This is a genomic window from Couchioplanes caeruleus, from assembly GCF_003751945.1.
Lineage (GTDB): Bacteria > Actinomycetota > Actinomycetes > Mycobacteriales > Micromonosporaceae > Actinoplanes > Actinoplanes caeruleus.
The window spans coordinates 3,310,842-3,422,134 of sequence record NZ_RJKL01000001.1 but is presented as its reverse complement, the minus strand read 5'-3'; the positions used below and the strand labels follow the sequence as shown (position 1 = coordinate 3,422,134).

The 111,293-nt window shown below is 70.7% G+C and carries 122 protein-coding genes and 1 riboswitch (2 of these 123 cut by a window edge); of the genes, 96 read left to right on the top strand and 26 right to left on the bottom strand.

Going from position 1 to position 111,293, the window contains the following annotated elements:
• Positions 1–704, bottom strand: partial view of an FAD-dependent oxidoreductase gene (locus EDD30_RS15220; protein WP_071803313.1) — the 5' portion only. Its footprint begins 538 nt before the window's first position; only the first 704 of its 1,242 coding nucleotides appear in the window; it begins with the start codon at positions 702–704; the stop codon falls past the left edge of the window.
• Between the two features lie 94 nt (positions 705–798).
• Here EDD30_RS15220 and EDD30_RS15215 point away from each other — a divergent pair, with 94 nt between their 5' ends.
• From EDD30_RS15215 to truA, 40 genes are all read left to right on the top strand, one after another.
• Positions 799–1,467, top strand: coding sequence for a class I SAM-dependent methyltransferase (locus tag EDD30_RS15215; protein ID WP_071803314.1), 669 nt, complete (start codon positions 799–801; stop codon positions 1,465–1,467).
• Positions 1,468–1,506: 39 nt separating this feature from the next.
• Positions 1,507–1,851, top strand: a complete 345-nt coding sequence (locus EDD30_RS15210; protein WP_071803315.1) for a hypothetical protein — start codon at positions 1,507–1,509, stop codon at positions 1,849–1,851.
• 48 nt (positions 1,852–1,899) lie between these two features.
• Complete coding sequence (locus tag EDD30_RS15205; protein ID WP_244945249.1) at positions 1,900–2,364, top strand: hypothetical protein; 465 nt, start codon at positions 1,900–1,902, stop codon at positions 2,362–2,364.
• 405 nt (positions 2,365–2,769) lie between these two features.
• A complete protein-coding gene (gene rpsL, locus EDD30_RS15200) occupies positions 2,770–3,144 on the top strand; it encodes a 30S ribosomal protein S12 (RefSeq protein ID WP_014440718.1) in 375 nt (124 codons plus the stop codon).
• A gap of 1 nt (position 3,145) precedes the next feature.
• Positions 3,146–3,616, top strand: a complete 471-nt coding sequence (gene rpsG, locus EDD30_RS15195) for a 30S ribosomal protein S7 (protein WP_071803316.1) — start codon at positions 3,146–3,148, stop codon at positions 3,614–3,616.
• Between the two features lie 109 nt (positions 3,617–3,725).
• Positions 3,726–5,822 (top strand): elongation factor G, encoded by a 2,097-nt coding sequence (fusA, locus tag EDD30_RS15190; protein ID WP_071803317.1) that lies wholly within the window; start codon positions 3,726–3,728, stop codon positions 5,820–5,822.
• 119 nt (positions 5,823–5,941) lie between these two features.
• Positions 5,942–7,135, top strand: a complete 1,194-nt coding sequence (tuf, locus tag EDD30_RS15185; RefSeq protein ID WP_071803318.1) for an elongation factor Tu — start codon at positions 5,942–5,944, stop codon at positions 7,133–7,135.
• Between the two features lie 413 nt (positions 7,136–7,548).
• Positions 7,549–7,857: a 30S ribosomal protein S10 gene (gene rpsJ / locus EDD30_RS15180; protein WP_007073037.1), complete on the top strand. Its 309-nt coding sequence runs from the start codon at positions 7,549–7,551 to the stop codon at positions 7,855–7,857.
• A gap of 11 nt (positions 7,858–7,868) precedes the next feature.
• The gene (gene rplC, locus EDD30_RS15175; RefSeq protein ID WP_071803319.1) at positions 7,869–8,522 is read left to right on the top strand and encodes a 50S ribosomal protein L3; all 654 of its coding nucleotides are present in this window, start codon (positions 7,869–7,871) and stop codon (positions 8,520–8,522) included.
• A complete protein-coding gene (gene rplD / locus EDD30_RS15170) occupies positions 8,519–9,169 on the top strand; it encodes a 50S ribosomal protein L4 (protein WP_071803320.1) in 651 nt (216 codons plus the stop codon). Before rplC ends, rplD begins: the two co-directional genes overlap by 4 nt.
• Positions 9,166–9,468, top strand: a complete 303-nt coding sequence (gene rplW / locus EDD30_RS15165) for a 50S ribosomal protein L23 (RefSeq protein ID WP_015618995.1) — start codon at positions 9,166–9,168, stop codon at positions 9,466–9,468. Before rplD ends, rplW begins: the two co-directional genes overlap by 4 nt.
• Before the next feature lie 14 nt (positions 9,469–9,482).
• On the top strand, positions 9,483–10,322 hold the full coding sequence (gene rplB / locus EDD30_RS15160) for a 50S ribosomal protein L2 (RefSeq protein ID WP_071803321.1): 840 nt from the start codon (positions 9,483–9,485) through the stop codon (positions 10,320–10,322).
• 13 nt (positions 10,323–10,335) lie between these two features.
• Positions 10,336–10,617, top strand: coding sequence for a 30S ribosomal protein S19 (gene rpsS, locus EDD30_RS15155; RefSeq protein WP_071803322.1), 282 nt, complete (start codon positions 10,336–10,338; stop codon positions 10,615–10,617).
• Positions 10,618–10,650: 33 nt separating this feature from the next.
• A complete protein-coding gene (gene rplV, locus EDD30_RS15150; protein ID WP_071803323.1) occupies positions 10,651–11,127 on the top strand; it encodes a 50S ribosomal protein L22 in 477 nt (158 codons plus the stop codon).
• Complete coding sequence (gene rpsC / locus EDD30_RS15145; protein ID WP_071803324.1) at positions 11,127–11,966, top strand: 30S ribosomal protein S3; 840 nt, start codon at positions 11,127–11,129, stop codon at positions 11,964–11,966. Before rplV ends, rpsC begins: the two co-directional genes overlap by 1 nt.
• Positions 11,967–11,969: 3 nt before the next feature.
• A complete protein-coding gene (gene rplP, locus EDD30_RS15140) occupies positions 11,970–12,395 on the top strand; it encodes a 50S ribosomal protein L16 (protein WP_014687763.1) in 426 nt (141 codons plus the stop codon).
• Complete coding sequence (gene rpmC, locus EDD30_RS15135; RefSeq protein ID WP_071803325.1) at positions 12,395–12,628, top strand: 50S ribosomal protein L29; 234 nt, start codon at positions 12,395–12,397, stop codon at positions 12,626–12,628. The genes rplP and rpmC overlap by 1 nt, the downstream gene beginning before the upstream one ends.
• Positions 12,625–12,900, top strand: coding sequence for a 30S ribosomal protein S17 (gene rpsQ / locus EDD30_RS15130; RefSeq protein WP_071803326.1), 276 nt, complete (start codon positions 12,625–12,627; stop codon positions 12,898–12,900). Before rpmC ends, rpsQ begins: the two co-directional genes overlap by 4 nt.
• Positions 12,901–12,994: 94 nt before the next feature.
• Positions 12,995–13,363, top strand: a complete 369-nt coding sequence (gene rplN / locus EDD30_RS15125; protein WP_023358185.1) for a 50S ribosomal protein L14 — start codon at positions 12,995–12,997, stop codon at positions 13,361–13,363.
• Positions 13,360–13,680, top strand: a complete 321-nt coding sequence (gene rplX / locus EDD30_RS15120) for a 50S ribosomal protein L24 (protein WP_123678295.1) — start codon at positions 13,360–13,362, stop codon at positions 13,678–13,680. Before rplN ends, rplX begins: the two co-directional genes overlap by 4 nt.
• Positions 13,680–14,249, top strand: coding sequence for a 50S ribosomal protein L5 (gene rplE / locus EDD30_RS15115; RefSeq protein ID WP_071803328.1), 570 nt, complete (start codon positions 13,680–13,682; stop codon positions 14,247–14,249). The genes rplX and rplE overlap by 1 nt, the downstream gene beginning before the upstream one ends.
• Before the next feature lie 2 nt (positions 14,250–14,251).
• Positions 14,252–14,437: a type Z 30S ribosomal protein S14 gene (locus EDD30_RS15110; RefSeq protein WP_014440734.1), complete on the top strand. Its 186-nt coding sequence runs from the start codon at positions 14,252–14,254 to the stop codon at positions 14,435–14,437.
• A gap of 124 nt (positions 14,438–14,561) precedes the next feature.
• Positions 14,562–14,969 carry a 30S ribosomal protein S8 gene (gene rpsH / locus EDD30_RS15105; RefSeq protein ID WP_071803329.1) on the top strand — a complete coding sequence of 136 codons (408 nt, stop codon included), beginning with the start codon at positions 14,562–14,564 and terminating at the stop codon, positions 14,967–14,969.
• Between the two features lie 13 nt (positions 14,970–14,982).
• A complete protein-coding gene (gene rplF / locus EDD30_RS15100; RefSeq protein ID WP_071803330.1) occupies positions 14,983–15,525 on the top strand; it encodes a 50S ribosomal protein L6 in 543 nt (180 codons plus the stop codon).
• Positions 15,522–15,917 carry a 50S ribosomal protein L18 gene (rplR, locus tag EDD30_RS15095; RefSeq protein ID WP_071803331.1) on the top strand — a complete coding sequence of 132 codons (396 nt, stop codon included), beginning with the start codon at positions 15,522–15,524 and terminating at the stop codon, positions 15,915–15,917. The genes rplF and rplR overlap by 4 nt, the downstream gene beginning before the upstream one ends.
• A gap of 12 nt (positions 15,918–15,929) precedes the next feature.
• Positions 15,930–16,550 carry a 30S ribosomal protein S5 gene (gene rpsE, locus EDD30_RS15090; protein ID WP_071803332.1) on the top strand — a complete coding sequence of 207 codons (621 nt, stop codon included), beginning with the start codon at positions 15,930–15,932 and terminating at the stop codon, positions 16,548–16,550.
• A complete protein-coding gene (rpmD, locus tag EDD30_RS15085) occupies positions 16,550–16,732 on the top strand; it encodes a 50S ribosomal protein L30 (protein ID WP_071803333.1) in 183 nt (60 codons plus the stop codon). The genes rpsE and rpmD overlap by 1 nt, the downstream gene beginning before the upstream one ends.
• A complete protein-coding gene (gene rplO, locus EDD30_RS15080) occupies positions 16,732–17,175 on the top strand; it encodes a 50S ribosomal protein L15 (RefSeq protein ID WP_071803334.1) in 444 nt (147 codons plus the stop codon). The genes rpmD and rplO overlap by 1 nt, the downstream gene beginning before the upstream one ends.
• Before the next feature lie 275 nt (positions 17,176–17,450).
• Entirely contained in the window at positions 17,451–18,797 is a 1,347-nt protein-coding gene (secY, locus tag EDD30_RS15075) for a preprotein translocase subunit SecY (protein WP_071803335.1), read from the top strand.
• A gap of 74 nt (positions 18,798–18,871) precedes the next feature.
• Positions 18,872–19,525, top strand: coding sequence for an adenylate kinase (locus EDD30_RS15070; RefSeq protein WP_071803336.1), 654 nt, complete (start codon positions 18,872–18,874; stop codon positions 19,523–19,525).
• Positions 19,526–19,604: 79 nt separating this feature from the next.
• Positions 19,605–20,459, top strand: a complete 855-nt coding sequence (map, locus tag EDD30_RS15065) for a type I methionyl aminopeptidase (protein WP_071803337.1) — start codon at positions 19,605–19,607, stop codon at positions 20,457–20,459.
• An 88-nt stretch (positions 20,460–20,547) separates the two neighbouring features.
• The gene (locus tag EDD30_RS15060) at positions 20,548–20,982 is read left to right on the top strand and encodes a DUF1707 SHOCT-like domain-containing protein (RefSeq protein WP_071803338.1); all 435 of its coding nucleotides are present in this window, start codon (positions 20,548–20,550) and stop codon (positions 20,980–20,982) included.
• A gap of 261 nt (positions 20,983–21,243) precedes the next feature.
• Positions 21,244–21,465, top strand: a complete 222-nt coding sequence (gene infA, locus EDD30_RS15055; RefSeq protein WP_007073013.1) for a translation initiation factor IF-1 — start codon at positions 21,244–21,246, stop codon at positions 21,463–21,465.
• Between the two features lie 47 nt (positions 21,466–21,512).
• Positions 21,513–21,629 (top strand): 50S ribosomal protein L36, encoded by a 117-nt coding sequence (gene rpmJ / locus EDD30_RS15050; protein ID WP_015619018.1) that lies wholly within the window; start codon positions 21,513–21,515, stop codon positions 21,627–21,629.
• A gap of 174 nt (positions 21,630–21,803) precedes the next feature.
• Positions 21,804–22,184: a 30S ribosomal protein S13 gene (rpsM, locus tag EDD30_RS15045; protein WP_071803339.1), complete on the top strand. Its 381-nt coding sequence runs from the start codon at positions 21,804–21,806 to the stop codon at positions 22,182–22,184.
• Between the two features lie 17 nt (positions 22,185–22,201).
• Positions 22,202–22,606 carry a 30S ribosomal protein S11 gene (gene rpsK, locus EDD30_RS15040; RefSeq protein ID WP_071803340.1) on the top strand — a complete coding sequence of 135 codons (405 nt, stop codon included), beginning with the start codon at positions 22,202–22,204 and terminating at the stop codon, positions 22,604–22,606.
• 16 nt (positions 22,607–22,622) lie between these two features.
• On the top strand, positions 22,623–23,249 hold the full coding sequence (rpsD, locus tag EDD30_RS15035; protein WP_071803341.1) for a 30S ribosomal protein S4: 627 nt from the start codon (positions 22,623–22,625) through the stop codon (positions 23,247–23,249).
• 82 nt (positions 23,250–23,331) lie between these two features.
• Positions 23,332–24,354, top strand: a complete 1,023-nt coding sequence (locus EDD30_RS15030) for a DNA-directed RNA polymerase subunit alpha (protein WP_071803342.1) — start codon at positions 23,332–23,334, stop codon at positions 24,352–24,354.
• Between the two features lie 30 nt (positions 24,355–24,384).
• On the top strand, positions 24,385–24,963 hold the full coding sequence (gene rplQ, locus EDD30_RS15025) for a 50S ribosomal protein L17 (RefSeq protein ID WP_071803343.1): 579 nt from the start codon (positions 24,385–24,387) through the stop codon (positions 24,961–24,963).
• A 77-nt stretch (positions 24,964–25,040) separates the two neighbouring features.
• Positions 25,041–25,856, top strand: coding sequence for a tRNA pseudouridine(38-40) synthase TruA (truA, locus tag EDD30_RS15020; RefSeq protein WP_071803344.1), 816 nt, complete (start codon positions 25,041–25,043; stop codon positions 25,854–25,856).
• Between the two features lie 55 nt (positions 25,857–25,911).
• Here truA and EDD30_RS38270 read toward each other — a convergent pair whose 3' ends face one another.
• Positions 25,912–27,087, bottom strand: coding sequence for a hypothetical protein (locus tag EDD30_RS38270; protein ID WP_148088136.1), 1,176 nt, complete (start codon positions 27,085–27,087; stop codon positions 25,912–25,914).
• 96 nt (positions 27,088–27,183) lie between these two features.
• Between EDD30_RS38270 and EDD30_RS15010 the strand changes: the two genes are divergently transcribed.
• The 9 genes from EDD30_RS15010 (at position 27,184) to thiC (ending at position 35,470) form a co-directional block, all read left to right on the top strand.
• Positions 27,184–27,801 (top strand): class I SAM-dependent methyltransferase, encoded by a 618-nt coding sequence (locus EDD30_RS15010; protein WP_071808920.1) that lies wholly within the window; start codon positions 27,184–27,186, stop codon positions 27,799–27,801.
• Between the two features lie 31 nt (positions 27,802–27,832).
• A complete protein-coding gene (locus EDD30_RS15005; protein WP_071808914.1) occupies positions 27,833–29,488 on the top strand; it encodes an ABC-F family ATP-binding cassette domain-containing protein in 1,656 nt (551 codons plus the stop codon).
• Positions 29,489–29,532: 44 nt separating this feature from the next.
• Positions 29,533–29,644, top strand: a riboswitch (TPP riboswitch).
• Entirely contained in the window at positions 29,638–30,282 is a 645-nt protein-coding gene (locus EDD30_RS15000) for a thiamine phosphate synthase (RefSeq protein ID WP_084557469.1), read from the top strand. Its footprint overlaps the riboswitch before it by 7 nt.
• Complete coding sequence (thiO, locus tag EDD30_RS14995; protein WP_071808913.1) at positions 30,279–31,307, top strand: glycine oxidase ThiO; 1,029 nt, start codon at positions 30,279–30,281, stop codon at positions 31,305–31,307. Before EDD30_RS15000 ends, thiO begins: the two co-directional genes overlap by 4 nt.
• Positions 31,304–31,504: a sulfur carrier protein ThiS gene (gene thiS / locus EDD30_RS14990; RefSeq protein ID WP_071808911.1), complete on the top strand. Its 201-nt coding sequence runs from the start codon at positions 31,304–31,306 to the stop codon at positions 31,502–31,504. Before thiO ends, thiS begins: the two co-directional genes overlap by 4 nt.
• Position 31,505: 1 nt before the next feature.
• A complete protein-coding gene (locus EDD30_RS14985) occupies positions 31,506–32,255 on the top strand; it encodes a thiazole synthase (RefSeq protein WP_071808909.1) in 750 nt (249 codons plus the stop codon).
• A 130-nt stretch (positions 32,256–32,385) separates the two neighbouring features.
• A complete protein-coding gene (locus tag EDD30_RS14980) occupies positions 32,386–32,949 on the top strand; it encodes a thiamine phosphate synthase (RefSeq protein ID WP_071808908.1) in 564 nt (187 codons plus the stop codon).
• Entirely contained in the window at positions 32,946–33,704 is a 759-nt protein-coding gene (thiD, locus tag EDD30_RS14975; protein WP_071808907.1) for a bifunctional hydroxymethylpyrimidine kinase/phosphomethylpyrimidine kinase, read from the top strand. Before EDD30_RS14980 ends, thiD begins: the two co-directional genes overlap by 4 nt.
• A gap of 170 nt (positions 33,705–33,874) precedes the next feature.
• Positions 33,875–35,470, top strand: coding sequence for a phosphomethylpyrimidine synthase ThiC (thiC, locus tag EDD30_RS14970; RefSeq protein WP_071808906.1), 1,596 nt, complete (start codon positions 33,875–33,877; stop codon positions 35,468–35,470).
• Between the two features lie 59 nt (positions 35,471–35,529).
• On the opposite strand, the gene EDD30_RS14965 is transcribed toward thiC, so the two are convergent.
• From EDD30_RS14965 to EDD30_RS14955, 3 genes are all read right to left on the bottom strand, one after another.
• On the bottom strand, positions 35,530–37,245 hold the full coding sequence (locus EDD30_RS14965) for a hypothetical protein (protein WP_071808905.1): 1,716 nt from the start codon (positions 37,243–37,245) through the stop codon (positions 35,530–35,532).
• Between the two features lie 117 nt (positions 37,246–37,362).
• Positions 37,363–38,304: an LLM class F420-dependent oxidoreductase gene (locus EDD30_RS14960; protein WP_071808904.1), complete on the bottom strand. Its 942-nt coding sequence runs from the start codon at positions 38,302–38,304 to the stop codon at positions 37,363–37,365.
• An 8-nt stretch (positions 38,305–38,312) separates the two neighbouring features.
• Positions 38,313–39,062, bottom strand: coding sequence for an ABC transporter ATP-binding protein (locus tag EDD30_RS14955; protein ID WP_071808903.1), 750 nt, complete (start codon positions 39,060–39,062; stop codon positions 38,313–38,315).
• Positions 39,063–39,337: 275 nt separating this feature from the next.
• On the opposite strand from EDD30_RS14955, the gene EDD30_RS14950 reads away from it, so the two are divergent.
• Together EDD30_RS14950 and EDD30_RS14945 are read left to right on the top strand one after the other, a co-directional pair.
• Positions 39,338–40,333 carry an ABC transporter substrate-binding protein gene (locus EDD30_RS14950; protein WP_071808918.1) on the top strand — a complete coding sequence of 332 codons (996 nt, stop codon included), beginning with the start codon at positions 39,338–39,340 and terminating at the stop codon, positions 40,331–40,333.
• Between the two features lie 63 nt (positions 40,334–40,396).
• Positions 40,397–41,218 carry an ABC transporter permease gene (locus tag EDD30_RS14945; RefSeq protein ID WP_071808902.1) on the top strand — a complete coding sequence of 274 codons (822 nt, stop codon included), beginning with the start codon at positions 40,397–40,399 and terminating at the stop codon, positions 41,216–41,218.
• Positions 41,219–41,326: 108 nt separating this feature from the next.
• On the opposite strand, the gene EDD30_RS14940 is transcribed toward EDD30_RS14945, so the two are convergent.
• Positions 41,327–42,487 (bottom strand): ABC transporter substrate-binding protein, encoded by a 1,161-nt coding sequence (locus tag EDD30_RS14940; protein WP_071808901.1) that lies wholly within the window; start codon positions 42,485–42,487, stop codon positions 41,327–41,329.
• A 528-nt stretch (positions 42,488–43,015) separates the two neighbouring features.
• Here EDD30_RS14940 and EDD30_RS14935 point away from each other — a divergent pair.
• From EDD30_RS14935 to EDD30_RS14920, 4 genes are read left to right on the top strand one after another with little or no spacing between them, the layout of a single operon-like run.
• The gene (locus EDD30_RS14935; RefSeq protein ID WP_071808917.1) at positions 43,016–46,147 is read left to right on the top strand and encodes a sensor histidine kinase; all 3,132 of its coding nucleotides are present in this window, start codon (positions 43,016–43,018) and stop codon (positions 46,145–46,147) included.
• Positions 46,144–46,557, top strand: coding sequence for a roadblock/LC7 domain-containing protein (locus EDD30_RS14930; RefSeq protein WP_071808900.1), 414 nt, complete (start codon positions 46,144–46,146; stop codon positions 46,555–46,557). The genes EDD30_RS14935 and EDD30_RS14930 overlap by 4 nt, the downstream gene beginning before the upstream one ends.
• 50 nt (positions 46,558–46,607) lie before the next feature.
• The gene (locus EDD30_RS14925; RefSeq protein ID WP_071808899.1) at positions 46,608–46,970 is read left to right on the top strand and encodes a DUF742 domain-containing protein; all 363 of its coding nucleotides are present in this window, start codon (positions 46,608–46,610) and stop codon (positions 46,968–46,970) included.
• Complete coding sequence (locus EDD30_RS14920) at positions 46,951–47,571, top strand: GTP-binding protein (protein WP_071808898.1); 621 nt, start codon at positions 46,951–46,953, stop codon at positions 47,569–47,571. Before EDD30_RS14925 ends, EDD30_RS14920 begins: the two co-directional genes overlap by 20 nt.
• A 19-nt stretch (positions 47,572–47,590) precedes the next feature.
• Here EDD30_RS14920 and EDD30_RS14915 read toward each other — a convergent pair whose 3' ends face one another.
• On the bottom strand, positions 47,591–48,694 hold the full coding sequence (locus tag EDD30_RS14915; RefSeq protein ID WP_244945248.1) for a uroporphyrinogen-III synthase: 1,104 nt from the start codon (positions 48,692–48,694) through the stop codon (positions 47,591–47,593).
• Between the two features lie 474 nt (positions 48,695–49,168).
• Between EDD30_RS14915 and rplM the strand changes: the two genes are divergently transcribed.
• From rplM to glmM, 3 genes are all read left to right on the top strand, one after another.
• Positions 49,169–49,612: a 50S ribosomal protein L13 gene (rplM, locus tag EDD30_RS14910; protein ID WP_015619048.1), complete on the top strand. Its 444-nt coding sequence runs from the start codon at positions 49,169–49,171 to the stop codon at positions 49,610–49,612.
• A gap of 20 nt (positions 49,613–49,632) precedes the next feature.
• A complete protein-coding gene (gene rpsI, locus EDD30_RS14905) occupies positions 49,633–50,139 on the top strand; it encodes a 30S ribosomal protein S9 (protein WP_071808897.1) in 507 nt (168 codons plus the stop codon).
• Positions 50,140–50,286: 147 nt separating this feature from the next.
• Positions 50,287–51,639, top strand: coding sequence for a phosphoglucosamine mutase (glmM, locus tag EDD30_RS14900; RefSeq protein ID WP_071808896.1), 1,353 nt, complete (start codon positions 50,287–50,289; stop codon positions 51,637–51,639).
• Between the two features lie 76 nt (positions 51,640–51,715).
• On the opposite strand, the gene EDD30_RS14895 is transcribed toward glmM, so the two are convergent.
• A complete protein-coding gene (locus tag EDD30_RS14895) occupies positions 51,716–52,900 on the bottom strand; it encodes a pyridoxal phosphate-dependent aminotransferase (RefSeq protein WP_123678294.1) in 1,185 nt (394 codons plus the stop codon).
• Positions 52,901–52,923: 23 nt separating this feature from the next.
• Positions 52,924–53,910 carry an MmpS family transport accessory protein gene (locus tag EDD30_RS14890; RefSeq protein WP_148088135.1) on the bottom strand — a complete coding sequence of 329 codons (987 nt, stop codon included), beginning with the start codon at positions 53,908–53,910 and terminating at the stop codon, positions 52,924–52,926.
• 198 nt (positions 53,911–54,108) lie between these two features.
• On the opposite strand from EDD30_RS14890, the gene glmS reads away from it, so the two are divergent.
• The gene (gene glmS / locus EDD30_RS14885) at positions 54,109–55,995 is read left to right on the top strand and encodes a glutamine--fructose-6-phosphate transaminase (isomerizing) (RefSeq protein WP_071806334.1); all 1,887 of its coding nucleotides are present in this window, start codon (positions 54,109–54,111) and stop codon (positions 55,993–55,995) included.
• On the opposite strand, the gene EDD30_RS14880 is transcribed toward glmS, so the two are convergent.
• Both EDD30_RS14880 and EDD30_RS14875 read right to left on the bottom strand, forming a co-directional pair.
• On the bottom strand, positions 55,982–57,337 hold the full coding sequence (locus EDD30_RS14880) for an alpha/beta hydrolase (protein WP_071806333.1): 1,356 nt from the start codon (positions 57,335–57,337) through the stop codon (positions 55,982–55,984). The two genes, glmS and EDD30_RS14880, sit on opposite strands and share 14 nt — an antisense overlap.
• Positions 57,334–57,612, bottom strand: coding sequence for a hypothetical protein (locus tag EDD30_RS14875; protein WP_071806332.1), 279 nt, complete (start codon positions 57,610–57,612; stop codon positions 57,334–57,336). Before EDD30_RS14875 ends, EDD30_RS14880 begins: the two co-directional genes overlap by 4 nt.
• A gap of 147 nt (positions 57,613–57,759) precedes the next feature.
• Here EDD30_RS14875 and EDD30_RS14870 point away from each other — a divergent pair, with 147 nt between their 5' ends.
• The 13 genes from EDD30_RS14870 to EDD30_RS14810 all read left to right on the top strand — a co-directional run bounded on the left by EDD30_RS14870 (position 57,760) and on the right by EDD30_RS14810 (position 69,858).
• Positions 57,760–58,128: a holo-ACP synthase gene (locus EDD30_RS14870; protein WP_071806331.1), complete on the top strand. Its 369-nt coding sequence runs from the start codon at positions 57,760–57,762 to the stop codon at positions 58,126–58,128.
• Between the two features lie 18 nt (positions 58,129–58,146).
• Positions 58,147–59,595: an NAD(P)H-hydrate dehydratase gene (locus EDD30_RS14865; protein WP_123678293.1), complete on the top strand. Its 1,449-nt coding sequence runs from the start codon at positions 58,147–58,149 to the stop codon at positions 59,593–59,595.
• Positions 59,596–59,632: 37 nt separating this feature from the next.
• Complete coding sequence (gene alr, locus EDD30_RS14860; RefSeq protein WP_071805150.1) at positions 59,633–60,781, top strand: alanine racemase; 1,149 nt, start codon at positions 59,633–59,635, stop codon at positions 60,779–60,781.
• Between the two features lie 300 nt (positions 60,782–61,081).
• Positions 61,082–62,197 (top strand): alpha/beta fold hydrolase, encoded by a 1,116-nt coding sequence (locus EDD30_RS14855; protein WP_084556353.1) that lies wholly within the window; start codon positions 61,082–61,084, stop codon positions 62,195–62,197.
• The gene (tsaE, locus tag EDD30_RS14850; protein WP_071805136.1) at positions 62,194–62,676 is read left to right on the top strand and encodes a tRNA (adenosine(37)-N6)-threonylcarbamoyltransferase complex ATPase subunit type 1 TsaE; all 483 of its coding nucleotides are present in this window, start codon (positions 62,194–62,196) and stop codon (positions 62,674–62,676) included. Before EDD30_RS14855 ends, tsaE begins: the two co-directional genes overlap by 4 nt.
• A 4-nt stretch (positions 62,677–62,680) precedes the next feature.
• Positions 62,681–63,037: a hypothetical protein gene (locus EDD30_RS14845; RefSeq protein WP_071805137.1), complete on the top strand. Its 357-nt coding sequence runs from the start codon at positions 62,681–62,683 to the stop codon at positions 63,035–63,037.
• 35 nt (positions 63,038–63,072) lie between these two features.
• The gene (gene ung, locus EDD30_RS14840) at positions 63,073–63,771 is read left to right on the top strand and encodes a uracil-DNA glycosylase (protein WP_244945247.1); all 699 of its coding nucleotides are present in this window, start codon (positions 63,073–63,075) and stop codon (positions 63,769–63,771) included.
• A 177-nt stretch (positions 63,772–63,948) separates the two neighbouring features.
• Positions 63,949–64,605, top strand: a complete 657-nt coding sequence (gene tsaB, locus EDD30_RS14835; RefSeq protein WP_071805152.1) for a tRNA (adenosine(37)-N6)-threonylcarbamoyltransferase complex dimerization subunit type 1 TsaB — start codon at positions 63,949–63,951, stop codon at positions 64,603–64,605.
• Positions 64,605–65,033, top strand: coding sequence for a ribosomal protein S18-alanine N-acetyltransferase (rimI, locus tag EDD30_RS14830; protein ID WP_071805139.1), 429 nt, complete (start codon positions 64,605–64,607; stop codon positions 65,031–65,033). The genes tsaB and rimI overlap by 1 nt, the downstream gene beginning before the upstream one ends.
• Positions 65,026–66,078, top strand: coding sequence for a tRNA (adenosine(37)-N6)-threonylcarbamoyltransferase complex transferase subunit TsaD (tsaD, locus tag EDD30_RS14825; RefSeq protein WP_071805140.1), 1,053 nt, complete (start codon positions 65,026–65,028; stop codon positions 66,076–66,078). The genes rimI and tsaD overlap by 8 nt, the downstream gene beginning before the upstream one ends.
• Positions 66,079–66,087: 9 nt before the next feature.
• The gene (locus EDD30_RS14820) at positions 66,088–66,342 is read left to right on the top strand and encodes a hypothetical protein (protein ID WP_071805141.1); all 255 of its coding nucleotides are present in this window, start codon (positions 66,088–66,090) and stop codon (positions 66,340–66,342) included.
• Positions 66,343–66,385: 43 nt separating this feature from the next.
• Positions 66,386–68,077, top strand: coding sequence for an ABC transporter ATP-binding protein (locus EDD30_RS14815; RefSeq protein ID WP_071805142.1), 1,692 nt, complete (start codon positions 66,386–66,388; stop codon positions 68,075–68,077).
• Positions 68,074–69,858 carry an ABC transporter ATP-binding protein gene (locus EDD30_RS14810; protein WP_071805143.1) on the top strand — a complete coding sequence of 595 codons (1,785 nt, stop codon included), beginning with the start codon at positions 68,074–68,076 and terminating at the stop codon, positions 69,856–69,858. Before EDD30_RS14815 ends, EDD30_RS14810 begins: the two co-directional genes overlap by 4 nt.
• On the opposite strand, the gene EDD30_RS14805 is transcribed toward EDD30_RS14810, so the two are convergent.
• From EDD30_RS14805 to EDD30_RS14775, 7 genes are all read right to left on the bottom strand, one after another.
• Entirely contained in the window at positions 69,818–70,078 is a 261-nt protein-coding gene (locus EDD30_RS14805) for a DUF1707 SHOCT-like domain-containing protein (RefSeq protein ID WP_071805153.1), read from the bottom strand. The two genes, EDD30_RS14810 and EDD30_RS14805, sit on opposite strands and share 41 nt — an antisense overlap.
• Before the next feature lie 15 nt (positions 70,079–70,093).
• On the bottom strand, positions 70,094–71,284 hold the full coding sequence (locus EDD30_RS14800; RefSeq protein ID WP_071805144.1) for an ROK family transcriptional regulator: 1,191 nt from the start codon (positions 71,282–71,284) through the stop codon (positions 70,094–70,096).
• The gene (locus tag EDD30_RS14795) at positions 71,281–72,528 is read right to left on the bottom strand and encodes a sugar ABC transporter permease (RefSeq protein WP_071805145.1); all 1,248 of its coding nucleotides are present in this window, start codon (positions 72,526–72,528) and stop codon (positions 71,281–71,283) included. The genes EDD30_RS14800 and EDD30_RS14795 overlap by 4 nt, the downstream gene beginning before the upstream one ends.
• Entirely contained in the window at positions 72,525–73,337 is an 813-nt protein-coding gene (locus EDD30_RS14790) for an ATP-binding cassette domain-containing protein (RefSeq protein ID WP_071805146.1), read from the bottom strand. The genes EDD30_RS14795 and EDD30_RS14790 overlap by 4 nt, the downstream gene beginning before the upstream one ends.
• 87 nt (positions 73,338–73,424) lie before the next feature.
• Positions 73,425–74,510: a sugar ABC transporter substrate-binding protein gene (locus tag EDD30_RS14785; protein WP_071805147.1), complete on the bottom strand. Its 1,086-nt coding sequence runs from the start codon at positions 74,508–74,510 to the stop codon at positions 73,425–73,427.
• 184 nt (positions 74,511–74,694) lie between these two features.
• A complete protein-coding gene (ybaK, locus tag EDD30_RS14780) occupies positions 74,695–75,177 on the bottom strand; it encodes a Cys-tRNA(Pro) deacylase (RefSeq protein WP_071805148.1) in 483 nt (160 codons plus the stop codon).
• A gap of 11 nt (positions 75,178–75,188) precedes the next feature.
• Positions 75,189–76,355, bottom strand: coding sequence for a class I SAM-dependent methyltransferase (locus tag EDD30_RS14775; RefSeq protein ID WP_123678292.1), 1,167 nt, complete (start codon positions 76,353–76,355; stop codon positions 75,189–75,191).
• A 217-nt stretch (positions 76,356–76,572) separates the two neighbouring features.
• Here EDD30_RS14775 and groES point away from each other — a divergent pair, with 217 nt between their 5' ends.
• The 7 genes from groES to EDD30_RS14740 all read left to right on the top strand — a co-directional run bounded on the left by groES (position 76,573) and on the right by EDD30_RS14740 (position 82,475).
• Positions 76,573–76,887 (top strand): co-chaperone GroES, encoded by a 315-nt coding sequence (gene groES / locus EDD30_RS14770; protein WP_084558066.1) that lies wholly within the window; start codon positions 76,573–76,575, stop codon positions 76,885–76,887.
• A 70-nt stretch (positions 76,888–76,957) separates the two neighbouring features.
• A complete protein-coding gene (gene groL / locus EDD30_RS14765; RefSeq protein ID WP_071810308.1) occupies positions 76,958–78,607 on the top strand; it encodes a chaperonin GroEL in 1,650 nt (549 codons plus the stop codon).
• A gap of 100 nt (positions 78,608–78,707) precedes the next feature.
• Positions 78,708–79,328 carry a hypothetical protein gene (locus EDD30_RS14760; RefSeq protein ID WP_071810309.1) on the top strand — a complete coding sequence of 207 codons (621 nt, stop codon included), beginning with the start codon at positions 78,708–78,710 and terminating at the stop codon, positions 79,326–79,328.
• An 84-nt stretch (positions 79,329–79,412) separates the two neighbouring features.
• On the top strand, positions 79,413–80,987 hold the full coding sequence (locus tag EDD30_RS14755; protein WP_123678291.1) for a molybdopterin-dependent oxidoreductase: 1,575 nt from the start codon (positions 79,413–79,415) through the stop codon (positions 80,985–80,987).
• Between the two features lie 161 nt (positions 80,988–81,148).
• The gene (locus EDD30_RS14750; protein WP_071806570.1) at positions 81,149–81,301 is read left to right on the top strand and encodes an IS5/IS1182 family transposase; all 153 of its coding nucleotides are present in this window, start codon (positions 81,149–81,151) and stop codon (positions 81,299–81,301) included.
• Positions 81,302–81,319: 18 nt separating this feature from the next.
• Entirely contained in the window at positions 81,320–81,982 is a 663-nt protein-coding gene (locus EDD30_RS14745) for a histidine phosphatase family protein (RefSeq protein WP_342353732.1), read from the top strand.
• 64 nt (positions 81,983–82,046) lie between these two features.
• A complete protein-coding gene (locus tag EDD30_RS14740; protein WP_071806572.1) occupies positions 82,047–82,475 on the top strand; it encodes an SRPBCC family protein in 429 nt (142 codons plus the stop codon).
• Positions 82,476–83,002: 527 nt separating this feature from the next.
• Here EDD30_RS14740 and EDD30_RS14735 read toward each other — a convergent pair.
• Positions 83,003–83,392, bottom strand: coding sequence for a WhiB family transcriptional regulator (locus tag EDD30_RS14735; protein ID WP_071806573.1), 390 nt, complete (start codon positions 83,390–83,392; stop codon positions 83,003–83,005).
• Between the two features lie 230 nt (positions 83,393–83,622).
• On the opposite strand from EDD30_RS14735, the gene EDD30_RS14730 reads away from it, so the two are divergent.
• Positions 83,623–84,468 carry a response regulator transcription factor gene (locus tag EDD30_RS14730; protein WP_071806574.1) on the top strand — a complete coding sequence of 282 codons (846 nt, stop codon included), beginning with the start codon at positions 83,623–83,625 and terminating at the stop codon, positions 84,466–84,468.
• A gap of 442 nt (positions 84,469–84,910) precedes the next feature.
• On the opposite strand, the gene EDD30_RS14725 is transcribed toward EDD30_RS14730, so the two are convergent.
• Complete coding sequence (locus EDD30_RS14725; RefSeq protein ID WP_071806587.1) at positions 84,911–85,312, bottom strand: DUF5319 domain-containing protein; 402 nt, start codon at positions 85,310–85,312, stop codon at positions 84,911–84,913.
• Positions 85,313–85,433: 121 nt separating this feature from the next.
• Between EDD30_RS14725 and guaB the strand changes: the two genes are divergently transcribed.
• Genes guaB through EDD30_RS14710 form a run of 3 tightly spaced genes read left to right on the top strand, consistent with a single transcriptional unit; the run spans position 85,434 to position 89,577 of the window.
• Positions 85,434–86,921, top strand: coding sequence for an IMP dehydrogenase (gene guaB, locus EDD30_RS14720; RefSeq protein ID WP_071806575.1), 1,488 nt, complete (start codon positions 85,434–85,436; stop codon positions 86,919–86,921).
• Positions 86,922–86,970: 49 nt separating this feature from the next.
• Positions 86,971–88,089, top strand: coding sequence for a GuaB3 family IMP dehydrogenase-related protein (locus EDD30_RS14715; protein ID WP_071806576.1), 1,119 nt, complete (start codon positions 86,971–86,973; stop codon positions 88,087–88,089).
• A gap of 51 nt (positions 88,090–88,140) precedes the next feature.
• Positions 88,141–89,577: a M1 family metallopeptidase gene (locus EDD30_RS14710; protein ID WP_071806577.1), complete on the top strand. Its 1,437-nt coding sequence runs from the start codon at positions 88,141–88,143 to the stop codon at positions 89,575–89,577.
• On the opposite strand, the gene EDD30_RS14705 is transcribed toward EDD30_RS14710, so the two are convergent.
• Together EDD30_RS14705 and EDD30_RS14700 are read right to left on the bottom strand one after the other, a co-directional pair.
• Positions 89,578–90,102 carry an LCP family protein gene (locus EDD30_RS14705; protein WP_084556548.1) on the bottom strand — a complete coding sequence of 175 codons (525 nt, stop codon included), beginning with the start codon at positions 90,100–90,102 and terminating at the stop codon, positions 89,578–89,580.
• A 23-nt stretch (positions 90,103–90,125) separates the two neighbouring features.
• Entirely contained in the window at positions 90,126–90,308 is a 183-nt protein-coding gene (locus EDD30_RS14700) for a hypothetical protein (protein ID WP_071806579.1), read from the bottom strand.
• 147 nt (positions 90,309–90,455) lie between these two features.
• On the opposite strand from EDD30_RS14700, the gene EDD30_RS14695 reads away from it, so the two are divergent.
• The 3 genes from EDD30_RS14695 to guaA all read left to right on the top strand — a co-directional run bounded on the left by EDD30_RS14695 (position 90,456) and on the right by guaA (position 95,801).
• Positions 90,456–92,246, top strand: a complete 1,791-nt coding sequence (locus EDD30_RS14695; protein WP_071806580.1) for a S8 family serine peptidase — start codon at positions 90,456–90,458, stop codon at positions 92,244–92,246.
• Between the two features lie 65 nt (positions 92,247–92,311).
• A complete protein-coding gene (locus tag EDD30_RS14690; RefSeq protein WP_084556549.1) occupies positions 92,312–94,051 on the top strand; it encodes a S8 family serine peptidase in 1,740 nt (579 codons plus the stop codon).
• Between the two features lie 196 nt (positions 94,052–94,247).
• A complete protein-coding gene (gene guaA / locus EDD30_RS14685; RefSeq protein WP_071806582.1) occupies positions 94,248–95,801 on the top strand; it encodes a glutamine-hydrolyzing GMP synthase in 1,554 nt (517 codons plus the stop codon).
• 197 nt (positions 95,802–95,998) lie between these two features.
• On the opposite strand, the gene EDD30_RS14680 is transcribed toward guaA, so the two are convergent.
• Complete coding sequence (locus EDD30_RS14680; RefSeq protein WP_071806583.1) at positions 95,999–96,373, bottom strand: PspC domain-containing protein; 375 nt, start codon at positions 96,371–96,373, stop codon at positions 95,999–96,001.
• 238 nt (positions 96,374–96,611) lie between these two features.
• Between EDD30_RS14680 and EDD30_RS14675 the strand changes: the two genes are divergently transcribed.
• From EDD30_RS14675 to EDD30_RS14665, 3 genes are all read left to right on the top strand, one after another.
• Positions 96,612–97,559: an NUDIX hydrolase gene (locus EDD30_RS14675; protein WP_071806588.1), complete on the top strand. Its 948-nt coding sequence runs from the start codon at positions 96,612–96,614 to the stop codon at positions 97,557–97,559.
• 100 nt (positions 97,560–97,659) lie between these two features.
• Positions 97,660–98,556 carry an NUDIX hydrolase gene (locus tag EDD30_RS14670; protein WP_071806584.1) on the top strand — a complete coding sequence of 299 codons (897 nt, stop codon included), beginning with the start codon at positions 97,660–97,662 and terminating at the stop codon, positions 98,554–98,556.
• A 250-nt stretch (positions 98,557–98,806) separates the two neighbouring features.
• Entirely contained in the window at positions 98,807–99,784 is a 978-nt protein-coding gene (locus tag EDD30_RS14665; protein ID WP_394328274.1) for a CDP-alcohol phosphatidyltransferase family protein, read from the top strand.
• Between the two features lie 173 nt (positions 99,785–99,957).
• On the opposite strand, the gene EDD30_RS14660 is transcribed toward EDD30_RS14665, so the two are convergent.
• The 3 genes from EDD30_RS14660 to EDD30_RS14650 form a co-directional block, all read right to left on the bottom strand.
• Positions 99,958–101,199 carry a phosphatidylserine decarboxylase gene (locus tag EDD30_RS14660; RefSeq protein ID WP_071806585.1) on the bottom strand — a complete coding sequence of 414 codons (1,242 nt, stop codon included), beginning with the start codon at positions 101,197–101,199 and terminating at the stop codon, positions 99,958–99,960.
• A 66-nt stretch (positions 101,200–101,265) separates the two neighbouring features.
• Positions 101,266–101,820 carry a hypothetical protein gene (locus EDD30_RS40615; protein WP_244945246.1) on the bottom strand — a complete coding sequence of 185 codons (555 nt, stop codon included), beginning with the start codon at positions 101,818–101,820 and terminating at the stop codon, positions 101,266–101,268.
• Positions 101,817–103,517 carry a PspC domain-containing protein gene (locus tag EDD30_RS14650; protein WP_123678290.1) on the bottom strand — a complete coding sequence of 567 codons (1,701 nt, stop codon included), beginning with the start codon at positions 103,515–103,517 and terminating at the stop codon, positions 101,817–101,819. Before EDD30_RS14650 ends, EDD30_RS40615 begins: the two co-directional genes overlap by 4 nt.
• A 155-nt stretch (positions 103,518–103,672) precedes the next feature.
• Between EDD30_RS14650 and EDD30_RS14645 the strand changes: the two genes are divergently transcribed.
• The 7 genes from EDD30_RS14645 to EDD30_RS14615 all read left to right on the top strand — a co-directional run.
• Positions 103,673–104,950, top strand: coding sequence for an ATP-binding protein (locus tag EDD30_RS14645; RefSeq protein WP_071808858.1), 1,278 nt, complete (start codon positions 103,673–103,675; stop codon positions 104,948–104,950).
• Positions 104,947–105,612, top strand: coding sequence for a response regulator (locus EDD30_RS14640; RefSeq protein WP_071808857.1), 666 nt, complete (start codon positions 104,947–104,949; stop codon positions 105,610–105,612). Before EDD30_RS14645 ends, EDD30_RS14640 begins: the two co-directional genes overlap by 4 nt.
• 269 nt (positions 105,613–105,881) lie before the next feature.
• The gene (locus tag EDD30_RS14635) at positions 105,882–107,513 is read left to right on the top strand and encodes a peptide ABC transporter substrate-binding protein (protein WP_071808856.1); all 1,632 of its coding nucleotides are present in this window, start codon (positions 105,882–105,884) and stop codon (positions 107,511–107,513) included.
• Positions 107,514–107,646: 133 nt separating this feature from the next.
• On the top strand, positions 107,647–108,573 hold the full coding sequence (locus EDD30_RS14630; RefSeq protein ID WP_071808855.1) for an ABC transporter permease: 927 nt from the start codon (positions 107,647–107,649) through the stop codon (positions 108,571–108,573).
• Positions 108,566–109,507 carry an ABC transporter permease gene (locus EDD30_RS14625; RefSeq protein WP_071808854.1) on the top strand — a complete coding sequence of 314 codons (942 nt, stop codon included), beginning with the start codon at positions 108,566–108,568 and terminating at the stop codon, positions 109,505–109,507. Before EDD30_RS14630 ends, EDD30_RS14625 begins: the two co-directional genes overlap by 8 nt.
• An 8-nt stretch (positions 109,508–109,515) precedes the next feature.
• Entirely contained in the window at positions 109,516–110,547 is a 1,032-nt protein-coding gene (locus EDD30_RS14620) for an ABC transporter ATP-binding protein (RefSeq protein ID WP_071808859.1), read from the top strand.
• Positions 110,548–110,620: 73 nt separating this feature from the next.
• A protein-coding gene (locus EDD30_RS14615) for an ABC transporter ATP-binding protein (protein ID WP_071808853.1) crosses the window boundary here: on the top strand, positions 110,621–111,293 show its 5' portion. The gene runs 344 nt beyond the window's last position; 673 of the gene's 1,017 nt are visible here — the first part of the coding sequence; it begins with the start codon at positions 110,621–110,623; its stop codon lies off the right edge, out of view.

Below are 111,293 nucleotides of genomic sequence, written 5' to 3'. Positions count from 1 at the left end.
TCGCCGCCGGTGTTCCTCGTCCGGTCGAACACCGAGACGGACAGGAAGAACGGGTCCGGCGTCATGACCATGTTCCGGCCGGTTGACAAAGGGGGTTCGAGCCAGGCGCGTACGGCATCCGTCAACGGCAGTTTCAGGCCGACACCATAGGCATCGGTGTCGACCCTTTCGGCGTGCGGGAGAAATTGTTTCCGCACCGGGGAATTGACGCCGTCGGCACCGATCAGAACATCGCCGGTCGCGGTGCTTCCGTCGGCGAAGAACGCCGTCACCGTGCCGTCGGGATTACGCTCGTAGCGCTCGAATCTCCTGTCGAAGTGGAGCACCTCGTCGAGCCCGGTCAGCAGCAGCGAGCGGAGCGTGACCCGGTCGATGGCGTGGGCGCGCGCGGTCGGGTCGGTGCGCTCCGGCACGTGGGACTCCATGACCATCAGCGTCTGGAGACGCTCGGTCACGAACCTGAATTCTCCCAGGTCGACGGTGCTCTCCACGAAGGACTCCCAGACGTCCGAGGGTAGGCACGAGTGCAGCGCCCGGGCCCCGTCGGGATCGATGTGGATGCGGTATCCCTCGAGGCGGTCGTCGCGTGAGCGGTCGCGTTCGTACACCGCCACGTCCAGGCCGGCGCGCCGGAGGCCGTGGGCGAGAGCCAGGCCTGCTATGCCGCCTCCGATGACGAGGACCCGCATTGATGGACTAGACATTGTCTCCCCGCTTTCTGCATTGCCGGGCGATCGGGATAAACGATAGGCTGCGTCCGGCTCAGACTGTTTCACACTACCGGCAGGATGGTCCAGGATGCAGCTTCAAGATATCGGCACCAAAGCGGGATACGACCTGTGGGCGGAGTCTTATGAACAGACGCCCAATCCCGTCGTCGCGATCGACGCGCGTCATAGCATGGCGGTGTTGTCGCCGGCCCCGGGCGAGCGCGTGCTCGACGCCGGGTGCGGCACCGGTCGCAACCTCGCGGCGATGCTCGACGCGGGGGCGCGTCCGAGCGGGGTCGACTTCTCGCCGGGCATGCTGGCGGTGGCGCGGCGCCGCCATCCCGGCGTGCCGCTGATCGAGGCGGATCTCGAGGACCGGCTGCCGTTCGGCGACGGCGAGTTCGACGCGGTGTACTGCGCGCTGCTCGCCGAGCACCTCGCGGAGCCGGGCCGCGCGGTGGCGGAGTTCGCCCGGGTGCTCCGGCCCGGTGGCCGGCTGGTCCTTTCCGTGTTCCATCCCGTGCTCGCCGCGACGGGGATGTCCGCGCAGTTCGAAAGGGATGGCGCGGCCTACCGGCTCGTGGCTCATCCGCACGCGGTGGCCGACTATGAGGGCTGGATCACACAAGCCGGCCTCGGCGGCCTCCGCCGGCACGAGATCAGCGGCGACGCCGAGATGGCGGCCGAGGTGCCGTGGGCGGTGTGGCTCGTCGGAAAGCCCGTCCTGCTCGTGCTCGAGGCGGAAAAGCCGGGCTGACCCGGTGCCCCGCCGGGCGGTGCCGGTAAGGATGGAGGCGTGACCACTTCAGCCGCACCGCCGCGTCATCCGCTGGACCCGGACCCGGTGCGCTCGACCAAGGCCCGTGCCGTCTTCGCCCTCGGGCTGGCCGGCCTGCTGACCGGGCCGCTGGTCGGCGGCGTGATTCCCGCCACGCTCGCCCTGCTGCTGAGCCGTCAGGTCCACCGCCAGCAGTGGGAGGCCGGCGGCTATCTCACCGGTGGTGGATGGGTGCGGCGGGGCCGTCGCCTGGCCTGGGCGGGGATAGTGCTGGCGATCACCACCCTGGTGATCGCGGTCATCGCCGCGTTGCTGCACCTCGCCGGCACCGCGGGCCAGGACTTCGACCCCGGCACCGACTGAGGCGCGTACGCGGGTGCGCCTCGCTCGTGCGGGTGACAAGCTGGGGTCATGATGCATTACCCGTCCGGTGGACCGCCCCCGGCCGTGCCGCCGCCACCGCACGACGGCGCGTGGTCGCCGGCCCGGGTCGATCCGGTGGCCGGCACCGAGTACGGCCTGGTCCACCTCCGGGTCGTCCCGGCCATGTCCGGGCAGGCCACCGGGTCGCTGATCGCGGGCATCGCGTCGATCCTGGTGTCGATGCTGGTGCTCTGCTTCGGCCTGGTCGGCGCCACCGAGAGCTGGGGAGCGCTGGTGGCGGGCGCGTTCGCGCTGCTCGCCGTGCTCCTCGGTGGCGGAGCGGTGGCTGCCGGAATGAGCGCCCTGCGGCAGATCCGGGGCTCGGGCCGGGAGGGGCGGCTGCGTTTCACCGGCCGCGGCGTGGCCGTGGCGGGGTGCTCGTGCGGCGCCGTCGGCGCGGGAATCGCCCTGCTGTCGCTGGCCGTCAGCATCGTGATCGGGAGCACGTCGTGAGCTGGTCGCAGGCGTTCGGCGGATCGCTCGGCAGGACGGCGGAGCCGCCCGGTACAGTTGAACGTGCGGAGGTATCCCACCGTGTCCCGCGGGGGTCATTTTGACCCGTGGGGTTGTGGTGGGTAATCTTCTTCCTCGTGCCTGGGCTCGCCCGGGCAAGTCGTGCGTGCGCCCTTAGTCGTAGGCAAGACGTAACAACAAGATCAGGGCAGCAGCAAAGCCGGGCTTGACGGGCCCGACTCAGACAACCCGCCGCGTGTTCGAACGGACGCGCCGGGAAACCGTGAGCTGGGCGACACGCCCGACCGCGGGTGTGGGAGTCCCGACTGGGGCGGCCTGCACACAAGGCATAACGAGACGGTGCGGCCGCTAGAGAACGGCGGCCGAAGGGAGCGGAGAAACCCGGTGCCCACGATCCAGCAGCTGGTCCGTAAGGGCCGCCAGGCGAAGACGAGCAAGACCAAGACGCCGGCGCTGAAGGGAAGTCCTCAGCGGCGCGGCGTGTGCACGCGCGTGTACACCACCACCCCCAAGAAGCCGAACTCTGCGCTGCGCAAGGTCGCTCGTGTGAAGCTCAGCAGCCAGATCGAGGTGACGGCGTACATCCCGGGCGTCGGCCACAACCTGCAGGAGCACTCGATCGTGCTCGTGCGTGGCGGTCGTGTGAAGGACCTCCCGGGCGTCCGCTACAAGATCGTCCGTGGTTCGCTGGACACCCAGGGTGTCCGCAACCGCAAGCAGGCCCGCAGCCGTTACGGCGCGAAGAAGGAGAAGAGCTGACATGCCGCGTAAGGGCCCCGCTCCGCGTCACCCGGTGGTTCCGGACCCGGTTTACAACTCGCCGCTGGTCACCCAGTTGGTGAACAAGATCCTGGTCGGCGGCAAGCGTCAGCTCGCCGAGCGGATCGTGTACGGCGCCCTCGAGGGCTGCCGCGAGAAGAACGGCACCGACCCCGTGGTCACGCTCAAGCGCGCCATGGACAACGTCAAGCCGACCCTCGAGGTCCGCAGCCGCCGCGTCGGTGGCGCGACCTACCAGGTGCCGGTCGAGGTCCGTACCCCGCGGCAGACCACCCTCGGTCTGCGCTGGCTGGTCCAGTACTCCAAGGCCCGCCGCGAGAAGACCATGATCGAGCGGCTGCAGAACGAGCTGCTCGACGCCAGCAATGGCCTCGGTGCCGCCGTCAAGCGGCGCGAGGACACCCACAAGATGGCGGAGTCCAACAAGGCCTTCGCGCACTACCGCTGGTAAGACCCCCGTTGCCGGCCCGGCATGTGCCGGGCCGGGACGCCGGTCCCACCGGCCCTCCGCGACATCCCGCGGAACACGGTCGACACGACGACGAAGAGTAGGGATTGCAGTGGCTGCCGCAGACGCGCTCGCCAAGGTACGCAACATCGGCATCATGGCGCACATCGACGCTGGTAAGACCACGACGACCGAGCGCATCCTGTTCTACACCGGCATCACGTACAAGATCGGTGAAGTCCACGAGGGCGCGGCCGTCATGGACTGGATGGAGCAGGAACAGGAACGCGGTATCACCATCACTTCCGCCGCCACCAAGTGCGAGTGGAAGGGCCACACGATCCAGATCATCGACACTCCCGGCCACGTGGACTTCACGGTCGAGGTCGAGCGGTCGCTGCGTGTGCTCGACGGTGCGGTCGCGGTCTACGACGGTGTCGCCGGCGTGGAGCCGCAGACGGAGAACGTCTGGCGGCAGGCGGACAAGTACAACGTGCCCCGTATGTGCTTCGTCAACAAGCTCGACCGGACCGGCGCGGACTTCTTCCGCTGCGTTCAGATGATGATCGACCGGCTCAACGCCACCCCGCTGGTCCTCCAGATCCCGATCGGGCTCGAGGGCGACCACATCGGTGTCGTCGACCTGATCGGCATGCGGGCCCTCACCTGGCGTGGCGAGACCCAGAAGGGTGAGGACTACGCGGTCGAGGAGATCCCGGCCGACCTCGCCGACTCCGCCAGCGAGTGGCGCGACAAGCTCATCGAGACCCTGGCCGACGTCGACGACGCGGTCATGGAGAAGTACCTCGAGGGCGAGGAGCTGTCCGAGGACGAGATCAAGGCCGCCATCCGGCGCGCCACGATCGCCAGCAAGGCCAACCCGGTGCTGTGCGGCTCGGCGTTCAAGAACAAGGGCGTGCAGCCCATGCTGGACGCCGTGGTGGAGTTCCTGCCGTCGCCGCTCGACATCCCGGCCATCGAGGGCACCGCGACCGACGGTGAGACCCCGATGCTGCGCAAGCCCTCCAACGACGAGCCCTTCTCGGCCCTGGCGTTCAAGATCCAGACCGACAAGCACCTCGGCAAGCTCACGTACGTCCGGGTCTACTCCGGCACGCTCGAGTCCGGTTCTCAGGTGGTCAACTCCACCAAGGACCGCAAGGAGCGGATCGGCAAGATCTACCAGATGCACGCGAACAAGCGTGAGGAGCGCGCCACCGCGCAGGCCGGCGACATCATCGCCGTCCAGGGTCTGAAGCAGACCACCACCGGTGACACGCTGAGCGACCCGGCCAACGCGGTCATCCTCGAGTCGATGACCTTCCCGGAGCCGGTCATCCAGGTCGCCATCGAGCCGAAGACCAAGTCGGACCAGGAGAAGCTGGGCACCGCGATCCAGCGTCTGGCCGAGGAGGACCCGACCTTCCGCGTCTTCAACGACGAGGAGACCGGCCAGACGATCATCGCCGGCATGGGCGAGCTTCACCTGGACATCCTGGTGGACCGCATGCGCCGCGAGTTCAACGTCGAGGCCAACATCGGCAAGCCGCAGGTGGCGTACCGTGAGACCATCCGCGGCACCGTGGAGAAGCTCTCGTACGTGCACAAGAAGCAGACCGGTGGTTCGGGCCAGTACGCGAAGGTCGTCGTCACCGTCGAGCCGCTGTCGCTCGGCGCGGACGGTCCCACGTACGAGTTCGTGAACGCGGTGACCGGCGGTCGTGTCCCCAAGGAGTTCATCCCCTCGGTGGACGCGGGCGCGCAGGACTCCCTGCAGTACGGCGTCCTTGCCGGCTACCCGCTGGTCGGCGTCAAGTTCACGCTGGTCGACGGTCAGTACCACGAGGTCGACTCGTCCGAGATGGCGTTCAAGATCGCCGGCTCCATGGCGATGAAGGAAGCGGCCCGCAAGGCCGATCCCGCGCTGCTGGAGCCGATGATGTCCGTCGAGGTCACCACGCCCGAGGACAACATGGGCGACGTTATCGGCGACCTCAACTCCCGCCGTGGCATGATCCAGTCGATGGAGGAGCGTCACGGCGCCCGCGTCGTCAAGGCCCTCGTGCCGCTCTCCGAGATGTTCGGCTACGTCGGCGACCTGCGGTCGAAGACTGCCGGCCGGGCTAGCTACAGCATGCAGTTCGACTCCTACGCCGAGGTCCCGCAAGGCGTGGCGAAGGAGATCATCGCTAAGGCCACCGGCGCCTGACGCGTTGAGGCGCGTGCGGTCCGTCGAGGAACGCACGTGCACGAGCAGTCGACAGAGTCCCAATCGCCTTATCGGCGTGCCGGGCGAGAGAAGAAACCCCAGTCCACAGGAGGACACCAGTGGCGAAGGCGAAGTTCGAGCGGACTAAGCCGCACGTCAACATCGGCACCATTGGTCACATCGACCACGGTAAGACGACGCTGACTGCGGCCATCACGAAGGTCCTGCACGACGAGTACCCGGACCTGAACCCGTACACCCCGTTCGACGAGATCGACAAGGCGCCGGAGGAGAAGGCCCGCGGCATCACGATCTCGATCGCACACGTCGAGTACCAGACCGCGGCGCGCCACTACGCGCACGTGGACTGCCCCGGCCACGCCGACTACATCAAGAACATGATCACCGGTGCCGCGCAGATGGACGGCGCGATCCTGGTGGTCGCCGCGACCGACGGCCCGATGCCGCAGACCAAGGAGCACGTGCTCCTGGCCCGCCAGGTCGGCGTTCCGTACATCGTCGTCGCCCTGAACAAGAGCGACATGGTCGAGGACGAGGAGCTCCTGGAGCTCGTCGAGCTCGAGGTCCGCGAGCTGCTGAGCACCTACGAGTTCCCGGGCGACGACCTTCCGGTCGTGCGCGTCTCGGCGCTCAAGGCGCTCGAGGGCGACCCGGAGTGGACCGGCAAGCTCATGGAGCTGATGAACGCGGTCGACACCGCGATCCCGCAGCCCGAGCGTGAGACCGAGAAGCCGTTCCTCATGCCGATCGAGGACGTCTTCACGATCACCGGTCGCGGTACGGTCGTCACCGGCCGGGCCGAGCGCGGCATCCTCAAGCCGAACGAGGAGGTCGAGATCGTGGGTATCCGCGAGAAGTCGACCAAGACCGTTTGCACCGGCATCGAGATGTTCCGCAAGCTGCTCGACGAGGCCCGCGCGGGCGAGAACGTCGGCCTCCTGCTGCGCGGTATCAAGCGCGAGGACGTCGAGCGCGGCATGGTCGTTGTGAAGCCGGGCACCACGACTCCGCACACGGAGTTCGAGGGCCAGGTCTACATCCTCTCGAAGGAAGAGGGCGGCCGTCACACGCCGTTCTTCCAGAACTACCGTCCGCAGTTCTACTTCCGTACCACGGACGTCACCGGCGTCGTCACGCTGCCCGAGGGCACCGAGATGGTCATGCCGGGCGACTCCACCTCCATGTCGGTCAAGCTGATCCAGCCGATCGCCATGGAGCAGGGTCTGAAGTTCGCGATCCGCGAGGGTGGCCGCACCGTCGGCGCCGGAACGGTCACGAAGATCAACGTCTGATTGAGGATTGCCCACGCCGGCTCCCGCGCGCTGTGACGTGCGACTCGGAGCGGGCCGTGGGCGACCCCCAACGGTGACCCCGATTAGCTTTGCCGCGATCGATACGGCATACTAGTCAGGTTGCGTCCGCGCAGGGTGGTTGGCGGCCTTTGCAGTTTGGCAGCCAACCACCCTCGCCCGGTGTCCGGTGTGTGTCAGCGCCGCCGGTCGCCCCGATCCCGACGGATGGGGTTGCTCCCCACGGAGCCGCTCCGCGGGCATGATCGCTCCAGATCTTTGGGGCGGAGCCTGGTTCCACAGCGCGACACGCCCGACCGCGGGGGTCGGACAACGCAGGATCAACGGTCCTGCGGGCATGCGAGGGCCACCGCTTTCGCACGTAGCGGCATCGAGAGAAGGAAACAGAAGCCACCATGGCGGGACAGAAGATCCGCATCCGGCTCAAGGCCTATGACCACGAGGTCGTCGACTCCTCGGCACGGAAGATCGTCGAGACGGTGACGCGGACCGGGGCGCAGGTCGCGGGCCCGGTGCCGCTGCCCACGGAGATCAACCGTTTCTGCGTGATCCGTTCGCCGCACAAGTACAAGGACTCGCGCGAGCACTTCGAGATGCGCACGCACAAGCGTCTGATCGACATCATCGACCCGACTCCGAAGACGGTCGACTCGCTCATGCGCCTCGACCTGCCGGCTGGCGTCGACATCGAGATCAAGCTGTAGGGATCCGGACAATGGACAGGCAAGTGAAGGGCATCCTGGGCGCCAAGCTCGGCATGACCCAGGTCTGGGACAACAACAAGGTCGTCCCGGTAACCGTGGTGCAGGCCGGCCCGTGCGTCGTGACCCAGGTCCGCACCCCCGAGACTGACGGCTACTCCGCGGTGCAGCTGGCCTACGGCCAGATCGACCCGCGCAAGGCGAACAAGCCGGAGAGTGGCCACTTCGCCAAGGCGAACGTGTCGCCGCGCCGCCACATCGTGGAGCTGCGCACCACCGACGCGGGTGAGTACGAGCTCGGCCAGGAGGTCACCGTCGAGGCGTTCACGGTCGGTGCGCCGATCGACGTCACCGGTAAGACCAAGGGCAAGGGCTACGCCGGTGTCATGAAGCGGCACGGCTTCCACGGCCTCAAGGGCAGCCACGGTGTCGAGCGCAAGCACCGCTCGCCCGGTTCGATCGGCGCCTGCGCCACCCCCGGCCGTGTCTTCAAGGGCACCCGGATGGCGGGCCGGATGGGCAGCAAGCGCTTCACCGTGCAGAACCTCACGGTGCAGGCGGTCGACACCGAGAACAACCTGCTGCTCGTCAAGGGCGCCGTTCCCGGCCCCAAGGGTGCGCTGATCCTGGTCCGTACGGCGGCGAAGAAGAAGGGTGGTGCCAAGTGAGCTCGGTTGACGTGATCAACGCTGAGGGCACTAAGGCCGGCTCGGTCGAGCTGCCCGACGACATCTTCGACGTGCAGGCGAACATCCCGCTGATGCACCAGGTCGTCGTCGCCCAGCTCGCGGCGGCCCGCCAGGGTACGCACAAGGCGAAGACCCGCGGCGAGGTCGCCGGTGGCGGCAAGAAGCCGTACAAGCAGAAGGGAACCGGTCGCGCCCGCCAGGGCTCGATCCGCGCCCCGCAGTTCACCGGTGGTGGCGTCGTGCACGGTCCCGTGCCGCGTGACTACAGCCAGCGGACCCCGAAGAAGATGAAGGCCGCCGCTCTGCGGGGCGCCCTCTCCGACCGGGCCCGCGACGGCCGCGTCCACGTGGTCGAGGCGTTCGTCGCCGGCACCACGCCGTCGACGAAGGCCGCGGTGGCGACGCTGCGCAAGGCGACCCAGTCCGTCAAGGTCCTGGTCGTGTTGAGCAGCCAGGACGAACTGAACTGGATGTCGCTGCGCAACGAGCCGACGGTGCACCTCATCGAGGCCGGCCAGCTCAACACGTACGACGTGCTGGTCGCCGACGAGGTCGTCTTCACCAAGGACGCGCTCGAGGAGTTCCTCGGCGTTCCGGCAGAGGCCTCCGAGGAGGGGAACAAGTGAGCACGATCGCCGACCCGCGCGACGTCATCATCGCGCCCGTGGTCTCCGAGAAGAGCTACAGCGTTCTCGACCAGAACTGGTACACGTTCCTCGTCCACCCGGACGCGAACAAGACCCAGATCAAGATCGCGATCCAGCAGATCTTCGACGTCCGCGTGCTGACGGTGAACACCGCGAACCGCGAGGGCAAGCGCAAGCGCACCCGCACCGGCTTCGGTCAGCGCAAGGCGACCAAGCGCGCCATGGTGAAGCTGGCTGACGGTGACCGTATCGAGGCCTTCGGCGGCCCGGTCAGCTAAGGGGTTTGTGAATCATGGGTATCCGTAAGTACAAGCCGACCACGCCGGGCCGTCGCGGCTCCAGCGTGGCGGACTTCGCCGAGATCACCCGGTCGACGCCGGAGAAGTCTCTGCTCGCCCCGCTGCCCAAGAAGGGTGGTCGCAACGTCCACGGCCGCATCACCACGCGGCACCAGGGCGGCGGCCACAAGCGGCAGTACCGGCTGATCGACTTCAAGCGCAACGACAAGGACGGCGTGCCGGCCAAGGTCGCTCACATCGAGTACGACCCCAACCGCACCGCCCGCATCGCGCTGCTGCACTACGCGGACGGCGAGAAGCGCTACATCGTCGCGCCGAAGGACCTCAAGCAGGGCGACCGGGTGGAGTCGGGTCCGGGCTCGGACATCAAGCCCGGCAACAACCTGCCCCTGCGCAACATCCCGGTCGGTACGACGGTCCACAACGTGGAGCTTCGTCCCGGCGGTGGCGCCAAGCTGGCCCGTTCGGCCGGCGTCGGCATCCAGCTGCTCGGCCGTGAGGGCGCGTACGCCACGCTGCGTATGCCCTCGGGCGAGATCCGTCGCGTCGACGTGCGCTGCCGCGCCACCGTCGGCGAGATCGGCAACGCCGACCAGTCGAACATCAACTGGGGCAAGGCCGGCCGCATGCGGTGGAAGGGCAAGCGCCCGACCGTCCGTGGTGTCGCCATGAACCCGATCGACCACCCGCACGGTGGTGGTGAGGGCAAGACCTCCGGTGGTCGCCACCCGGTGAACCCGGCTGGTAAGCCGGAGGGCCGTACCCGCCGCAAGGGCCAGGAGAGCGACCGCATGATCGTTCGCCGCCGCTACGCCACCCGCAAGCGCGGGTAACGGGAGTTAAGAGATGCCTCGCAGCCTCAAGAAGGGCCCGTTCATCGACGACCACCTGCTCAAGAAGGTGGAAGTCCAGAACGAGAAGAACTCGAAGAACGTCATCAAGACCTGGTCTCGGCGCTCGACGATCATCCCCGACATGCTCGGGCACACGATCGCCGTGCACGACGGGCGCAAGCACGTCCCGGTGTTCATCACCGAGGCCATGGTCGGGCACAAGCTCGGCGAGTTCGCTCTGACCCGCACGTTCAAGGGTCACGAGAAGGACGACCGCAAGAGCCGTCGTCGCTAAGCAGTCCACGGATAAGAACAAGGGGTTACAGCGATGCCAGTCAAGGGCGACGCTCCGGCGCTTCCGGGCGCGCGGGCGGTTGCGCGCCACGTGCGCATCTCGCCGAACAAGGCGCGCCGTGTGATCAACCTCGTCCGCGGTCTGCCCGCGAAGGAGGCTCTCACGGTCCTGCAGTTCGCGCCGCAGGCTGCGAGTGAGCAGGTCTACAAGGTGCTCGCCAGCGCGATCGCGAACGCCGAGAACAACGAACGGCTCGACCCGGACGCGCTCCTGGTCAGCGAGGCGTTCGTCGACGAGGGCCCGACGCTGAAGCGGTTCCGGCCGCGGGCGCAGGGCCGGGCGTACCGGATCCGCAAGCGCACCTGTCACATCACCGTCGCGGTGGAGGCCGTCCAGGCCACCACGCCGGGCCGCAAGCCCGCCGCGAAGAAGGCCACTGCGGCCAAGTCGGCCACTCCGGCCGCCGAGGCCAAGCCGGCCGAGTCCCAGAGCACGGAAGGTGCCGAGTAATGGGTCAGAAGGTTCACCCCACCGGATTCCGGCTCGGCATCTCCACCGACTGGAAGAGCCGCTGGTTCGCAGACAAGCTCTACAAGGACTACATCGGCGAGGACGTCAAGATCCGCCGGATGATGTCCAAGGGCCTCGAGCGTGCCGGCATCTCCAAGGTGGACATCGAGCGCACCCGTGACCGGGTCCGCGTCGACATCCACACCGCCCGGCCGGGCATCGTCATCGGCCGCAAGGGCGCGGAGGCCGACCGCATCCGCGGCGAGCTCGAGAAGCTCACCGGCAAGCAGGTCCAGCTCAACATCCTCGAGGTGAAGAGCCCGGAGTCGGACGCGCAGCTCGTGGCGCAGGGCGTCGCCGAGCAGCTCTCCAGCCGGGTCAGCTTCCGCCGGGCGATGCGCAAGGCCATGCAGTCCGCGATGAAGAACCCGGTCTGCAAGGGCATCCGGGTGCAGGTCTCCGGCCGCCTCGGCGGCGCGGAGATGAGCCGCACGGAGTTCTACCGTGAGGGTCGCGTCCCGCTGCACACGCTGCGCGCCAACATCGAGTACGGCTTCTTCGAGGCCCGCACGACGTTCGGCCGCATCGGTGTGAAGGTCTGGATCTACAAGGGCGACGCCGTTCCGGGTCGCGAGGTCGCCCCCGAGGCGCCCGCGCGTCCGCGCCGCGACCGTGGCGACCGGCCCGAGCGTCCGCGCCGCGGCCGCTCCGGCTCGTCCGGCACGACCGCGGGTGGCACCGAGGCGGGGCGCGCCGCGCAGGCGCAGGCCGCCGCGCCCGCCGAGTCGACCGACACCGCCGCTGCTCCGGCTGCGGCCGAAACGCAGCAGGAGGGCTGACACATGCTGATGCCGCGTAAGCCCCCGAAGGGCTTCCGCAAGCCGCACCACCCGGACCGCCACGGCGCGTCCAAGGGCGGCAACCGGGTGGTCTTCGGCGAGTTCGGTATCCAGGCCCTGGAGCCGGCGTACGTGACCAACCGTCAGATCGAGTCGGCTCGTATCGCCATGACCCGTCACATCAAGCGTGGCGGCAAGGTCTGGATCTCGATCTTCCCGGACCAGGCGCTGACCAAGAAGCCCGCCGAGACCCGCATGGGTTCCGGTAAGGGCTCGCCGGAGTGGTGGGTGGCGAACGTCAAGCCGGGACGCATTCTCTTCGAGATGTCGTTCCCGAACGAGACGGTCGCGCGCGAAGCGATGCGTCGCGCGATCCACAAGCTCCCGATGAAGTGCCGCATCGTGACACGCGAAGTGGGTGAAAGCTGATGGCAGCGGGCGTTAAGGCAGCCGAGCTGCGCGAGCTCTCCGAAGAGGAGCTGATCTCGCGGCTGCGGGAGGCCAAGGCGGAGCTGTTCAATCTTCGCGTGCAGGGCGCGACCGGGCAGCTCGACAATCACCGTCGGCTGCAGGTGGTCCGCAAGGACATCGCGAAGATCTACACGATCATGCGTGAGCGTGAGCTGGGGCTCTCCTCCGCGCCGAGTGAGGTGACAGCATGAGTGAGAACGCTGCTGCTGCGCCGCGGGCTCAGCGCAAGGTGCGCGAGGGCCTCGTGGTCAGCGACAAGATGGACAAGACCGTCGTCGTCGAGGTCGAGGACCGTGTCAAGCACGCCCTCTACGGCAAGGTTCTCCGTCGTACCCGCAAGCTGAAGGTGCACGACGAGCAGAACGCGTGCGGCATCGGCGACCGGGTCCTGATGATGGAGACCCGTCCGCTGTCCGCCACCAAGCGGTGGCGAGTCGTGGAGATCCTCGAAAAGGCCAAGTGAGTGCGCTGGGCCGGTGCGAGCCGGCCCAGCCGCCCATCGTTCCGCCAAGCTTCGGGAGACTCTTCCGGAGAACTGGCAGACATAGGAGACAGACGTGATCCAGCAGGAGTCGCGACTGCGCGTCGCCGACAACACGGGTGCCCGGGAGATCCTGTGCATCCGCGTACTGGGCGGCTCCGGCCGCCGCTACGCGAGCATCGGCGACGTCATCGTGGCCACGGTCAAGGACGCCATCCCGGGTGCCGGTGTGAAGAAGGGTGACGTCGTCAAGGCGGTCATCGTTCGCACCGCCAAGGAGAGGCGCCGTCCCGACGGCTCGTACATCCGCTTCGACGAGAACGCCGCCGTCATCATCAAGGACGGTGGCGACCCCCGCGGCACGCGCATCTTCGGCCCGGTCGGCCGCGAGCTGCGCGACAAGCGGTTCATGAAGATCATTAGCCTGGCGCCGGAGGTGCTCTGACCGTGAAGATCAAGAAGGGCGACACGGTCGTCGTCATCGCCGGCAAGGACAAGGGCGCCAAGGGTAAGGTCATCGCGGCCTTCCCTCGGCAGGACAAGGTCCTGGTCGAGGGCGTCAACCGCATGAAGAAGCACGAGAAGATCCGCACGACGCAGCGCGGTTCCAAGACCGGCGGCATCGTCACGCAGGAAGCCCCCATCCACATCTCGAACGTGCAGATCGTGGACGACCAGGGCAAGCCGACCCGCATCGGTTTCCGCACCGACGAAAACGGCCAGAAGGTCCGCATCGCGCGTAGCACCGGTAAGGACCTGTGATGACTGCCGCTACCGAGACCAAGACTCTGCCCCGGCTGAAGCAGAAGTACCGCGGTGAGGTCATCCCCGCGCTTCAGGAGCAGTACAAGTACGGCAACCCCATGCAGGTTCCCGGCCTGGTGAAGGTCGTCGTGAACATGGGTGTGGGCGAGGCCGCGCGCGACGCCAAGCTGATCGACGGCGCCGTGAAGGACCTGACCACCATCACCGGCCAGAAGCCGCTGGTGCGGCGGGCCACCAAGTCGATCGCGCAGTTCAAGCTGCGTGAGGGCATGCCGATCGGCGCGAAGGTCACCCTGCGCAACGACCGGATGTGGGAGTTCCTGGACCGGCTGCTGTCCATCGCGCTGCCGCGTATCCGTGACTTCCGCGGGCTCGACGGGCGCAAGCTCGACGGGCACGGCAACTACACGTTCGGTCTGACCGAGCAGTCGGTGTTCCACGAGATCGACCAGGACAAGATCGATCGCACCCGTGGCATGGACATCACGGTGGTCACCACCGCCACGACCGACGAGGAGGGCCGGCAGCTGCTCAAGCTCCTGGGCTTCCCGTTCAAGGAGAACTGAGCATGGCTAAGAAGGCGCTGATCATCAAGGCGGCCGCGAAGCCGAAGTTCGCCGTTCGGGCGTACACCCGCTGCCAGAAGTGCGGACGCCCGCACTCGGTCTACCGCAAGTTCGGTCTGTGCCGGGTGTGTGTCCGGGACATGGCCCACCGCGGTGAGCTGCCCGGCGTGTCGAAGGCTTCCTGGTAACCCCGTCCGACCACCCCCGCCCACCAGCCCCTTGAACCGGACTGAAGGCGGATATCTGAAATACCGCTTCGCCGTAGGCCCGGCATGCTCTGGGAACCCCGGCGAGAAAGGTTGACGAATACCCATGACGATGACGGACCCGATCGCAGACATGCTTACGCGTCTGCGTAACGCCAACCAGGCGTACCACGACAAGGTGACCATGCCCTTCTCGAAGATCAAGGCGAACATCGCCGAGGTCCTCAAGGCCGAGGGTTACATCGCCTCCTGGTCGGCCGAGGAGCCCGAGGAAGGCGCCGTCGGCAGGCGTCTGGTCGTTGAGCTCAAGTACGGCCAGAACCGCGAGCGCAGCCTCGCCGGCATCAAGCGCGTGTCAAAGCCCGGCCTGCGGGTTTACGCCAAGTCCGACGAGCTCCCGCGCGTGCTCGGCGGCCTGGGCGTCGCGATCATCTCGACGTCCCAGGGCCTCCTGACCGACCGGCAGGCCCGCAAGCGGAGCGTTGGCGGGGAAGTCCTCGCCTTCGTCTGGTAACGGAGACTCTGACATGTCGCGAATCGGACGTAAGTCGATCCCGGTCCCGGCCGGCGTCGACGTCACCATCACGGGCCAGACCATCAAGGTCAAGGGCCCCAAGGGCGAGCTCTCGCACACCGTCGCCGAGCCGATCACGGTCGAGAAGGCGGAGAACGGCGAGCTGGTCGTCAACCGCCCCAACGACGAGCGCAAGGCCAAGGAGCTGCACGGCCTGTCGCGTACCCTCGTCGCCAACATGATCGTCGGCGTCACCGAGGGTTACAAGAAGACGCTGGAGATCAACGGCACCGGTTACCGGGTGACCGCCAAGGGCAAGGACCTCGAGTTCGCCCTCGGCTTCTCGCACCCGGTCAACATCGCGGCGCCGACCGGCATCACCTTCTCGGTCGAGAAGCCGACGCAGTTCACGGTCGCCGGCATCGACAAGCAGCTCGTCGGCGAGGTCGCCGCGAACATCCGGAAGATCCGCCCGCCGGAGCCCTACAAGGGCAAGGGCGTCAAGTACCAGGGCGAGGTCATCCGCCGCAAGGCTGGAAAGGCAGGTAAGAAGTGACCGCCACGCTGCTCAAGCGCCGCAATGGGGGCGGAGTCGCCTCCAAGCGCGCCGTCGGAAAGGCGCGTCGGCACTTCCGGGTCCGCAAGAACGTCCGCGGCACTGCCGAGCGTCCCCGTCTGGTCGTCACCCGGTCCACGCGGAACATCACCGCGCAGATCGTGGACGACCTCAAGGGCCACACGCTCGTCTCTGCCTCCACGCTCGACGCCTCCCTGCGGGGCACCGAGGGTGACAAGAGCGCCCTGGCCTCCAAGGTCGGCGCTCTCCTCGCCGAGCGGGCGAAGGCCGCGGGCGTGTCCAAGGTCGTCTTCGACCGCGGTGGCAACAAGTACGCGGGGCGTATCGCCGCGCTTGCCGACGCCGCCCGCGAAGCCGGACTCGAGTTCTAGGAAGGAAGACCAATGCCTGGTCAGCAGCGCCGTGGCGGAGGGTCCGGCGGTAACAACGAGGGCGGCCGCCGCGACAACCGCCGTGAGGGCGGCCGCGGTAACGCGCCCGTCGAGAAGACCCCTCACCTGGAGCGGGTCGTAGCGATCAACCGTGTCGCGAAGGTCGTGAAGGGTGGTCGTCGCTTCAGCTTCACCGCCCTCGTGATCGTCGGCGACGGTGACGGCACCGTCGGCATCGGATACGGCAAGGCCAAGGAGGTGCCCGCGGCGATCGCCAAGGGCGTCGAGGAGGCCAAGAAGCACTTCTTCAAGGTGCCCCGGATCGGCGCGACGATCCCGCACCCGATCACCGGCGAGGCCGCCGCGGGTGTCGTGCTCCTCAAGCCGGCCTCCGCCGGTACCGGTGTCATCGCCGGTGGCCCGGTGCGTGCCGTGCTCGAGTGCGCGGGCATCCACGACGTGCTGAGCAAGAGCCTCGGCTCGTCGAACCCGATCAACATCGTGCACGCGACGGTGGCCGCGCTGAAGGGCCTCGAGTCCCCGGAGGCGGTCGCGGCGCGCCGTGGCCTGCCGGTCGAGGACGTGGCCCCCGCGGCCATGCTGGCGGCGCGTGCGGAAGCGGCGGTGCGCTGATGGCACGCTTGAAGGTCACCCAGATCCGGTCCGAGATCGGCCGTAAGCAGAACCAGCGGGATTCCCTGCGGTCGCTGGGCCTGAAGCGGATCAACGATGTGGTGGTCAAGGAGGACCGCCCCGAGATTCGGGGCATGATCTTCGCCGTGAGCCACCTCGTGAGTGTTGAGGAGGTCGAGTAATGGCGATCAAGGTCCACCACCTCCGTCCGGCGCCCGGAGCCAAGACGCCGAAGACCCGCGTGGGTCGCGGTGAGGGCTCCAAGGGCAAGACCGCCGGTCGGGGCACCAAGGGTACGGGAGCCCGCAAGAACGTCTCGGCTGCGTTCGAGGGTGGGCAGATGCCCCTCCACATGCGCCTGCCGAAGATGAAGGGCTTCAAGAACAAGAACAAGGTCGTCTTCCAGGTCGTCAACCTGGACCGGCTCGCCGAGCTGTTTCCGAACGGTGGCGAGATCGGCCCGCTGGAGCTGGCCGACGCCGGCGCGGTCCGCCGTGGCCAGCTCGTGAAGGTGCTCGGCTCCGGCGACCTGAACGGCGTGTCGCTGCAGATTTCTGCGCACGCGTTCAGCGAGTCGGCCAAGGAGAAGATCGCAGCCGCCGGTGGTTCCGCCACCGAGCTGTGAGGCTTGCCGGGGATGCTGGCCCGGGTATCGCACCGATGCCCGGCCTGCATCCCCGTTGTGGCGTCTGACCAGGCATTTCACCGGGTTCGGCGGCACTGTTCCACCGCTTGCCGCGTAGCTCTTCGTCCCCGGGTGTTGCACAAGCGGCGACCGTGCCTCACGAGAGGCACGTCGGGCTGTTAAAGTCCGTTCCCAGCCAGGTATATCGGTCGTCCGGACCGATGCCTACCCCCATCCGCCGGTTTCAGGCGGCCACCTCGCGCAGGAGGAAGAAGTTGCTCTCCGCCTTTTCCAGTGCGTTCCGGACGCCTGACCTGCGCAAGAAACTGCTGTTCACAGTAGCGATCATCGCGGTCTATCGGCTCGGTGCCACATTGCCCAGCCCGGGCGTGTCCTACACCAACGTCCAGAACTGCCTCGACGCCGTGAACAGCAGCAACGCCGGCGGCGGGGTATTGAACCTGCTGAACCTGTTCTCCGGCGGCGCGCTGCTTCAGCTTTCCGTCTTCGCGCTGGGCATCATGCCGTACATCACGGCGTCGATCATCCTGCAGCTCCTCACCGTGGTGATTCCGCGCCTCGAGCAGCTCCGCAAGGAGGGCCAGTCCGGCCAGGCGAAGATCACCCAGTACACCCGCTACCTCACGCTCGGCCTCGCGGTCCTGCAGTCCGCGGCGTTCGTGGCGCTGGCCCGCAGCGGCCAGCTCTTCGCCGGTGCCTGCCCGCAGGACCAGTCGAACTTCGCGATCATTCCCGAGGGTCTGGGCATCCCGGACTGGCTCACGCTGACGATCCTGGTCATCACGATGACCGCCGGCACGGGCGTGGTCATGTGGCTCGGTGAGCTCATCACCGACCGCGGCGTCGGCAACGGCATGTCCGTGCTGATCTTCGCCTCGATCGCCGCCCGCCTGCCCAGCGAGGGTTGGACGATCAAGGAGACCAACGGCTGGGGCAAGTTCTGGCTCGTCATCGCCCTGGTCCTGCTGATCATCGCCGCGGTCGTCTTCATCGAGCAGGCCCAGCGCCGCATCCCGGTGCAGTACGCGAAGCGCATGATCGGCCGGAAGATGTACGGTGGCACCTCGACGTACATCCCGCTGAAGGTCAACCAGGCCGGTGTCGTGCCGGTGATCTTCGCGTCGTCGCTGCTCTACCTGCCGAACCTGTTCCTGAGGTTCTTCGACCAGAACAACCTCAAGGGCTACCAGCTCTGGATCCAGGACAACCTGGTCGACCCGACGAGCTGGATCTACATCCTGACGTACTTCCTGATGATCATCTTCTTCACGTACTTCTACGTCTCGATCACGTTCAACCCGACCGAGGTCGCCGAGAACATGAAGAAGTACGGTGGGTTCGTACCGGGCATCCGGCCCGGTAAGCCGACCGCCGACTACCTGGACTTCATCCTCAGCCGGATCACCCTGCCGGGCGCGCTGTACCTGGGCCTGATCTCGGTCCTGCCGAACTTCTTCTTCATCTGGCTCAACCAGGACCAGTACGTGAACTTCCCGTTCGGCGGTACCGCAGTGCTGATCATGGTGGGCGTGGGTCTGGAGACGGTGAAGCAGATCGAGAGCCAGCTCATGCAGCGCAACTACGAAGGGTTCCTCCGGTAGTGGGAGCGCGGAGCCGGGGGGCTCTCGCGTCCATCGTTTGCGAAGCTCGTTCTCACCGAAGCGAGGCGATGTAGGTGCGGCTGGTACTGGTGGGCCCTCCGGGGGCCGGCAAGGGGACCCAGGCTGAGTTCATCGCCGCCCATCTCGCCGTACCGAAGATCTCGACCGGTGACATCTTCCGGGCCAACGTGTCGCAGGGGACCCCGCTGGGGCTCGAGGCGAAGCGCTACATGGACGCGGGCAACCTCGTTCCCGACGAGGTCACCATCAACATGGTCCGTGACCGGCTCGCGGAGCCCGACGCCGGCGACGGCTTCCTGCTGGACGGTTTCCCGCGAACCGTCCCGCAGGCGTCGGCGCTGGACAAGCTCCTGGCGGACCTCGGCACCGCGCTGGACTTGGTGATGGAGCTCGTGGTCGACGACGACGAGGTCATCCGGCGGCTCTCCGGCCGCCGGACCTGCCGTGGCTGCGGCAAGATCTGGCACGTCGAGTTCGACCCGACGAGCAAGGAGAACATCTGCGACCGGTGTGGCTCCGAGCTGTTCCAGCGTGACGACGACCGCGCGGAGACCATCGCCAACCGGCTCGTCGAGTACGCGGACAAGACGGCGCCGCTGGTCGATTTCTACGGCGCCCAGGGCAAGCTGGTCGGCATCGACGCGACCGGGCCGGTGGAGGACGTCACCGTGCGGGCGATCGATGCGCTCCGCTCGTACGGCGGCTGATCCGCCACGACCTCACGAGGGCGCTGCTTCGGCAGCGCCCTCGTTTTTCGTCTCCGATGGTCACGCTAGGCTGACGCCCATGCGCCGTAGTGCCCAGGACATTCAGCTCAAGACCCCGGAACAGATCGAGCTCATGCGCGGCGCCGGCCTCGTCGTCGCCGCCGCGCTGGACGCGATGCGGGCGGCCGTCGCCCCCGGCGTCTCCACCGCCGATCTCGACGCCATCGCGGAGCAGGTCATCCGCGACAACGGCGCCGTGCCGTCGTTCAAGGGCTACCACGGCTTCCCCGCCTCGATCTGCGCGTCGGTCAACGAGCAGGTCGTGCACGGCATCCCCTCGGCCGCCCAGGTGCTGCAGGAGGGCGACCTGCTGTCGCTCGACTGCGGGGCGGTCCTGAACGGCTGGCACGGCGACTCGGCGATCACCGTCGGCGTGGGGGAGACCGATCCGGCCCTGCTGCGCATGGCCGAGGTGGCCGAGGACGCCATGTGGGCCGGCATCGCCGCCGCCGCCCGCGGCGCCGCGAACGGCCGCGGCCGGCTCACCGACATCTCCTTCCACGTGGAGAAGACCGTCCGCAAGGCGGGCCGCTACGGCATCGTCGACGGGTACGGCGGTCACGGCATCGGCACCGAGATGCACCAGGACCCGCACGTGCTCAACCACGGCAAGCCCGGCAAGGGCCCCCGCCTGGTGCCGGGCCTGGCCCTCGCCATCGAGCCGATGATCACCATGGGCTCGCCGCGCACCCAGGAGCTGGCGGACGGGTGGACGGTGACCACCCGGGACGGCTCGATGGCGGCGCACGTGGAGCACACCATGGCGTTGCTCGAGGACGGCGTGTGGGTGACGACGGCACCGGACGGCGGCCGGGCCCGGCTCGGCGATCTGGTGACCTCCCGCCAGCCGTCGCTGAACCCGCTCCCGGAGTAGCACCGGCCCCGGCGCGCTTGCTCGGGCACAGAGCAAATGGCCGTCCACGGGACCGCGAGGTGTGACACGGCCTGGCATCCTGGACGCCATGGGTTCCGAGGGCATGCGAGCCGGCGACGCGGACCGTCAGGTCGTCGCCGAGCGGTTGAAGACGGCGCTCGACGAGGGGCGTCTGGACCTGCACGAGTACGACGAGCGACTGCAGGCCGTCTACGCCGCCAAGACCTTCGGTGAGCTGAACGGCCTGACCGCCGATCTGCCCGGCACCATCCCGGCCCAGCGCGCCCAGCCGGTGCCCCTGTCGCCCCTGTCCGTGCCGATGCCCTCCTCCGAGCCCGCGAGGACGGCGAAGCCCGACGGCGCGCCGTGGGTCGCCTCCTACAGCGGCGTGGTACTCGTCTGCGTCATGGTCTGGGCGCTGTCGTCGCTGTCGTCGGGCGACTGGAATTACTTCTGGCCGGGCTGGATGCTCATCCCGCTGATCTTCGGTCTCATCGGGCTCGCCAAGAGTCACGGGCGCTAGGGCGCTCGGTTAACGACCCGTAGCGGCGCGTTTGTCCGGTTCTGTGGGCTGTCGACACACCCGACCACGGGTTACGGCGACCTCGGTTTGGTGTCGATGCCTCCCCGCGCGTACACTGGCTTGCTGGCGCACAGCGTCCACTCCGGCATGTCTACCAAGCGCTTCTGGTGGAGCCGGAGCCGCGGCTGGTCCGGGTCCCTTTCGGGTCCGGGATGAATGCTGTGAGCCTGCCCCAGAACCCGATGTCAGGTAGCGGAGGACATGCCAAAGAAAGACGGAGCCATCGAGATCGAAGGCCGAGTGATCGAGCCTCTGCCGAACGCCATGTTCCGGGTGGAGCTCGCCAATGGTCACAAGGTGCTGGCTCACATCTCCGGAAAGATGCGGCAGCACTACATCCGCATCCTTCCCGAGGACCGGGTCGTCGTCGAGCTTTCGCCGTACGACCTGACCCGTGGGCGCATCGTCTACCGCTACAAGTAAGGGTCACGGGGATCCACATCCCGTCTGACTGAGAGTTAAGGCAAACCGTGAAGGTCAAGCCGAGCGTCAAGCGGATCTGCAACAACTGCCGGGTCATCCGGCGGCACGGGCGCGTCATGGTCATCTGCAAGACCGACGCGCGTCACAAGCAGCGCCAGGGCTGATCCAGGTCCTCGCACTGCCAGATCCGCACCACTGAAGAAGCTCGTCCCAGCCGCGGTGTCATGCACGTTGATGGCGCGCGGTCTCACCCCCGGTCGGAGGCCGGGGCCCGCCCGGGCAGGCGGGGTGGGGACGGGCACAGACCTCCGTGAGACACCTGAGGAGTACGCCCACTTATGGCACGACTCGTCGGCGTCGATCTTCCCCGCGAAAAGCGGATGGAGATCGCGCTCACCTACATCTTCGGGGTCGGTCGGACCCGCGCCGTCGAGGCGCTCACCGCGACCGGCATTGACCTGAACAAGCGCGCTAAGGACCTCACTGACGAGGAGCTCGTCCAGCTCCGCGACTACATCGAGGCCAACTTCAAGGTTGAGGGCGACCTGCGCCGCGAGGTCGCCGCGGACATCCGCCGCAAGGTTGAGATCGGCTGCTACGCCGGCATCCGCCACCGTCGTGGGCTCCCCGTCCGGGGTCAGCGCACGCGGACCAACGCTCGCACCCGCAAGGGTCCGAAGCGCACGGTCGCCGGTAAGAAGAAGCCCGGTCGGAAGTAATAGGAGCGCAACGACTTATGCCACCGAAGGCACGCGCAGGGGCTGTCAAGAAGGTCCGGCGCAAGGAACGCAAGAACGTCGCCCACGGGCAGGCGCACATCAAGAGCACCTTCAACAACACCATCGTGTCGATCACCGACCCGACCGGTGCGGTCATCTCCTGGGCCTCCTCCGGCCAGGTGGGCTTCAAGGGCTCCCGCAAGTCGACTCCGTTCGCCGCGCAGCTCGCCGCCGAGGCCGCCGCGCGCCGGGCCATGGAGCACGGCATGCGCAAGGTCGACGTGTTCGTCAAGGGCCCCGGCTCCGGCCGGGAGACCGCGATCCGCTCGCTGCAGGCCGCCGGCCTCGAGGTCGGGCAGATCTCCGACGTCACGCCGCAGCCGCACAACGGATGCCGTCCGCCGAAGCGTCGTCGGGTCTAAGGGAGAGATCGAAGCAATGGCTCGTTACACAGGTGCGGACTGCAAGCGCTGCCGCCGCGAGAAGATGAAGCTGTTCCTCAAGGGCAGCAAGTGCGATGGTCCGAAGTGCCCGTTCGAGTCCCGGCCGTTCCCGCCCGGGCAGCACGGCCGCGGCCGGACCAAGGAGACCGAGTACCTGCTCCAGCACCGCGAGAAGCAGAAGGCCCGCCGGACCTACGGCGTCCTCGAGAAGCAGTTCCGCGGTTACTACGAGGAGGCTGTCACCAAGCCCGGCAAGACCGGTGAGGTGCTGCTGCAGATCCTCGAGTCCCGTCTCGACAACGTCGTCTACCGGGCCGGCTACGCCGCCTCCCGGGACATGGCCCGGCAGTTGGTCAAGCACGGCCACTTCCTGGTCAACGGCGTGAAGGTCGACATCCCGTCGTACCGGGTGAAGGAGCACGACATCGTCACGCTCCGGGAGAAGTCGAAGGAGATGACCCCCTTCGTCGTCGCCCAGGCCCAGGCCGGTTCCCGGCCGGTGCCGGCGTGGCTCGAGCCCATCCCGAGCGAGATGAAGATCCTGATCCACTCGCTCCCGGCCCGCGCCGTCATCGACACGCAGGTCCAGGAGCAGCTGATCGTCGAGCTCTACTCGAAGTAACAAGTTGCCCGGCGCCTGAGAGGGCGCCGGGCGATTCCGACGGCCATCAAATAGCGGGTGGCCCGACAGAAAGAAGAACAGCGTGCTCATCAGCCAGCGGCCGACCCTCTCGGAGGAGTCGCTCAGCGAGACCCGCTCCCGGTTCACCATCGAGCCCCTGGAGCCGGGCTTCGGCTACACCCTCGGCAACTCGCTGCGGCGGACCCTGCTGTCGTCCATCCCGGGCGCGGCGGTCACCAGCATCAAGATCGACGGCGTCCTGCACGAGTTCACCACGATCCCCGGTGTCAAGGAGGACGTGGTCGAGCTGGTCATGAACGTCAAGGAGCTCACCGTCAGCTCCGAGCACGACGAGCCGGTCAGCATGTACCTGCGCAAGCAGGGCCCGGGCGACGTCACCGCCGGTGACATCCAGCCCCCGGCCGGCGTCTCCGTGCACAACCCCGACCTGAAGCTGGCCACGCTCAACAGCAAGGGCCGGCTCGACATGGAGCTCACCGTCGAGCGGGGCCGTGGCTACGTCACGGCGGCGCAGAACAAGAGCGCCGGCGCCGAGATCGGCCGCATCCCGGTCGACTCGATCTACTCGCCGGTCATGAAGGTGACCTACCGCGTCGAGGCGACCCGTGTCGAGCAGCGCACCGACTTCGACCGCCTGATCATCGACGTCGAGTCGAAGGCTTCCATCTCGCCCCGCACCGCGCTGGCGTCGGCCGGCTCGACCCTCGTCGAGCTGTTCGGCCTCTGCCGCGAGCTGGACGAGACCGCCGAGGGCATCGACATCGGCCCGTCCCCGCAGGACGCTCAGCTTGCCGCCGACCTGGCCCTGCCGATCGAGGAGCTCGACCTCACCGTCCGGTCGTACAACTGCCTCAAGCGCGAGGGCATCAACACCGTCGGTGAGCTGATCGGGCGGACGGAGGCCGACCTTCTGGATATAAGGAATTTCGGTCAGAAGTCGATCGACGAGGTCAAGATGAAGCTCGCCGGAATGGGCCTGGGACTGAAGGACAGCGCGCCGTCCTTCGACCCGGCGCACGTGGTCGACTCGTTCGGCGACGTGGACTACGACACCGACGACTACCGCGAGACCGAGCAGCTCTGACCTTCTCGGTCGTCTGAATTAGGAGCAACAATGCCCACGCCTACCAAGGGTCCCCGCCTCGGCGGTAGCCCGGCGCACGAGAAGCTGCTGCTGGCCAACCTGGCCACGGAGCTCTTCCGGCACGGGAAGATCAAGACCACCGAGACCAAGGCGCGGCGCCTTCGCCCCCTGGCGGAGCAGCTGATCACCAAGGCCAAGCGCGGTGACCTGCACAACCGTCGCCGGGTGCTGACGGTCGTCAAGGACAAGGACGTCGTGTACGCCCTGTTCGAGCAGATCGCCCCCCGCTACGGCAACCGGCCGGGTGGCTACACCCGCATCACCAAGACCGGCCCGCGCAAGGGTGACGCCGCTCCCATGGCGATCATCGAGCTGGTCGAGGAGCTGCAGGTCGCGGCGAACACGGCGCCGGCCAAGAAGGCGGCCCGCAAGGCCGCCGCGCAGCAGGACAAGGTCGAGGCGCTCGCCCGCGAGGACGAGGTTCCGGCCGCCGCTGCCAGCGAGGCTCCGGCCGCCGACCAGGACTCCGAGCCGCCGGTGAACGCGTCCGGCGACAAGGGCGCCGAGGGCCCGGGCAACCAGGCCGAGGGCGACGACACCAAGGCCTGATCAGGCACGTGCGGCCCGGCACCCTCTGTGGGGTGCCGGGCCGTTTCGCTTTTACCGTACGGACTAAGGACCGGGTTTTGACCGACACGACTCGTCTGCGCCTCGACGTCTCCTACGACGGCGGTGACTTCTCCGGGTGGGCCGCCCAGCCCACCCGGCGCACGGTCGCCGGGGTGCTGACCGAGGCGCTGGGCACGCTCGCCGGGACGGACGTGCCGCTGGGACTGACGGTGGCCGGGCGTACGGACGCCGGCGTGCACGCCACCGGCCAGGTGTGCCACATCGAGCTGCCGACGGAGGTCTGGGAGCGGCTCCGGGACTCGCTGCTGCGGCGGCTGGCCGCGCTGATGCCGCCGGACGCGCGGGTCAGGGCCGTGACGCCGGTACCGTCCACGTTCGACGCCCGGTTCTCGGCGACGTTCCGCCGCTACGAGTACCGGGTCGCCGACACGGTCTCCGGGCCCGAGCCGCTGCGGCGCCACGACACCCTCGGCTGGGTGCGTCCGCTCGACCTCGGCCGGCTCAACGAGGCCGCGGCGGGACTGGTGGGCCTGCACGACTTCGCCGCGTTCTGCAAGCGCAAGGAGCACGCGACCACCGTGCGCGCCATCACCCGCCTCGAGTGGCGCCGGGAACCGGACGGGGTCGCGGTCGCGACCGTGCAGGCGGACGCCTTCTGCCAGGCGATGGTGCGCAGTCTGGTCGGTGCGATGTTGACGGTGGGCGACGGGCGGCGCGATCCGGGCTGGCCGGCGAAGCTGCTCACGCTGCGCGAGCGGTCGAGCGAGGTGACCGTGGCGCCCGCCCACGGCCTGACCCTGGTAGCGGTCGGCTACCCGGACGAGACCGAGTACGCCCGGCGAGCCGACGCCACCCGCCGCCTCCGCGCATGACCGGCTGCCGTCAGGGGCGCGACCGGCTGCCGTCTCCGCGCATGACCGGCTGCCGTCAGGGGTCGATGTCGCGGGCGTCGGCGAGCTGGTCGGTCAGATAGCCCTGGAGGAGGTCCTCGGTGATGCGGGCCGCCAGCGGGTCGTCGTCGGCGACGAGGTTGCCGTCCGGGCGGGAGATGACGCAGTACAGCAGGTAGTGACCGACCGGATGCCAGCCGACCTGGGCTGGTGCGGTGGCCGGCACGCCGCCCCTTCCGCCCAGTGCCGCGAAGGTGCCGCGGCCGGACTCGACCAGCACCTCGGCATCCTCGCTGACCGCGTCCGCCGTGTTCGCGTCGGGCAGGACGAGGATGCCGGCCGTGACGCGGTAGTCCCCGTACGGTGCGATCATGGCGGCCCGGACGACCTGGCCGCAGCCCTTCTCGCTGAGCACCGCGCCGAGCTCGCCGATGGTGCCGAGCGCGCACTCGGTGTCCACGTGCGTCAGCGAGATTCGGTAGGCGGCGGCGCCGGACCCCGCCCGGATCTCCGGCCCGGGGAAGACCTCCAGCCGGGTCAGCGGCGCGTCGTCGGCGGCGCGGGAGCCTCTTGCGGCAGCGCCCGGCGCGGCGGAGGACGCCCCGGCGGGGCCTCGGCGCTCCTCGGCGATCACGAAGAAGGCGGTCAGCACCACGATCGACGTGACGATCAGCGCACCGAGGCCGCTCAGCAGCAATTGGAGGGCCTGCTGGGGCTCCGCGGGCAACCGCCGCGCGGCGGGAAAGCGCTGCCCGCCGTGGGCGCCCGGTGCGGACTGCCGGGCGCGGCCTCCCGGTGCGGACCGTCCGGGGCGGACATCCGGCGCGGGCCGGCCACCGTAGAGACCCGGCGCGGCGGGGACGCTGCCGGGATCCGGCGGTCGTGGCGCCAGGCGCTGGCTGGTCTCCTCCAGGCGCGGACGCAGCCGGCGGGGATCGGTGAGGATGCCGAGGGAACGGACGGATGGGCTCCCGGCGAGGACCCCGCGGGCGGTGACGAGGAGCCAGTCCGTCAGCGGGGCCGGCAGGGAGACCGTACGGCGGGGGGACGCATGGCGGTGCGGCGTACGGATGCGGGGATCAGGGGCCGACCGATGGTGGCGCGCGGCCGGCGGCAACCTTCCCGGGGCTGCCGAGTGCGCCGCCGAGTGTGTCGCGAGTCCGCTCCCCGGGTTCGCGCGATGGGCGGAGCGGGGGCGGGGGACGCGAAGCATGGCTGCCACGCTAGGAGCGCACGGTGATCGATGAACGCACAGATTGTGCGGCACCCCGGTGCGCCGGCGCTCGTTGCCCGGCGGGACACTGACGGGGTGAGCGCCGACCATTACTTCACTGCCGAGCCGGCCACGCCCGACACGAGGGGACGGATCGAGTTCTCCGTGGCCGGCCGGGCGTACGACCTGGCGGTCGCGCGCGGCGTCTTCTCCGCGGGACGGCTCGACCCCGGCACCGCCGTGCTGCTGCGCAAGGCCGAGCTGCCCACCGACGGCGGCACCTTCCTGGATCTCGGCTGCGGGTACGGCCCCATCGCCTGCGTCCTGGCCAGCGAGGCGCCCGCCGCGACCGTGTACGCGATCGACGTCAACTCCCGCGCCCGGGAGCTGACCGCGGAGAACGCCAAGTCGCTGGGTCTGGGCGACAGGGTGCGAGTGTGCACCCCCGAGGACGTGCCGGCCGAGGTGACGTTCGACCAGATCTGGAGCAACCCGCCCACCCACGTCGGCAAGGCCGAACTGCACGCGATGGCGGACCGCTGGCTGGGGCGGCTCGCGCCGGACGGCGTGGCCTGGCTGGTGATCAACCGCAACCTCGGCGGCGACTCGCTGCACACCTGGCTGACCGGCCAGGGCTGGGACGTGGCGCGTACGGCCAGCCAGCGCGGCTTCCGCGTGCTCAAGGTCTCCCGGAGCGCCGGAAAAACCGACTGACCTGCACCGCCTCCTCGGGGAAGATGGCCGCGTGGGTTACGTGGATGTCTCCGGGGTCGGATTCGTGCTGCCGGACGGCCGGGAGCTGTTCGCCGACGTGTCGTTCCGGGTCGGCGAGGGCGCGAAGGTGGCGCTCGTCGGGCCGAACGGGGCGGGCAAGACCACCCTGCTGCGGATGGTCGCCGGGGATCTCGCCGTCCCGATCGGCACGGTCGCCCGGGCCGGCGGGCTCGGGGTCATGCGCCAGTTCATCGGGATGATCGGCGACGACCGTACCCTCGACGATCTTGCCTTGTCGCTCGTCGCGCCCGTCCTGCGGGAGGCCGGGCAGGCGCTGGCCACCGCCGACGCCGCGCTGCGGTCGGCGCCCGACTCCGAGAAGGCGCAGCTCCGGTTCGCCAACGCGCTGACCGGCTGGGGCGAGGCGGGCGGCTACGACGCCGAGGTGCTCTTCGACACCGTCGCCGTCGCCATCCTCGGCAAGCCCTGGGAAGAGGTGCGGAGCCGGCCGGTGCGGACGCTCTCCGGCGGGCAGCAGAAGCGCTTCGCCCTCGACCTGCTGCTGCGTGGCGGCGACGAGGTGCTGCTGCTGGACGAGCCGGACAACTTCCTCGACGTGCCGGGCAAGCGATGGCTCGAGGCGCGGCTGCGGGAGTCGTCGAAGTCGGTGCTCTACGTCTCGCACGACCGCGAGCTACTGGCGCAGACCGCGACCCGGGTGGTGGCGGTCGAGGGCGGCGGCGCGTGGACCCACCCCGGCGGCTTCGCCTCCTGGCACGAGGCCCGCGCCAACCGGCACGAGCGGCTGCTGGAGCTGCGGCGGCGCTGGGACGAGGAACACGAGAAGCTGCGCGAGCTGGTGTTCACCTTGAAGCAGAAGGCGGCGTTCAACGACGGCCTGGCCTCGCGCTACCAGGCCGCGCAGACCCGGCTGCGCAAGTTCGAGGAGGCGGGGCCGCCGCCGCTGCCGCCCAAGGAGCAGTCGTTGCGGATGAACCTGCGCGGCGGGCGTACGGGAAAACGGGCCGTCGTCTGCACGGGCCTGGAGCTGGAAGACCTGACCTTCCCCTTCGACCTGGAGATCTGGTACGGCGACCGGGTGGCGGTGCTCGGCGCCAACGGCACCGGCAAGTCCCACTTCCTACGGCTGCTCTCGGCGGGCGGCACGGCCCCCGAGGCGGACAACAAGCCGGTCGACGGCGCGCCCCTGGCCCACGTGGCGCACCACGGCACCGCACGGCTCGGCGCGCGGGTCCGTCCCGGCCACTTCTCGCAGACCCACGACCGGCCTGAGCTGCTGGATCGTACGTTGGTCGAGATTCTGTGGCGCGGCGACGACCACCGGTCCGGAATGGACCGCGCGGGCGCGATGAAGGCGCTCAACCGCTACGAGCTGGCGGCACAGGGCGACCAGCGGTTCGGCACGCTCTCGGGCGGCCAGCAGGCCCGCTTCCTGGTGCTGCTGCTGGAGCTGTCGGGCGCGACGGTGCTGCTGCTCGACGAGCCGACGGACAACCTGGACCTCGCCTCGGCGGAGGCGCTGGAGGAGGGCCTGAAGGCGTTCGAGGGCACGGTGATCGCGGTCACCCACGACCGCTGGTTCACGCGCGGCTTCGACCGGTTCGTGCTCTTCCAGGGTGACGGCGAGGTCGTGGAGACGCCCGAGCCGGTCTGGGACGTCCGCTGACGGGCTTTACTCCGGCGGCGCCGCGGCGATAGTGTCGGCGGCGGAACCAACCCCACGGGAGTCCGGTGCACCGGGCTGAGAGGGGGGCTGTCGCGGCCCTCGACCGTCGAACCTGATCCGGGTCATGCCGGCGCAGGGAGGAGCGCGTTGTGGACCCTGTTTTCCCGTGTCTGCATGTCATCACCGACGCCCGCCCCGGGCGTGACCCGCTCGCCGTGGTCACCGCCGCGGTGGCGGCCGCCGGTCGGCTCGGCCTGGTCGACCGGTTGGCGATCCAGGTCCGGGTCGAGGACGACGTGACCGACCGGGCCGCGTACGGCCTGGCCACCGAGGTGTTGGCCGAGTGCCGCCCCGCCGGGGTGTTGTGCCTGGTCAACGACCGGCTGCACGTGGCGCTGGCCGTCGGTGCCGACGGCGCGCACGTCGGTGCCGACGATCTGCCGGTGGCGGCCGCCCGGAAGGTGCTCGGGCCGGGCACCGTGCTCGGCGCGACCTGCCGGGACGAGGTGGCGGCCCGGTCGGCGGTGCGGGCCGGCGCGACGTACCTGGGGGTGGGACCGGCCTTCGTCAGCTCCACCAAGACCGGGCTGCCCGCACCGCTCGGCGCCGCGAAGATCGGCGCGGTGGCCCGGGCCGTGCCCGGAACCCCGGTAGTGGCGATCGGCGGAGTCACCCTCGACACCGCCCCCGGCCTGATCGCGGCCGGGGCTGCCGCCGTCGCGGTCGTCGGCGCGGTCGCCGCGGCCGCGGATCCGGGCCACGCCGTCGAGCGGCTGCTCAAGGCCCTCGCATGACCGACCTGACCGTGATCGGCGGCGGGATCGTGGGCCTCGCCGTCGCGTGGCGCTGCCGGCAGCGCGGCATGCGGGTCACCGTCTACGACGGCGGTGCCGACGATGCCGCCTGGTATGCCGCGGCGGGCATGCTGGCCCCGGCCGGGGAGACGTCCTTCGGCCAGGAGGCGCTGACCGCGCTCATGGTGGAGTCGTCGACCCGCTGGCCCGGCTTCGCCGCCGAGCTGCAGCGGGAGACGGGGATCGACGTCGGAATCGACACGCGGGGCACCCTGGCGGTCGCACTGACCGGCGACGACCTGGCCGAGGCGCGGCGCCTGTGGGCCTATCGCGAGGAGCACGGCCTGGCGGTGCACCGGCTGCCGCCGAGCGCCGTCCGCGAGCGGGAACCGGCCCTCTCGCCCCGGCTCCGCGGCGGCGCGCACATCCCGGACGACCGGCAGGTCGACCCCCGGCGGGTGGTCGCCGCACTGCGGACCGCGCTGGGTGCGGCGGTGGTGCCACACCGGACGGCGGAGATTCCGCCGGGCCCGGTCGTGGTCGCGGCGGGCCTGGGCACCGCGGCCCTGACCGGACTTCCCGTACGGCCGGTGAAGGGCCTGGTGCTGCGCCTGAGCGGCGAGCCGGGGCTGCTCCGGCACGTCGTGGTGGGACATGTCGACGGCCGGCACGTGTACCTGGTTCCCCGCGCCGACGGCGAGATCGTCATCGGTGCCACCCAGGAGGAGCGCGCCGACTCGTCCGTGACGGCCGGAGCGGTGCTGGACCTGCTGCGGCCGGCCACCGAGCTGGTGCCGGACCTTGCCGAGTGCGAGCTCACCGAGACCGTCGTGCGGCACCGGCCCGCCACACCCGACAATGCGCCGGTGCTGGGCCGTCTGAGCGGCGACATCGTGGTCGCCGCGGGGCACCACCGCAACGGGGTGCTGCTCACGCCGGTCACCGCCGATCTCATCGCCGACCTCGTGGTCACCGGCCGTCCCGATCCCCTGCTCGAAGCGTTCACGCCCGGGAGGTTCGCATGAAGATCGTCGTCAATGGTGCCGGTCGCGTCGTCGACGGGGAAAGCACCGTCGAGGGGCTCGTCGGCGCGCTCACGGAGGCGCGGCGCGGCGTCGCGGTGGCGGTCAACGGCGAGGTGGTGCCGCGTTCCGCGTGGCCCGGGGCCCGGCTCAGCGAGGGCGACCGGGTCGAGGTGCTCACCGCGGCGCAGGGAGGCTGAGATGGCGGACCTCTTCGGCGAATCCCGGCTGATCCTCGGCACCGGCGGCGCGGAGAGCCTGGCGGCGCTGGAGGCGGCGATCGTGGCCTCCGGCACCGAGATGGTGACGGTCGCGCTGCGCCGGGTCGACGCGGCCGGGCCCGGCCTGCTGCCGCTGCTCGACCGGCTGGGCATGCGCGTGCTGCCGAACACGGCCGGGTGCTACACCGCCTCGGACGCCGTCAAGGCGGCGCATCTGGCACGGGACGCGTTCGAGACGGATCTGATCAAACTCGAGGTGATCGGCGACGAGCGGACGTTGCTGCCCGACGGCGTCGAGCTGCTGCGGGCGGCGGAACGGCTGGTGGGCGACGGGTTCCAGGTGCTGCCGTACACCAGCGACGACCCCATCCTGGCCCGCCGCCTGGCCGACGCCGGCTGTGCGGCCGTCATGCCCGCGGGCGCGCCGATCGGGTCCGGGCTGGGTATCGGCAACCCGCACCACATCCGGCTCATCCGCGACAGCGTCGACGTACCGGTGATCCTCGACGCGGGCATCGGCACCGCTTCCGATGCGGCGCTCGCGATGGAGCTCGGCTGCGACGCGGTGTTGATCGCCTCCGCGGTCACCCGGGCCGCCGACCCGGCGCGCATGGCGGCGGCGATGCGGCACGCCGTGGAGGCCGGTCGGCTCGCCGCCGGCGCCGGCCGCATCCCCAAGCGCTACCACGCCCTGGCATCCACCTCGGACGACGGGAGGCCCGCGTGGTGACCCCGCCGTGTTCCCCAGCGCTGTCACGCCCCGGCGTCCGCGTCGGACGAGGGAGGCCCGCGTGGTGACCCCGCCGAGTTCCCCAGCGCTGTCACGTAACGGCGTCCGCGTCGGACGACGGGAGGATCGCGTGGTGATCCCGTCCGGGGTCGTCGTGCTGACCGACCGGCGGCTCGCCGCCGGTCGGCTCGTCGAGGTGGTCCGGGCCGCGGTCCGCGGCGGCGCGGCGTGGGTCATCCTGCGCGACAAGGATCTTCCGTACGGGGAGCGCGCCGCACTCGCCGCGGAGCTGCGGACCGTGGCAGGGCCGGAACGATTGATCGTGGCGGGTGCGGATCCCTTGGGGGGCAACGCCGTGCATCTGTCCGCTGTGGATGACCGGCCCTCGGGGGTCGCCTTGGTGGGACGCTCGTGGCATGGCACCGAGGAGCTCTCCGATGTGGACTATGTCACGCTGTCGCCGATCTTTCCGACCGAGACGAAGCCCGGATACGGCCCCGCGCTGGGCGCCGAGCGTGCGGCGACGCTGGCGGGCGAGCGGCCGTGGCTCGCGCTCGGCGGCGTCGACTCGGCCGAGCGCGCGGCGGCCTGCGGGCGAGCCGGGGCGGCCGGCGTGGCGGTGATGGGAGCGATCATGCGAGCGGACGACCCGGAGCGAACGACCCGGATGCTGGCCGAGGCGGTGGCGGCATGACGCCGCCGGTGGTGCTCACCATTGCCGGGTCGGACTCCGGCGGCGGCGCCGGAATCCAGGCGGACCTCAAGACCTTCGCCGCCCTGGGCACCTACGGTGTCTGCGTGCTGACGGCGATCACCGCGCAGAACACGCTCGGTGTCACCGCCATCCACTCGGTGCCGACGGAGATCGTGGCGGCCCAGTTGGACGCCGTGCTCGCGGACTTCCAGGTGGCGGCCGTGAAGGTCGGGATGGTGGGGGATCCGGCCATCGCTGCCGTGATCGCCGATCGAGCCGCGGAGCTGCCGAACCTGGTGGTGGATCCGGTGCTGGTCGCCACCAGTGGCAGCCTCTTGTCCGGTGTTGCTTCTGTGGTGCCGCTGCTTCCGTACCCTCGCGTTCTGACGCCGAACCGGCACGAAGCCGGCGCCCTCCTCGAAGGCCGGGTGGAGACGGCCGAGGAGATGGCCGAGGCGGCGGCCGCTCTCGTCGGGCGCGGGCCCGAGGCGGTTGTGGTCACCGGCAGTGAGCTGGCCGTCGACATCCTGCACACCGGTGGGCGGACGTCGACGCTGCGCGGCGAGCCGGTGCCGACCGTCAACAACCACGGGTCCGGATGCACGTTCTCGTCGGCGATCGCCGCGCGGCTGGCGCTCGGCGACGACATTGCGGAGGCGGTTGCGTTCGCGAAGTCCTATGTGGCGCGGGCGCTGGCCGGCGGTCGCGATTGGAAGCTCGGCGCGGGGCCGGGGCCGCTGCACCACTTCGCTTGAGTAGGCGTTTGGGCTCGAGCGGGCGGCTTGGTCTTGAGCGGGAGGTCCTGCTTGGGCGGGCGGTCTTTGCTTGGGCAGGGCTGCTTCGTTCAGGCGGGGTGGCTGAGGGAGTGCCGGCGCGGGTCGTTGCGGCCCTGGTGCGTCCGGTTCATCACGATTGGGGAGGAAACATGAGGCGCAAGGTGTATGTCGAGGGATCCCGGCCGGACCTGCGGGTGCCGTTCGCCGAGGTCGAGCTGACCGGCGACAACCCGCCGGTCCGGCTCTACGACACGTCCGGTCCGGGCAGCGATCCGGAGGTGGGTCTGCCCCCGCTGCGGGGCCCGTGGATCGCTGCCCGCGGGGACGTCGCGCCGGTCGCGGGTGGCGGTACGCCCCTGGCGGGACGGCGACCCACCCAGCTCGCCTACGCCCGCGCGGGCGTCGTCACCGACGAGATGGAGTTCGTCGCGATCCGCGAGGGCGTCGACCCGTCGGTGGTCCGCGAGGAGATCGCGGCCGGCCGGGCCGTGCTTCCCGCCAACGTCAACCACCCGGAGAGCGAGCCGATGATCATCGGCTCCCGGTTCCTGGTGAAGGTCAACGCCAACATCGGCACGTCGGCGGTCACCTCCTCGATCGCCGAGGAGGTCGACAAGCTGACCTGGGCCACCCAGTGGGGCGCCGACACGGTGATGGACCTGTCGACCGGCAAGCGGATCCACGAGACCCGCGAGGCGATCATCCGCAACTCCGCGGTGCCGATCGGGACCGTGCCGATCTACCAGGCGCTCGAGAAGGTCGACGGCGACCCGGTCAAGCTCTCCTGGGAGATCTTCCGGGAGACCGTCATCGAGCAGGCCGAGCAGGGCGTCGACTACATGACCGTCCACGCCGGTGTTCTGCTTCCCTACGTGCCGCTCGCCGTGAACCGGGTGACCGGCATCGTGTCGCGCGGCGGCTCGATCATGGCGGCCTGGTGCCTCGCGCATCACCGGGAGAACTTCCTCTACGAGAACTTCGCCGAGTTGTGCGAGATCCTGGCCCGCTACGACGTGACCTTCTCGTTGGGCGACGGCCTGCGGCCGGGATCCATCGCGGACGCCAACGACGAGGCCCAGTTCGCCGAGCTGCGGACGCTCGGCGAGCTCACGCACGTCGCCTGGGAGCACGACGTCCAGGTCATGATCGAGGGGCCGGGGCATGTGCCCATGCACAAGATCAAGGAGAACGTCGACCTCCAGCAGGAGCTGTGCGCCGGGGCGCCGTTCTACACGCTCGGGCCACTGACCACGGACATCGCGCCCGCGTACGACCACATCACGTCGGCCATCGGCGCGGCGATGATCGGCATGTTCGGCACCGCCATGCTCTGCTACGTCACGCCGAAGGAGCACCTCGGCCTCCCGGACCGCGACGACGTGAAGGCGGGCGTGATCGCCTACAAGATCGCCGCACACGCCGCCGACCTCGCCAAGGGCCACCCCGGCGCACAGGCCTGGGACGACGCTCTGTCCAAGGCCCGCTTCGAGTTCCGCTGGGAGGACCAGTTCAACCTGGCTCTGGACCCGGACACGGCGCGCGCCTACCACGACGCGACTCTGCCGGCGGCCCCCGCGAAGACGGCGCACTTCTGCTCGATGTGCGGTCCCAAGTTCTGCTCGATGAAGATCACGCAGGAGCTGAAGGAGTACGCCGCCAAGGGAATGAAGGACAAGAGCGACGAGTTCCTGAACGCGGGTGGCCGCGTCTACCTCCCGGTGACGACGGCTTCCGCGTCCGACTAGAGGCGTGGTGGCCGCGGCTGCGGCCCACCCACCTGAGCCGGCCGGCTTGCCCGCTCGGCCTACTTGCCGAGGCCGCTGACCCAGTCGACGTAGTCCTCGTCCTTGCGGCGGCGCAGCCCGAACTTCTTCCGGCTGCGGCCGCCGCCCGAGGCCGGGTCCTCTTCCCCCACGGGCGGATCGCCGGCGGGGTGCGGCGCCGATGGTGCCGACCCGGCCGCCGTCGGCTGCGGCGAGGTCGTCGACTGCCGCGGGGGTCGTTTCTGCCGCGGGGCCACCGGTTGCGGGGGCGACATCGGCTGCGGCGGGGTCACGGGTTGGGGATGGGGCAGCGGTGCGCTCGCCGCGGTCGGCTGGGGCAGCGGTGCGCTTGTCGCGGTCGGTTGTGGCAATGGCCGGCTCACTGCGGTCGGCTCTGGCGCGGCATGCCGCCCGGAACCGTCGACCCGGTTCGGCTTCCGGCCGCCGTGAGAGGCGCCGCGAGGGGTGCCGGGGGAAGCGCCGCGGGGAGTGCCGGGCGAGGCGCCGCGAGGGGCGCCGGGGGAAGGCAGCTCGTCGGTGCGCTCGGTGAACGCGTCGGCGGCGCCCGAGTGACCGGTCCCGGCGGGACCGGGCATCCCTGCGGGTGGGCGAGCCGCCGTACCCGCCTGAGGAGGAACGGTGGCCCGAGCGGAAGCCGTCGACCGCTCGGGACTCGCGGCGTGGGCGGGGGCGGCCGACCGCTCGGGGTTCGCGGCGTGGGCGGGGGCTGCTGGTCGGGCGGCGGTCGGAGTGGGCACCTCGGCGGTGGGCGACGGGTCGGGAGCCGGATGGACGCCGGTCGCCGCGATGGCCGATTCCTGCTGGCCGCGCTTCGGCAAGGGCGGCCGGTTCGGGGTGGCCGTGCTGTCCGGGGTGTCGTCGGCGGCGTCGTCGTCCGCCGGGCCGGGGGTGCGTCGCAGGACCGCCGCCAGCACCGAGCCCAGGACGCCGGCACCGGTGGCGGTCATCGCCGCCCAGTAGGGCACCACCTGGTAGCGGTCCGCGCCCGCGCCGGGCCCCGCGACCAGGTAGGAGACGGTCAGCAGCGCCGGACCGGGCAGGCCGGCCAGCGCGATGGTCAGCGTCGGCAGGCCGCGGCGGCGTGCGACCCAGCCGAGGGCGGCTCCGGCCAGCAGGGCCAGTGCGGGCATGGTGGCCAGGGCCGTGCGTTGGGTCACCGCCGGTGCCAGGAAGCTCGCGTCGAGGACACCCAGGCGTACGGCGGGAAGCGGATCGCTGGGCGCGAGCGACGGCATGACCGATACGAACGCGACGCACCAGACCGCGATGCCCATGGTGATCAGGCTCCAGCGGGCCACCGCCTGGGCGAGTGCGGCCCACGCGGCGAAGATGCCCACCAGCGCGCCCAGCCCCGCGCAGATGGCGATGACCACCACCGGGTTCACCCCGGCGACCTGTGCCGTGCGGGCGGGCTGCATGGTGAGCGGCACGACCACGGCCGCGCCCAGCGCCGCGGCCGCGGCGAGGGCCAGCTCGGTGCCGGTGCCGCCGCGGAAGCCCGGTGCCCAGCGGCGGACGTATGCCGTTCCGGCCAGCGCTCCGGCCACCGCGGCCGTCATCGGGAACCAGGCGATCCAGGCGAGCTGGGCGGTCCATTGATCACGGTCAGTGATCTCGAGAACCCGGGTCAGGCGCACGATGCCCAGGCCGTACGCCAGTCCCAACTGGCTGGCGCCCGCGAGCGCGCCGACCCCGAGGGTGGCAGACAACAGCTTGGCCCAGGTCCGGAATGCCATGGCGGGCACGTTACGGAATGTCCTGGGGCACTCGCCAGTCAAGAAGCCGCTTCTTAAGGCTGACCTCATCCAGGCTCGCCCGGTAGGGGGTGCCTGCGCCGATGCGGTGACTCTCGGTTACTGGTTGGCGAGCTGGGGGAGGACGCGTCCGGCGATCAGGTCGACATGGTCGAGGTCGGACATCTCGATGATCCGTAGGTGGACCCGGGTGGCACCGATCTCCGCCAGCTCGCCGAGGCGCTGCACCAGCGCGTCGGGCGAGCCGACCACCGGATCCTCCGGCGGCAGCGCGCTCGGCACGTGCAGCGGCGCCGCGCGGCGCTGCGCTTCGGCGTCCGTACGCCCCACCGCGACCACGACGCCCGCCGACAAGCTCAGCGGCCGGTCGGCCGGACGCGCGTACGTGTCGCAGGCCCGGCGTACCCTCTCGAAGGCCGTCGCCGTCTCTGCCACCGTCTTGAACGGCATGTTGAACTCGTCCGCGAAGCGGGCGGCGAGTTCCGGGGTGCGCCGCGGGCCCCGGCCGCCGACGATCACCGGCGGGCCCGGCCGCTGCACCGGCTTGGGCAGGGCGGGCGCGTCCAGCAGGCGGTAGTGCTTGCCGTCGTACGAAAACGTGGCGCCGTCCGGGGTGGCCCACAGCCCGGTGATGATCGCGAGCTGTTCGGCCATCCGGTCGAAGCGTTCGGCCAGCGGCGGGAAGGGGATGCCGTAGGAGGTGTGCTCACGCTGGAGCCAGCCCGCACCCATGCCGAGCTCGATCCGGCCGCCGCTCATCGCGTCCACCTGGGCGACCATGATCGCCAGCGGGCCGGGCAGCCGGAACGTCGCGGAGTTGACCAGCGTGCCGAGCCGCAGCCGGGAGGTTTCCCGCGCCAGGCCGGCCAGGGTGATCCAGGCGTCGGTCGGTCCAGGCACTCCCGGGTCGGCGCCCATCGACTGGTAGTGATCGGCCCGGAAGAAGCCGTCGAAGCCGGCTTCCTCGGCATGTCGGGCGAGGGTGAGCTGGTCGGAGTAGGTGGCGCCGCGATGCGGCTCGACGAAGAGGCAGACGCGCATCGACTTCCCTAGGCCATCAGCAATTCGTGCAGCTCGGCGCTGCACCGGGCGACTTCGTCGAGGTGGGCGCCGCGGCCCAGGGTGCGCGGCCGGGGGATCTTGATGTCGAGGATCTCGCGGATGCGGCCCGGCCGGGGACTGAGCACCACGACCCGGTCGGCGAGCAGGACCGCCTCGTCGATCGAGTGAGTGACGAAGACGATGGTCGTGTTGAGCTCCATGTGCACACGCTGCAGCTCGCCCGACAGCTCCTCCCGGGTGAGCGCGTCGAGCGCGGAGAAGGGCTCGTCCATGAGCATCACGCGCGGGTTGGCTATCAGCGAGCGGCAGAGCGCGACCCGTTGCTGCATGCCGCCCGAGAGCTCATGGGGCAGCCGTCGTTCGAAGCCGCCGAGGCCGGTCATGGTCAGCAGCTCGTGCGCCCGCTGGCGGTGGGCAGCCTTCCGCCAGCCGAAGATCTGCACCGGAAGCAGCACGTTGTCGAGCACCGAGCGCCAGGGCAGCAGGGCCGGCCGCTGGAACATCATCGCCATGTCGCGGCGGGGTTTCGTCACCCGGTCGCCTGATACGTGTACCTCTCCCGATGTGGCCGGGAGCAGGCCGGCGATGAGGCGCAGCAGAGTGGACTTGCCACACCCGGAGCGACCGAGCACGGCGACGAACTCGGCCTCCGCGACCTCGAGATCGATTCCGCCCAGGGCGTCCACGGTGCCGGAACGGCCCGTGAAGGTCCGTGAGACACCCGAGAGACGGATCATCTGCGCGCGCTTTCAATGGAGTGTGATCAATGCGCTGCCACTGTAGCCATATCATGGTCCGTCGTCGCGGGGAGCCTGTCCGCAAAGGGTCTTCGATGCACATCCGTCATCGATGATCGATGTCTGTTCCCCTACGCTAACGCCGCGAGGTCGTCACACCACCATCCGGCGCCACGGCACCCCCCGCCGCCGGCGCCGACCGCCTCAACACCCCTCGGTTGGGAAGGAACACGGTGCACAGAAGGACATTCACCCGCACGCTCGTGGTCGCCGCGCTGGCCACGACTCTCGCCGCCGCAGGTTGCGACGACGGGGACGACAAGGGCGCGGCCGGCGGCACGCAGACGCTGGAAAAGGTCACCTACCTGACGTCGTTCGGCACCTTCGGCCGCGACTCGTTCGCGTATGTGGCCAAGGAAAAGGGCTTCTTCCGCGACGCGGGCTTCGACGTGGAGATCAAGCCGGGCAACGGCAGCGGCGACAACGTCAAGGCGATCGTCGGTGGACAGGCGCAGTTCGTCCCGATCGACCTCACCGGCGGCCTGCTCGCCGCGGGCGGGTCCGGTGGCGCACCGAAGATCACCGGCTTCACCGCGGTGGCGGCGATCCAGCAGCGCACCATGGCGGCGATCATGTCACTCGACGGCTACGGCATCGCCACGCCCAAGGATCTCGAGGGCAAGACCATCGCGGACACCCCCGGATCCGTGGTGCGCAACCTCTTCCCGACGTACGCCAAGCTTGCCAGCGTGGACGCGTCCAAGGTCAAGTTCGAGAACGGCACGGCGCAGACGCTCTTCGGCACGTTGGCACAGCACAAGGTGGACGCGATCGGGCAGTTCGTGGTCGGCAAGCCCACCATCGAGGGCATCGCCAAGAAGACCGCGGTGCTGCTGCCCTACAGCGACTATCTGCAGGATCTCTACGGCAATGTGCTGATCACGTCTTCCCAGTACGCCAAGGACAACCCCGAGAAGGTCCGCAAGTTCACCGCGGCGCTGCTCAAGGGCCTGCAAGCCTCGATCACCAACCCCGAGGAGGCGGGCACGATCCTGAAGAAGTACGTGCCCACCGCCAACCCGCAGTCGGCCGCCGCCGAGCTGACGCTGATGGGACCGTTCGTGCGCTCGGAGGCCGCCGGTGTGCCGGTCGGCGCTCTCGACAGCCAGCGCGTGGCGCGCAGCATCGCGATCCTGCAGGGATCCGGGCAGATTCCCGCGGGGCTCACGCCCGAGCAGGTCATCACGTTCGACCTGGTGCCGAACGCCTGATCCGCCACCGGCGCGGGGTGCCCTGCCCGGGCGCTCCGCGACCGACGGAGGGAGCGATGAGACGTGACCGACCTGGCGAGCACTCCCGCGTCCGCGGCGCCGGCCGTGGCGCCCGTGCCCCGCCGTACGTTCGGGGCAGTTCTGTGGCCGCTGCTCGGGCTGGCCGCCGCGGTGGGTGCATGGTGGACCGTCACCGCGGCCCTCGAGATCAACACGGTGGTGCTGCCCAGCCCGTCCGACGTGGCCGACGGCTTCGGGCGCTATCGCGAGCTGCTGCTCACCGAGGCCTGGCACACCACCCTGGCGACCGTTCTCGGCTTCGCTCTCTCGCTGGTCGTCGGCGTGCTGATCGGGGTGGCCATCGCCGCCTGGCGGCCGGTCGAGCGGATGTTCTCGCCGCTGCTGGTGGCGTTCAACGCGGTGCCCAAGGTGGCGCTCGCGCCGCTGATGCTGATCTGGTTCGGGTACGGCCGGACCCCGATCCTCGCCATGGCGTTCATGGTCTGCTTCTTTCCCATCGTGCTCGCCACGGCGACCGGCCTGACCAGCACCCCGGCGGACCTGGTCGAGCTGGCCCGCGCCATGGACGCCTCACGGTCGCAGATCTTCCGGCGGGTGCGGCTGCCCGCCGCGCTGCCGCAGATCTTCGTCGGCCTCAAGGTCGCCATGCCGCTCGCGGTGATCGGGGTGGTGGTCGGCGAGATGCAGTACGGCTCGACCGGGCTGGGCATGATCATCGTGCAGACCAGCGGCCAGGGCGATACCCCGACGGCGTTCGCCGCGATCACGCTGCTGGCGCTGGTGAGCATCGTGCTGTATTACCTGCTGGTGCTCATCGAGCGGCTCGCACTCCCTTGGGTGCGGGCGACGACCTCCGCCCGCTGAGCGCGCGTATGTCCGCAAGGGGCGCCGGTGCGGAGACCGGCGCCCCTTGCGATCTGTGGTCTCATCCGAAGCCGAGGTGCCAGGCGACCTTCTCGGCGAGCGGGCCGGTCAGCTCAGCAGCCGCCAGCGGCCGCTGCGGGCGACCAGCAGGGTCAGCGCCTGCGGCATGAGGCCCGAATGGTTGTCCGGGGTCAGCCGGATCGGTCCGGACAGGCCGTCGGTCTGCGAGGTCTCCAGGATGGCGCGGATCTGCTGGCGGTCCCCGCCGGCCCTCGCGACCGCGTCGGCGATCAGGCTCACCGCGTCCGCGCCGAACGAGGCGACCCCCGAGTAGCTGCCGTAACGGGAGGTGTAGTCCCGGAACCACTGCTTGCGGGCGGCCTTGGCCGGGGTCGTCGCGATCACGTCGTCGATCGCGAGGATCTGGGTGAACACCATGGTGGCGTTGCTTGTGGCCGCCGCGGCCTCCTGGGGCAGGAAGAGGTCCCCCGCGGCCGCGGCGTCGAAGTACATCCGGCCCTGGTAGCCGGCGGCCTTGGCGCTCATTGCGGCGAGCGTCGCCTGGTCCGGACCGGTCCAGACGACGAGGGCGTCCGGCTCGGCATCGGTGAGCGTACCGACGGTCTGGGTGACGTCCGTCGCGGTCGGCTTGACCGGAAGCTGGTTCTTGACGCTGATGCCGGCCCGCGCGAGCTGCGCGGTCATGCGGGTGCGGCCGCCCTTGCCGTAGAGGTCGTCGGAGTAGAGCAGGGCGACCGACCTGGTGTGGGTCCGGACGAGGTCGGCCACGAGTGCGGCCGAGCTGTCGCTCGCGTTGGGGCCGATCTTGAAGACGTACCGACGGCTCTCGACCGGCGTGCTGACCTCGTCGGCCGCGGCGAGGGCGATCGTGGGCACCCGCTTGTCGTTGATGGTCTTGGCGGCGCCGACGACGCACTCGTTGCAGCCGCCGCTGATGATCGCGGCGACCGACGGATCGTCGGCGAGCGTGCTGATGTTGCGCAGCGACGCCGTGGGGTCGGACTTGTTGTCCTGGACGCGGAGCACGAGGTTGTGGTCGCTGAGCACGCCGGAGGCGTTGATCTGCTCGACCCGGAGTTGCAGCGCGCGGGCGTACGCGGCGTCCATCGCCGAGCCCGATGCCAGGTCGGCGCCGATGACGACGTCGGCCTTCGCGCCGGGTTCGCTGCCGGAGTCGCAGCCCGTGAGGGCGGATATGACGAGCGCCGATGCGGCGGCGGACGCCGTCAGGCGACGGGGGAGCCTCACTGGGGGTGCCTCCTCGAGGGCGGAGACGGGACGTGGTGTCCCGGAACGCGATGTTGTCCGGAGTGGACCGCGGAAACACGGACAGCGCGTCCGTTCGATCGCGCCAAACCTTGCCAACGTGAGGGTTGCTGGTCAAGCCGCGCCCGACGTGGTGTGCGGGACGGGGATCCCACATAGTGGTTGGAATCTTGATGGATGATCGTCACTGTGTCGACACATGCCGTTGTTACGGTTACATTCGCGCACGTCAACGCCTACGCACTGTCGCTTGTCGACCCGTATTGGTGATTGCCGGGCTTCCGTGAACCCTGTTTCCGGGACGTCTCGTACTTCCCAAACGGTTGCCGACTCTGATGAAATCGCGGCCGTGCCGCCTGTCGCCCGAGCCGTGCCGCCGTCGGTCGGGCCCGTGCGACAGCGGCCGGTCGGGCGAAGAGATGCGGGGATGATCAGCGAGGAGATGTCGTGAGCACCGGATCTTCGACCCAGGCCTCGACCGGTCTCGCGCGCGCTGCCGTCGATCCCGCACTGAGCAGCGCAGACCGAGGTCGGGACGGCGGTGGCGCCGGCATCGGCGAGCGGCGCCGGTGGTTCCCGCGGCTGCGCGATGCTCGGATCCGTTCCAAGCTCGCGCTCATTCTCTTCGTGCCGCTGCTCGCCGTGCTCGCCCTCGCGGCGGTGCGGCTGCTCGACGTCGGCGGTCGCGCTCTCAACGCGGGTCAGGTGGAAGACCTCACCCGGCTCTCCACGGACGTCTCCGAGCTGACCCATCAGCTCCACGAGGAACGGATCGCGGCGGCCGAGTATCTGGCCGATCCACGCGCCAAACCGGAGGGTTACAACGCTGTCATCGCGGAGAGTGATCGGCGGATCCGGGAGTACAGCCTGGCGCGACGGGCGCAGGGCGAGCCGCCGGCGGCCCTCCAGGCCCGTCTGACCAGGATCGACGATCATCTGCGGACGATGGACGCAACCCGGAAGAAGATCGCGGATCGCGACGAGATCGCCGTCGCCGAGGCGGTCTTGCGCTACGGCGTCGTGATCGCCGACCTCGTCGGCTACGGCGAGCTGCTGAGTCAGTACGCCGGCGAGGGCGCGGTCGCCGACAGCCTCCGCGCCGTCTCCGCGTTCGCCCGGGCCAAGGCCGGCACCGCCGAGCAGGAGGCGGTCGCGTACGCCGCCCGCGTCGCCGGCGACACCAGCGACGAGCAGTTGTCCGTCTTCACCTCCACACAGACCGGCCAGCAGGAGGCCCTCGAGGGCTTCGCCCTGGTCGCCACCCCCGAGCAACAGGCCCTGGTGGACAGCACGGTCGCGGGGGACGCGGTCAACCTCGCCGACGAGATCGCCACCCAGCTCCTGCGGGGCGCGGCGGTCGCCCCGGGCGACATCACCCAGTCCATGGGATCCGTCGTCGACCTCATGCGCTGGGCCGAGCAGCGGCTCGAGGGGCAAGCGCTGCGGCAGGCCGGCGACGAGACCGCCGCGGTCACCCGGCAGGCCGCCATCGAGTCCGCCCTGGTGCTGCTCACCCTGATCATCGCGATCGTGCTGGCCGTCGTGCTGGCCCGCTCGCTCAACCTCTCGCTGCGCAGACTGCGCGAGGGCGCCCTCGCCGTGGCCAACCGTGACCTGCCCGACGCCGTCGCCCGGCTGCGCGACGTCCGCAGCCTGGGCGAGGGTGGCGCCGAGGACATCGTCCGCCAGGTGCGCGACCCGATCCGGCTCAGCAACCGCGACGAGGTCGGCCAGGTGGCGCAGGCCTTCAACGTGGTGCACAAGGAGGCCGTCCGGGTCGCCGCCGAGCAGGCCGCCCTCCGGACGAGCGTCTCGGCGATGTTCCTCAACCTGGCCCGCCGCTCGCAGAACCTGGTCGACCGCATGATCGGCGAGCTCGACCAGATCGAGCGCGGCGAGGAGGACCCGAAGCGGCTCGCCCAGCTCTTCGAGCTCGACCACCTCGCGACCCGGATGCGCCGCAACGACGAGAACCTGCTCGTCCTCGCCGGCGCCGACTCCAGCGCGCCGCGGCGCGAGGACGCGCTCGTGGTCGACGCGCTGCGCGCCGCGCAGTCCGAGGTCGAGCTCTACAACCGCATCGAGTTCGGGACGGTGGACACCGACATCTCCATCGCCGCCGTCGCGGTCAACGACGTCGTGCGGCTCGTCGCGGAGCTTCTGGACAACGCCACCCGATTCTCGCCGCCCAACACGGTGGTGGTCGCGGACGGCCGGCGCATCCGCGACTACGTGGTCATCCAGGTCGAGGACCGCGGCCTCGGCATGACCGAGGAACAGATGGACGGGCTCAACCGCCGCCTCGCCGAGACGACCGACGTCGACGTGGCGGCCTTCCGCCTGATGGGTCTCGCCGTCGTCAGCCGCCTCGCCAACCGGTACGGCATCCGCGTCGAGCTGCGTGCCAACCTGGAGGGCGGCACGGTCGCGCAGGTGGTGCTGCCGAACAGCATCGTGGTGCTGCCCGGCATCCGGCCGATGGACCCGCACACCCGCGGCAACCGCCAGCTCGACCCGGCGCCGATCGGGTGGAACGATCCGATGCCTCTGGGCCACTCCGCCGCGGAGACGGCCACTCTGCCGGCGATCGGTCCGAGTCCGAGGCGGCAGGACTCCGGCGACGGTCATCCTCGGACCGAGACCGACCTCCCGACGGTCTCGGCGCCGCCGCAGCCGGCTCTTCCCGTCCATCCGCACCTGCCACTGCTGCCCTCGCAGCGACCGGGCACCGGCGACGGCTTCCCGACGCCGAATCGGCCCGCGCTGCCCAGGCGCGGGGTCGATGACCGGCCGCCGTTGCCCACCCGGGTGGCCCGGCCGGACGATCCCGATCCGGCGCAAACCTCGGTGTGGGACTCCGGGGTCGCCGGCTCCCCGACGATGGCGTATCCGACCGTGCCGTCGGTGGGCTTCGTGACCCCCGAGGGCGGCCAGGCGCCGCGCGCGGGCGCAGACGCGCAGGGCTGGGGAGCCGCCCTCGCCGCGATGCCGCCCCCGCCTCCGCCTCCCGTACCGGCACCGCGCGAGGATCGGCCCGAGGCCGCGCCTATCTTCCTGCAGATGCAACAGAGCTGGTTCGAGGGCCACAAAGGATCGATCTCCGAGGAGTGGGGCATGCCGACCGCGGGCTACGCACCCCCGCCGAACCCGTTGGTCTCCGTGACCGCCACATCGGCTTCCCCTGCTCCGATGCCGCACACCGCCCCGATCTCCGCGGTTCCGGTGTCTCCGGCGGTCTCCGCCCATCCCGCTCCGGCCACCGTGGGCGTCGACACCGCGCGGCGAGGTGGATCCTCGGCGGCGGAGTCCGGCACGGACGGCGGCGGCCAGTCGGTGCCTCGCCCGCGCAAGTCGGCGGAGGACGTGTGGCGTACCGCCGCCGACGACGGATGGCAGCGGGCGATGGCGGCGGCGGAGCCCGCCGTCACCGACACCACCCGTTCCGGGCTGCCCAAGCGGGTGCCCCAGGCACAGTTGGTGCCGGGCGGGGTCGACAGCAACCCACGCAACCAGAAACGGCGCAGCCCGGATGAGGTACGCGGTCTGCTCTCCGCGTACCACCGAGGCGTGCAACGAGGGCGTACGGCAGGCAGCGAGGAAGCTGCCGCGGGCGCCCCTGCTCCTAAGGAGAACGGACAGTGACCAGGCCCCCCACCATGCAGGACATGGGCTGGCTGCTCAGCAACTTCGCCGACAGCGTGGCGGGCATAGCCCACGTGGTCGCGGTATCCGCCGACGGCCTGCTGCTGGCCTCGTCACGGGACCTGCCCGCGGACCGCGCCGACCAGCTCGCGGCGATCACCTCCGGCGTGGTCAGCCTCACCGACGGCGCGTCCCGCATGTTCGACGCGGGCCAGGTGCAGCAGACGATCATCGAGATGGACAGCGGGTACCTGTTCCTGATGTCCATCAGCGACGGATCGTCGATGGCCGTGCTGGCCGCACGCAGTTGCGACGTCGGCCAGGTCGGCTACGAGATGGCGCTGCTCGTCGAGCGGGTCGGCGCCGCCCTGGTGCCGGCGCCGCGCGAGGCCGTCGCGGGCCAGGTCTAGGACCGTCTCCGTCACCACGCGTGCGACAGCCGGAAGGAGGTGACCGCTCGATGGGACAGCCGCACGACCCCCGCGGCAATCTGGTCCGACCGTACGCGGTCACCCGGGGCCGGACGGAACCGCGCCGGGAGATACCGATCGAGGCGGTGCTGGTGGCAAGCCAGGCCGCCGTTCAGGAAGCCCGGTTCGCCGGGCATGACAAGTACCGCATAGCCGTGCTGTGCGAGCCCCGGGCGCAGTCGTTGGCCGAGATCGCGGCCTACAGCAGGCTCCCGCTGGGAGTCGCCCGGGTTCTCGTCGCCGACATGGTCGCCGACGGGATGTTGTCGCTGCACAGCGCCGCTCCCAAGAGAGGTTTCACGGAGCGGATGGATCTGCTGGAAAGGGTGTTGAGTGGACTTCGCAAGCTCTGAGCGGGCGGGGGCGCAACCCAAGGAGATCACCTCCGCGAAGATCGTCATCGCTGGTGGCTTCGGCGTGGGCAAGACGACGCTGGTCGGCGCGGTCTCCGAGATCGAGCCGCTGACCACCGAGGCCGTCATGACCTCGGCGGGACAGGGGATCGACGACGCGTCCAAGGTGCCGGGCAAAGAGACGACCACGGTGGCGATGGACTTCGGCCGGATCACCATGGCCGACGACCTGATCCTCTATCTGTTCGGCACACCGGGCCAGACACGCTTCTGGTTCATGTGGGACGAGCTGATCCGGGGTGCCGTCGGCGCGGCCGTGCTGGTGGACACCCGTCGCATCTCCGACGCCTTCGCGCCGCTGGACTATTTCGAGAACCGTCACCTGCCGTATCTGGTCGCGCTGAACTGCTTCGACGGCGCGCCCCAGTACGAGCCGGACGAGGTGCGCGAGGCCCTGGCGATCTCGTCGCATGTGCCGCTGATCATGTGTGACGCGCGGCATCGCGACTCGGTGAAGAACGTTCTGGTGGGTGTCGTGGAGCACGCGATGCGCACGCTGGTGGCCGAGCAGGAGCGCGGCTTTCCGACCCCGGTCGGATGAACGCCTGCCCCGCCGATCCTCAGGCGGGTAGCCGGTAGCCGCGCTTGACCACGGTCTGGATCACGCCGGGCACGCCCAGCCCGGCGCGCAGCCGGGCCACGGCCATCTCCACCGCGTGCTCGTCGGCGCCGCGGGGAAGGGCGCGGAGCAGGGCCGTACGGGACAGCACCCGGCCCGGGGTCGCGGCGAGCGCGCGTAGCACCGCCATCGGCGCCGGCGCCAGGGACCTCAGGTCGCCGTCGACGATCGCGGCGTGGCCGCGCAGGGTCAGCCGGTGCCCGGCCACCTCGATGGTCAGCGCCCGGGGCGGCAGCTCCTCGACGACCGTACGGACCAGGGCGCCCAGCCGGGCCCGCGCCGGTGCGGCCACCGGGACGTCCCGCTCGCGAAGCGGCGCGGCGGTCACCGGCCCGACGCAGGCCGCGAGCACGTCCCCGCGCAGTGCCTCCAGCAGCCGACCTGTGCTCTGACCGGCGGCCCGCAGCACGGCGGCCGCGGCGGGCGCCGAGGTGAAGGTCACCGCGTCCACGAGCCGGCCGGTGACCAGGTCCACCAGCCGGTGCAGCGGCGCCGGGTCGATCGGCGGCACCCACCGGTACGCCGGCACCTCGACCACCCGGGCCCCGGCGGCGCGCAGAATCGCCGCCTGCTCCGGCTGGCTCTCGCCGTGCACCTGCATCGCCACGGTCAGCCCGGCGACGCCCCGGGCGGTGAGGTCGTCGACGACCTCCTCGAGGCTCTCGCCCAGCGGTGCCTTGGGCCCGCGCGCCACCGGGCTCTCGCTCAGCGGTGCCCTCGGTCCGCGGGTCACCAGGCGGGAGCGGAGCAGCACCGCGCGCAGTGGCCCGGCCAGACCCCAGGTCTCGGCGGCCCCGAGCCAGCCGTGCAGGCCGCTGCCGGCCAGGACGATGTCCGGCGGGGTGTCGAGGCAGGCCCGGGTGGCCGCGCGCAGCTCGGCGTCGTCGGCCGTCGGCACGAGGCGCAGGGCGGGTGCCAGCACGACCCGGGCACCCCGGTGCGCCAACAGGGTCGCCAGCTCCTCCCGGCGGCGGTCCGACGTGACGGCGACCGTGTAACCGGACAACAACGCCGTCGGCTCCGCCAGCGCCGAGGCTGTGATCACCGATCTGCGCGTTCCTCCCGCCCGGTCCGGCGTCATGCGGCGGCCGGCCCTCCCCGCACGGGCGGGGCGGTGCCGGGCGCGGCGGTGCCGGGCCGGGCCGTCGGGGTGTCCGTGCCGCTCGCCATGACCGAAGGGTGCCGGTGGGTGATTTCGGTCCCGGGTCCCGCATGTTTCGAGTCCGCTAAGAGGCTTTCGTGCCCACAAGGGCACTCCGTGGGTGGAAACACGTCACCCGCCGTCGGCGCGCCGGGAGGCACGGCCTATCCTGGGGCCGATAAGTTATGCGGTCCGTCGGCCTGGCGGGCCTCCTAGCCCGTTTTGACCGCGCGCCGCGCAGGCGGGTATTGTTGCCTGCTGTTGTGCGACGGCTGCGAGCGTCCCCTCCGGGGTACGCTTGACGTTCGTGCTCGACGCAGTGCGTTGATGACGAACAAGGCGCGCGCCCCCAGACCGACGACGAGACAAGGTAATTCTGTGCGTACGTACAGCCCGAAGCCGGGTGAGATCGAGCGTCAGTGGCACATTATCGACGCTTCTGACGTCGTTCTGGGTCGCCTGGCCACCCACGCCGCCACTCTCCTGCGCGGCAAGCACAAGCCGACGTTCGCTCCGCACGTCGACACCGGCGACTTCGTGGTGATCATCAACGCGGGCAAGGTCGCGCTGACCGGCAACAAGCGGCAGACCAAGGTCGCCTACCGGCACTCGGGCTACCCGGGTGGTCTGAAGCAGGTCGGCTACGAGGAGCTGCTGACCAAGCGGCCCGAGCACGCGGTCGAGCTGGCCGTCAAGGGCATGCTCCCGCACAACAAGCTCGCCCGTCAGATCATCAAGAAGCTGAAGGTCTACCCGGGCGCCGAGCACCCGCACGCCGCGCAGCAGCCGGTGCCGTTCGAAATCAAGCAGATCGCGCAGTGAGCGCGGGCGAAGGAAACAGCATGTCCGACATCGTCGAGCCCGAGGTCGTCGAGACCGTCGAGGCACCCGCTGAGGCCCCCGCGGAGACCGTGGTGGTCGTCGAGGCCGCGCCCGTCACCGTGCGCGCTCCCCGCCCGGGCGACCGTCCGATCCAGACCGTCGGCCGCCGCAAGGAGGCCATCGTCCGGGTCCGCCTCGTCCCCGGCTCGGGCAAGATCGTCTGCAACGGCCGCGAGCTCGAGAACTACTTCCCGAGCAAGGTGCACCAGCAGCTCATCCGCGAGCCGCTGAACACCGCCGAGAAGGCCGAGCAGTTCGACGTGATCGCCAACCTCCGCGGCGGCGGCATCACCGGTCAGGCCGGCGCCCTGCGCCTCGGCATCGCCCGCGCGCTCATCGCGAACGACGGCGACGACCGCCCGGCGCTCAAGAAGGCCGGCTTCCTCACCCGGGACGCCCGGGTCAAGGAAAGCAAGAAGTACGGTCTCAAGAAGGCCCGCAAGGCCCCGCAGTACTCGAAGCGCTGATCGCAGCGCTCGCCTTGCACCACGTCTGATCGGACGGCCGGGCACGCCCCACGCGGGGCGCGCCCGGCCGTTTCGCATTTCCCCGCCCGAACAACGCACCGGTCCGCCTTTACTGATAGGGACGGACCGGCGAAAGGAACGACCGCCATGGGGCGACTCTTCGGCACGGACGGCGTACGCGGCCTCGCAAACGGTGACCTCCTCACCCCGGAGTTGGCGCTCTCGGTCGCGGTCGCCGCCGCCCGAGTGCTCATCGAGAGTGACCGGAGCCACCAGCCTCTCGCCATCGTCGGCCGGGACCCGCGGGCCAGCGGCGAGATGCTCGAGGGTGCCGTGGTGGCGGGCCTGACCAGCGCGGGCGCCAACGTCGTCCGCGTCGGTGTGCTGCCCACGCCGGCGGTCGCCTACCTGGTCGGACAGGCCCAGGCGGACCTCGGGGTGATGCTCTCCGCCTCGCACAACCCGATGCCGGACAACGGGATCAAGCTGTTCGCCCCGGGCGGCCAGAAGCTGCCGGACGAGCTGGAGGCGCGGATCGAGGCGGCGATCGAGGACGGGCACGGGCTCGTGGGCCGCCCGACCGGCGCCGGCGTGGGACGTGTGCACGATCTGCTGGACGGCGCCGAGCACTACGTGAAGCACCTGGTCGCCGCGACGCCGCACAGCCTTGCGGGCGTCAAGGTGGTCGTCGACTGCGCGAACGGCGCGGCCAGCGACGTCGGCCCGGCCGCCTACGAGCAGGCGGGCGCGGAGGTCGTCGCCATCCACGCCGATCCCGACGGCCTCAACATCAACGACAACTGCGGCTCCACCCACATGGAGGCGCTGCGCGAGGCCGTGATCCGCGAAGGCGCCGACCTGGGCCTGGCCCACGACGGCGATGCCGACCGCTGCCTGGCCGTGACATCGACCGGCGAGTTCGTCGACGGCGACCAGATCATGGCGATCCTGGCGCTGGCGATGCGCGAGGCGGGCACGCTCACCGACGACACGCTGGTCGCCACAGTCATGAGCAACCTGGGCCTGCGGCTGGCCATGAAGCAGGCCGGCATCCGCCTGCTCGAGACGAAGGTCGGCGACCGCTACGTGCTCGAGGAGCTGACCGCGGGCAACCTCGCCCTCGGCGGCGAGCAGAGCGGCCACATCGTCATGCCGGCGTACGCGACGACCGGCGACGGCGTCCTGACCGGCCTGCACCTGATGGCGACGATGGCGTCCACGGGCAAGTCCCTGGCGGACCTGGCGGCGGTGCTGCACAAGCTCCCGCAGGTGCTGATCAACGTCCCGGTGAAGGACCGCGAGGCCGGCGCCCAGGCCCCGGCGGTGCAGGCCGCCGTGGCGCTGGCGGAGAACGAGCTGGGCGAGACCGGGCGGGTGCTGCTGCGCCCGTCGGGCACGGAGCCGCTGGTCCGGGTGATGGTCGAGGCGGCGACGCAGGAGCAGGCCCGTACGGTCGCCGAGCGGGTCGCGGACGAGGTCCGGGCCGCGAGCCCGGCCTGATCGAGATTCGGGCCGCGAGCCCGGCCCGATCGCCGGAGCCCGGCCGAAAGGTCGGGCTCCTTTTCTCCACCAGGTCTCAGGCGAGGGTGCGTAGCCGCCGGGCGGCCTCGTCGATCACTTCCTCGCGCTTGCAGAAGGCGAAGCGGATCAGATGGCGGCCCTGCTCCTGGTGGTCGTAGAAGACCTGGGTGGGCACCGCCACGACCCCGCAGCGCTCCGGAAGCGCGCGGCAGAACTCGACCCCGTCCTTCCCGCCCAGCGGCGTGATGTCGGCGGTCACGAAGTAGGTGCCGGCGGGCGGCAGCACCTCGAAGCCGGCGTCGGTCAGTCCCGCGAGCAGCCGGTCCCGCCGGGCCTGGAGCCCGTCGCGGAAGGCGGTGAAGTAGGCGTCCGGGAGCCCCAGCGCGACCGCGACGGCCGGCTGGAGGGGCCCGGCGTTGACGAACGTCAGGAACTGCTTGACCCGGAGCACCGCGGAGACCAGCGGCGCGGGGCCGGTCGCCCAGCCGACCTTCCAGCCGGTGCAGGAGAAGGTCTTGCCCGCCGACGAGATCCGCAGCGTGCGCTCCCGCATGCCGGGCAACGAGGCGAGCGGCGTGTGCGGCGAGGCGGCGTCGGTGAACACGAGATGCTCGTAGACCTCGTCCGTCACGGCGTACACGTCGTGCTCCCGGCAGAGCCGCGCGACCAGCGCGAGCTCCTCCGCCGTGAAGACCTTGCCCGTCGGGTTGTGCGGCGTGTTGAGCAGCACGAGCCGGGTCCGGGGCCCGAAGGCCGCGCGCAGCTCGCCCTCGTCGAACGTGTACTGCCCGTCGGCGCCGGGCCGCAGCGTCACCGGGCGCCGTACCGCACCTGCCAGCGTGATCGACGCGGCGTACGAGTCGTAGTACGGCTCGAAGCACACCACCTCGTCACCGGCCTCGCACAGCGCGAGGATGGTCGCGGCGATCGCCTCGGTGGCCCCGGCGGTGACCGCGACCTCGGTGTCCGGGTCGCGGGTGAGCCCCCAGAACCGTTCCTCGTGCGCTGCCACCGCCTGCCTCAGCGCCGGGATGCCCGCCAGCGGCGGATACTGGTTGGCGCCCGAGCGCAGCGCCTCGGCGGCCGCCGCCAGCATCTCCGGCGGGCCGTCGGTGTCGGGGAAGCCCTGCCCCAGGTTGACGGAGCCGGTCCGCGCGGCGAGCGCGGACATCTCCGAGAAGATGGTCGTGCCGAAGGGGCGCATGCGGCCGACGAGCGGGTCCGCCGAGGTCGTCGTCACGCCCGTCAGCCTACGGCCCCGCGCTAGAAGATCACTTTAGAGCAGGAGGCGGTGATGCCGCTGCTCGTCTTCTGGGCGACCTCCTCGCCATCGATCGTCGCGCTGCAGGAGATCGTGCCGCCGGAGGTGCCCCTGCGGATGACGACCACCGAGACGAGCGAGGAGCCGCGCAGTTTCACCTTCTTGCTCCAGGGCAGGGAGGCGTTGCTCACCCTCTTGGGCTCCTTGCCCAGCTCAGCCATGTAGACGATCTCGACCGGGCCCTCGCCGGTCACCTTGTACTCGACTTCGATCTCCTTGCCCTGTCCCGGAAGCTGAGGGATGCCGGTCGGCAGGTCGGTCGGCAGCTCCGGCAGGTCGGTGGGCAGGTCCGTGGGCAGCTCCGGAGCCTCGGTCGGCAGATCCGGCACCGTGGGCAGCGACTCGATGGTCTCCTTGGCCTTGTCGGTGGCCCGGTTGACCAGAAGGACCGCCGAGGTGATCCCTCCGGCGCAGAGCAGAAGCGTGACCACGACGAGGACCGCGACCAGCGGGGTGTTGCTGCGCTTCGGTGCGGGCGGGGGAGGGGCGCCGTAGCCGGGCGGACCATATCCCGGTGGGGGGCCGTATCCGCCGGGCGGCGCGTACTCCGGCTGCTGGTGCTGCGTCTGGGGCTGCTGGTACTGCGTCTGGCCGACCAGCGGGAACTGCGAGGTGGGCGGATAGCCGTCGGGTGGCGCGCTGGCCGGCATCTCGGGCAGCGAGGCATATCCTGGCTGGTATTGCGGCACGGCGGGTGGCTGATAGGCCGGCGCGGCCGGTTCCGCGGACGCCGGATACTGCAGTGCGGTCGGTGGTTCGTCCTGTGTCCCGGCGGGCGGCTGGTCTGGCGAGGCGCCCGGTAGGGAGCTCTGCGGCGGGGTCAGGGGCTGCGCCGCAAGCGGGTCGCCGGTCGGGGACGACCAGGGCTGTCCCGACGGCGGCTCCGGCGGGAGCGGGCGCGTCGGGTCCGAGGGCGGGGGATAGCTCATCGTCTCTCCAGAGCAGGCGTCTGGCCGACGGTACGCCTCCGGCGCCAGGAACGGATCACCCGGTCGTGTCAGGGTTGCCCGGGACCTGGACGGGAAGCGGCCCACACCTGACCGAACGGATGTTTCGATCACGTCCGATGCGCGAAAGTATGCCTCTCGAGCAGCGGCCATGAGCGAAGGTCCGCTAGGCTCCCCCACATGTGTGGGATCGTGGGTTACGTCGGCAACCGTCCGGCGCTGCAAATCGTCCTCGACGGGCTCCGTCGGCTGGAGTACCGCGGATATGACTCCGCGGGTGTCGCGGTCATCGACGACACTGTCATCCTGACCGAGAAGCGTGCCGGCAAGCTGGCAAACCTCGAAAAGGCCCTGACCGAGCGAGCGAGCGACGGGATCGCCACCGGAACGACCGCCATCGGGCACACGCGCTGGGCCACCCACGGCGGACCCACCGACCGCAACGCACACCCGCACCTGTCCGCCGACGGGCGGGTCGCGGTGATCCACAACGGGATCATCGAGAACTTCGCCCGGCTGCGCGCCGAGCTCGAGGCCACCGGCATCGAGTTCGTCAGCGACACCGACACCGAGTGCGCGGCCCACCTGGTCGCCGCCGAGATGCGCGCGCTGCGCGAATCCGGCACCGACGTCGAGGGCCCGCAGCTCCTGGCCGAGGGCATGCGCCGCGCCGTGCGCCGCCTCGAGGGGGCCTTCACCCTGCTCGCGATCGATCTCGGCGTGCCGGACGCGGTCGTCGCCGCCCGCCGCAACTCGCCGCTGGTGGTCGGCCGGGGCGACGGGGAGAACTTCCTCGCCAGCGACGTCTCCGCCTTCATCGAGCACACCCGCGAGGCCATCGAGCTGGGCCAGGACCAGATCGTCCTGATCACTCCGGACACCATCGAGATCACCGACTTCACCGGCGAGCCCGCGACCGGCAAGGAATTCCACATCGACTGGGACGCCTCGGCCGCCGAGAAGGGCGGCTACGACTACTTCATGCTCAAGGAGATCGCCGAGCAGCCGCAGGCGATCGCCGATACGCTGCTCGGCCGGCTCTCCGACCGCGGCGAGATCGTGCTCGACGAGGTGCGCCTCACGGACCAGGACCTGCGTGACGTCGACAAGATCTTCATCATCGCCTGCGGCACGTCGTACAACGCGGGCATGGTCGCCAAGTACGCCATCGAGCACTGGGTACGCATCCCGTGCGAGGTCGAGCTGGCCAGCGAGTTCCGCTACCGCGACCCGATCCTCGACCGCTCCACGCTGGTCATCGTGATCAGCCAGTCCGGCGAGACCATGGACACCCTGATGGCGCTGCGCCACGCCAAGGACCAGAAGGCGCGCGTGCTGGCCATCTGCAACACCAACGGCTCGACGATCCCGCGTGAGTCCGACGCCGTGCTCTACACCCACGGCGGACCGGAGATCGCGGTCGCCTCCACCAAGGCGTTCCTCACTCAGCTCGTCGCCTGTTACCTCATCGGCCTGCACCTGGCCCAGATCCGCGGCGTCATGTACGCCGACGAGGTCGCGGCGGTCGTCGAGCGGCTCCAGCGCACCCCGGACGACCTGCGCCACCTGCTCGACCAGATGGAGAGCGTCCGGGCGCTGGCCCGCGATCTGCGGACGGCCTCGACCGTGCTCTTCATCGGCCGCCACGTCGGCTTCCCGGTCGCTCTCGAGGGCGCGCTCAAGCTCAAGGAGCTCGCCTACATGCACGCCGAGGGCTTCGCCGCCGGCGAGCTGAAGCACGGCCCGATCGCCCTGATCGACGAGGGCACGCCGGTGGTCTGCGTGGTGCCGTCGCCGGCCGGCCGGGGCGTGCTGCGTGACAAGGTCGTCTCCAACATCCAGGAGGTGCGCGCCCGCGGAGCCCGGACGATCGTGATCGCGGAGGACGGCGACGACGCCGTTGCCGCGTACGCCGACCACCTGATCCTCGTGCCCCGGACGCCCACCCTGCTCGCGCCGCTGATGACCACCGTGCCGCTGCAGATCCTCGCCTGCGAGATCGCCGCCGCCCGCGGTCACGACGTCGACCAGCCGCGCAACCTGGCGAAGTCCGTCACCGTGGAATGACATCGGACCGTCCCAGGGTGATGTTCGTGAGCGCGTCGAGCGCCGGGCCGCCTTCGTCCCAGTAACCGAGGTGGCCGGCGCCGGCCTGGCTCGGAAACCGCCGGGCTCCGAAGGCGGGCTCGGCGGGGTTCGTGCCGTGATACAGGTCGTCCTCGGGGCGGCCGAAGGCGAGCAGCGCCCCTGCCGGCCGGGCGTGGGCGGTGAGCAGATCTTCCGCCAGGCTGCGCGGCGAGACGGCCGCCCACTGGATGACATCCGTGCGGGAGGTCGAGGCCCAGACCTCCCCGGCCGGGACGTGCAGGTCCGCCGCGGAATCCACGCCGACCCCGGGCGAGCCGACGAGGACCACGCTGTCGGCGGCGAGGCCCGGGCTTGCCGCGGCGGCGCCGACCACCAGCGACCCGTAGCTGTGCCCCAGCACGGTATGCCGCGCGGGCGGGCCCTCATGGCCGGCGCGGAGGCCGTCCTGGAAGCGTCGCAGGGCGAGGGCGCCGGCATCGGCCCGTGACCGGCTCGCCGCCTCGCCGAGGAAGTCGGGGGCGTCGTAGCCCAGCCACATGACCGCACTGGTGGCGATGCCCGGCGCCAGCTCGCCCGCCCGGACCGCGATCCGTTCCGCACGGGCCAGCTCGCCGCCGAACGACGCCAGGTCGGCCGTCATGCCGGGCACCTGGGTCAGGACGTTCTCCGCCCGGTCGGGGTCGCCCAGGGCGACGACCGCGCGTCCCTCGCCCGCCGGGTCGATCACCAGCAGGTACGCCCGCGGGCCGTCGCCGTCCGCGAGTCGTTCCGCGAGCGTGCCCTCGATGTGCATCCCGTCGAGCAGCAGCCGGTTGGCGCGGTCGCGCGCCGCGGCCGGAACCCCGTCGAGCGACCCGATCCATCCCGGCTCGGTGGCCAGCAGCCATTCGCGCTGCTCCGGGCCGAGGCCGGCCCACCACCGGCCCACCTCCGCCGGAGTCGCCGTGCAGGCCGGTGGATCGGCACCCGGCGGCGACGCCGGGACCAGGAACAACCCGCGCAGTAGCGCGCTGGCCGTCGCGTCCGCCGCCGTGGCCGCCCGAAGGTCGTCATCGGCCCGGGCCCGGGTCAGCGCCGCGGCGAACTCGGTCAGCGCCTGGTCGGCCGCCCAGCAGCCGAGCCGGAAGAGGTCCAGCAGGCGTTGCAGCCGGGCCAGCCTGGCGCTGACCGCCTCGGCCGCCGCGCCGCGCCAGACCGTGCGCAGCGCCGCCGCGCAGCGCCGGACCTCGGCGGCCCAGCGCCCGGCCGCCGACGCCCAGGACCGCCACGCCAGGGCCGCTTCCACCCAGTGGCCCGGGTCGGTCGCCCGCAGCACGGTCATCGGATGGCCCGGAGGCGTGCGGCGGCGGAAGCGTCGGCGGCCTCGTAGTCACCGGCCGCGCCGGCGGCCGCGCGTCCCGTGGTGATGATGTCGTTCGCTATGGCGGCCAGGGCACGCTGGGCGGCCGCGGCGGCGACCGTACCCGCGTCGGTGGCCGACCAGTGCGGACCCGGCACCGGCGACGGCGGATCGGCCTGCAGATTGCCGCTTGCGGTCGTCAGCGCCGCTGCCCAGTCGCGTACGCCCTCGGTGTCCACCTCGAAATCCGGTCTCATCGGCAGCCTCCATCGGCAACGTGGCGAACCCGGGGTGGGCTCGCCGGCGACGAGGCTAGGGAAACGGCGGCCGTGTCGTTTCCGGGCTGTGGACAACCGCGTCCGAGACCCGGGTTGTGGACAACCGGTCCCGATAGGGTTGGTGGTGTGATCGTGTCTTGCGGGATCGACGTGGTGCTGGTCGAGCGGTTCGCCCGGGCACTGGAGCGCACGCCCCTGCTTGCGGACCGGCTCTTCACCGACGCGGAGCGGACGACGCCGTCCGGCAACCCGCGGTCGGCGGAGTCGCTGGCCGCACGCTTCGCGGCCAAGGAAGCAGTGGCCAAGGCCCTCGGCGCGCCCGCGGGGTTGCGGTGGCACGACTGCGAGATCGTCTCGGATCCGGACGGCAGGCCGTGGCTGACCGTATCCGGTACGGTCGCGGCGGTGGCCGTCGAGCGGGGGGTCAACCGGTGGCATCTGTCGCTGTCCCACGACGGCGGCATCGCCTCGGCCATGGTGGTCGCCGAGGCCTGAGACGGCACAGGAGCGCGGATGCGGCAGGCATGGCGGGTTGCGGACGTACGCTCGGCGGAGAAGGCCCTGATGGCGACCCTGCCCGACGGTTCACTCATGCAGCGCGCCGCGGCCGGTCTGGCGCGTCGCTGTGCGCTGCTGTTGCGCGACGGTGGCGGCGTCTACGGCGCGACGGTCGTGCTCCTGGTGGGCAGCGGCGACAACGGCGGCGACACCCTCTTTGCGGGTGCCCGGCTGGCCGCGCGTGGCGCAGCGGTTCGGGCTGTCCTCCTCAGTCCTGAGCGCGCCCACGTCGCCGGGCTCGCCGCGCTGCGTCAGGCGGGTGGCCGTGTGGTCGCCGACCTGCCGGACCGCGCGGATCTCGTCGTCGACGGCATTGTCGGCATCGGCGCGAGCGGTGGCCTGCGACCTCAGGCGGCGGCACTGGTCGCCCGGCTCGGTGCCTTGCGCGCGCGGGACGGCGCGCGGCCTCCGGTCGTGGCGGTGGATGTGCCGAGCGGGGTGTCGGTGGACACCGGCGACGTGCCGGGCGACGCGGTGCACGCCGACGTCACGGTGACCTTCGGATGCCTTAAGCCCGCGCATGTGGTGGGTCCCGCCGCCGCGCGGGCGGGCCACGTCGACCTGGTGGACATCGGCCTGGGTGCGACGCTGCGCACGACCGCCGCCGTACGCGTCCCCGACGCGTCCGACGTCGTCTCGTGGTGGCCCCGCCCGGGCGCCACCTCGGACAAGTACTCCCGTGGCGTGGTGGGCCTGGCGACCGGCTCGGCGACGTATCCGGGCGCGGCGGTGCTCTCCGTCGCCGGCGCGCTGGCCGGCCCGACCGGCCTGGTGCGCTACGCGGGCAGCGCCGGGCGTGAGGTGGTGCGCCGGCATCCGTCGGTGATCGCCGCGGAGCGGGTCGCCGACGCCGGACGTGTACAGGCCTGGGTGTGCGGGTCCGGGCTCGGGACCGGCGACGACGCGCGTCGGGAGCTGCGCAGCGTCCTGGCCAGCTCGGTGCCCGTCCTGCTCGACGCCGACGCGCTGACGTTGCTGGTCGACGGGCAGCACGCCGCCGGCCTGCGACGGGACGCGCCCCTGGTGATCACCCCGCACGACCGGGAGTTCGCCCGGCTGGCCGGGGAGGCGCCGGGCGCCGACCGGGTCGGCGCCGCCTGCCGGCTCGCCGCGTGGATGAACGCGGTCGTCCTGCTGAAGGGGGACCGCACCATCGTGGCGACGCCGTCCGGCGAGGCGTGGGCCAATCCCACGGCCACCGCCGACCTGGCGACCGCCGGATCGGGCGACGTGCTGGCGGGATTGCTGGGTTCGCTGCTCGCCGCGGGAGTTCCCGCTCAGCGGGCGGCCGTGGCGGCGGCGTACGTGCACGGCCTGGCCGGGCGCAGGGCCGGGCTGGACGGCCCGGCCACGGCCTCCGACGTGGCCGCCGCGCTGCGTCCCGTCCTGGCGGACCTGCGGTGACGCGGTTCTGTCGGACCCGGTCAGTAGGCTGATGAGCATGTGGCAGGCCGAGATCCGGATCGACCTCGACGCAATCCGGGACAATGTGGCGACGCTGTGCGCCGGCACGAGCGCCGAGGTCATGGCCGTGGTCAAGGCCGACGGCTACGGGCACGGCATGCTGCCGGCCGCCCGCGCGGCCCTCGCCGGCGGTGCCACCTGGCTGGGTGTGGCCACCCTCGACGAGGCCCTCACGTTGCGCAGGGCCGGGCTCACCTCTCCCATGCTGGCCTGGCTGCTCGGGCCGGGGTTGCCGCTGCACGAGGGCGTCGAGGCCGAGGTGGACCTCAACGCGGGCAGCCTGGCGCAGCTCGACGAGGTGGTCGCGGCCGCCCGCCGGGTCCGGCGCCCGGCCCGCGTGCATCTCAAGCTCGATACCGGCCTGTCTCGCGGCGGCTCGACGCCGGCCGAGTGGCCCGCCCTGGTGGAGGCGGCCGCGAAGGCCCAGGCCGATCAAGACCTGGAGGTCGTCGGGATCTGGAGTCACTTCGCGTGCTCCGACGCGCCCGGTCACGAGACGATCGACCGACAGCTCGCGGTCTTCGCCGAGGGGCTGGCGACCGCGGAGCGCTACGGCGTCGAGCCGCGCTACCGCCACATCGCCAACTCGGCGGCGACCCTCACCCGCCCCGACTCCCACTACGACCTGGTCCGGCCGGGCGTGGCCATCTACGGGCTGTCGCCGCTGCCGGGCCCGCCGCCGGCCGGGTTGCGCCCGGCGATGACGGCCCGGGCGCGGGTCGCGCTCACCAAGCGGGTCCCGGCCGGGCAGGGAGTTTCGTACGGGCATGCGTACCACACCGCCCGCGAGACGACCCTGGCGCTGGTGCCGCTCGGCTACGGCGACGGCGTGCCGCGGCATGCCTCCAATGCGGGGCCGGTGTGGCTCGGCGGCGCGGTGCGCCACATCGCGGGCCGGGTGTGCATGGACCAGTTCGTGCTGGATTGCGGTGACGACCCGATCGCGGTGGGCGACGTGGCGGTCCTGTTCGGCGCCGGCGACGACGGCGAGCCGACGGCGACCGACTGGGCCGAGGCGATCGGCACGATCAATTACGAGATCGTCACGCGCTTCGGTGGGTCGCGGGTGCCGCGCATCTACGACGGCTCGGCGGGTGTTCCGTCGCCCGAGGAGACGGCTGAATGATCTTGCGGGAGCCGGCTGGGGTTCTGGGGAGGGCCGGATGAGCTTGCGGATGCCGGATGGGGCACTGTCTCTCGCGGCGTGCAGATCCCGTCCACTCGCCCTCGGCGTAGGCGAGCGGGTCGGTCGGGCCGGGAGCGGGTCGGTCGGGTCTCGAGCCGGGAGCGGGTCGGTCAGGCCCCGGGCCGTGAGCAGGTCGGGTGGATCTCGGGCCGTGAGTAGGCCGGGTGGATCTCGAGCCGTGAGTAGGCCGGGTGGATCTCGAGTCTTGTGGAGCCGCTGGATGAGTCCTGAGGAGGCTGGATGAGGCCCGTCAAACCGTCCGCCCGTTCCTCGTCGCGGACGGGCCGGTCCGGTCCGCGGCGGCGGGCGAAGCAGGTCGGGATCGCCGGTGCGGTCATCGGTGTCGCGGCGGCCGGGCTCGCCACCGCGTTCGCGGTCGAGCGGGCGCTGGTGCGCAAGTCGGTCAACGCGCCCGGTGACCCGCACGCCGACGAGGAGTTCGGTGAACAGCCGCACGACGAACGGCTCACCGTCACCGCGGCCGACGGCACCGAGCTGCACGTGGAGATCGTCGAGCCCCAGCAGGCCGGCGCGAAGCCCACGATCGTCTTCGTGCACGGCTTCGCCCTGGACATGGGCACCTTCTACTTCCAGCGGCAGGCGCTCACCGAGCTGGGGGAGCACCGGCTCGTCTTCTACGATCAGCCGGGTCACGGCCGGTCCAGTCGCCTGCAGTCCGGTGACTACGACATCGCGGCGCTAGGGAAGTCGCTGGCGGCGGTGCTCGACGCGACCGTGCCGGAGGGGCGCATCATCCTGGTCGGGCATTCGATGGGCGGCATGACGATCATGGCGTTCGCCGAGCAGTATCCGGAATGGTTCGGCGAGCGGGTCACCGGCGTGGTGCTCATGTCCACATCGGCCGGCCTCATCGACAAGGCCAAGCTTGGTCTGCCCACGCTGGCCGCCCGCGTCAGTGCGCCGTTCATCCCGCTGTGGGGCGGGGCGGCGCGGCTCGGGGGACCGGTGATCGAGCGGGCCCGGCTCGCCTCGTCCGATCTCGCCTGGCTGCTGACCCGGCGGTACGGATTCGGCGATTCCCGGCCCAGCCCCTCGCTGGTCACCTTCGTGGAGCAGATGAACTCCAAGACATCGGTCGAGACCTTGACCAAGTATCTGCGCACGCTCTACACGCACAACCGGTTCCCGGCCCTGTCGGCGCTCAAAGCCGTGCCGGTGCTGGTGCTGGTCGGCACGAAGGACTACCTGACCCCGGTGGCGCACTCGGAGGACATCCTCAGGAGGCTTCCCGACGCCGAGCTATTGAAGATCGACAACAGCGGCCACGTGGTCATGCTCGAGAAGGCGGACGAGGTCAACGCCGCGCTGATTCCCTTCCTGGAGCGGGTGTCTTGAACACAACCGGCATCCGCCTGCCCACTGTGGACGACACGCGCGCGTTCGGTCGCCGGCTCGCGGCCCTGCTGCGCCCCGGAGATCTGTTGCTGCTGACCGGTCCGCTCGGCGCCGGCAAGACCGCGCTGGTGCAGGGCATCGGCGCCGGGCTGAAGGTGCTCGGCGACATCACGTCGCCGACGTTCGTGATCGCCCGGGTGCACCGGCCCGATCGGGAGCGTGGGGGCGAGGTTCCGCTGGTGCACGCGGACGCGTACAGGCTGGGTGATGCGGCCGACCCGCGCGCGGAGATCGACGATCTCGACCTGGACGCCTCCGCCGACGGCGCGGTCACCGTTGTGGAGTGGGGTGCGGGCCTGGTCGAGCAGCTCAACGACGAGTATCTCGCGGTGCGCATCGACCGCCTCGACGACGACACCCGGGTGATCGACCTGATGCCCCACGGCGGAGACTGGGCGGCCCGCCTCGAGAAGCTGTGACCCGATGATCGACGCTTCCTTCTCGTCGCCTCCGCCGCCGGGTCCTCCGCGCCCAGGTGCGGCGGTAGGTGAGGCGGGTCGACAGCGGTGCCACCTCCGCAAGGAACTGCTCGATGCGCTGGACGCGGCGGTCGACCCACGCCCCGGCGACGGCGCCGTCGCCGTCGCCGCCGAGTTCTTCGCCGTCGCCGCCGAGTTCGCCGCCGCCGATGACCACGTGTTCGTGCTGCACCGCGCCTTGGTGCCGAAGGAGACTCGACGACCCCGCCGCGACGCTGTGATCCCGCCGATGGCCGACCTCGTGCCATACGGCGATCATCGGCAGGCTCCGGGCCGACCGGGCCTGCCCCGGAAACCATGACCGTTCCCTCGGCCTTCCAGACCCCCGGAGATCATGTGAATCTGCCCGATCTGCTGCCGCCCGCCTGGCGTGCGGAGCTGACGCCGTTCCTCGACCCCGCCGCCACGGAGGCGCTGGGCAGCTTCGTGGCCGAGCAGTATGCCCAGCACACCGTCTACCCGCCGGTGGAGGATCTTTTCGCGGCGTACCGGCTCTGCCCGCCCGAGCGGACCCGGGTGTTGCTTCTCGGGCAGGACCCGTACCACGGGCCGGGGCAGGCGCACGGCCTGAGCTTCAGCGTCCGTGAGGGAGTGCGGGTGCCTCCGTCGCTGCGCAACGTCTACAAGGAGCTTGCCGCCGACGTCGGGGTGCCGCCCGCGACCAGCGGAGATCTCACCGGGTGGGCGCGGCAGGGCGTGCTGCTGCTCAATGCGGTGCTCACCGTGCGCGCGGGAGCCGCGGCGTCACACAAGAACAGGGGTTGGGAGGTGTTCACGGACGCCACGATCCGTGCCCTGAACGCTCGGCGGGAGCGGGTGGTGTTCCTGCTCTGGGGGTCGTATGCGCGGAAGAAGGCCGCCCTGGTGACCAATCCGGCGCACACGGTGATCGAATCCGGTCATCCGAGTCCTCTCAACGGCGGCAAGGACTTCCTCGGCGCCCGCATGTTCAGCGCCGCCAACAAGGCGCTCGCCGACGCCGGGCGCCCGCCGATCGACTGGGACCCCCGAGCCGCCGCCGAAGCCGGCGCCTGAGCCGGGAGCCGGGCCAGGCGGCCGGTGAGGGAATGATCGCTCGCCGCCCCCGCTGCCGGGACGCAGCGGAGCAGGGAAGGCGTCAGCCCGGATGTGACCAGGCATCGTCGCGCGGTGAAGCGCCTCAGGGGCAGCCTCGCGGCCGCCCCGGCAACCCGCTGCCGCTACTGTTTCCTGGTGCTCGTACTCGCTCTGGACACCTCCACGCCCGCGGTCACCGCCGCCCTCGCGGAGGTCACCGATGCCGGCCTGACCGGCCTCGGTGAGCGGCGGGTGGTCGACCCGCGGGCGCACGGTGAGTTGCTGGCACCGCAGATCCGCGCCGTCCTCGCCGACGCCGGCGCCCGCCCGGCCCAGCTCGGTGCGATCGTCGCCGGGCTCGGCCCCGGCCCGTTCACCGGCCTGCGCGTGGGTCTCGCCACCGCCGCGAGCATGGGGCAGGCGCTGGGCGTTCCCACGTACGGGATCTGCTCGCTCGATGCTCTCGGCCGTGCGGCCGGGCCGGGCCGGGTTCTGGTCGCGACCGACGCGCGGCGGCGGGAGGTCTATTTCGCCACCTATGTCGACGGCAAGCGGGTGACCGAGCCCGACGTCGCGAAGCCCGCCGAGGTGCCCGTCGATGCCGATCGCGCCGTCGGCGAGGGCGCGCTGAAGTACAGCGACGTCTTCGGGGTGCCGATCGAGGGCCGGCTTCTGCATCCGCCGGGCGAGGCACTGATCGCCCTGGCGCTCGACAAGATCCGGGCCGGGGCGGCGGGTGAACCGCTCACCCCGCTCTATCTGCGCCGGCCGGATGCGGTCGAGCCCTCCGCCCGCAAGCATGTGCTGCCCTGATGGCGATCGAGCGGTTCCGGTGGTGGCACATCGCCGATGTGCTGCCGATGGAGGAGGATCTCTTCGGGCCGGTGAAGTGGTCAGCGGCCATGTTCTGGAATGAGCTGGCCCAGCGTCACTTCTACGTCGTGGCCCGGGAGGACGACGAACTTCTCGGCTATGCCGGGCTGGCGGTCGTCGACGAGCAGGAGAGCTGGGTACAGACCATCGGCGTCAAGCGCGAGGCCCAGCAGCGGGGTCTGGGCCGGGCATTGCTCGAGGCACTCCTCGAGCGGGCCGGGAAGCGCAAGGTGCTGCTCGAGGTGGCCGTGGACAACCGGCCCGCGCAACAGCTCTACGCCGCGTACGACTTCGAGCCAGTCGGGATCCGGCGCGGCTACTACCAACCGACCAACACGGACGCCCTGGTGATGATGCGCGATGCCTGACGAGCCTCTGGTCCTCGGAATCGAGACCTCCTGCGACGAGACCGGCGTCGGCATCGTCCGTGGGCACACCCTGCTCGCCGACGCGCTGGCCTCCAGTGTGGATCAACATGCGCGGTTCGGCGGGGTGGTGCCCGAGGTCGCCAGCCGGGCGCATCTGGAGGCCATCGTGCCGACCATGCGCCGGGCGTTGGACGACGCCGGTGTCACGCTCGCCGACATCGATGCGATCGCCGTGACGGCCGGGCCCGGCCTGGCGGGTGCGCTGCTCGTCGGGGTCGCCGCCGCCAAGGGGTACGCCCTCGCCGCGGAGAAGCCGATCTACGGCGTCAACCATCTCGCCGCTCACGTCGCCGTGGACACCCTCGAGCACGGGCCGCTGCCGGAGCCCGCGGTGGCGATGCTCGTCTCGGGCGGGCACTCGTCGCTGCTGCTCGTCGACGATCTGACCGCGGGGGTGACGCCGCTCGGCGCCACCATCGACGACGCCGCGGGGGAGGCGTTCGACAAGGTCGCGCGGTTGCTGGGGATGGGCTTTCCGGGCGGGCCGGTGATCGACCGTACGGCCCGTGACGGCGATCCGCGGGCGATCGCGTTCCCGCGCGGCCTGACCGCGCCGAAAGATCAGGCCGAGCACCGGTTCGACTTCTCGTTCTCGGGCCTGAAGACGGCGGTGGCGCGCTGGGTGGAGGCGCGGGAGCGCAGCGGCGAGCCGGTGCCGGTCGCCGACGTGGCCGCGAGCTTCCAGGATGCGGTCTGCGACGTGCTCACCGCGAAGGCCCTGGACGCGTGCCGGGAGCACGGCGTCGAGACGCTGATCATCGGCGGCGGGGTCGCGGCGAACTCGCGGCTGCGGCTGCTGGCCGAGGAGCGCGCGGCGAAGCTGGGCGTACGGGTACGCGTACCCCGTCCGCAGTTGTGCACGGACAACGGTGCGATGGTCGCCGCCCTCGGGTCGCATCTCGTCGCGGCCGGCGTGGCTCCCAGTCGGCTCGATCTGCCGGCCGATTCGGCGATGTCATTGACCTCGATCGCTGTGGCGGGGTAGGAAGCGAGCATGATCGCGCGAATGTGGGAGGTGCGCGCCTCGCGCGGCGGCTTCGACGAGCTGCTGAGCTGGGTGTGCGACGTGGCGCTGCCGAAGCTGGAGGTGCTGCCCTCGCACGTGTCGAGCGAGGTCTTCTCCTCCACGGATCTACGCATTGTGGTCATCTCGAAGTGGCGGAACAATCCCGCTGCCCTTCCGGCGCCTCCGGCAAACCTCGTGGCGCGCTCTCCGCACGTGTGGGATTTCTCGCCGGTCGACAGATAACGCGCTGGATCGTGACGGCGGGGTTACGTAACGTCGAAGGGCGATGCGAGATCTGCCCCCCGCCGATCCCGGCTCTCCTGACCACCGGTCCGCCACCCGCTATCTGGGGTGGCTCGCCCGGCGCACATGGGTATCCGTCAGCGCCGCGATCCTCTTCGCGGTGGTCTGGATGGTCTGCCAGGCCTTCGTGCCCGCCGTCATCGGCCGGGCCATCGACGCCGGGCTGACCGAGCGCGACGGCCGCGAGCTGCTGATCTGGAGCATGGTCCTGCTGACCGTGGGCCTCGTGCAGGCCGGCGCCGGCCTGCTGCGCCACCGCCGGGCCGTCTTCAACTGGCTCTCGGCCGCCTACCGTACGGTGCAGGTCGCGGTCCGGCAGGCCGGCCGGCTCGGCGTCGCGTTGCCGCGGCGGCTCGACGCGGGCGAGGTCGTGGCCATCGGTACGGCGGACATCACCCACATCGGCAACGCCATCGACATCACCGCCCGGGGTGTCGGCTCGGTCGTCGCCGTCCTCACCGTCACCACGATCCTGCTGCTCACCTCGGTCCCGTTGGGCCTCGTGGTGGTGCTCGGCATCCCCGTGCTGATGGCCGTCGTCAGCCTGCTGATCCGGCCCCTGCACCGGCGCCAGCAGGCGTACCGGGAGCAGCAGGGCCGGCTCACCGCCCACGCCACCGACCTGGTCGGCGGCCTGCGGGTGCTGCGCGGCGTCGGCGGCGAGCCGGTGATGTCGGGGCGCTACCGCGCCGAGTCGCAGCGGCTGCGGGCGGCCGGGGTGCGCGTGGCCTGGGTGGAGTGCCTGCTCGACGCGGCGCAGGTGCTCCTGCCCGGCATCTTCCTGGTGCTGGTCACCTGGCTGGGTGCACGCTTCGCGATCTCCGGGCGGATCACCGTGGGCCAGCTCGTCTCCTTCTACGGGTACGCGGCCTTCCTGGTCTCCCCGCTGCGCCAGCTCACCGAGACGATCGACAAGCTGACCCGCGGCCACGTGTCGGGGCGCCGCGTCGTGTCGATGCTGCGGGTCCGCTCGGACCTGCGCGGGCCGTCCCTGCCGAGGCCCGCCCCGGAGCGGGGTGAGCTGGTCGATCCGGTGTCCGGTGTGGTCGTCCGGCCGGGGATGGTCACCGCGATCGCGGCCGCGGTGCCGGCCGACGCGGTCACCATCGCGGATCGGCTCGGCCACTACACCGCGGCCGGCGCGGGGACGACGCTTGCCGGCGTACCGTTGAAGGATCTTGATCTGGCGAGCGTGCGCGAGCGGATCGTGGTGGCCGACAACGACGCCCGGCTGTTCTCCGGGCCGTTGCGCGAGGATCTTGATCCGGAGGGCACCGGGCGCGCCCTGGCCGCCCTGGCCGAGGCGTCCGCCGCCGACGTCGTGGAGGCGCTGCCCGACGGCCTGGACAGCGAGGTCGCGGAGCGGGGCCGCAGCTTCTCCGGAGGACAGCAGCAGCGGTTGCGGCTCGCCCGCGCCCTCGTCGCCGACCCGGAGATCCTCGTGCTGGTCGAACCGACCAGCGCCGTGGACGCGCATACCGAGGCGCGTATCGCGGCCCGGCTCGGGGCCGCCCGCCACGGCCGCACGACGGTCGTCTGCTCGACCAGCCCGCTGGTGCTGGACCGCGCCGATCACGTCCTCTACGTCGAGGACGGGGTGGTGATCGCCGAGGGAACCCATCGCGAACTGCTGGACGGCAGCTTCGCTTACGCGAGGACGGTGCTGCGCGAGTGAGCAACGCGCTCCCGGTGGCGGACTCCCGCCAGGTGCGCCGGTACGCCCGCGAGCTGTTCCGCCGGCATCCGCGCGCGCTCACCACGACGGTGGTCCTGCACGCGCTGGCCGCCATGACCGGCCTGGTCGGCCCGCGGCTGCTCGGCGAGCTGGTCGAGTCGATCCAGCACCACGCCGGCGTGCGGACGGTGGACCGGATCGCCGCCGTCATCGCGGTCTTCGTGGTGTTGCAGGCCGTGCTGGTGCGGTTCGCGTACCTTGCCTCGGCAAGACTCGGCGAGCAGATCCTCGCCGAGCTGAGGGAGGACTTCGTCGACCGGGTCCTCCGGATTCCGCTGTCCACTGTGGAGCGGGCAGGCACGGGGGATCTGCTCACCCGAACCTCGCGCGACGTCGACGCGCTCTCCCGTTGCCTGCGCTTCGCGGTGCCGGAGACGCTGATCGCCATGATCACCGCGTCGCTGGCCGTCGGCGCGCTGATCCTGGTGAGCCCCCTGCTCGCGCTGCCGCTGCTGATCGCCGTGCCGATCCTGACCTGGTCCACCCGCTGGTACCTGCGCCGGGCAGCGTTCGGCTATCTGCGGCAGAACGCCGCGTACTCGCAGGTCACGGACGGTCTCGCGGAGACCGTCGAGGGAGCCCGGACGGTCGACGCGCTGCGGCGCCAGCGGCAGCGCATCCGCCGTACGGACGGCGACCTGCGCCGCTCGTGGCGGACCGAGCGGTACACGTTGTTCCTGCGCACGGTGTGGATGCCGTCCATCGAGATCGGCTACGTGCTACCGGTGGTCGGCACGCTGCTGCTCGGCGGCTGGTTCTACCTGCGGGGCTGGGTCAGCCTCGGCCAGGTCACCGCCGCGGTGCTCTACGCCCAGATGCTGGTCGACCCGGTCGACCGTTTCCTCGGCTGGCTGGACGAGCTGCAGGTCGGCGCGGCGTCGCTGGCCCGGCTGCTCGGCGTCTCGTTCCGCACCCCGGCGTCGACCTCGCTGACCCCGCGCGGTGCCGAGATCGTCGCCGAGGATGTGCGCTTCTCCTATGTCGAGGGCCGGGAGGTCCTGCACGGCATCTCGCTCACGATCGCGCCGGGGGAGCGGCTGGCGATCGTCGGGCCGTCCGGGGCGGGCAAGTCCACCCTGGGCCGGCTGCTCGCCGGAGTGCACACGCCCGGCGGTGGCTCGCTCACCGTCGGTGGGGTCGCGCTGGCCGGTCTGCCCCTGGACCGGTTGCGTACGGAGGTCGCCCTCGTCAGCCAGGAACACCACGTCTTCATGGGTACGCTGCGCGACAACATCGCGATGGTCCGGCCCGGTTCGTCGACCGCCGACGTCCGGCAGGCGCTGGCCGCCGTACACGCCCTGGCCTGGGCGGACGAGCTGCCCGACGGTCTGGACACGGCGGTCGGCGCGGGCGGGGTGAGCCTTTCGGCCGCGAGAGCGCAGCAGGTCGCGCTGGCGCGGCTGGTGCTCGCGGATCCGCACACGCTCGTGCTCGACGAGGCCACCGCGCTGCTGGACCCGCGGGCTGCCCGGGATCTGGAGCGGTCACTGGCGGCGGTGCTGAAGGGGCGTACGGTCGTCGCGATCGCGCACCGGCTCTTCTCGGCCCACGACGCGGACCGCGTGGCCGTGGTGGAGGACGGGCGGATCACCGAGCTGGGCTCGCACGACGAGCTGGTCGCCGCCGGTGGTTCCTACGCGGCGCTGTGGGACTCGTGGCACGGCACGCCGCCGGTCGGGTCTAGCGCAGGCCCAGGAACGCACCCAGCAGAACAAGGGTGACGACCGCGATCGCCAGCAGCAGCAGGAACTCGCGCCGCTGCCGCTCCTCGGCCTCCTCGGCGGGCAGGTCGCTCACCACGGCGGCGAGCTCGTCGAGCGTGCGGGCGTCGGCGGCCACGCCCACGCGCTGGGTGAACTCGTCCAGGGTCAGCCGGCCGGCGCCGGTGTGCCGCTCCAGGGCGGCCATGATCCGCTGCCGGTCCTCGTCGGAGGCGCGCATGCTCACGGCCGCACTCTAGCCGGTCGCGCCCAGCAGCGGATCCTCCAGAAGCTTCTCGAAGGCCAGCTCGGCGGCGCCGATGAGGGCCGCGTCGGCGCCGAGTTCCGGCGTCCGCAGCCGGATGTGTTCGCGGCAGGCAGGCAGGGCGACCTCGTTGAGCCTAGACCGGATCTGGGCAGCCGCCACCAGGTACACGTCGCGCAGCGTGCCGCCGAAGATCACCGCCTCCGGGTTGAAGATGTTGACCAGGTTGCCGACACCGAGGCCGATCCACTCGCCCACGTGCCGGACCGCCTGTTGGGCCGCCCAGTCGCCGCGCATCGCCGCCTCGACCACGCCGAGCACCGCCTCCCGGCCGCTGCGGTCCTCCCGGCCGGCCAGCCTGAGCAGCGGATACTCGCCGATCTCCGTCTCCCAGCAGCCTCGCGAGCCGCAGCTGCAGGGGTTGCCTCCGGGGTTGATCACCATGTGGCCGACCTCGCCGCCGTACCCGCCGTGCCCGGTGATGCGCCGGCCGCCGGCGATGATGCCCGCGCAGACGCCGACGTCGCCGTACAGGTAGATGACGTTCTCGCGGCCGGCGGCCGCGCCGCGGCTGTGCTCGACCAGCGCCGCCACGTCGGCGATGTTGCCGACGACCATCGGGCCGACGTCGCCGCCGATCTCCTCGACCAGCGCGTCGCCGACGGGCTGGTCGACCCAGCCGATCGGGGGCGCGAGCCGCACCATGCCGTCCGCGCGGCGCACCATGCCCGCGACCGCCAGTCCGGCGCCGACGTAGCGGGCGCCGTCCGGCACGTCCTTGCGCATCTCGTGGATGAAGCCCGCGAGCGGCCGCACCGCGTCGACGACCTGCATCTCCCGGGGGCGTGGGGCCTCGCGCCGGTCCAGGATCACCCCGCCGAGGCCGACCCGGGCGGCGCGCAGCCGGTCCACCTCGATGTTGAGGGCGTACGCGTACACCATCGCCGACTCGGGCCGCACGAGCAGCGACGGGCGCCCGGCCCGGCCGGTCTCGCGCTGACCCTTCTCGGTGACCAGGCCGACGGCGGTCAGGTCCGCGGTCAGGGCGCCGATGGTGCTGCGGTTGAGGCCCAGCTTGGTGGTCAGCTCGGCACGGGACGTAGCACCATGAATGTGAACATAACGCAGCAACGTACCCAGGTTGTGCCGGCGTACCTCCTCCTGGCTGGGCGCGGCCTTCATCGGTTACCGGTGGCGGCCGCTCTGCGGCGGGACAGCGCGTCGACGCTCGCCGCGAGCAAAAGGATGAGTCCGGTGAAGATGAACTTCTGACCGGCGCTGAAGCCCATCAGGCCCATGCCGTTGTCGATGACCGCGATCACCGCGCCGCCGATCACCGCGTCCAGCACCCGGCCCTTGCCGCCGAAGAGGCTGGTGCCGCCGATGACGGCCGCGCCGACCGCGTACAGCAGCACGTTGCTGCCGCCGGAGTTCGGGTCGACGGAGTTGGCCCGGCTGGCCGCGATGATGCCGCCGATCGCCGCCATGAACGAACCGATCACGAAGACCGAGATGCGGATCCGGTCGACCGCGATGCCGGCGCGGCGGGCGGCCTCCTTGTTGCCGCCGACGGCGTAGACGTGCCGACCGAATGTGGTGCGCCCCAGCACGAACGTCCACACGATCAGCGCCACCGCGATGAGCGGGGCGACGATCGGCACACCCTTCACCGAGATGATCAACGGGTTGATGCTGCGCTCCTGGGTCAGTACGGCGACCGCGGCGACCAGCAGCGCGGCCAGCCCGGCGATGCGTGCCAGCACGATACCCATCGGCTCGGTGACCAGCCCGCGCACGGCCCTGCCCCGGAACCGCACGAGCTGCACCGCCGCGTACCCGATGATCGCGACGGCGGTGAGCGTCCAGCTCAGGCCGGCCGGCATGTTGTTGTTGGCCAGCGACAGCACGAACGGGTCGCGGACCGAGATGTTCTTGCCGCCGCTGAGCAGCACCAGCAGGATGCCCTGGAAGGCCAGGAAGCCCGCCAGGGTGACGATGAACGACGGGATGCCCAGCTTCGACACCAGGAAGCCGAGGGTGAAGCCGATGGCCAGGCCCGTCGCCAGGGCGACCGGGATGGCCGAGTACCAGTGCCAGCCCTGGTCGGTGAGCAGGATGGCCATGACCGCGCCGCAGACGCCGCTCGCGAAACCGGCGGACAGGTCGATCTCGCCCAGCAGCAGGACGAACACCAGACCCATGGCGATGAAGATGACGGCCGCGCCCTGCGAGAAGAGATTCGCGAAGTTGACGGCGCTGAAGAACGTCGGCCGGGCGATCCCGAAGATCAGGCAGAGCACGATGAGCCCCAGGATCGCGGGGAGACTGCCGATGTCCCCGCCGCGGACGCGCCCCCAGTAGTCGTGCAGGTGGCCGGCGACCGTGGGCTCGGCCACCCGCATCGGGGATGAGTACGCGGTCGTCATGCGTGGGCTCCCGGAGGGGTGATGTCGATGAAGCCCGCGGCGGCCGGCCTCTCGGGGGGCAGGCCGAGGTTTCCGCTGCGGCCCGAGGTGATCAACTCGACGATCTGGGAGTGGGTGACGTCCGTGGTCTTCACCTGGGCGGCGGTCCGGCCGAGGTAGAGCGCGACGATGCGGTCCGAGACGGCGAACACGTCGTTCATGTTGTGCGAGATGAGCACCACGCCGAGCCCGTTGTCGGCCATGCGACGGACGAGCTCGAGCACCTGGGCGGTCTGTGCCACGCCGAGCGCCGCGGTCGGCTCGTCCAGGATGACGATCCGGCTGTTCCACAGCACGGCCTTGGCGATCGCCACGGTCTGCCGCTGGCCGCCGGAGAGGCTGGCGACGAGCTGGCGCAGGGATTTGACCGTACGCACGGAGAGGCTGGCGAGCGTGTCGCTGGCCATCTGTTCCATGGTGGGTTCGTCGAGCACGATGCCGCGTACCCGCTCGCGGCCGAGGAACATGTTCTGGACGATGTCCAGATTGTCGCAGAGCGCGAGGTCCTGGTAGACGACCTCGATGCCCAGCGCCGCGGCGTCGCGGGGACTGTGGATGGCCACCTGTTCGCCGTCGAAGGTCACCGTGCCCGCGTCCATGGTGTAGATGCCGCTGACGCACTTGACCAGGGTCGACTTGCCGGCGCCGTTGTCGCCGACGAGCGCGGTGACCTCGCCGGGATAGACGTTCATTCCGACGTCGTGGAGCACCTGCACGGGACCGAAGCTCTTGTCGATCCCGCGCACCTCCAGCAGGGGTGTCGCGGCCACGGATGGTTCTCCTTCTTCGGTGCGGCGCCGCCCACGCCCCGGCCGGGCGTGGGCGGTGGCGTGCTGCGGCGTCGTCCCGGGGTCAGCTCACACGCCGTTCTCGGTGCACAGTTTCGCGAAGTCGCCGGTGCAGAGCTGAGCCTTGGTCACGAAGCCGTCGGCGACGACGTCCTTGACGTTCTCCTTGAAGATCGCCTTCGGACTGATCAGAACGGCCGGGACGTCCTTGCCGGACTCCGGGTCCTTGATGCTCTGGGAGACCGTCTTCTTCTCGCCCTTGGCGAGCGAGATGGCGAGGTCGGCGGCGGCGTCGGCCACCTGCTTGATCGCCTTGTAGACGGTCATGCACTGGTCGCCGGCGAGGATGTTCTGCAGCCCCTGCACGGTGGCGTCCTGCCCGGTCACCGGCACCTTGCCGTTCAGCTTGTTCTTCTTCAGTACGGAGATGACGGCGTTGCCCAGGCCGTCGTTGGCCGCGAGGACCCCCTTGATGTCCCTACTCTGCGTCAGCATCTGCTCGAACATCGTGCCGGCCTGCGCATTGTCCCAATCCGGCACCGACTGGTCCGGACCCTTCACGTACTCACCCGAGTCGAACTTCGGCTGCAACACCGAGTCGTACCCCTGCTTGAACAGCGTGGAATTGTTGTCGGTCGGCGCACCGTTGAGCTCGGCCACCACCGGCTTGGCGTACCGCATGTCGGTCAGGCACTTCACCAGACCCTCGCCCTGCAACTTGCCGACCGCCACATTGTCGAAACTGACGTAGTAGTCGGCGCCGCCACTGAGCGTGAGCCGGTCGTAGTCGATCGTGGCGATCCCGGCCTTCTTCGCCTTGTCCAGGACCGCCTTGCCGGTGCCGGAGTCCAGGTTCACGATCATCAGCACCCGGACCCCGCTGGAGATCATGCCGTCCGCGATCGTCTGGAACGAGCTCTTGTCACCCTGCGCGTTCTGGATGTCGGCCGGCACGCCGGCCGCGTCGAAGGCCGCCTTCAGGAACTTCGGGTCGTCCGAACCCCAGCGCTGGGAGCTCGCGGTGTCGGGCAGAATGATGCCGACCTTGCCCACGGATCCGTCGCCCGTGGTGCCGGATCCGCCGTCGTCGCCGCATGCGGCCACCCCGCCGGCCAGCAGGCCCGTCACGGCAAGGGCGAAGATTCCCCTACGCATTCCTCGTGTCCTCTCCTCGTCAGGCGCGCAGTCGGGATCGCCGCTCCAAGAAAAATGTTTGTTGTGTCGGGCAACGTATTCCCGTGACTCGGTGCGGCACAACCGGTCAGCCTCCGGTACTCCGCAAAGTGACGCTAGGTCACGTTGCGCTCCGAATCTGGTACTTTTCCGGTTTCGCCCGCCCTCAGCCCCGGATGCGGGCGGTGTGGGCGCCGGTCAGCCGGACCAGGTCTTCCGGCGCCAGCGACACCTGCAGACCGCGGCGGCCGGCCGAGACGTACATCCGCGGCAACTCCAGCGCCGAGTCGTCGATCACCGTGGGTAGACGTCTGCGCTGTCCCAGCGGGCTGATGCCGCCGCGCACATAGCCGCTGCTGCGCTCCGCGGCCGCCCGGTCGGCGAGCGTCGCCCGCTTCCCGCCGGCCGCACCGGCCAGGGCCTTGAGATCCACCTCGCCGGCCACCGGCACGACGGCCACCGTCAGCGCGCCGTCGACCTCGGCGATCAGCGTCTTGAACAGCGACTCCGGCGGCACCCCCAGCGCCTCGGCGACCAGCGCGCCGTAGTTCGGCGCCTCCGGCGAGACGTCGTACGGGTGCAGCTCGTGCGGCACCTTCTCCGCGGACAGCAGTACGGTCGCCGGCGTCCCGGCCGCCTTCTTGGCCATGACCAGCGAGGCTATCGGCAGAGCACCACGGTCGGTGCACCCGCCACCCGGGTCAGCACCACCGACGCCGATGCGTCGCCGCGCAGCCGCAGGTCGCGGCGCAACTGCTCGGGCTCCAGCGCGGAACCCCGCTTGCGGATCTCGACCCGGCCCACGCCGCGCTCCCGCAGCAGCGCGCGCAGCCGCTTGAGCGAGAACGGCAGCACGTCGGTGACCTCCAGCCGGCGGGCGAACGCGGTGTCGACGCTTTCGTCGGTGTAGACGTACGCGATCTGCGGGTCGGCCAGCCGCCCCCCGATCCCGGCCGCGAACTCGGCGACCAGATGCGAGCGGACCACGGCCGGGTCCGGGTCGTACAGGAATCGCCCGACCGTGCCGACCGGCGCGGCCTGCTCGCCGGAGCCGTGCAGCGTGCCTCCCCCTGGCAGGAGCACCGCCCGCCGCGGGAACTCCGCGAGCGGCCCGCACCAGAACGCCGCCTCCACCAGATCGCCGTCGACGCTGACCCACTCGCCCTCGGCCCCCGCGGGCAGCAGGGCGTGGTCGATGCCGGGCGCCAGCTTCAGCACCGTCCGCGGCACGCGGCCGGGCAGCGCGGCGACGAAGTCCCACGGGGGCGACCACGCCCGGGGATCCATGACCCGGCCGCGTCCGGCCCGCCGGCGGGCCGGGTCGGCGAAGACCGCGTCGAACCTCTCCACCTCGACGGAGGTCGCATCGGCGCACTCCACGGTCACCATTTCGGCGAGGCCGGCGGCGGCCGCGTTCGCCTCGGCGAGGGCGGCGGTCAGCGGGTCGGCGTCGACCGCGTACACCCGGATGCCCTGGCGGGCCGCCGCCAGCGCGTCGGAGCCCAGCCCGCAGCCCAGGTCGGCGAGGGTGGCGACGCCCGCCGCGCGCAGCCGCGCGGCGCGGCGCTCCGCCACCACGGCCCGGGTCGCCTGCTCGAAGCCGGCCCGGGTGAAGAACATCGCGGCCGCGTCCGCGCCGAACTTGCCCTCGGCGCGTCGTCGCAGGTCGGCCTGGGTGAGCGCGGCGGCGGCGAGCGGCGCCGCGATGCCACGGGCGCGCAGGGCCGAGGCCGCGGCGAGCGGGTCGGTGCCGGTCACCCCGGCCGCGGCCGCGAGCGCCGCGGACCCTTCCGGGGTACGCAGGGAGGCGAGCAGTTCCAAGTCCACGCGGAGTCATTCTGCCGTGTTGGCACTCTCCTTGACGGAGTGCTAGTTCCGGCATAATCTCCGATTAGCACTCTCAACCTGAGGGTGCCAGCGCGCGCCCCGACCGGGGGAGTGCGCTTGCGCCAGGCGGACCGGCACCCGCGACGACGGCCCCGCCCGGTGGCATGAGGCATGAGATCGGCCGACGCTGGCCGGCGAAACCTGTACCCAGGAGGGTATGCCCGTGACTACCGCGACCAAGGTTGCGATCAAGCCGCTCGAGGACCGCATCGTGGTCCAGGCGAACGAGGCCGAGACCACGACGGCTTCCGGCCTCGTGATCCCCGACACCGCCAAGGAGAAGCCGCAGGAGGGCACCGTCCTCGCCGTCGGCCCCGGCCGGATCGACGACAAGGGTAACCGCGTCCCGATCGACGTGAAGGTCGGCGAGACCGTCCTCTACTCGAAGTACGGCGGCACCGAGGTCAAGTACGCCGGCGAGGAGTACCTGGTGCTCTCCGCCCGTGACGTCCTCGCGGTCATCGAGAAGTGACCTACTGACAGTGCTTCCCGCCCTGGCCCGCGTCTCGGGTCAGGGCGGTGGTGCGTGAAGGGACCATTACATGGCGAAGATCCTCAGCTTCTCTGACGACGCCCGGCACCTGCTGGAGCACGGCGTCAACACGCTCGCCGACACGGTCAAGGTCACCCTCGGCCCGCGCGGCCGCAACGTCGTCCTCGACAAGAAGTTCGGCGCGCCGACGATCACCAACGACGGCGTCACCATCGCCAAGGAGATCGAGCTCACCGACCCGTACGAGAACCTCGGTGCCCAGCTCGTCAAGGAGGTGGCGACCAAGACCAACGACGTCGCCGGCGACGGCACCACCACGGCCACCGTGCTCGCCCAGGCGCTGGTCCGCGAGGGCCTGCGCAACGTGACGGCCGGTGCCAACCCCATCGCCCTCAAGCGCGGCATGGACCAGGCGGCCGAGGCCGTCTCCAAGGCGCTGCTGGCCAAGGCTGTCGAGGTCGCCGACCACAAGTCGGTCGCCAACGTCGCCACCATCTCGGCCCAGGACGCCACCATCGGCGAGCTGATCGCCGAGGCCATGGACCGGGTCGGCCGCGACGGTGTCATCACCGTCGAGGAGGGCTCCGCGCTCAGCACCGAGCTCGTCGTCACCGAGGGCCTGCAGTTCGACAAGGGCTTCATCTCGCCGAACTTCGTGACCGACGCCGAGGCGCAGGAGGCCGTGCTCGAGGACGCGTACATCCTCATCACGACCCAGAAGATCTCCAGCGTCGAGGAGCTGCTGCCGCTGCTGGAGAAGGTCCTCCAGGCCGGCAAGCCGCTGCTCATCATCGCCGAGGACGTCGACGGCCAGGCGCTGTCCACCCTCGTGGTCAACGCGCTGCGCAAGACCTTCAAGGTCGCCGCCGTGAAGGCGCCCGGCTTCGGGGACCGCCGCAAGGCGATGCTGCAGGACATGGCGATCGCGACCGGCGGCGAGCTCATCGCCCCCGAGCTCGGCTACAAGCTCGACCAGGTCACCATCGACATGCTGGGCACCGCCCGGCGCGTCGTGGTCGACAAGGAGAACACCACCATCGTCGACGGCGGTGGCAAGAAGTCCGAGATCGAGGACCGCGTCGCGCAGATCCGCAAGGAGATCGAGGCGTCGGACTCGGACTGGGACCGCGAGAAGCTCTCCGAGCGGCTGGCCAAGCTCTCCGGCGGCATCGCCGTGATCCAGGCCGGCGCGGCGACCGAGGTCGAGATGAAGGAGCGCAAGCACCGCATCGAGGACGCCATCGCGGCGACCAAGGCCGCGGTCGAGGAGGGCACCGTGCCCGGCGGCGGCGCCGCCCTGGCGCACGTCGTCTCCGCGCTCGACGGCGACCTCGGCCTCACCGGCGAGGAGGCGATCGGCGTGTCGATCGTCCGCAAGGCGCTGGTCGAGCCGCTGCGCTGGATCGCGCAGAACGCCGGCCACGACGGCTACGTCGTGGTGGGCAAGGTCGCCGACCTGAAGTGGGGTCACGGCCTCAACGCGGCCACCGACGAGTACGTCGACCTGGCCGCCTCCGGCATCATCGACCCGGTCAAGGTGACCCGCAACGCGGTCTCCAACGCCGTGTCGATCGCCGGCCTGCTGCTCACCACGGAGAGCCTCGTGGTGGAGAAGCCGGCCGCGCCGGAGGCCGCCGCCGGCGGCGGCCACGGGCACAGCCACGGTGGCCACGGCCACCAGCACGGCCCGGGCTTCTGACCGGACGGGCTTTGCCCGACAACGGGTGAAGGGCGCGTCGCTTCCGCGGCGCGCCCTTTCTCGTGTGTGATGCAAGCTTCACCGGGGGAAGGGTGCGTAGATGATCGTCGTCGTGGAGGGCCCCACGGCGGCCGGGAAAACCTCCTGGTGCCGCCGGTACGTGGGTAGATCCGTCGCCGAGCACAGGATGACCGGCCGCGAACCGACGGACGCGGTGGCGCTGGCCCGGCACTGGGTGCGCGCGGGCGTGCAGCGCTGGTCCGCGGCGCTCGACCTGGAGCGCGAGGACGGTATCGCGTTCTGCGACACCGACCCGGTGAAGCTGCACTACGCCTGGGGGATGGCGGCGCTCGGTCTCGCGCCCCGGGCCCAGTTCGACCGGGAACTGGCGGTGACCCGCGAGGCGTTCCGCAGCGGCCGGCTCGGCTTCGCCGACGCGGTCCTCGTGAGCCTGCCCGACACGGCGACGCTGCAACGGCGCCGCGATGAGGATCAGACCCGGCGGCGGCGCAATTTCGCGGCGCACGTCCAGCTCAGAGAGCCGCTGCAGCATTGGTACGCGGCACTGGAGAGTCTGTCGCCGGGGCGGGTGGTGTGGGAGCTGCCGGTCGCGGGCATGCCGGCGCTGCCGGAACCCCGCGCCGACCGGTGCGCGGTGGAGGTCCTCGACGCACTGGTCGCCGCGTTGCCACCGCTGCGCCTGCCCGTCACGATCTCGTAGCCAGATTCCGTCATAACTTCGTCAGGAGCGATCGAGCCTGGGCGGGGCAGGATGGGTCGCGTGAAGCCCTCGCCAACTCCGGCGATGCCTCCGCGAGCGGCCGTTCTCCGGGCGGCTCTCGCCGGCATCGCGGCCGCAGGGGCGGCGCTCGGCGCCGCCGAGCTCGTCGCCGTGTGGACCGGCCCGATGTCGTCCCCGCTCCTCGCGGTCGGCGCGCTGGTGGTCGACACCGTCCCCGGCCCGGTCAAGGACTTCGGCATCGCGGTCTTCGGCACCCACGACAAGACCGCCCTCATCACGGGCACGCTCTTGCTTCTCGCCACCTATGCGGCTCCCGTCGGCATAGCCGCCCTCCGCTCCTGGCGCCTGGCCCTCGCCGGCATAACCCTCTTCACCGCAATCGGCCTCGTGGCCGCCCTGACCCGGCACGCCGCCGATCTCACCGCCGGCATCCCCTCGATCGTCGCCGGAGTGGTCGCCGCCATCACCCTTCGCCTTCTCACCACCCTCGCCGCCTCTACCGCGGCATCCCCGGTCGCGCTGGGGTCATCGCACGCGGCCGAGACCCCGATGTCAGCCCCGGATCTGCCATCGGCGGCGCGCGGCCGTCGGCGCTTCCTCATCGGCGTCGGAGCGGCCGCCGCGGCCGGCATCGTCACCGGCGTCGGCGGCCGGCTCCTGGGTGGGCGGCGCGCGGTCACCGCGGCCCGCGCCGCCGTCGTCCTGCCGCCACCGGTCCAGCCGGCGCCGACGATCCCGCCCGGCGTCCAGGCCGAGGGCGCGACGGCGTGGGTCACCTCGAATGCCGAGTTCTACCGCATCGACACCGCGCTGTACCCACCTCAGATCGACCCGTCGACGTGGCAACTGCGCATCCACGGCATGGTCCGTAACCCCCTGACCCTCACCTGGGAGCAACTGCTGCGCCGGCCCATGATCGCGCGCTACGTCACCCTCGCCTGCGTCTCCAACGAGGTGGGCGGCAACCTCGTCGGTAACGCGCTCTGGCTCGGCGTGCCCGTCAGAGAGTTGCTCGACGAGGTCCAGCCCCTGCCCGAGGCCGACCAGCTCGTGTCCCGCTCGGCCGACGGCTGGACCTGCGGCAGCCCCACCGCGGTCCTGCGGGACGGCCGCGACGCCCTGCTCGCCATCGGCATGAACGGCCGCCCGCTCCCGGTCGGCCACGGCTTCCCGGCCCGCATGGTCGTCCCCGGCCTGTACGGCTACGTCTCCGCGTGCAAGTGGATCACCGAGATCGAGCTGACCCGCTTCACGGATTTCGACGCCTACTGGGTGCCGAGGGGCTGGTCGGCCCAGGGCCCGATCAAGACCCAGTCCCGCATCGACACCCCCCGCGACGGCACCACCCGCAAGGCAGGTGCGGGGACGGTGGCGGGTGTGGCCTGGGCCCAGCACCGCGGCGTCACGAGGGTGGAGATCCAGGTGGACGCCGGCCCCTGGACCGAGGCGAGCCTCGCCCCGACGGTCTCGGCCGACACCTGGGTGCAATGGTCCTACCGCTGGGAGGCCACCCGCGGCAGCCACACGATCCGGGTGCGAGCCACCGACGCGGACGGAGAAATGCAGACAAGCCAGCAAACCCCGGTCGCCCCGAACGGCGCCACCGGCTGGCACTCCGTGCGGGTCACCGTCGAATAGCCGATGGCGGCAGCGCTCCGGCCCGGCGGTGCGGTTCCCGGGCCCGGTGGTGCGGTTCTCGGCCTGGTGGTGCGGTTCCCGGCCCGGCGGTGTGGTTCCCGGTCCGGTGATGCTGTTCCCGGCACTGCCGCGCTGAAGGTTCGGCGGGTGGGCGACCTCTCGTGTTGAACGCCGACTCCTACCGGCTGCGTCATGCCGTGGAGTGCGGCAGCACCCTGCTGAGACAGCATCGCGCCGTGGCTACGCGGTTCGACGAACTCGCGGTCCGCTACACCGCCACGGTGACCGTCGTCGCGATCAGTATCTGGCTATAAGCCGTCCAGGGATCGCCCTTGCCGCGTTGTGGCAGCCTCGCCTACACCTGCAGCGATCATGACGACACTTACTACGAACGGAGCACCGTGGCCAACCGGCTGCTGTACCTGGCCCGACACGGCGAAGCCATCGACGACGGCGACCTCAGCACCCGCGGCCGGCAGCAAGCCGACCTACTCGGCCAGCGCCTGGCCACCGTGCCCCTGACGGCCGTCCACCACGGCCCGCTCCCACGGGCCACGCAGACCGCCGACGTGATCAGTCGGCATCTTCCCGATGTCCCGATGCACTGTTCGCAGGTCGTCGGTGACTACGTCCCGCCCGTGCCGGACCTCCGAGCCCTGCCCGAGGTCTACGCCCGGTTCCTCGACGGCGTCAACGCCGACGAGTACGCCGCCGGAGCCACCCTGGCCGCCGCCGCCCTCGCACAACACGCGGCGCCCACCACCACGGACACCCACGAGCTGATCATCACGCACAGTTTCCTGATCGCCTGGTTCGTGCGCCATGCCCTCGACGCCCCCGACGCACGCTGGCTCGGCCTCAACGCCGCCAACTGCGCCCTGACCGTCATCCTCTACCGCCCGCACCGTCCGCCGACGCTGATCAGCTTCAACGACACCAGCCACCTACCACCAGACCTGCGCTGGACGGGCTTCCCGCCCGAACTGCACGTCTGAAGCACGGTCTGGTGCTGTGTACCGGTGGCCTCGGTCACGGGAGGCGGCGTCATACACCCGGCGCATGCCCGGCCTGCAGCACACCGCCACCATCGCGGCCCCGCCCGAGCGGGTCTGGGCGGTGGTCGTCGACGTCGAGCGCTGGCCCGCGCGGATCCCGACGGTCGACGCCGTGGAGCGTCTCGACGCCGGACCACTTGCCGTCGGCTCCCGAACCCGGTTGCAGCAGCCCGGGCTGCCCACAGCGGTGTGGACGGTCACCGAGCTGGCCGACGGGTCGTCGTACACCTGGACGTCGAGCTCGCCCGGCGTCACCGTCACCGCCGCACACGTCGTCGAGCCGCACCCCGACGGAAGCCGGCTCACCCTCGCCCTGACCGTGTCCGGTCCGCTGTCCGGGATCGGCTGGCTGATGACGCGGTCGCTGACCGAGAAGTACGTCGAGACGGAGGCCGCCTCGATCAAGAGGGCCGCCGAGACCTCGACCACGTAGAGAACCAGGCAACGTCTCGGTCACGACCGCGTGATGGACCAGCGTCTCGGGTCGTCCCGGACGCGCGGCACCCGGCGAGCCCGGCCGATCCCGGTCCCGATAGCGGTTGCGCCACAGCAGCGCCGTGGTCACTGTCGTGCCGACGGCCGCGTGCACTGTTGGTCACCGTCGTGCCGACGGCCGCGTGCACTGTTGGTCACCGTCGTGCCGACGGCCGCGTGCACCGTTGGTCACCGTCGCGCCGACGGCCGCGCACCGTTGGTCACCGTCGTGCCGACGGCGGCGGTGGCCGTCCGCGGTTCCGTGGGAAATGTAGACCGGTGGTGCGGGGCGTGGTGGATGAGGCGTGTGAGTGAAACGGGTGTCACGCGAAAGCCGCACTTTTCGTCCGACGTCAAGGGCAAGTTCGCTCATACGGTGGCTTGCATGTTCACCGATGCGGCTGACATGCCGTTACAGACGCCGACGCGGCTCCCCGGGGGGAACCGTGTCGTCAGGTGTGTGGTCGTGCCGCGTGTCGGGCGGCGTCACGCCGCCGGCGCCTGCCGTTGTGCCGGCACCGTGGACTTGTGGGGTCGGCCGAGGCGTGCCTCGAGCCGGACGAGGTCGACCCGTCCGTGATGCCGATCGGCAAGGTCCTCCCAGCCGACCGCGAGCAGCCGCAGCCGCTCCGCTTCGCTGAAACCTCCCCAGACGCCGTACGGCTCACGGACAGCCAGCGCGTGCGCGGCGCATTCCGCCCGGACCGGGCACGCGCCACACATCGCCTTGGCCTTCGCCTCGCGGCGGTTGCGGGAAGACCCGCGTTCGCCGTCGGGGTGGAAGAACTGAGCGCTGTCGCGCCCCCTGCACAGGCCGAGTCGCTGCCAGTCCCACAGGTCGGCGATGGGCCCGGGCAGTCTGCGAACGTTCGACATCAACACCCTCCTCCCGCGCGGCACCGCGGAGTGTTGTCATGAGGGGCCTGGCTCAGGCCTGCCGCCCGTGTACCCCGGCACACGCCGGATCACACACGACTCGTCGATGTCTTCGCCGGTCGTATCTCACCGGTGCCGAAAATCGTGCCGATCTTTCCCATTTTTTCCATCTAAAGCGCGTAATGCTGCGGCCCTCGCGTGATCTCCTCTGAGAGAGAAGGAGGATCACTGTGCGTACCGTCCTCGTGTGCGTCCGTACCCCACTGGCGGCCCAGACCGTCGCGTCCACCGCGGCCCGGCTCGGCATGACCGGGGTGGTGCGGACAGCGGTGAGCGAGACCGAAGCCATGATCCGTCTGGCTGAAAGGCCGGCCGAGGTCGTTCTGGCCGACACCGCCGTGACTCGTCCCGACAGCGTCGGCTTCACCCGGCGCGTCCTCGCCCGCGCCCCGCAGGCGCAGGTGGTCCTCTTCGGCGCGGAAGACCCCCGGGTCGCCGCCGCCACGGTCGCCGCCGGCGCCCGCGGCGTCATCCGTGGTGTCGAGCACGACCTGGTCAGCGTCGTCGCCAAGGCCCTTCTGCTCCTGCTGCTGCCGGCCCGCCCCCAGGGGCTGCCGATCAACGGCGCGAACGCCCAGCCGGCGGCGGTCGGCGGAGCGGGGCGCAACAACAACTCGGCCACGGCCCGTGGCCTGCATCGGGACGGCATGGCCATGGCCGGCACCCCGAACTCGGCGGGCATCCCGGCGATGCTGCCGAACTCCCCGATGGTTCCGTCGCAGCGTGGGGACGGCTCGGAGATCGACCCGGCGACCGGGCGCCCGTTCGTCTGGCCCGGCAACGAGTCCCGGGCCGGCGAGGCGGCACCGGCCGGACGCCGGCTGACCCTCACCGAGCGGGAGCTCCAGGTCCTGCGCGGGATGGCCGACGGCAAGAGCAACGCGGAGATCGGCCGGGAGCTGTTCGTCTCCGAGGACACCGTCAAGACCCACGCCCGGCGGCTCTTCCGCAAGCTTGGCGCCCGCGACCGGGCCCACGCCGTCGCCGCGGGCTTCCGTGCGGGTCTCGTAGCCTGACCGACGGCCGGAGGGATCCGGGCACGGCAGAGTGCCCGGATCCACCGTGCCCGACAGAGATCGCCGCCCGCGGCACACGCCACGCGCCGTCAAGAAGCTACGGGCCCCAGAAGGTCACGCGCCTCCAAGAGTCACAGGCCTTGAGAAGTCACACGCCTCAAAGGGTCACGCGTTCCCAAGGTCACGCGGCTCCACGGGCATGCCGAGGAAAAGGCCCCGCGCGGTAAGAGAAACATGCGGCAAGCGGCCCGTCAGCGGATCTGGACAGTCAGCAGAACACGGCCGGAAGGCGGTAGATGGCCGGCAGGCGGTACATGGCCGCGAGGCGGCATCAGGTCGAAGGCCGTGAAGCGGCGGGGTGGAGCTGTGAGCGGATCAAGGCCGTAGAGACGAAGCAACGAGCCGCAAAACAGGCGGCCCGTCGGGTGACACTGCGCTCGGCTCAGGACTGCTCGTCATCCGAGCCGTCCGTCAATGTGTCGTGTACGCCATCTGCGTAACCTCGGGCGTACTCCCATGTCACGTAGTGATCCGGATCCGGATCGTAGGCGGGCTCGTGCACTCGCGGCCGTCCGCTCGACAGCAGATGGCGCAGATTCCCCCGGAGCAGATCCCAGTCGAAGTAGTGCGGCTCGTGGCAGTCCTCACACTCGATCACCAGCCCACGGATCCCCGTCGGACTCAGCAGCGCCTGGTAGATCTCCAGGTCAGACAGGTCTTCGAGCACGTCCTGCCGCTCCGCCTCGGTCAGCGGGTCCTGCTCGGCGTCCTCGGTGAGGTCGTCGAGTCCCGCGGCCGGATCGGCGGGGTCGCCGTTGAACGGGTCGATCGGCTCTTCTTGCACGGTGTATACCGTACCCATGAAGAGGCACTGTGTGCTGGCCCGCACCTGCTGTCCGCCCCGTCAGGGGCGCCCCGCTCGATGAGTACGATGTAACACTCCGCCTCTTCGCTAGGGATGATCTGTGGAAACTGACTCCGCGCGCACGGTTCCTCTCGGTCTGACGTTCGACGACGTGTTGCTCCAGCCCGGCGAATCGGACGTGGTGCCCAGCCGGGTCAACACGATCACGCGGCTGACCCGCAACGTCGAGCTCTCCATTCCGCTGCTGTCCGCCGCCATGGACACGGTCACCGAGGCGCGGATGGCGATCGCGATGGCCCGTGAGGGCGGCATCGGCGTGCTGCACCGCAATCTCTCCGCCGAGGATCAGGCCGCTCAGGTCGACCTCGTGAAGCGGTCGGAGTCCGGGATGATCACCCACCCCGTGACCTGTAGTCCCCACGACACCTTGCGCGAGGTCGACGCCCTGTGCGGCAAGTACCGCATCTCCGGGGTGCCGGTGGTCGATGCGGACGGCACGCTGGTCGGCATCGTCACCAACCGCGACATGCGCTTCGTCACCGACGACGACGCCAAGGTGCGCGACGTCATGACGAAGACTCCGTTGGTCACCGCGCCGGTCGGCGTGACGAAGGACGACGCGCTGGCGCTGCTTCAGCGGCACAAGATCGAGAAGCTGCCGCTCGTCGACGACAACGGGCGGCTCTGCGGCCTCATCACGGTCAAGGACTTCACGAAGAGCGAGCAGTTCCCGAACGCGACGAAGGACCCGCAGGGCAGGCTGCGCGTCGCTGCCGCGGTCGGCGTGGGAGACGATTCCTACAAGCGGGCCCGCGGTCTCATCGACGCCGGCGTGGACGTGATCATCGTCGATACCTCGCACGGTCATCAGCGGCAGGTGCTCGACATGATCACCCGCCTGAAGAAGGACACCCCCACCGAGATCGTGGGCGGCAACGTCGCCACGTACGCGGGCGCCAAGGCGATGGTCGAGGCCGGCGCCGACGCGGTGAAGGTGGGCGTCGGACCGGGCGCGATCTGCACCACCCGGATCGTGGCCGGGGTCGGCGTCCCGCAGATCACCGCGGTGATGGAGGCGGCCCGGGCCTGCAGGCCGGCCGGTGTGCCGGTGATCGCCGACGGCGGCATCCAATATTCCGGCGACATCGCCAAGGCGATCGTGGCGGGTGCCGAGACCGTGATGCTCGGCGGCTTGCTCGCGGGCTCCGAGGAGAGCCCCGGTGACCTCGTCTTCGTCAACGGCAAGCAGTTCAAGTCGTACCGGGGGATGGGTTCGCTCGGCGCGATGCAGTCGCGCGGGCAGGCGAAGTCGTACTCGAAGGACCGCTATTTCCAGCACGACGTGCCGGAGGAGAAGCTCGTTCCCGAGGGCGTCGAGGGGCAGGTGCCCTACCGCGGGCCGCTGTCGCGGGTGATGGCGCAGCTCGTCGGTGGACTGCGTCTCTCCATGGGCTACGCCGGTGCGGAGACCATCGCGGACTTGCAGCAGCGCGGTCAGCTCATCAGGATTACCGCGGCGGGTCTCAAGGAGAGCCACCCGCACGACATCCAGATGACTGTCGAGGCCCCCAACTACCACTCCCGTTAAGCCGTCCTACCACCCACCCGCCACCCGAAGAAGGACTGAAGGCTGAGTCATGCGTGACGTTGTGGAGATCGGTCTCGGCAAGACCGCTCAGCGCGGGTATCACCTGGACGACATCGCGATCGTCCCGAGCCGCCGCACCCGGGACGTGGACGACGTGTCCACCGACTGGAAGGTCGACGCGTACCCGTTCAAGATCCCCTGCGTCGCGCATCCGTCGGACGCCACCATGAGCCCGGCCTCGGCCGTCGCCCTGGGCCGCCTCGGCGGCCTGGGTGTGCTCAACGCCGAGGGCCTCTGGACCCGGTACGAGGATCCCACCAAGATCCTCGAGGAGCTGGCCTCGCTCGATGAGGAGGCCGACGCCACCAAGCGGCTCCAGGAGGTCTACGCCGAGCCGATCCGTCCTGAACTGATCGCCGCGCGGGTCAAGGCCGTCCGCGACGGTGGTGTCACCGTCGCCGTGCGGGTGTCGCCGCAGCACACCCTCGCGCTCGCCCCGGTGCTCCTCGACGCGGGCGTCGACCTGCTGGTCATCCAGGGCACGCTGGTCAGTGCGGAGCACGTGTCCACCACGGACGAGCCGCTGAACCTCAAGGAGTTCATCGCCGACCTCGACCTGCCGGTCATCGTCGGCGGCTGCACGGACTACAAGACCGCGCTGCATCTGATGCGTACGGGCGCAGCCGGCGTCATCGTCGGCGTCGGCGCCGACGAGTGGTCCACGACGGACACGGTGCTCGGCATCCGGGTGCCGATGGCTACGGCGATCGCGGACGCGGCGGCGGCCCGGCGCGACTACCTCGACGAGACGGGTGGCCGCTACGTCCACCTGATCGCCGACGGCGGCATCCAGACCTCCGGCGACATCGCCAAGGCGATCGGCTGCGGCGCCGACGCGGTGATGCTCGGCGAGCCGCTCTCGCTGGCCGAGGGCGCCCCGGCCGGCGGCGCCTGGTGGCACTCGGCGGCCAGCCACCCGAATCTGCCCCGCGGCGGCTTCTGCATCGCCGGCGAGCCGGACGGCACGCTGGAGGAGATCCTCTATGGTCCCGCCGACCGTCCCGACGGCCAGCTCAACCTCTTCGGCGGCCTGCGCCGCGCGATGGCCAAGTGCGGATACCGCGACCTCAAGGAATTCCAGAAGGTCAGCCTCGTCCTCGACCGGTGAGGTGGCATCCCCCGCGTAGGGTCGGTCAGGACGCGACATGGGGGAGTAGGAATGCGGGCAGGAATCGCGGCGGTCTTCGTCGCCGCGCTGGCGTTGGCTGGATGCACGGGGGACACGCAGCCACAGGCAGGGACGAGTGCCAGCGCCGCCTCCGGCGTCCCCTCCGGCACCGCACCGAGCTATGCGCCCGGTGCGGCCGGGGCCGGTGACCGGTACTTCCCGACCTACGGCAACGGCGGCTACGACGTCGCCGGATACGACCTGAAGCTGAAGTACGACACCGCGACCGGGCGCCTGCAGGGCACCGCGACGATCTCCGCCACCGCGACGCAGGATCTGTCGAGTCTCCACTTCGACCTGGCCCACCTCACCGCGAGCCGGGTCACGGTGGACGGAAAGGCCGCGACCGCCAGGGCGGAGAAGAACGAGCTGGTCGTGACGCCGTCGGCGGGCATCGTGAAGGACCGTGGGTTCACCGTGGTGGTCGAGTACGCCGGGGTGCCCGAGGCGCTGGTCAACAAGGACCTGGGCGCGGGCGGCTGGCAGCGGACCAAGGACGGTGGGTTCGCCGTGGGCCAGCCCGAGTCGGCGAGCACCTGGTTCCCGGTCAACGACCACCCGAAGGACAAGGCGACCTTCAAACTCGAGATGACCGTTCCCGACGGCGTGGAGGCTCTCAGCAACGGCGTGCCCGGCCCGCGCCGTACCGCCGGCGGCTGGACCACCTGGACGTGGACCGAGTCGAAGCCGATGGCGAGCTACCTCACCACGGTGGCCATCGGTCAGTACCGGGTGCAGAACACCACCCATGCCGGCAAGCCGATGGTCGTCGCGATCCCGGAGACGCTTGCCGAGAACGGCCCGGCCGACCAGTCGCTGGCGCTGACCGGCGAGGTTGCCGACTTCCTGGCCACGAAGTTCGGGCCGTACCCGTTCGACTCGTACGGCGGCGTGGTCATCGACGATCCCCGGGTCCCGTACGCGCTGGAGACCCAGTCCCGCCCGGTCTACGGCAGCGTCTTCTTCGAGACCAAGCCCGACACCATGGTCGTCGCGCACGAACTCGCCCACCAGTGGTTCGGCAACAGCGTCGCGATCACCCGCTGGCAGGACATCTGGCTCAACGAGGGCTTCGCCAGGTACGCGGAATGGCTCTGGCAGGAACACAAGGGTGGCCCGACCGTCCAGCAGACGTTCGACCGGTCCTACGGCGGCATCGACTGGGAGGTGCCGATCGGTGATCCGGGCCCGGCGCGCATCTTCGACGATGCCGTCTACGACCGCGGCGCGCTGCTGGTGCACGCGCTGCGCCGGACGATCGGCGACGGGCCGTTCTTCGCGCTCGTCCAGTCGTGGCCGGCCGAGCACCGCGACGGCAATGCGACCACGGAGCAGTTCATCGCGGCCGCCGAGAAAGCGTCCGGCAAGGACCTCGACGCGTTCTTCCAGGGCTGGCTCTTCGGCGAGACCGCACAGCCGAAGCCCTAGCTAGTCGTCGATCAGCGCCGGGTGCGTGCTCAGGTAGGCGTCCGGCTCGCCGGCCGCGACGGCCCTGAGGAATCCGCGTCCGGCGGCGTCGAGTTGCTCGCCGATGTAGCCGCCCCCGGCGTAGACCGACCGGCCGGGCAGCTCCACCCGGGTCAGGGCCGGCGGCGTCAGGTTTCGCAGCGCGTACGCGTACTCGATCGCGGTGCGCTCGCCGGAGAAGACCAGGGTGTCGCCCAGCGCGGCGAGCACCTGCTCGAGCTTGACCCGGTCGGTGGCGAGACCGGCGTTCCCGGCGCGGGTCAGCAGCGCCTCCACGAGCTGCCGCTGGTGGCGCTGCCGGGTGTAGTCGCCGCCGACGGTGTATCGCTGGCGGGCGTAGTCGATGGCCTGCCAGCCGACCAGCCGACGAGTGCCCGGGAGGTAGGTGGCCTGCGGGCCCACGTATCCGCCGCCACCCGGCCGCAGGGCGCGGGCGCTGCCGTCCGGGCGGCGGTGCTGGGAGACGACCCGCTGGTCGATCGTCATGGTCACGCCGCCGAGCGCGTCGGTCAGGCGGCTGAGTCCGGCGGCGGGGCGGGGCGGGCCGGCGACGGCGCCGGTGCGGACGTGCCGGGCGCCGCCGCGCGCTCGGGCTCCTGGGCGTTGCCGCGCAACGCCCAGATCCCGGCGCCGGCGGCCATCAGCACGACGACGACGGCCGTGATGATCGTCGCGGCCCTGCTGGTCCGCATGCTGGAACAGTATGTGGAGCCGGTGATACTGCTCAATAGCCCGAGTTCTCGTTAGGTGGAACGGGGGATGGGCGAACTCAAGATCACCCGTACGCTAGCCCGGCGATTCGGCCCGACGGTGGTCGATGAGGGGAAGGCACGTCCTACATGAAGCTCGTCTCACGGCGCGTCGTCGTCGGAGCGCTGTCCACCGCGGTGGTCGCCGCCATGGCCGGAGTCACCACCTGGGCCCTCGCGGAGGAGACACCCGAGGGGCCGGTCCGGCTCGTCGTCGGCATGAAGCGCAACGCCGACACGGCCGCGCCGATGCGCACGGCCTCCGCGATGGGCGTCCGCGCGATGGACACCGCCGGCCCCGCGGAGGAGGCCATGACGGCTCTCCGGGCCCGGACGGTCGAGGTGTCCGCGGCCCGCCGGGCGCGGGTCGTCGAGGCGCTGAAGAAGGACCCGAACGTCGCGTACGTCGAGGTCGACCACGTCCGCAAGGCCTTCGACGTCACCCCGGACGACCCGATGTACACCACGCTCGACGCCGACGGAGTCCGGCTGCAGTCGGAGGTGGACCAGGTCCGGCTGCCCGCCGCGTGGGAGACCACCACCGGTTCCGCCGTGAAGATCGCCGTGCTGGACAGCGGCGTCACGAAGACCGGCGACCTCGCGAACGCGCTCGTCGGCGGATACAACTACGTCGGCAACAACACCAACACGACGGACGACGCCGGCCACGGCACCACCGTCGCCTCCCTGATCGCGGGCCGCGGCAACAACGGCGCCGGCATGGCCGGCGGCTGCTGGAGCTGCACCATCATGCCGGTCAAGGTGCTCGACCGGAACGGCATGGGACACGACAGCACCGTCGCCAAGGGCATCGTGTACGCCACCAACGCGGGCGCGAAGATCATCAACCTGTCGCTGGGCGGCACGCAGAGCAGCAAGGTGCTCGCCGACGCGGTCGCCTATGCCAACGTCAAGGGTGTGCTGGTCGTCGCGGCGGCGGGCAACGACGGCCGGAGCAGCAGGCTGCGGAACGTCAAGCAGTATCCGGCCGCGTACCCCGACGTCGTGGCGGTGGGTGCCACCGCCCGCAACTCGCAGACCCGCGCCGATTTCTCCAGCTTCAACAAGCCCGGCGACGACTGGGTCGACATCGCGGCCCCCGGCGACGTCGTCGGCATGGACCGCTTCGGCGACTACCACACCGGTCAGCAGGGCACGTCCTTCGCGGCGCCGATGGTGGCCGGCGTGGCCGGCCTGATCAAGAGCGCGCACCCGAGCTACACCGGCTGGTCGTTGCAGCGGGCGCTGCTGCGCTCGGCCCGCCCCATCGGCGGCAACGGCTGGGTCAAGCACGGCATGCTCGACGCGGCCAAGGCGCTGACCATCACCACGGACGCCACCCCGCCGACGATCGCCGGCGTGACCCCGGCACAGAACGCGCGCGTACGCGGAAAGATCATGATCAAGACCTCGGGTGCCGCCGACGCCTTCTCCGGAATCCGCAACGTCGTCCTGTACGCCGACGGCAGGTACAAGGGTCAGGACAACATCGCGCCGTACGAGCTGCCGTACGACACCGCCGGCCGCAACGGCAAGGTCGCGCTGCAGATCAGGGTCTTCGACAAGGCCGGCAACCGGACCGACGTCGAGCGCTCGGTCATCGCCGACAACACCGCTCCGAAACTGAGGATCACCAGCGGGCCGGCTCACAACGCCCGGGTCTCCGGCACGGTCAGGCTCTCCGCCACCGCCTCGGACGCCGGCGGGGTCCGCCGCGTCGAGATGCTGATCAACGGCAAGGTCAGGCAGACGGACACCGCGTCGCCGTACAAGTTCAGTTTCAAGGCGTCCAGCTACCGCTCGGGCATGAAGGTCCAGATCCGGGCGGTCGACACGGCCGGAAACGTCAAGGCCGAGAAAGCGCGCACCTACAAGCGCTGACGCGGCACCCGAACTGCACCCGGAGCGGTCCGACGTTTCCGACCGGTCCCGCCGACGGTGGGATCATGAGGGCGCGCGCGGTATCTGGACTGGCTCTGAGCGTGATGGCTGGTGTGCTGGGGTTCCCGTCGGCGCCGGTGCTGGCCTCCGGCGCGGCGCAGGCCCCGGTCTCGCTGGTCGTGGGGCTGCGCGCGGACGCGGAACCGGACGAGCGCGGCGCCGACGTCGTCGACAAGCTCGAGGAGAGCGTCGACGTCGTCGGCAGTGAGCCGCTCGACGCGGCCGTCGCCGTGGACGTCCCCGCGGACCAGGCCGCCGAGGCCGCCGCGGCGCTGCGGGCCGACCCGGCCGTCGCCTACGTCGAGCGGGACCACATCGCCGGGATCGCGGCGACCGTGCCCAACGATCCCTCCTTCGTCAGCCAGTGGGGCATCAAGCGGGCCGGCGTCGGCACCGCCTGGGACACCACCCGCGGGCGCGGCGGCGTCGTCGTCGCGGTGGTCGACACCGGGGTGAAGGCCGTGCCCGACCTCTCCGGCCGCCTGCTCGCCGGGTACGACTTCGTCAACGACGACACCAACGCCGCCGACGACCAGGGCCACGGCACGATGACCGCCGGCGTGATCGCCGCGGCCGGCAACAACGCGGTCGGCGCCGCAGGGATCTGCTGGTTCTGCAAGATCATGCCGGTGAAGGTGCTGAACTCGAAGGGCTACGGCACCTACTCCGACATCGCGCGGGGCATCCGCTGGGCCGCCGACAAGGGCGCCGACATCATCAACCTGTCGCTGAGCGGGACCGAAGACAGCCAACTGCTGCGGGACGCCGTCGCATACGCCGGCGGCAAGGGCGCCATGGTGCTCGCCGCGGCCGGCAACCTGGGCCACTCGAAGCCGCACTACCCTGCCGCGATCCCGTCCGCCATCGCGGTCGGCGGCTCCACGCCTGGCGACCTGCGCTACTCCTGGTCCAACTACGGCGGCTGGGTGGACATCGCGGCGCCCGGCTGCAACCTGGCCCAGGGGTTGAACGGCGCCGTGAGCCAGTTCTGCGGCACGTCGTCGGCCACGCCGTTCGCCGCCGGCGTCGCGGCGCTGCTCGCCTCGACCAGCCCGATGCCGACCGCCGCCATGATCCGCTCGGCGCTGGTCTCCTCCGCCGACAAGCTTCCCGGCGCCTGGGTCGACCCGTCCGGGGGACGGGTCGACGCGGCCGCCGCGCTGGCTTCGCTCCGGGCCGCGCAGGACGCGCTCGTGCAGGATGAGGTCCCGCCCGCCGCGGCGTTCGTCACGCCGGGCGGCGGGGCGCTGGTGCGCGGCACGGTACAGGTCTCCGCCAGGGTCACCGACAATCTCGGGATCGCCAAGGTGGAGCTGCTCGCCAACGGGGTCGTCGTGATCGTCGACCGCTCCGCGCCGTACTCGCTGCCGTGGCGCACGGCCGTCCGGGGCGGGACCGTGACGCTGGGGCTGCGGGCGTACGACCGCGGCGGCAACGTGACCAGCGCGGCCCGCCGCGTCGTGGTCGACAACTGGGGCCCGACCGCCAAGATCACCTCCGGGCCCGCGAGCGGGACCCGCAACGTCCGCAAGACGAAGTACGTGACCGCGCAGGCCGCCGACCGCAATGGCATCCGACGCCTCGAACTGCTCGTCAACGGCAAGGTGGTGCAGCGCTCCACCGGGACGCGCCGCACGTTCGCGGTGCAGACGTGGAAATTCGGCAAGACCCTCAAGATCCGCGTACGCGCGATCGACCGGGCCGGCAACGTCTCGAACACCGCCACCCGCACCTGGTATCGCTGACGCCCGGCCGCCCCGCCGGCGCGGATCAACGGACCGCCGCGGTACCGGTGACTCCAGCCTCAGCGGCGGCCCCCGGCACCGGGGGCATGCCTCCGTCGCCGGTAAACTCGGGGCTCATGAGCGAGCAACGCGAGCGAATCATCCAATACAGCGCACTCGTGCCTCGCGTCGTCGCGGAGCGAAACGAGGCGACGGCGTGAGCACACCGCGTCCGGTTCTCGTTGTCGACTTCGGCGCCCAGTACGCCCAGCTGATCGCCCGCCGGGTCCGCGAGGCGCGGGTCTACTCGGAGATCGTGCCGCACTCGATGCCGGTCGCGGAGATGCTCGCGAAGAACCCGGCCGCGATCATCCTGTCCGGCGGACCGTCCAGTGTGTACGAGCCGGGCGCCCCGGTGCTCGATCCCACGCTGTTCGCCAGCGACGTGCCCGTCTTCGGCATCTGCTACGGGTTCCAGGCCATGGCGCAGGCGCTCGGCGGCACCGTGGCGCACACCGGTTCGCGCGAGTACGGGCGTACCGCGCTCTCCCCGAGCTCCGAGGCCGGAACCCTGCTCCGCGAGCTGCCGGCCGACCTGCCGGTCTGGATGTCGCACGGCGACTCGGTCACCGAGGCCCCGGCCGGCTTCGCGGTGACCGCCTCCTCGGCCGGCGCGCCGGTGGCGGCGTTCGAGGACCTCACCACCCGGCGTGCGGGCGTGCAGTTCCACCCCGAGGTGGCGCACACCCAGCAGGGCCAGGAGATGCTTCAGCGCTTCCTCTATGACATCGCCGGCCTCGAGCCCACCTGGACCCCGACGAACATCATCGAGGACCAGGTCGCCGCGATCCGCGCCCAGGTCGGCGACAAGCAGGTCATCTGCGGCCTCTCCGGCGGCGTCGACTCGGCGGTCGCGGCGGCGCTCGTGCACAAGGCGGTCGGCGACCAGCTCACCTGCGTCTTCGTCGACCACGGCCTGCTGCGCGCCGGTGAGGCCGAGCAGGTCGAGAAGGACTACGTCGCGGCGACGGGCATCCGGCTCAAGGTCGTCGAGGCCTCGGACGTCTTCCTCGGCCACCTCGCCGGGGTCACCGACCCGGAGCAGAAGCGCAAGATCATCGGCCGGGAGTTCATCCGTACGTTCGAACAGGCCGCCCGCGAGCTCGACGCCGAACGCCACATCGAGTTCCTGGTGCAGGGCACCCTCTACCCGGACGTCGTGGAGTCCGGCGGCGGCACGGGCACCGCCAACATCAAGTCCCACCACAACGTGGGCGGCCTCCCGGACGACCTCCAGTTCGCCCTGGTCGAGCCGCTGCGCACCCTCTTCAAGGACGAGGTACGCGCGCTCGGCGCGGAGCTGGGCCTGCCCGACGAGATGGTCCACCGCCATCCGTTCCCGGGTCCCGGCCTGGCGATCCGCATCATCGGCGCGGTCGACCGGCACCGCCTCGACATCCTGCGCGCGGCCGACCTGATCGCCCGCGAGGAGCTGACGGCGGCGGGCCTGGACCGCGACGTGTGGCAGTTCCCGGTGGTGCTGCTCGCGGACGTCCGCAGCGTCGGCGTCCAGGGCGACGGCCGCACCTACGGGCACCCGGTGGTGTTGCGGCCGGTCTCCAGCGAGGACGCGATGACGGCGGACTGGTCGCGGCTGCCGTACGAGGTCATCGCCAAGATCTCCACGCGGATCACGAACGAGGTTCCCGAGGTCAACCGGGTCGTCCTCGACGTCACCAGCAAGCCGCCGGGCACGATCGAGTGGGAGTGACCCGCGGCGGCGCCTGAGCCGCCCTCGTCACCCCGACCCCGCAAGGGCCGCCGCCGACCTCGGCCGCGGCCCTTGCTGCTGTACTGAGCCCCGCCCCGGCCGGTCAGGCGACGGGCCGGAGCGGGCCGGGTGGCTGATCGCAAGAATCCGGCCCGGTCGGTCACGTGCGCCGGTGGGACGGCCGCCGGCTCGGGCTGTCATGCGGCGGGCGGGGTGCTCGTCGGTGCGACGCTCGCCGGGGTGGAGTGTGCCGGGCTCGCCGGGGTGGGGTCTGCCAGGCCGCTCGCCGGCGGGGCGGCGGGAGGGACCGGGGGTTGTCCCCACGAGGGGTGCGCGGGATCGAGCCAGTCCTGGGGGGCCGGGGCGGGCTCCTCCGGCATCAGGAACCAGGCGATCGGGTAGGCGAGCACCGCGGTACCCCAGGTCAGCACCGCCAGTGCGGCGAAGCCGACGCGGACGAGCACGGGGTCGACGGACAGGTAGCGGCCGAGGCCGCTGCACACGCCGGCGACGATGCGGTCGTCGAGGGGGCGGCGAAGTTGCTTGTACGGAGCGACGGTCGGATCAGTCATGTCTCCAGAGTGGGCCGTCGCCCGCCCGGCGGCCTCGGTGAACGCCCCGAGTCCGACCCTGAATCCTCGCCCGGGGTCGTCCCGGGAGGGGGTGGTCTGGGGGCATTGCTGTCTGTTACGCACTCGTTGCGCTTGGTGCGGAGAACCTCCCTGAACTGCGATTACTGAGGGCTATCGCCCTGTCAGGAATCCGACAGATGTTCCCCAGAGTTAACATAAACCGGGCAAGATGCCGCCCGTGACCCCCGCACTGGAGCCGCTCCGCAGGATTGCGGCATACGCCGTCGCGACCGATCCCCACGGCCGCGTCCTTCTCGTCCGGGCCTCGGCCCGCTCCGGCACGCCCGGCATCTGGTCCCTGCCCGGCGGCGCCGTCGACCACGGCGAGGACCCGAACCACACCGTCGTCCGGGAGACCGCTGCGGAGACCGGACTGTCGGTCGCCGTCACCGGCTTGCGCGACGTTCTGGCCGACATGCGCTCGCTGCCGCACCGCGGCGTCACGATCCATACCGATCGCCTCATCTACGAGGTCTCGGTGCGCGGCGGCAACCTCATCGACCGGGTGGGCCAGCCGACCGACATGGCCCGGTGGCACACCCTCGAGGAGGCGCAGGAGCTGCGGCTGCGCCCGTTCACCGCCGCCGCGCTGGGGCTGCCCGCCGCCAGCGCCGACCTGCGGCCCGAGGAAGTTCCCGACTTCCCGTCGTTCTACGCCTATCCGGGGCCGGACGGACTGCACCGCGCGCAGCGCTTCGCCGCGTACGCGATCGCGACCGACCCGCGGAACCGTCTGCTGCTGACCCGCGTGGCCCCGGGCTACCCGGGCGAGGGCTGCTGGCACCTGCCCGGCGGCGGGACGGACTACGGCGAGCAGCCCGGCACCGCCCTGATCCGCGAGCTCGTCGAGGAGACCGGGCAGCAGGGCCGCCTGGTCGAGCTGCTCGGCGTGGCCAGCCACCGCGACGCGGCCTCGCTGGGTCCCGAGGGCTATCCGATCGACTGGCACGGCGTCCGCGCCTTCTACCGGGTCGCCGTCGACGCGCCCACCGAGGTGGCGGTCGGGGACGTCGGCGGCTCCACCTCCGAGGCGCGCTGGATGGCGCTCACGGACGTCGCGGCCCTGCCCTCCGATCAGCTCACCGAGGTCACCGCCGATGCTCTCCGGGCCGCCGGCCTGCTCTGATGACGCAGCGAGGTCCCATGGTGCGGCGAGACGAGCGGAGATCATCGCGGCGGTGCAGCGGGGAGGGTGCCGCGACGCTCCGCCCGGATAGCCTGGGCGGGTGAAGGTCAGACGAATCGGAGCGTACGGTCTCTGCCGCGACGTCGCCGGGCGTGCGCTGCTGGCGCACAACTCGCGGCTGTCCGCTTACCCCGGGCTCTGGACCCTCCCCGGGGGCGGGGTCGAGCAGGGCGAAGATCCCGACGACACCGTCGTCCGGGAGTTCGCCGAGGAGACCGGCCTTCGCGTGCGCATCGTGGGACTTCACTCGGTGACCTCCGACGTTTTCCGGCTACCACACACCGATACGTGGGAACACACCGATCGGATCATTTACGACGTCGAAATCGTCGGTGGGGACCTTTGCGACGAGGCCTCCGGCACGACCGATCGCGTCGCCTGGGTGACTCCGGGCGAGCTGCCGCTGATGCCCTTCACGGCTGGCGCGCTGGGGCTGCCCGTCTCGCCCTCCGAGGTGCCACCGGACCCCGCGGAGCCTCAGGTGCGCACCAACCAGCGCTTCGGGGCGTACGGGATCGTGACGGACCCCGGCGGCCGGATCCTGCTCACCCGGATCGCGGCCGGATATCCGGGCGCCGGGCTCTGGCACCTGCCCGGCGGCGGAACGGACCACGGCGAGCTGCCGGAGGCCGCGCTGACCCGCGAGCTGATCGAGGAGACCGGGCAGGAGGGACGGGTGACAGGCCTGGTCGGCACCTCACACCGGCACGATCCCGCGGCGATGGGCCCGGAAGGCGTACCCGTGGACTGGCATGTGGTCCGTGTCCTGTTCAGGGTTTCCGTCGACCGGCCGACAGAACCAGTGGTGATGGAGGAGGCGGGCGGATCCACGGCGGCGGCGGCCTGGTTCGATCAGGTTACGGCGCGTGATCTTCCCTTGACCGAAGTCGCCGCGTCGGCGCTGCGCCGGCTCGCGGAGGAAAGCGCTCACAGGTGATCGGGTTGCGGGCCCTCGGTTAGACTCGTCACAGGGCCCGGCAGTGCGCATGCCTCTTCGCCCACCGGAGGGGAAATCAAAACTCCAGAGAACGTCGTTGCACAGGACGGTCGATTCGTCCCTCGCCAAGAGGGCCCGGCTGTGCGATTGTGTAACCCGCTTTAGTGACGGTCCGTAGACGTACGGGCGATGGGCAGCACCCCGCGACGGCCGCAGCCGGCGGGCATACCGACCCCAGATGGAGGAGCACGTGCCGAGAACCCCGTGGCGCCGGCGTCGAACGACGGATAGTCCCCGTCCCGCCGGGCGTCGTTGGGCAGGCCGGCTGCGCCGCGGCGGAAGTCTCGCCCGGCAGGCCCTGCTGGTGCGAGTGGGAGGCCGATCCGCGGAAGCGCGCCGCGCCGCCACCGCCACCCGGGCGGAAGTCATCTACACCGGCACGGAGCTCGTGTCGGTCGCCGGTCGTGGCCGCACGGTGGCCACCTCGGGCAGCCACGGCGCGGTCGCCATGGCCCAGCCGGCCACGATCGAGGCCGAGTCGGGGGCGCTGCTCCCCGGCGAGCACACGGTCCGCCGCCGCATCAGCTTCGCGCTGGTCAACTTGTGCACCCTGGCGAGCCTCGGCCTCGGCCTGCTCGCCATCTTCCTCGCCATGCAGGGCGAGACCCGCTTCGCCGCCGCCTGCCTGGTGGCCTGCGTGGCCTTCGACGGGCTCGACGGTGCCCTGGCCCGGCGGCTCGGGGTCTCCAGCCCGTTCGGCGCGCAGATGGACTCCCTGGCCGACATGTGCTCGTTCGGGCTCGCGGCGCCCGTGGTGGTCTACGCCTCGCTCGCGCACACGGTGCCGACGGCCGCGGCCGGGGTGGCGTGCGTGCTCGTCGCGGGCTGTGCCGCGATCCGGCTGGCCCGGTTCAACGTGTCGCCCAAGGACGGGAAGTTCTTCTCCGGCGTGCCGACGACGATGGCCGCGGCGGTGCTCGCCTTGACGGTGCTCATCGGCCTGCCGCTGCCGGGGATCGTGGTACTCGGCGGGGTGGCCCTGCTGGCGTTCGCGATGGTCTCCAGCTTCCCGTACGCGAAGCTTGCCCGGATCGTGAAGCTGCCGCCGTGGCTCTGGCTGCTTCCGGTCGTGGGCGCGCTGGTGGACGCCCGACTGACGTTCGTGATGGTGGTCGGTGCCTACCTGCTCAGCGGCCCGGTCATGTGGGTGCGGGTCCGCCGCGCCTGACGAAACCTCATGAAAAGGCCCACCCGCTTGCGGGTGGGCCTTTTGCGCGTCGCGAGAGCTGGATCCAGCTCGTTGCGAGAGCTGGATCCAGCTTGCTGCGAGAGCTGGATCCAGCTTGCTGCGAGAGCTGGATCCAGCTTGCTGCTGGAGCTGGATCCAGCTTGCTGCCGGAGTCAGATCCAGCGGGCGATCACCGAGGTGCCTCCGCGGACCTTGTCGCCTACGGCGACCGTCGCCTCGGCCCGGTCCGCCGGGAGGTAGACGTCGGTGCGGGAGCCGAAGCGGATCAGGCCCATGCGCTCGCCCCGGGCCACCAGGGTGCCCACCGGGATGCGCTGGACGATGCGGCGGGCGATCAGGCCCGTCCGCTGGGCGACCGCCACGGTCCCGCGATCGGTGTCCAGGACCGTGTACGCCGCCACGTTGTGCTCCGCCGCGGCCGTCATGGCGTTGGCGTAGCCGCCGTCGATCACGAAGTAGTCGGTCACCCGGCCCGCGACCGGGACGCGGTTGACGTGCACGTCCAACACCGACAGGAAGACCGCGATGCGCAGGAACTCGCCGTCGCCGAGGCGCTCGTCGGTCAGCCTTTCCACCGACAGGACCTTGCCGTCACTGGCCGCCACCACGGCGGCGGGATCGCCCGGGACGTCGCGCTCCGGGTCGCGGAAGAAGGCCGCCACGGGCGCCGCCGCCAGCGCGGGGAGCAGCCACAACTTCGACGCCGGGCGGGCCCGGCGCGCCAGGGCGGCCAGACCCAGGGCGATGCCCGCCGCGGCCACGCCGTTGGAGTCGAGATGCATGCTCCGGGTCACCGGCACGCTGGACGGCCGGTACGCCGGTGCCAGCGTCGCCGCCTTCGCGGTGTCCGCCGGCGTGAAGCGCAGCTTGTGGACGCGCAGCGGCGGCTGGTTGCGCAGCACGAGGTCGGAACCCACCCCGAAGAGGGCGCTCTGCCGGAACAGCTCGGCGGCCGCTCCGTCCGTCCGCCCGGGGGTCGCCGGCGTCGCGACCGAGACCACCGCGCCGTCGGTGAGGTATTTGCTCAGGCCGTCGAGGACGGCGCGGGTCTCCTCGGCCGTGCCGGTCAGCGGCTCGCCGAGGATGACCACGTCGGCGGGCTCCGCCTCGGCGAGCGACTCGACGATCCGCACCCGCTCGGCGATCCAGCTCCCCAACCCGGTGATGTGGTCGCGCAGCAGGCCGACGGTGCTCCGCTCGCTTGCGACCAGGATGAGGGTGTCGCCGGGAAGCAGGGCCTCGAGCGCCGCGGCCACCACGGCTGACGCGTGGTCGGCGCCGATCACGAGCGCCGTCGTCGCCGCGTTCTGGCGGGCGAACTCGGCGGTGAGGCTGCGTGCGGCGCGGGGGCCGACGGCGGTCACGGGCGCGGCGGACACGGAGGGAAACGTCATGGGCTAGAGCATATTGCGCGGTCGCGGGTCCCACCTCTTGGTGTGACCCGCGCCCGGTCCGTCCGCTCAGTCCTGCCGCCGGAAAAGGTCCGGCCGCGTATCCCCGCCCGCGCCCTCGCCCGAGCCCGCCTCCAAGCTCGCCTCCGAGTTCCCGGAGGCCACCGACGGCCCTCCCTGGGCCGCTGTCGGTCCTCCGGGGGCGACCGCCGGCCCTCCGGGAGCCACCGCCGGCCCTCCGGGAGCCACCGCCGGTCCTCCTTGGGCCACGGGCGGGGCGGACGGGACGGGCTGGGCGGCGGTCGGGTCCGGGACAAGGTCGATCCGGTGGACCGGGTCGCTCAGCAGCTCCCGCACGATGTCGGCGTGCATCTCCGGCGGCAGGTCGCCGGGCGTCTCCACCTCGGCCTCCGCCGCCACCGGCGCGGGCACCTCGGCCCGGCGGCCACCCCGGATCGCGCCGAGCAGTCCGATCGTGCCGAAGAGGATCAGGACGCCGGCGACCAGCCAGCCCGGCTGTGGCAGCGGCACGGTGACGATCTTCGCGACCGCCCACCAGAACGCCGCCAGCAGGAATATCAAGCCGAAACTGAGCGAAATGCCGTCCGTACGGTGCGGCTTCACCGGGTCACCTCCACGTTGCCCGCGTCCATCTGGATCGTCAGTTGCAGGTTGCCGCCGCCCTTGCCGTCCGGGCCGAGATCAGTGGCGCCCTGCATATCGAGCTTGCCGGTCGTCTCCCGGCCGTAGACCACCGCCCGGCCGTCGTCCATGGAGATACTCGTGCTGGCGTCGACCTTGTCCGGCAGCAACACCTTGACGTGGCCCAACCTCATGGTCACCGTGACCGCCTGGTCGTGTCCCGTGAAGTCCAGCGCACGCAGGTCGAGGGTGGCGGTGCCCACCGAGAAGTCGTAGCGGTCGGCCACCGCCGCGAGGCTCTGCGGCCGGTACGAATTGTTGGCGAACTGGCCGCCGAAGGTCTCCGCGCCGGAGGAGATGGACAGGCCGAGCGTGGCCAGGATGGCGAGGAAGATCAGCCCGCGGGCCCGGCCGAACCAGGCGCCGACGATAAGACCCAGGGCGATCGTGGCCAGGGCGCCCGCGAAGTACCCGGACACCGGCACCGCGGCACCGGCCAGGTCGAACACCGTCAGGACGCCCATCACGACCACGACGCTGGAGAAGGTGATCCGGCCCAGCTTCGAGCGTTCGCGCGGCGGCTTCGGGGGCTTCGGCGGCCTGGTGGGCTGCGGCGGGGCGTACGGCGGCTGCCCCGGCTGCGTCCAGGGACCGTGCGGCGGCTGTCCCGAGCCCTGCGCCCACGGCCCGTGCGGTGCGAACGGCGGTCGGAAGCCCCCGGACGGCGGCCCGAACTTCGGCGGCGCCGGCGCCTGATGCGGCGCCGCCGCCGTGGCCGAGGTGGTCCCGGCCGCGGTGGTCCCGGCCGAGGTGGCTCCGGCCGCGGGGGTGAACGGCGGCATCGCCGGCAGTGGCGCGGTCACCGGTTCGCCGGCCGGTGCCGGGGCGGGCGCCGGACCGCCGGCGGGCGCGAACGCGGTCGTCGGATCGTCATCCGGCGTCGGGGCCGGCGTCGGAGCGGCGGTCGGCGCCGTGGGAAACGTGGCGGCCGCGGCCCACGGATCGCCCGCCGCGGCCCCCGGAACCGTCCCGGAACCCGTCGACCTGGAGGACTTCTTGAGCACGAGGGCGCCGCACAGCAGCACCGCGGCCGCCAGCAACGTGGCGCGGAAGCCGTCCCGCACGATGAACGCGAAGGTCAGCATCGTCGTGGCGCCGAGCAGGACCACCGAGAGCGGGGCCATCGCCGAGCGGCCGCGGCCGAGCAGCGACTCGACCGGAGAGGCGGTGTCGCCCTCGGCCGCGATCAGCAGCCAGCCGATCAGGTAGACGAGCACGCCGACGCCGCCGAAGAAGCCCAGGACGGCGAGGAGCACCCGCCACAGCACCGGATCGGTGTTGGTGGCGCGGGCTATCGCGGCGCACACGCCGGCGATGTAGCGGCCCCGGGCGGGACGGACGAGCTTCTCGCGAGAGAAGCTGGGGCCGTCCGGAGCGCTGAACCACGGAGGCGCGTTCCCGCCGGGAGGCGGCGGAGGGGGAGGCGGCGGACCGGCGGCCGGGGGCGTCTCGGCCGGCGGCGGCTCAGACGCGGCAGCGGACTCGTAACCGGACGAATCCGCCTGCCCGTCCTCCGGGGTGGTGAACGTGCCGGAAGGGGAGGGGGGAACGGCGGAAGGTGCCGGAGCGTCCTGCGACGACCCGGCAGCTTCGCGGGACTGGGCAGCTTCGTCGGTCATGGCTTCGATACTGGCGCCCGGGCCGCCCGGCTCGCCTCAGGCGGCGACCCTGACACCACCCTGAGATCCGGGGGTACCCGTCATGGGGGAAGTTCCCCGTGGCCCCGGCCTGCCGGACGTGTGACGATCGAACAGGTCACCTTCCGCACCCGCCCGTGAGGAGCGCAGCGATCACCGCCACCGCCGTACCGCCACCGACGCGCCGCCTCTATCGGCCGCGCGAGCACCGCGTCATCGCCGGTGTCGCGGCCGGCATCGCGCGCCACCTCGGCATATCCGTCACAGCGGTCCGCATCGCCCTGGTCCTGCTGCTCGGCTTCAACGGCCTGGGCCTGCTGCTGTACGCCGTCTTCTGGGCGGTGCTGCCGCTGCAGGCGCCGACCGGGGTGACCCCCCGGCGCGACCTGGTGCTGCTGTTGCCGTTCGGCGCCATCGGCCTGGGCGTGGTGCTGCTGCAGGCGCTGGTCTCGAGCGACAACGGCGTGGCCGGGACGGTCGGCTGGCTGGTCGCGGTCATCGCGGTCGGCGCCGGTGTGATCTGGCATCAGTCCGATCCCACCCGGCGCAGCCAGTGGACGGACGGCGCCTCGCAGACCCCGTGGCTTGCCGCCGTGGTAGCCGAGAGTGACCGCCGGTCCTTCGTGTTCCGCTTCATCGGCGGCGGCGTGCTGGTCGCGGTCGGCGTCATCGGCGTGCTGGCGGTCTTCCTGCCCAAGGGCAACCTCACCACGGTCTTCAACGGCGTGATCTTCGCTCTGGTCGGGCTGCTCGGGGTCGGCGTGGTGGTGGCGCCGCTGCTGTGGCGCACGTTCAGCCAGCTCCGCTCCGAGCGGGAGGGGCGCATCCGCGAGCAGGAGCGCGCCGAGGTCGCCGCCATGATTCACGACCAGGTGCTGCACACGCTCGCCCTCATTCAGCGCAACTCCACCGACATCAAAGAGGTGCAGCGGCTCGCCCGAGGTCAGGAACGCTCGCTGCGCAACTGGCTCTACAAACCGGCCGCGTCGCCGACCGAGCGGTTCTCGGCCGCCCTGGAACAGGCCGCCGCCGAGGTCGAGGACACGTACGCGATCTCGGTCGAGACCGTCGTGGTCGGCGACACGCAGTGTGACGAGCGGGTCGCCGCCCTGGTCGCGGCCGCGCGCGAGGCCCTGGTCAACGCCGCCCGGCACGCGGGCGTACGGACCGTCTCGCTGTACGCGGAAGTCGAGGACGACGAGCTCAGCGTCTTCGTCCGCGACCGCGGCGCCGGCTTCGATCTGAACGCGGTGGAAGATACCCGCCATGGCGTACGCGGCTCGATCATCGGACGTATGCAGCGGCACGGCGGCAAGGCCGTGATCCGCAGCGAACCCGGGGACGGCACGGAGGTCCGCCTGACACTGCCCGCCTCGCGCGACAGCGTCGCCGCCGGAAAGGAGAACGCACGATGACCGAGACCGCCGCCGAGGAGGGCCGCCGCCTCACCGTCTTCCTCGTGGACGACCACGCGATGTTCCGGGCCGGCGTCCGCGCCGAGCTGGGCGTGCACGTCGACGTGGTGGGGGAGGCCAGCTCCGTGGCCGAGGCGGTCGCCCGCATCGCCGCCACCGAGCCCGACGTCGTGCTGCTCGACGTGCACATGCCCGACGGCGGGGGCCGGGCCGTGCTGGACGCGATGCGGCGTACGCACCCACAGGTCAAGTTTCTGGCGCTGTCGGTGTCCGACGCCGCCGAGGACGTGATCGGTCTGATCCGGGCCGGCGCGCGCGGCTACGTCACCAAGACCATCTCGCCCGACGAGCTGGCCGCGGCGGTCCGGCGGGTGGCCGACGGCGACGCGGTGTTCAGCCCGCGGTTGGCCGGCTTCGTGCTGGACGCCTTCGCCGCGCGCCCGGACGTCCCGGTGGCCGATCCGGAGCTCGATCAGCTCACCAACCGTGAGCGGGAGGTGCTGCGGTTGCTGGCGCGTGGGTACGCGTACAAGGAGATCGCCAAGGAGCTGTACATCTCCATCAAGACGGTGGAGACGCATGTGTCGAACGTGTTGCGGAAACTGCAGATGTCCAACCGCTATGAACTGTCCAGATGGGCGGCGGATCGTCGGCTCGTCTAGCCGGCCTCATCCATCCGGCGGGGACTTTTCGACGCGCCACGGGCGAAACCCGACATTGCGCTTACGGATCGCTGTCAGACCATTACGACTGACGGGTAACCGCTGGTCAGCGCCTTGTCGTTGACCGAAAGTACGAGCCTTCGGAGACGGCCGAGGCCCAACGGGCGAATATCGGGTTGATAACGGCGGCCTCAAGGACTAGGGCCGCTGTGTAAAGGTGGCACCTACTCACACAACCCCTCGTGAGCGCCCCTGAAGGAGGCACTCCCATGTTTGGGAATCGCCCATGGAAGATGGCGGTCGGCGCGACCGCCATCGCCTTGTTCGCTGCAGGCTGCGGAGGCGGGTCGGAGGAAGCTGACTCCGCGTCCAACAGCATCGTCATCGGAATCGCTGAACCGCAGCACCTGATCCCGTCGAACACGACGGAAAGCGGTGGTGCGCAGGTCCTTGCCGCACTTTTCTACCCGCTCATCGACTTCGACGCGGAGAACAAGCCCTTTGAGGTTGCCGCCGAGTCGGTCACCTCGGACGACAACAAGGTCTGGACGGTGAAGCTGAAGCCGGGCTTCACCTTCCACAACGGCGAGCAGGTTGTCGCCGACAACTACATCGACGCGTGGAACTACGGCGCCTACGGCCCCAACGCCCAGGGTGCCTCCTACTTCTACGAGCGCATCGAGGGTTACGCGGACCTCCAGTCCAAGGACCCGGACGGCGAGGAGGGCCCGCAGAAGGCCCCCGAGCCGAAGGCCAAGACCCTGACCGGTCTGAAGAAGATCGACGACTCGACCTTCACCGTGACGCTCTCCGCGCCGTTCGCCGGCTGGAAGTCCGTCATGGGCTACACCGCCTTCCACCCGCTGCCCAAGGCCGCGTTCTCCGCTCCCGGCAAGATCGCCGACGGCTTCGAGGACGCGATCATCGGTAACGGTCCCTTCAAGATGAAGGGCACCTGGCAGCACGACTCGAAGATCGAGGTCGAGAAGGTCCAGGGCTTCAAGGGCGAGGTACCGAAGATCGACGGCGTGACCTTCAAGATCTACCAGGACGCGAAGGCCGAGTACGCCGACCTCGTCGCCGGCAACGACGACGTGCAGACCCAGATCCCGATCGAGAGCCTGGCGTCCGCGCCGGGCGACCTGGGCGAGCGCTTCAAGAAGAGCCCGGCCTCGACCTTCCAGTTCGTCGGCTTCCCGACGTTCGACAAGTCGTTCTCGAACGTCAACGTGCGTAAGGCCCTCTCCATGGCGGTCAACCGCAAGGAGATCACCGACCAGATCTTCCTCGGCTCGCAGACCCCGGCCGCCAGCTTCGTGTCGCCCGCCGTCGCGGGCTACCGCGAGAACACCTGTGGTGCCAGCTGCGAGTACAACCCCACCGAGGCCAAGAAACTCTGGACGGAGAACAACGGCCCGGCTAAGGTCCAGATCACCTACAACGCCGACGGTGGCCACAAGGCCTGGGTCGACGCGATGTGCAACCAGATCAAGCAGGCGTTGCAGATCGACTGCACCGGTGTCGGCGAGCCCAAGTTCGCCGACCTGCTGACCAAGGTCGAGAAGAAGCAGCCGGTCGGCCTGATCCGCCTCGGCTGGGTCATGGACTACCCGCTGATGGAGAACTACCTCGGCCCGCTGTACGCCACCGGTGGTTCCTCGAACTACTACGGCTACAGCAACCCGGCGTTCGACAACCTGGTGAAGGAAGGCTCCGCGGCGAAGACGACCGAGGAGGCCGTCGCCAAGTGGCAGGCCGCCGAGGACATCCTCGCCAAGGACATGCCCGTCATCCCGCTCCGCTTCGGCCAGAACAACTTCGGCCACTCGGAGAAGGTGACCAACGTAGAGGTGGACATCTTCACTAAGGTGAACCTCTACAAGATCGAAGTGAAGAAGTGATCTAAGCCGTTCGTGCAGTGGTGGCGTCACGGTTTTTGTGAAACCGTGACGCCACCGCTGTGTCTCCCCTCCTATCAGCCGCGCGGCCCACGAGGCCGGGCGGCGCATCTTCCGCGGAAGAGGCTAAATCCGTATGTTCCGCTACATCGTGCGGCGCCTACTACAGATGGTCCTGACGTTCTTCGGGGCCACCTTCATCGTGTACGCGCTGATGTTCGCCAACCAGGACGACCCCCTCCAGGCGTTGGCGGGCGAACGACCCATCTCCGAGAACGTCCGTCTGGCGCTCACTGAGCGATACCACCTCAACGAGCCCTTCCTCATGCAGTACTGGTACTACATGAAGGGCCTGCTGACCGGTGACTTCGGCCAGTCGCTGACCGGTCGCCAGATCAGCGACATGATGGCGACGGCCTGGCCGATCACCATCAAGCTCGCGCTGATGTCCATCGTCATCGTCGCCGTCGTGGCCATCACCGCCGGCGTCATCTCCGGCATCCGCCGTGGCGGCCTGTTCGACAACGTGACGCTGGTGATCACTCTGATCATCCTGTCGCTGCCGATCATCGTGCTCGCCCCGCTGACCCAGCTCATCTTCGGCATCAAGCTCGGCTGGTTCCCTCCCACCGCGGGCGCGAATCCCACCTTCTACGCCCTGTTGATGCCCGCTGTCGTGCTGGGCAGCCTGGTATTGGCGACCGAGCTGCGGGTGACCCGCGCCTCCGTCGCCGAGAACCTGCGCTCCGACTACGTTCGCACGGCTCGCGCGAAGGGTCTGTCCCGCAAGCGGGTGATCGGCGTGCACGTGCTTCGCAACTCGCTCATCCCGGTCGTGACGCTCATCGGCGTCGACATCGGTGGCCTCATGTCCGGCGCGATCGTGACCGAAGGCGTCTTCAACATCCCGGGGGTTGGCTTCAACCTCTTCCGCGGCATCCGGACCGAGGACGGTCCGCTCGTGGTCGGGTTCGTCAGCATCCTCGTGATCGTCTTCCTGGTCGTGAACCTGCTGGTCGACCTGTTGTACGCCGCCCTCGACCCAAGGATTCGTTATGAGTGACATCGACGCCGTAGTCTCCGCCGCGGGCCCCGGCGGTGAGGCGCCGACCGAACCCCGGCACGCCAGCAAGAAGGACAAGCCGCGCAGCCTTGCCGCCGACGCCTGGATCGACCTCCGCAAGAGCAAAATTTTCTGGTTCGCGGCGGTGCTGGTCGTCATCATCACGCTGATGGCGGTATGGCCCGGGTTGTTCGGCGCCGGCGACCCGCGCGACTGCAACCTGTCGCGCCAGCACGACGGCCCCACCGGTAACGCCTTCTTCGGCTTCGACTACCAGGGCTGTGACATCTACGCGAAGACCATCTACGGCGCGCGCAACTCGCTGCAGGTGAGCATCGTGGCGACTCTGCTCGCCGGCATCATCGGCCTGATCTTCGGGCTCGGCGCCGGCTACTTCGGCGGCTGGGTGGACGCTGTGCTGTCGCGTTTCATCGACGTCGTCCTCGGCATCCCGTTCCTGCTCGCCGCGATCGTGCTGGCCAAGCGCCTCTCGGCCGACCCGTCCAGCGACGGCGTCATGGCGGTGACCCTGACCCTCGGCTTCCTCGGCTGGACGACGGCGGCGCGCATCATGCGCTCCTCGGTCATCGCCTCCAAGAACCAGGACTACGTGGCGGCGGCCCGAATGCTCGGCTCCGGCCCGGCGCGGCTGATGATGCGGCACATCCTGCCGAACTCGACCGCGTCCTTCATCGTGGTGCTGACCCTGTTGCTGGGCACCAACATCGCCAGCGAGGCGACGCTGTCGTACCTCGGCATCGGCCTCAAGAACGACGCCATTTCCTGGGGCATCTCGATCGCCGAGGCGGGTCCGTTGGCCCGGGTCGAGCCCGGCCCGCTGATCTGGCCGTCCGTCTTCCTCGCGGCCACGGTGCTGGCTTTCATCATGCTCGGCGACGCCGTCCGCGACGCCTTCGACCCGAAGTTGCGGTGACCGCAGACATGACCGACATCAAGGCGCAGATCGACGTGCTGCCGGGCCTGGACCCGCACGCCCCGCTGCTCGAAGTGAACGACCTGCACGTGGAGTTCCGCACCCAGTACGGCGTCGCCCACGCCGTCAACGGTGCCAACTTCGCGCTGTCGCCCGGTGAGACCCTCGCCATCCTCGGCGAGTCCGGCTGCGGCAAGTCCGTGACCGCGCAGGCGATCATGGGCATCCTGGACAGCCCGCCCGGCTACATCACCAAGGGCGAGGTCAAGTACCGCGGCCTCGACCTGCTGAAGCTGCCGGAGAAGCAGCGCCGCAAGGTGCGTGCCAATCAGATCGCGATGATCTTCCAGGACGCGCTGTCGGCCCTGAACCCGGTGTTCACGGTCGGATACCAGCTCAGCGAGCTCTTCCGGAAGCACCGGGGCATGTCCCGGGCCGATGCCAAGAAGCGCGCGATCGAGCTGCTCGACCAGGTCAAGATCCCGGCCGCCCGGGCTCGGATCGGCGACTACCCGCACCAGTTCTCCGGCGGTATGCGGCAGCGCGTGATGATCGCGATGGCGCTGGCGCTGGACCCCGAGGTGCTCATCGCCGACGAGCCCACCACGGCGCTCGACGTGACCGTGCAGGCCCAGATCATGGGCCTGCTCGCGGAGCTCCAGCAGCAGCGCAACATGGGCCTCATCCTCATCACGCACGACATGGGCGTGGTGGCGGACGTCGCGGACCGCATCTCCGTGATGTACGCGGGCAAGGTCGTCGAGGAGGCGCCGGTCTACGACATCTACGCGCGCCCGTCTCACCCGTACGCGAAGGCCCTGCTCGAGTCGATCCCCCGCCTCGACATGAAGGGTCAGCAGCTCAACGTCATCCGGGGCCTGCCGCCGGCGCTGACCGCCATCCCGAAGGGCTGCGCCTTCAACCCGCGCTGCGCCTACGTCCAGGACGTGTGCCGGCAGGACCCGCCGCCACCGCCGTACGTCGTCGCGCCGGGGCGTACCTCCCGGTGCCACTTCTGGCGGGACGTGGTCGGCGAATGAGCGAGCGTACGTGCGAATCAGTGAGTGAGTGCATGGCCGAGGCCATCGCCGGAGCGCCAGGGGAGGCGATGGTATGAGCGACCGCAACGACGTGGTGCTCGAGACCCGAGGTCTCAAGAAGCACTTCCCGATCACCCAGGGCATCGTCTTCCAGTCGAAGGTCGGCGCCGTGCGGGCGGTCGACGGCGTGGACCTCCAGTTGCGCCGCGGCGAGACGCTCGGCGTGGTGGGCGAGTCCGGCTGCGGCAAATCGACGCTGGCCAAGCTGCTCGTCGGGCTGGAGAAGCCGACCGCGGGCTCGATCAACGTCCGCGGCCAGGACATGGTCAAGCTCAAGGGCGGCATGCTCCGCAGAGCCCGCCGCAACATCCAGATGGTGCTGCAGGACCCGTACACGTCGCTCAACCCGCGCATGACGGTCGGCGACATCATCGGCGAACCGTTCGAGATCCACCCCGAGGTGACCCCTCGCAAGGGGCGCGAGAAGGCCGTGCAGGACCTGCTGGACACGGTCGGCCTCAACCCCGACCACGTCAACCGCTATCCGCACCAGTTCTCCGGCGGCCAGCGCCAGCGCATCGGCATCGCCCGGGCGCTCGCGCTCAAGCCCGAGATCATCGTCTGCGACGAGCCGGTCTCCGCGCTCGACGTGTCGATCCAGGCACAGGTGATCAACCTGCTGGAGGGGCTGCAGCGCGACTTCGGCCTCTCGTACATCTTCATCGCCCACGACCTGTCCGTGGTCC

Coding starts and splice junctions, on each gene's coding strand:
- EDD30_RS15215 (WP_071803314.1), top strand. CDS start 799: ATGCAGCTTCAAGATATCGGCACCAAAGCGGGATACGACCTGTGGGCG.
- EDD30_RS15205 (WP_244945249.1), top strand. CDS start 1,900: ATGATGCATTACCCGTCCGGTGGACCGCCCCCGGCCGTGCCGCCGCCA.
- rpsG (WP_071803316.1), top strand. CDS start 3,146: ATGCCGCGTAAGGGCCCCGCTCCGCGTCACCCGGTGGTTCCGGACCCG.
- rpsJ (WP_007073037.1), top strand. CDS start 7,549: ATGGCGGGACAGAAGATCCGCATCCGGCTCAAGGCCTATGACCACGAG.
- rplC (WP_071803319.1), top strand. CDS start 7,869: ATGGACAGGCAAGTGAAGGGCATCCTGGGCGCCAAGCTCGGCATGACC.
- rplB (WP_071803321.1), top strand. CDS start 9,483: ATGGGTATCCGTAAGTACAAGCCGACCACGCCGGGCCGTCGCGGCTCC.
- rpsS (WP_071803322.1), top strand. CDS start 10,336: ATGCCTCGCAGCCTCAAGAAGGGCCCGTTCATCGACGACCACCTGCTC.
- rplV (WP_071803323.1), top strand. CDS start 10,651: ATGCCAGTCAAGGGCGACGCTCCGGCGCTTCCGGGCGCGCGGGCGGTT.
- rpsC (WP_071803324.1), top strand. CDS start 11,127: ATGGGTCAGAAGGTTCACCCCACCGGATTCCGGCTCGGCATCTCCACC.
- rplP (WP_014687763.1), top strand. CDS start 11,970: ATGCTGATGCCGCGTAAGCCCCCGAAGGGCTTCCGCAAGCCGCACCAC.
- rpmC (WP_071803325.1), top strand. CDS start 12,395: ATGGCAGCGGGCGTTAAGGCAGCCGAGCTGCGCGAGCTCTCCGAAGAG.
- rpsQ (WP_071803326.1), top strand. CDS start 12,625: ATGAGTGAGAACGCTGCTGCTGCGCCGCGGGCTCAGCGCAAGGTGCGC.
- rplE (WP_071803328.1), top strand. CDS start 13,680: ATGACTGCCGCTACCGAGACCAAGACTCTGCCCCGGCTGAAGCAGAAG.
- EDD30_RS15110 (WP_014440734.1), top strand. CDS start 14,252: ATGGCTAAGAAGGCGCTGATCATCAAGGCGGCCGCGAAGCCGAAGTTC.
- rpsH (WP_071803329.1), top strand. CDS start 14,562: ATGACGATGACGGACCCGATCGCAGACATGCTTACGCGTCTGCGTAAC.
- rplF (WP_071803330.1), top strand. CDS start 14,983: ATGTCGCGAATCGGACGTAAGTCGATCCCGGTCCCGGCCGGCGTCGAC.
- rpsE (WP_071803332.1), top strand. CDS start 15,930: ATGCCTGGTCAGCAGCGCCGTGGCGGAGGGTCCGGCGGTAACAACGAG.
- rpmD (WP_071803333.1), top strand. CDS start 16,550: ATGGCACGCTTGAAGGTCACCCAGATCCGGTCCGAGATCGGCCGTAAG.
- rplO (WP_071803334.1), top strand. CDS start 16,732: ATGGCGATCAAGGTCCACCACCTCCGTCCGGCGCCCGGAGCCAAGACG.
- map (WP_071803337.1), top strand. CDS start 19,605: ATGCGCCGTAGTGCCCAGGACATTCAGCTCAAGACCCCGGAACAGATC.
- EDD30_RS15060 (WP_071803338.1), top strand. CDS start 20,548: ATGGGTTCCGAGGGCATGCGAGCCGGCGACGCGGACCGTCAGGTCGTC.
- infA (WP_007073013.1), top strand. CDS start 21,244: ATGCCAAAGAAAGACGGAGCCATCGAGATCGAAGGCCGAGTGATCGAG.
- rpsM (WP_071803339.1), top strand. CDS start 21,804: ATGGCACGACTCGTCGGCGTCGATCTTCCCCGCGAAAAGCGGATGGAG.
- rpsK (WP_071803340.1), top strand. CDS start 22,202: ATGCCACCGAAGGCACGCGCAGGGGCTGTCAAGAAGGTCCGGCGCAAG.
- rpsD (WP_071803341.1), top strand. CDS start 22,623: ATGGCTCGTTACACAGGTGCGGACTGCAAGCGCTGCCGCCGCGAGAAG.
- rplQ (WP_071803343.1), top strand. CDS start 24,385: ATGCCCACGCCTACCAAGGGTCCCCGCCTCGGCGGTAGCCCGGCGCAC.
- EDD30_RS38270 (WP_148088136.1), bottom strand. CDS start 27,087: ATGCTTCGCGTCCCCCGCCCCCGCTCCGCCCATCGCGCGAACCCGGGG.
- thiO (WP_071808913.1), top strand. CDS start 30,279: ATGACCGACCTGACCGTGATCGGCGGCGGGATCGTGGGCCTCGCCGTC.
- thiS (WP_071808911.1), top strand. CDS start 31,304: ATGAAGATCGTCGTCAATGGTGCCGGTCGCGTCGTCGACGGGGAAAGC.
- EDD30_RS14985 (WP_071808909.1), top strand. CDS start 31,506: ATGGCGGACCTCTTCGGCGAATCCCGGCTGATCCTCGGCACCGGCGGC.
- thiD (WP_071808907.1), top strand. CDS start 32,946: ATGACGCCGCCGGTGGTGCTCACCATTGCCGGGTCGGACTCCGGCGGC.
- thiC (WP_071808906.1), top strand. CDS start 33,875: ATGAGGCGCAAGGTGTATGTCGAGGGATCCCGGCCGGACCTGCGGGTG.
- EDD30_RS14965 (WP_071808905.1), bottom strand. CDS start 37,245: ATGGCATTCCGGACCTGGGCCAAGCTGTTGTCTGCCACCCTCGGGGTC.
- EDD30_RS14960 (WP_071808904.1), bottom strand. CDS start 38,304: ATGCGCGTCTGCCTCTTCGTCGAGCCGCATCGCGGCGCCACCTACTCC.
- EDD30_RS14955 (WP_071808903.1), bottom strand. CDS start 39,062: ATGATCCGTCTCTCGGGTGTCTCACGGACCTTCACGGGCCGTTCCGGC.
- EDD30_RS14925 (WP_071808899.1), top strand. CDS start 46,608: ATGGGACAGCCGCACGACCCCCGCGGCAATCTGGTCCGACCGTACGCG.
- rpsI (WP_071808897.1), top strand. CDS start 49,633: ATGTCCGACATCGTCGAGCCCGAGGTCGTCGAGACCGTCGAGGCACCC.
- glmM (WP_071808896.1), top strand. CDS start 50,287: ATGGGGCGACTCTTCGGCACGGACGGCGTACGCGGCCTCGCAAACGGT.
- EDD30_RS14890 (WP_148088135.1), bottom strand. CDS start 53,910: ATGAGCTATCCCCCGCCCTCGGACCCGACGCGCCCGCTCCCGCCGGAG.
- glmS (WP_071806334.1), top strand. CDS start 54,109: ATGTGTGGGATCGTGGGTTACGTCGGCAACCGTCCGGCGCTGCAAATC.
- EDD30_RS14880 (WP_071806333.1), bottom strand. CDS start 57,337: ATGACCGTGCTGCGGGCGACCGACCCGGGCCACTGGGTGGAAGCGGCC.
- EDD30_RS14875 (WP_071806332.1), bottom strand. CDS start 57,612: ATGAGACCGGATTTCGAGGTGGACACCGAGGGCGTACGCGACTGGGCA.
- EDD30_RS14865 (WP_123678293.1), top strand. CDS start 58,147: ATGCGGCAGGCATGGCGGGTTGCGGACGTACGCTCGGCGGAGAAGGCC.
- alr (WP_071805150.1), top strand. CDS start 59,633: ATGTGGCAGGCCGAGATCCGGATCGACCTCGACGCAATCCGGGACAAT.
- EDD30_RS14855 (WP_084556353.1), top strand. CDS start 61,082: ATGAGGCCCGTCAAACCGTCCGCCCGTTCCTCGTCGCGGACGGGCCGG.
- EDD30_RS14845 (WP_071805137.1), top strand. CDS start 62,681: ATGATCGACGCTTCCTTCTCGTCGCCTCCGCCGCCGGGTCCTCCGCGC.
- rimI (WP_071805139.1), top strand. CDS start 64,605: ATGGCGATCGAGCGGTTCCGGTGGTGGCACATCGCCGATGTGCTGCCG.
- tsaD (WP_071805140.1), top strand. CDS start 65,026: ATGCCTGACGAGCCTCTGGTCCTCGGAATCGAGACCTCCTGCGACGAG.
- EDD30_RS14820 (WP_071805141.1), top strand. CDS start 66,088: ATGATCGCGCGAATGTGGGAGGTGCGCGCCTCGCGCGGCGGCTTCGAC.
- EDD30_RS14815 (WP_071805142.1), top strand. CDS start 66,386: ATGCGAGATCTGCCCCCCGCCGATCCCGGCTCTCCTGACCACCGGTCC.
- EDD30_RS14805 (WP_071805153.1), bottom strand. CDS start 70,078: ATGCGCGCCTCCGACGAGGACCGGCAGCGGATCATGGCCGCCCTGGAG.
- EDD30_RS14800 (WP_071805144.1), bottom strand. CDS start 71,284: ATGAAGGCCGCGCCCAGCCAGGAGGAGGTACGCCGGCACAACCTGGGT.
- EDD30_RS14795 (WP_071805145.1), bottom strand. CDS start 72,528: ATGACGACCGCGTACTCATCCCCGATGCGGGTGGCCGAGCCCACGGTC.
- EDD30_RS14785 (WP_071805147.1), bottom strand. CDS start 74,510: ATGCGTAGGGGAATCTTCGCCCTTGCCGTGACGGGCCTGCTGGCCGGC.
- ybaK (WP_071805148.1), bottom strand. CDS start 75,177: ATGGCCAAGAAGGCGGCCGGGACGCCGGCGACCGTACTGCTGTCCGCG.
- groES (WP_084558066.1), top strand. CDS start 76,573: ATGCCCGTGACTACCGCGACCAAGGTTGCGATCAAGCCGCTCGAGGAC.
- groL (WP_071810308.1), top strand. CDS start 76,958: ATGGCGAAGATCCTCAGCTTCTCTGACGACGCCCGGCACCTGCTGGAG.
- EDD30_RS14760 (WP_071810309.1), top strand. CDS start 78,708: ATGATCGTCGTCGTGGAGGGCCCCACGGCGGCCGGGAAAACCTCCTGG.
- EDD30_RS14755 (WP_123678291.1), top strand. CDS start 79,413: ATGCCTCCGCGAGCGGCCGTTCTCCGGGCGGCTCTCGCCGGCATCGCG.
- EDD30_RS14740 (WP_071806572.1), top strand. CDS start 82,047: ATGCCCGGCCTGCAGCACACCGCCACCATCGCGGCCCCGCCCGAGCGG.
- EDD30_RS14735 (WP_071806573.1), bottom strand. CDS start 83,392: ATGTCGAACGTTCGCAGACTGCCCGGGCCCATCGCCGACCTGTGGGAC.
- EDD30_RS14715 (WP_071806576.1), top strand. CDS start 86,971: ATGCGTGACGTTGTGGAGATCGGTCTCGGCAAGACCGCTCAGCGCGGG.
- EDD30_RS14710 (WP_071806577.1), top strand. CDS start 88,141: ATGCGGGCAGGAATCGCGGCGGTCTTCGTCGCCGCGCTGGCGTTGGCT.
- EDD30_RS14705 (WP_084556548.1), bottom strand. CDS start 90,102: ATGACGATCGACCAGCGGGTCGTCTCCCAGCACCGCCGCCCGGACGGC.
- EDD30_RS14700 (WP_071806579.1), bottom strand. CDS start 90,308: ATGCGGACCAGCAGGGCCGCGACGATCATCACGGCCGTCGTCGTCGTG.
- EDD30_RS14695 (WP_071806580.1), top strand. CDS start 90,456: ATGAAGCTCGTCTCACGGCGCGTCGTCGTCGGAGCGCTGTCCACCGCG.
- EDD30_RS14690 (WP_084556549.1), top strand. CDS start 92,312: ATGAGGGCGCGCGCGGTATCTGGACTGGCTCTGAGCGTGATGGCTGGT.
- EDD30_RS14680 (WP_071806583.1), bottom strand. CDS start 96,373: ATGACTGATCCGACCGTCGCTCCGTACAAGCAACTTCGCCGCCCCCTC.
- EDD30_RS14660 (WP_071806585.1), bottom strand. CDS start 101,199: ATGACGTTTCCCTCCGTGTCCGCCGCGCCCGTGACCGCCGTCGGCCCC.
- EDD30_RS14650 (WP_123678290.1), bottom strand. CDS start 103,517: ATGACCGACGAAGCTGCCCAGTCCCGCGAAGCTGCCGGGTCGTCGCAG.
- EDD30_RS14640 (WP_071808857.1), top strand. CDS start 104,947: ATGACCGAGACCGCCGCCGAGGAGGGCCGCCGCCTCACCGTCTTCCTC.
- EDD30_RS14635 (WP_071808856.1), top strand. CDS start 105,882: ATGTTTGGGAATCGCCCATGGAAGATGGCGGTCGGCGCGACCGCCATC.
- EDD30_RS14630 (WP_071808855.1), top strand. CDS start 107,647: ATGTTCCGCTACATCGTGCGGCGCCTACTACAGATGGTCCTGACGTTC.
- EDD30_RS14625 (WP_071808854.1), top strand. CDS start 108,566: ATGAGTGACATCGACGCCGTAGTCTCCGCCGCGGGCCCCGGCGGTGAG.
- EDD30_RS14620 (WP_071808859.1), top strand. CDS start 109,516: ATGACCGACATCAAGGCGCAGATCGACGTGCTGCCGGGCCTGGACCCG.